The sequence below is a fragment of the Kitasatospora sp. NPDC001119 genome (genome assembly GCF_053598475.1).
On record NZ_JBSFKI010000018.1, the window covers coordinates 1 to 115,343 of the forward strand.

Consider the following 115,343-nt stretch of genomic DNA (forward strand, 5'->3'; position numbering starts at 1 on the left):
GGCGCTGCTGGCGGCCTCGCACGCGCCGGCCGAGCAGGTCGCCCGCTGCGCGGTGGTCGCGCCGTTCCTGTCCGGCGCCCGCACCGAGTGGTACTCGGTGCCACGCCCTCACTGTCAGGCGGACCGGGATCAGGCCTTACGGGCCTTCACCTCGGCGGTGAGCTGCGGCAGCACCTCGAAGAGGTCGCCGACCACGCCGTAGTCGGCGAGCTCGAAGATCGGGGCCTCGGGGTCCTTGTTGACGGCCACGATGGTCTTCGAGGTCTGCATGCCGGCCCGGTGCTGGATGGCACCCGAGATGCCGTTGGCCACGTACAGCTGCGGGGAGACCTGCTTGCCGGTCTGGCCGACCTGGCTGCTGTGCGGGTACCAGCCGGCGTCCACCGCGGCACGCGAGGCGCCGACGGCCGCGCCCAGCGCGTCCGCGAGCTCCTCGACCACGCCGAAGCCCTCGGCGGCACCGACACCACGGCCACCGGAGACCACGATCGCGGCCTCGGTCAGCTCGGGACGGCCGGAGGACACCCGCGGGGTGCGCGAGACGACCTTGGCGGCGTTGCCGGTGAACGCGACGGCGACGTCCTCCACCGCACCGGCGGCCGGAGCGGCCTCCGGGGCGACGGCGTTCGGCTTCACGGTGATGACCGGCGCGCCGTTGCTCACCCGGGAGTCGACGGTGTACGAGGCCGCGAACACCGACTGGGTGGCGATCGGGCCCTCGTCGCCGGCGCGCAGGTCGACGGCGTCGGTGATGATGCCGGAGCCGATCCGCAGCGCGACGCGCGCGGCCACCTCCTTGCCCTCGCCGGAGGACGTCACCAGCACCGCGGCCACGTCGTTCGCCTTGGCGATCTGCGCCAGCGCGTCCACCTTCGGGACGACCAGCTGGTCGGCGAACTCCGCGCCGTCGGCGACGTACACCTTCACCGCACCGTACTCGCCGGCCTTCGCCGCGATGCCGGCCGCGGCCGCACCGGCGCCCAGGACGACGGCGGACGGCTCACCGATACGGCGGGCCAGGGTCAGCAGCTCCAGGGCCGGCTTGCGCACCGCGCCGTCGGCGTGGTCCACCAGGACGAGAATCTCAGCCATTGCTCAATGTCTCCGTGTATTCGCTGGGTCGGGGGGTGGGGGCGGCTCAGATGAACTTCTGGTCGGCGAGGAAGCCCGCGAGCGACTTGCCGCCCTCGCCCTCGTCCTTGACGACCGTGCCCGCGGTCCGCGCCGGACGCGCCGCCACCGACTCCACCGCCGTCCACGAACCCGCCAGACCGACCTCGTCCGCCTCGATGCCCAGGTCGTCCAGGTCCCACGACTGCACCGGCTTCTTCTTCGCCGCCATGATCCCCTTGAACGACGGGTACCGGGCCTCACCCGACTGGTCCGTCACCGAGACCACCGCCGGCAGCGCCGCCTCGACCAGCTCCGTCGCCGCGTCACCGTCCCGACGGCCCTTCACCACGCCGCCCTCGACCGACACCTCCGACAGCAGCGTCACCTGCGGCACACCCAGCCGCTCCGCCAGCAGCGCCGGCAGCACACCCATCGAACCGTCCGTCGACGCCATGCCACCGATCACCAGGTCGAACCCGGCCTTCTCCAGCGCCTTCGCCAGCACCGCCGACGTCCCGACCACGTCCGTGCCGTGGATGTCGTCGTCGTTCACGTGCACGGCCTTGTCCGCACCCATCGACAGCGCCTTGCGCAGCGCGTCCTTCGCGTCGTCCGGCCCCACCGTCAGCACCGTCACCTCGGCGCCCTCGTTCGCCTCCGCGATCCGCAGCGCCTGCTCCACGCCGTACTCGTCCAGCTCCGACAGGAGGCCGTCCACACCCTCCCGGTCGGTGGTGTGGTCGTCCGCGAAACGACGGTCACCCGTCGCGTCCGGCACGTGCTTCACACAGACGACGATCCTCAAGCTCATGAGCGGTTCTCCTGTCACGGGTGCACGGGTGCACTGATCCATGGCCTCAGGCATGCCGAGGGTACTGAGTGCCAAGTCCGGCCCGGGCACGACCCGCGCACCGCAAGCGCCACCTGGACCGGCAGACCGTGTCGACTCCCGTCGACTGGCGTCAGAGGCTCCACGGAGAGAATACGGCACTCAGTACCCCTCGTAAAGGAACTCAGTACCCTTCCCGCTCCCGGGGCCGGACGAACGGGCGCGGAAAGCGGACACAAGGTTTCCGCAAGCACCCGCCAGATCCCCTCATGGATTCCGCCAGGGCGTCCGGGGACCATCGGCCACGGGGCCCGTCGAGGGCCAGACCTGGGATCAAGGAGGGGGAGAAGGATGACCTTGGTACACGGGGAACAGGACACCACGCCACCCCGCGGGAAACGCGGCAGCACGGCCTGGAGCAACAACGGGCCGTGGGAGACGCTGCAGGACCGCAAGGAGGTGCTGGTGGTCGCCCAGACCATGGTGTACGCGAAACGGCTCCACGACTTCTACTCGCTGCTCGCCTCGGACCTGCGGGTCCACGTGCAGTTCACGGTGGCACCGCACGTGTTCAACAGGGGCGCCACGGAGGTCCTCCGGGCACTGGGCGGCACGGTCCTGCCGTGGGAGCAGGCCGTCCGGCAGGAGTTCGACCTGATCCTGGCCGCCGGCTCCCAGGGGATGGAGCAGTTGCACGGCCCGGTCGTCCGGCTGCCTCACGGCGCCGGCAACATCAAACTGTCCCGGCGCAGCACGCCGGACGGCGAGCGGGCGGCCATCGGCCTCGGCCCGGACTACCTGTGCTGGGAGGGGCGACTCGTCCCCGCCTCCTTCGCGCTCGCCCACGAGGAGGAACTGCTCGAACTCCGGCGCACCTGCCCGGAGGCCGTCCCGATCGCCGAAGTGGTGGGCGACCCCTGCTACGACCGGATCGCCGCCGCGGTGCCGCACCGGGAGCGCTACCGGGCGGCGCTGGGGCTACGGCCGGAGGAGAAGCTGGTGCTGGTCTCCTCCACGTGGGGCAACGGCTCGCTCTTCACCCGGCTCGACGCCGTGCTGCCCCGGCTGACCTCCGAGTTGCCCCAGCACGGCTACCGGACCGTCCTGCTGACGCACCCCAACATCGCCGCCGCGCACGGCTCCTACGCCGTGCACTCCTGGGCGAGGGCCACCGCACGCGGGGCCGTCACGGTCATCCCGCCCGAGACGGACTGGCGGCCGCTGCTCGTCGCCGCCGACTTCATCATCGGGGACCACGGCTCGGTCACCCTGTACGGAGCGATGACCGGCGCTCCCGTCCTGCTCGCCGAGTACCCCCACCGCCACGTCAACCCGCGGTCGCCGGCCGCCCAGCTGGCCGCCACCGCTCCGGCACTCGCCCCCGGACACCCCCTCGTCGACCAGCTCGGCTACGCCGCCGAGCAGTACCGCCCGGAGGAGTACGCCGCCATCGCCGCCCGGATCAGTTCCGAGCCCGGCCGCTTCGACCGCAACGCCCGTCGGTTGCTGTACCGCGTCCTCAGGCTGGGCCAGCCCGCCCACGTCCCGGGCCCGGAGCCGCTGCACCTGCCCGACCCGCTGGACGCGATCGCGGCGGCCGGGTCGCGGCGGGACGGATGAGCGCGACGGTGCACAGGGTGCGGCTGGCGTCGGTCGCGGGGGCGGCCGGGCCCACCGGGGCGGAACGGCCCGCTCGGGCGGAGACCGGGGCCGCTCCGGCGGCCGGGCCGATGGACGCCCGACGGACCGCGGTGCTGTTCGAGGCGCAGGTGAGTTCGGCCGTCGGCACCGTGCACGGGCTGCTGGCGGCGGAACTGCCCGCCGGAGCCGGGCCCGCGTCGGCCGGTCCCGGATACGTGGACGAGCACCTCGCGCTCGACCTCACCCGGACTTCGGCGGCACGCTGGCACCACCAGGCGGACGTGCTGCACGCCGGACGGCTGACGACGGACGGCGTCCTCGCCCGGCTCAGGGCGGTCCTGGCCACCTACCCGGGCTGTGCGCTGGCCACCGCCGAGCACCGCGCCGGAGCACTGCTGCTCCTGGCCCGGGACGGGGCGCCGCTGGTCCTGCAGCCGGCCCGGGCGGCCGACGAAGCGGTCCCGCCGCTGGCCGTCGGCTCGATGGCCCACGCCTGGCTCACGCTCGGCCGCCGGCTGGCCGAACTGGCCCGGGTCGACGTGCTCGGGTGGCATTCCCCCGTGTTCCCGCGGTCCTGTTTCAGGGCCGTGGACCGGCCGGGCGGTCGGGTGTAGCCGGGGGGCCGGATTCCGTGTCGTAGGCGGCGAGGCGGTCGGCCAGTCTGGCCGCCTCCGCCGTCGCGGCGAGTTCCCGGTAGCGGGCCAGCGACTCCTCGAACCGGGCGCGCGCGGCGGCGGGGCGGCCGCGCCGCTCCTCCAGCTCTCCGGCGAACTCCAGCGTCCGGGCCTCCCAATGCCCCGACAGCCGGGCCCGGAAGCCGGCCAGCGCCTCCTGGAGGCAGCGGTCGGCACGGTCGTACCCGCCCAGCGTCGTATGGGCCACCCCGAGGAAGGCGATCGCCCGGGCCGCCTCGTAGTCGTCCCCGATCGAGGCCAACTCGCGGTGCGCCCGCTCGATGGAGGTGACGGCCTCCGCCGCCCGGTCCGCGAGCAACAGCACCTCCCCGTGCGCCAGCCGGGCCAGTGCCGAGCCCCGCAGGTAGTCCTGGGCCTCCCGGATCCGGACCACCTCGCGCAGACAGTCGGCGGCCTCGTCCAGACGACCGGTCATCCGGTGAGTCTGGCTGAGCCCGTACAGCGCGTCGGCCTGTGCCAGCGGCAGCGCCAACTCCCCTGCGAGGTCGAGTGCTTCATTGAACCAACGAGCCGCCTCGGCCGCCTCGCCGGCGTTCCGCAGACCGTTCCCGCCGGAGGTGAGCATGCGCAGCTCGCCACGGCGGTCGCCGTCCGCCCGGGCCGCACGCAGGCCGATCCGGTGGGCCTCGACCCAGAGCCGGGCCGGACGCAACCGGAGGAACAACGGCCACATGGCGTCGGCGAGTTGCCAGGTGGCGGCGTTCCGGCCGCAGGCGGGCGCCCAGCGCAGCAGGTCGGCGAGGCGGTCGCGCTCCTCGTCGAGCCAGCCGAGCGCCTGCGTGTCGTCGGCGAACTCCCGGGCCGGGTGCACCGGCAGGGTCCGGTACTCGCGCGGCAGCGTGCGGTGGCTCGGGGAGACGACCGCCTCGGCGGCGGTCGTCGAGGCGAGGTACCAGTCGACGATCCTGTCGGTGGCGGCGCGGCCGACCTGGGCGTCGCGAAGTCCGGCGCCGTGCCCTTGGGCGTGCAGCCGGACCAGGTCGTGGAAGCGGAACCGGCCGGGCAGCACCTCCTCCAGCAGGTGGACGTCCATCAGTTCGTCCACTAGCCGGTCCGCCGCCACCCGGTCCACGTCCGCCACCACGGCGGCCGCCTCCACGGTGAACTCGGCGAACGGCAGCAGTCCGAGCAGCCCGTACAACCGGGCCGCATCCGGCCGCAGCACGTCGTAGGAGGCGTCCAGCAGGTCCCGCACCGCCTCGCCGTCCGCGTGCAACGCCCCGAGGCGGTCGGCGCCGCGCCCCAGGATCTCGGCCGTCGCGGCGAGCGACTGCACCGGGCGGGCCGCGATCCGCGCGGCCGCCAGGCAGATCGCCAACGGCAGCCCGCCACAGGCGTCCACCACCTCGGCGGCGGCATCGCTCTCGTCCACCACCCGGCTCCGGCCGACCCGCTCGGCAAGGATCTCGGCGGAGGCCTCCGTGGCGAGCGGGCCCAAGGACCGGAACACCGCGCCGTCGATGCCGAGCCCGGCGAGCCGGCGGCGGCTGGTCACCACGACCACCGTGTGGTCCGAACCGGGCAGCAGCGGCCGCACCTGGGCGGCCGTCGAGGCGTTGTCCAACAGCACCGCGATCCGGCGCCCCGCCGCCAGCGAGCGCCAGAGCGCGGCACCCTCCGCCATGCTCCCGGGCACCGGGGAGACCCCGAAGGCCCGCAGGAAGCCGCCCAGGGCCTCGGCGGGGTCGGCGGGGCCTCCGGGTGCGTAACCGCGCAGGTCCGCGTAGAGCTGGCCGTCCGGGAACCGGCCGGCCAGGCCGCGAAGCCACTGCGCGGCCAGCGCCGTCTTCCCGACCCCGGCCGGACCGGTGACCACCACGGTGACGTCGGCCGACGCCGCCTCGGCGGCCAAGGAATCGTCCAGCGCCTCCAGATCGGCTTCCCGCCCCACCAACCTGCGAGGGCAGGGCGGGAGTTGCCGCGGTGTCGGCAACGCCGACGACCCGTGCAGGTGCAACCCGCCGTGGATCGCGCCGGCCTGCACCACCGGGCCGGAGACCGTCGCGGCACCGGCCAGCGAGTTCCGTACCACTCCGTACGGCAGGTTGACGTCGTTCACGGGCACCCGCCGAGCACGGTCGATCCTGTCACTGGCCCCCCAGCCTCGGACGAATTATCGGTGCGGCGCTATCACATGACGTATCGTCAAGTCGAGATTATTCCCAAAAGTACGGCCCCGGAACCCCACAGTGGTATAGCCGGTTGCCCCGGACGCATGCGATGCTCACCCGCGACACAGCAAGCTGGTAGCCAACCGGCGGGGGACGTCACGATGAAGGTTCATCTCCTCGGTTCAGTTGAACTGTCGGTGAACGGAGAGCCATTGGCGATTCCGTCCGACAAGCGACGGCAACTGCTGGCCGCCCTGGCCCTGGAGGTCGGAAGGCCGCTCTCCCACGACTCGCTCGCATACCGACTGTGGGGCGAGGAACCTCCGCCCAGCGCGCTGACCAGCCTCTACAGCCACGTCTCCCACCTGCGCGCACTTCTGCGGCGGGCGGCGCAGGCCTCGGGGGCGAATGCCACCGGGGACGTGCCCACGATCGACACCCAATCGCACACGTACATTCTGCGGGCGGACCCACTACTGATTGACTGGCACCGATATCTGGACCTCTCCGACCAAGCCGGACTACTCGCCGAGAACGGACAGGACCACCAGGCCAGAACCGTGCTCAGCCGCGCCACCAACCTGTGGTGCGGCGAACCCCTGGCCGGCCTGCCCGGCACCTGGGCCCAGAACACCCGCGCCGCCATGGCCGACCAGCACTTCACCACCACGCTGCGCCGGATCGAGATCGACCTGCGCATCGGCCACTTCGCCGAACTGATCCCCGAACTCACCGCCCTGCGCGAGCACCGCCCCACCGACGAACGCCTCGCCGGCCACCTGATGACCGCGCTCTACGCCGTCGGCCGACAGACCGACGCGCTGGCCGTCTACCCCGCCGTCGCCCGACTGCTCCGAGCCCACTTCGCCACCGAGCCCGGCGAACCGCTCACCCGCCTCCACCAGCTCATCCTGCACGGCGACCCGCTCCCCGGGCCGCCGGTACGGAACGAGACCGTACTGACCCCCGCCCCCCAGGCCGTACCGCCCGCCGACATCCCCGGGCGGCACCGGCTGATCGGCCGGGAGGACGACCTCCGCCGCGTCCTGCCCGGACCCGACACCCGGCTCGCCCGCGGCGGCGTCGTCACCGTCTCGGCGATCCTCGGCATGCCCGGGGTCGGCAAGACCACCCTCGCCCTGCACGCCGCCGACCTGATGCGCGAGCACTTCCCGGACGGCTACGTCTACCTCAACCTGCGCGCCCACGTCGGCAACCAGCCGCCGCTCACCCCGGAGGCCGCAGGCGCCCTACTGCTCAGACGCCTGGGAGTGCCCGCCAGCACCATCCCGCTCGACGCCGACGAGGTCTTCGCACTGTGCGCCGAGGCGCTGTCCTCGCGCCGCGCCGTCGTCATCCTCGACGACGCCTCGAACGCCGCTCAGGTCCGCCCGCTGCTGCCGCCCGCCCCGTCCGCCCTGGTACTCGTCACCAGCCGCCAGCGGCTGACGGAGCTCCCGGACGCTCGGCCGGTGTTCCTGGACGTGCTGACAGTGGACGACGCCGTGGCCCTGTTCACCAACGTGGTCGGCCCCGAGCGCTCGACGGACCCGCAGAGCATCATCGAGATCGTCGAGCGATGTGGCCACCTGCCCCTCGCCATCGAGATCGCCGCCAGCCGCTTCAAGGGCCGCCCGTCCTGGACCCTCGCCCACTTCGCCCGGCGCCTCTCCCGGAAGAACGGCAGGCTCGCCGAGATCCGCAGCGGCACCTCCAGCATCGCCCGGGTCTTCGAGGTCTCCTACCAGTACCTTTCCGCCAGCCAGCGGTCGGCATTCCGGCTGCTCGGCCTCTACCCCGGACCGGATTTCGGCGTCCATGCGGCAGCGGCCCTGCTCGGGCGGAGTATCGATGAGACTGATGAGGTTCTGGAGGCATTGTTGAACTGCCACCTGATCCAGGAGATCGCGCCAGAGCGCTATCAACTACACGATCTTCTAAGGGAGTTCGCAGTTGCCCTGGGGGTCGATCGGAATCAGTGGGAATCGGCGGCCCGGAGACTGCTCCGCTTCACCCTGTGCGTCGCCGACCGCGCCGACCGCCTGCTCTATCCACACAGATCGAGAGCATCACTTCCAGGGGTCGGACAACTCGACGACCTGGAAGAGCTTTTGGGTGATATGGACATGAACTCGCATGAATGTGCCAGGACTTGGCTGGAGGCGGAGCACACCAGCCTGGTAGCGCTGACCTCGCACGCACACCGCATCGGGCTCGCGGAGAGCGGTGCCTGGCTCGCCCACGTCCTGGCCGGCCATCTGAACGCCGAAGCCTACTGGGGTGAGGCCCAGGACATGCACCGGGCGGCCGCGGCGTACTGGCGGTCGCAGGCGAACCACCGGCAGGAGTCACGGGCGCTGATCGATCTGGGCGCGACGCTCGCCTACGCCTCCCGCTACGAACCGGCGATCGAGACCCTGGAGGACGGGCTCGCGCTCGCCCGATCGCAGGGCGAACTCGACGCGGCGGCGAACGGTCTCAACCTGCTCAGCCGGCTGCACTGGGAGCAGACCCGACTCCATGAGGCGCTGACGGTACAACAAGAAGTGCTGGCCATTCGAGAGGAACAGGACGACCAGTGGAACGTCGCCCGCTGCCTCGTCAACATCGGCATCCTGCACCGGTCGGTGGGCGACTCGGAATCAGCGCACGCCGTCTACACCAGCGCGTTACCACTGGCTCGTAAATTCAATGACCTGGTTCTCGAATTCCGGATCCTGAACAACTTCGGCGAGCTCCACCTCAGTGCCGGACGAAATTCGACAGCACGGAAGGTATTCGAGCGGATTCTGGACGGCGCAGGCGAGGCAATCCCCCCGCTGGACCTGTCCGTGGCCCGCGCCAATCTTGCGGAAACGCTGGAAATCCCGGGTGAACTCGAACCCGCCCTCGCGCTCTACCGGTCGGCTCTGACGACTTTCCGTGAATTCGGAACCGTCCGCCACGAGGCCGACGGCCGCAACGGGCTCGGGCGGGCCCTGCTCGCCGCCGGTCGGCGCGAGGAGGCCCTGGAACAGCACTTGCTCGCCCTGGAGCTGGCACGTTCCATCGGCACCGCCCGCGAGCAAGCGGCCGCCATGCGCGGCTTGGGCACGTGCGAGGCGGCAGCCGGAAACCGGTCTGCCGCGCTCGCCCATCTGACATCGGCCCTCACTTTGGCCGAGAAGGTCGGTATCGCGGACGAGGTTGCACGGATCCAATCGGCGATCGACGACGTTTGATCGTAATCTTCATATGATCACCATTCATCGAAGTGGAGTTCGATACTCGGATAACGATTTGGATCTTCCCGCCTGGCTATGCGACGCTCTACGCCACAAGCGGCCCCTGCCGACCGAACCGGGACAGGAAGCAAGAGCGCCATGAGCACGTTTGTCTACATAGCCCACATCGCCATCGGGATCTTCACGTCGAGCCCGCTCTGGTGCTAGGCACGTAGGACGACGGCCGCCTCTCCCGTGTACACGCGGAACGTCAGCGTCTCCTGAAGGTAGAGCTGAATCGTTTCGGCATCGTGGGAGAGGTAGCCCACAGAGGCGTCCTGGCCGAGGTGGAGTTCGAAGTCGCCGCCTCGGGTGGAGAGCAGGTAGGCGCCTTCGATGGCCGGGGCCCAGATGATCTCGCCGTCGAGGAGGCGGGTGAGGTGGTTGTGGACCGGGTAGCCGTTATCGCTGGTCTCGTTGACGGCGGTGAAGGCGGCGGCGCCGAGCAGGAGTGAGTAGGGGCCGCCGACGCCGGCCAGGCGGAGGGCGGTGAGGGCGCGGCTGACGGCCTCCGGGTATTCGCGGACGTCCTCGGGGAGTTGGACCGGCGGGTTGGTGGAGGCGGCGCGGATGCCGTCGATGGAGGCCGCGCGGTAGCCCTCGAAGACGGCGCGGTCCTCGGCCAGGGCGAGCTTGCGGCCCGCGTCCTTCACGGGTTGCCAGTCGGAGTCCCGGGAGCCGCGTTCGACGTCGTCCACGGCGTCGCGGCGGACGGTGAAGGGGACGCGCAGCTCGACCACCGGCTGGGCGGTGCGGGCGCGGGCCTGGATGCCGTCCGTCGGGGGGTCGATGGCGGTCAGGTGGCCGGTGCCGACGGCGGCGAGGGTCGCGCCCTCGGGGCCGTTGAGGTCGACGACGCGGCGGCCGGCGATGTGGAGCTTGAAGGTCTGGCGGGCCTCCTCCTCGATCTCCTCCCAGGCGGCGGCGGAGATCGGGGCGAGGTCGCGGTGGAGGTTGTCCATGGGCGGGGTCCTGTTCAGGGAGTCTGCTTGAGGCTGCCGATGCCGAGCGAGCCGTCCCCGGGGCGGGAGGCGGGGGCCGCCGAGGGCGCCGGGGGCGGGGAGTCGAGGAAGTCGGCGGTCGGGACGAAGAACAGCCCGCCGGTGACGGCGGTGGAGAAGTCGAGCAGCCGGTCGGTGGTGCCGGGCGGGTTGCCGACGACCATGTTGCGCAGCATCTGCTCGGTCACCCCGGGGTCGGCCGCGTAGCCGATGAAGTAGGTGCCGGACTCGCCGCCGCGGTCCGCGGAGCCGAAGGTGCCGTACGGCATGTTGAAGCGGACGATCTTCCGCTCCTCGCCGTCCGGGCCGGTGATGACGGTGAGTGCCACGTGCGAGTCGGCGGGTTTGGCGTCGTCGGACAGTTCGATGTCGTCGAGTTTGGTGCGGCCGACCGCCCCCTCCTGCTGCTCGACGCTCAGCGCGTTCCACTTGTCCATGGCGTGCACGTACCGCTGGACGAGGACGTAGCTGCCGCCGGTGAACCCCGGGTCCTCGGCGCCGACCAGGGCCGCGCGTTCGGCGGCCCGGCCCTCCGGATTCTCGGTGCCGTCGACGAAGCCGAGCAGGTCGCGGTCCTCGAAGTACTTGAAGCCCTGGACGGAGTCGACGACGGTGGCGGCCCCGGCGAGCCGGCCGGTGAGCTGCGCGGCCAGTTCGAAGCAGAGGTCCATCCGCTCGGCCCGCAGGTGCAGCAGCAGGTCGCCGGGGGTGGCCGGGGCACGGTGGCGGGGGCCGGCGACCTCCTGGAAGGGGTGCAGGGAGGCCGGGCGGGGGCCGGTGAAGAGGCGGTCCCAGAGCTCGGAGCCGATGCCGGTGACGCAGGTGAGGCCGCCGTCGGGGGCCCGGAAGCCGACCGCGCGGCGCAGTCCGGCGAGTTCGGGCAGCAGGTCGCGGACGGCGGCCTCCCGGCCGGGTTCGACGGTGAGGACCAGGAAGACGGCCGCGCTGGTCAGCGGGGAGAGGACGGCTTGCGATTCGGCCTGCATGGTGGTGGTTCTCCTCGTCGTCGTGGCTTTTCTCAGGACGCCCGGGAGGCGTCCCACTCGGCGCGGTAGTCCGCGAAGATCTGCTTGAGGTGGTGCCCGATCTTCAGGTAGTCGAGGTCGTCGAGGTTCGCCAGCGAGACCCGGACGGACCATTCGGGCCCGTCGAAGCCGCCGCCGTTGAGCAGCACCACGCCGGTCTGCTCGGCGAGCCGGAACAGCGGTTCGGTGGGCTCGTAGTTCTTCTCCAGGAAGGTCGCGAAGTCCTTGCCCGCGACCCGTTCGGCCTCGGCCAGCAGGTCGAGCTCGACGTAGTAGCCGGCCCGCCCGGGGTCGTCCGCGATCTTCATTCCGGAGCCCTCCATCAGCAGGCCGAGCCGCCGGCGGACGATGCCCTGCACCCGCGCCTTGTACGCCTTGCCCTCGGGCAGCAGCGCGAACAGCGAGAAGAGCACCATCTGGGCTTGCTGCGGCAGGCTGAGCCCGGCGGTGTGGTTGAGCGCGACCTGCCGGGAGTCGGCGACCAGCCGGTCGATGAAGCGGAGCTTCCCGGGTTCCAGGCTCAGCGTGCCGTACCGGCGCGCGAGGCGCTCCTTCCACTCCGCGGGGAGGGCGGCGATCAGGTCGTCGATCACGTTGTCCCGGTCCAGGCCGATCACCCCGAGGCGGTGGCCGGTGGCGCCGTAGTGCTTGGAGTACGAGTAGACGAGCAGGGTGTTGCGGGGCAGTTCGGCGGCCAGGGTGCGGAAGCCGTCCACGAAGGTGCCGTACACGTCGTCGGTGACGATCATCAGGTCGGGGTTGGTGGTGGCCACGATCTGCTTGATCTGGTCGGTGACCTGCCGGGACAGCGCCAGGGAGGGCGGGTTGCTCGGGTTGACCAGGCAGACCAGCCTGATCCCGGGATCGGCCAGCTTGGCGACCTCGTCCGCCGGGTAGCGCCACTCCCGCACCCCGGTCTCGACCAGCTTGTCGGCCTGGATCCGGACCACCTCGAAGCCGTAGGTGTCCAGTTCGGGGATCTCGATGTACGGGGTGAACACCGGCACCATCAGGGCGATCCGGTCGCCCTTGTGCAGCAGGCCGTTCTTCGTCAGCGAGTCGAAGACGTAGCACATCGCGGCGGTGCCGCCCTCGGTGGCGAACAGCTCGGGCTGCTGCGGCGACGGGGGCCGCCGGTCCATCAGCTCCTCCTGGAGGTAGCCGCGGACGATCCGCTCGGCGTGCACCAGCATCCGGTCGGGGACGGGGTAGTTGTCGCCGATGCTCGCGTCGGCGAGCTCGTGGAGGAAGGCCTCGCGCTCGAACCCGAAGCGGTCGACGGCGAGTTCGACGCTGCGCCGGAGCAGCTCGATGCCGGGAAGCCCGGGGTGGCCGCGGACGAAGGCGTCGAAGCGGCCGGCGATGCCGGACCGCTCCGGCATGCCGCCGAGGTCGTCGGCGGTCCAGACCCGGCGGCTCTCCGCCAGCGCGAAGTGGCCGAGCGCGAGGCAGGCCTCGCGGGGGCCGGTGCAGACCCAGTTCGGGTTGCCGCGACCGGCGTTGAGCATGTGGGCGGTGGACTTGCCCTTCTGCCCGGGCTCGTCGCGCTGGTAGGCCTCGGCGAGCCGGACGAACTCGGCCTTGAGCTCGAAGGGGCTGAGCCGGGCCAGTCGGCGGATCTCCTCGCGGCCGGTCGTGGGCTTCGTCATGGCGTTCTCGACTCTCCTCGGGAGGGCGGGCGTTCGGCCCGGCAGGGCGACGGCGGCGGCGCCCCGGACGGCCCTCCTCGCCGCACGGCGGCGGCGCCGGTGCTCGACGCGATGATGTGACGGTCCGTCATGTCAGCTCCCCAGCATGCCGACCAGGATCGGTCCGGTGAGCGGGAGCAGGAAGTTGGAGATGGTGTAGGTGATCGTGTAGCCCAGCATCGGGATGCTGCTCTGCGCGACGTTGGTGACGGCGGTGATCGCCGGGGTGCTGCACTGCTGGCCGGCGATGGCGCCGACCAGGATCGGCGGCTCGATCCTCAGCAGCTTGCGGCCGACGAACAGCGAGAGCACGGCCGGGACGGTGACCATGAGGATGCCGGACAGCGGCAGCAGCACCGGGTGGTCCTTGAGCAGCGCCGCCGCGTCCGGGCCCGCGGCCAGGCCGGTGACCGCGATGAAGACGGAGAGCCCGAGGTCCTTGGCGGTCTGCGCGGCGACCGGCGGATAGGCCCCGAAGGTGGGCCGCTGGGCCCGGAGCCAGCCGAAGACCAGACCAGAGACCAGGCAGCCGCCGCCGGTGCCGAGCGAGAGCGCGGCGTTCCCGGCGTGCACGGTGACCAGGCCGATCAGCACGCCGACGCAGATGCCGAGGCTGATGTAGATGTAGTCGATGGCGTCCTTGCGGATGCCGACGCCGGCCTTGGCGGCGAACCGGTCGACGGCCGAACGGGCGCCGGTGACGGTCACGGTGTCGCCGCGGTGCAGCTCGGTGTCGGCGATCGCGGGCAGGTGCTGGTCGACCCGCTGGATGTCGGTCAGGTAGATCCCGGAGGTCGTGGACGGCTGCTCCTCGGCCAGCTCCCCCGCCGTCCGGCCGACGAAGTCCCGGTTGGTGAGGACGATGTCGCGGACCACCAGCGGGCTGTCCAGGCCGGGTACGCCGGAGGTCTCCGGGCCCAGTTCGTGGCCGGTGTCGATGACCGCCTCGCGGCGGCCGACCAGCAGCACGAGGTCGCCGCGGCGCAGCCGGAAGTCCTGGTCGGGGTGGAGGGTGCGGCCGTCCCGCCGGACGCCCTCGACGGTGACCAGGCCGGGCTGGACCTCCTCGACCCGGGCGATGGCCGAGCCCTCGCCCTGGGAGACCAGGTAGGTACGGCCGACCAGCGGGGGCAGTGCGGGCTGCTCGTCGGCGGCCGGCGCGCCCTTGCCGCCGCGCAGCCCCTCCCACAGTTCCCGGGAGGCGTCGGGCAGCTTGATCCGCATGACCAGCGGGAAGATCTGGCTGGTCAGCAGCACGATGGAGACCAGGCCGAAGAGGTAGCAGACCGAGTAGGCGGCGGCCACGTGGTTCTGCAGCTGGGCGGACTGGTCGGCGCTGATGCCGGAGAGGTTGGCGATCGCCTCCTGGGCGGTGCCGACCACGGCCGACTCGGTGGCCGCCCCGGCCAGGATGCCGGCCGCGGTGCCGACGTCCAGGTCGAAGGCCTTGCCGATGCCGTAGGCCATCCCGACGACCAGCACCGCCTCCATGACGCAGAGCACCGCGAAGCGCAGGCCCTTGGCGTTGAGGTTGGCGAAGAACTGGGGGCCCGCGATGTAGCCGAGCGAGAAGATGAACAGGGCGAAGGCGACGTTCTTGACGTCGGCGTTGACGCTGACGTGCCGGCTGCCGATCAGCATGGCGACGATCAACGTGCCGCAGATTCCGCCGAGTTGGATCGGCCCGACGCGCAGTTTGCCGAGCAGGTAGCCGAGCGCCAGGCAGACGAACAGCGCGAGGACGGGGTTCTCCCGCAGCAGGCTCACGGCAGCCGCCCCCGCCGCGGTGCGGGGACGCCGAACGGGGGACGGACCAGCACTAATCTGATCATGGGAATGATTACACCGCAAAGCGGACAATCCGGCACGGCCGACGCGCATCCGAACGGCATCGGCGGACGACCCCGCCGGACGGGCTCACCGGACGGGCCCGCCGAGCGGACGCGCCGGACGGCCCCGTCGGAGACAGTCCCGACGGGGCCGTTCGACCGGGGGGCCGAGGCCGGCTCAGACCCGCAGGGCCGCCAGCTGCTCGGCGAACGGCACCACCTGGTCGGGCAGCGCCGGCGCCGCCGGGGCCCGCCCGGCCAGCAGGGCCGCCAGCTCGCCGGCCGCCCGGTCGATCCGGCGCGGCAGGCCGTCGGTGAGCCCGTCCCCCGCCGCGCCCCAGTCGTCGGTGGCCGCGTAGACGGCCGTCGGCAGCACCACCGCGCGCAGGTAGCTGAACAGCGGGCGGACGGCGTGCTCCAGGGCGAGCGAGTGCCGGGGCGTGCCGCCGGTGGCGGCGATCAGCACCGGCTTGCCGGTGAGCGCGTCGTTGTCGACCACGTCGAAGAAGGACTTGAACAGGCCGCTGTACGAGGCCGTGAAGATCGGCGTCACCGCGATCAGGGCGTCCGCCTCCGTGACCGCCTCGATCGCCGCGCGCAGCCCGGCGCCGGGGAAGCCGGTGACGAGGTTGTTGGCGATCTCCACCGCCAGGTCCCGCAGTTCGACCACGGTGACCTCCGCCTCCCGCCCCTCCAGGGCGAGTCGGCGCACCGTCGAGTCGGCGAGCCGGTCGGCCAGCAGCCGGGTCGAGGACGGCTTGCTCAGCCCGGCACTCACCACCACCAGCTTGAACGCGGTCACTTGGCCACCTCCACGGTGTTCTCGTCCTTCTCGTCCTTCTCGTCCTTGGCCGCGACCAGCGCGGCGTGAGTCGGCCCGTCCGGCACCCCGGCCGGGCGGCCCTTGGCGAACTCCTCGCGCAGCACCGGCACGACCTCCTCGCCGAGCAGGTCCAGCTGCTCCAGCACCGTCTTCAGCGGCAGGCCGGCGTGGTCCATCAGGAACAGCTGGCGCTGGTAGTCGCCGAAGGACTCGCGGAAGGTCAGGGTCTTCTCGATGACCTCCTGCGGGCTGCCCACGGTCAGCGGGGTCTGCTCGGTGAACTCCTCCAGCGAGGGCCCGTGCCCGTACACCGGCGCGTTGTCGAAGTACGGACGGAACTCGCGCACCGCGTCCTGGGAGTTCTTCCGCATGAACGCCTGTCCGCCGAGGCCGACGACCGCCTGCTCGGGCGTGCCGTGGCCGTAGTGGGCGAAGCGCTCGCGGTAGAGGTTGATCAGCTTCTTGAAGTGCTCCTTGGGCCAGAAGATGTTGTTCGCGAAGAAGCCGTCACCGTAGTAGGCGGCCTGCTCGGCGATCTCGGGGCTGCGGATCGAGCCGTGCCAGACGAACGGCGGGACGTCGTCCAGCGGGCGCGGGGTGGAGGTGAAGCCCTGGAGCGGGGTGCGGAAGCGGCCCTGCCAGTCGACGACCTCCTCGCGCCACAGCTGGTGCAGGAGCGCGTAGTTCTCGATCGCGAGCGGGATGCCCTGGCGGATGTCCTGGCCGAACCACGGGTAGACCGGGCCGGTGTTGCCGCGGCCCATCATGACGTCCACCCGGCCCTCGGCCAGGTGCTGGAGCATCGCGAAGTCCTCGGCGATCTTCACCGGGTCGTTGGTGGTGATCAGCGTGGTCGACGTGGAGAGGATGATGCGGTCGGTCTGCGCGGCGATGTAGCCGAGCATGGTCGTCGGCGAGGACGGGACGAACGGCGGGTTGTGGTGCTCGCCGGTCGCGAAGACGTCCAGGCCGACCTCCTCGGCCTTGCGGGCGATGGCGACCATCGCCTTGATCCGCTCGTGCTCGGTCGGGGTGCGGCCGGTGGTCGGGTCGGTCGTCACGTCGCCGACGGAGAAGATTCCGAACTGCATGCTGATCACCACATCCCAGGTAGTCCAACTTTCAACCACCTTAGCATCCGGGTGGGTCCCGTTATTCCCCCTCCCCCGCTCCCCCTCGTCGTCCCCCCTCCCCAGCGACGACAATGGAAGGCGCGGGCGGCCAGGGAAGGCTCCGGAAGGGCGGCGGACGATGGGTCCGTACATCGCGGTGAGCGCGCTGAGCCACGAGGGCCTGGTGCGGGAGCACAACGAGGACAGCCTCACGGTCGGGCCGTGGACACTCTGCGCCACCGTGACCACCAACCCGCAGACCCTGCTCTTCCCGCTCGGCCCGCCCTGCGTGATCGCGGTCGCCGACGGCCTGGGCGGCCACCCCGGCGGCGAGGTGGCCAGTGCCCTGGTCGCCCGCCGGCTCGCCGCCGACGGGGGCGCGCTGGACGGCGAGGAGGCCGTCCGCGAGGAGCTCCTGGCCTGCAACCGGGCCGTCTACGCGGCCGCCGCCGAGGAGCCGGAGCTCGCCGCGATGGGCACCACCGTCGCCGGGCTGGTGCTGCTGCCCGAGTGGGCGCTGGCCTTCAACGTCGGCGACAGCCGGGTCTACCGGATCACCGGGGACGGGCTGCGCCGGGTGAGCGTGGACGACAGCCCGCCGCTGCCGCCCGGACGGCGCACCACCTCGGTGGTCACCCAGACCCTGGGCGGCTCGCTCGGGCTCACCTTCGTCGAGCCGCACGTCCGGGCCGTACCGCTGACCACCGGGGACCGGTACCTGGTGTGCAGCGACGGCCTGACCGACCCGGTGCCCGAGGAGGAGCTGGCCGGGCTGCTGGAGCGGTCGTTCGAGGGGGCGGACCGCTCGGACGGCAGGGCGGCGTTCGAGCTGTGGAAGGCGGCGATCGAGGCCGGCGGGCCGGACAACATCACCCTGGCACTGGTGCGGGTCGGCGCGTAGGCCGCGCGCCGTCCGGAAAAGCGGACCCGCCCCGGGCGGGGCGCCGTAGCGCTCCGCCCGGGGCGGTCACCTGTCCGTTCGCCGTACTCGGCTCACATTTCGCTCGTGACGCTCACCCCGCTGAAGCCCTGCTGGGCGTAGAGGCTGAAGAAGATGTAGCCGCCGGCCGGCGGGTCCGTGACGGTCAGCGTCTCGGAGTTGTCCGGGCCGGTCGACCGCGCGGTGTTCGTGTCGGTGTAGGCCCAGCTCGTCGGGTTGTAGTAGAGGTCGCCGTTGCCGGTGCCGCCGCTGGTGGTGATCTTCACCTGCTTGGTGCCGGCCGGCACCAGGAGGTAGAAGTGCGCGTAGTTGCCCGTGGTGGCCGCGACGTTGCTGCGGGTGCAGTTGGCCGCCAGCAGCCGGGTGTCGGTGCCGGTGCACTCGGGCAGCGGGGTGCCCGGCGTGGTGGGCGGGTTGCCGCTGCCGTCGGTGGCGCAGCCGCCGGACGCGCACTTGGTCAGCCAGCTGTCGAAGTCGGCGTCGTAGCGGGTGCCGATGGTGGTCTTCAGGATGGTGCGGGCACCGTCCCAGTCACCGGTGCGGTACTTGGCGAGGACCGCGTCCAGGTCGGAGCGGTGCTGCTCCAGCATGTAGCGGACGGCCAGGTAGCCCCAGCGGTAGACCCGGTCCTGGTCGCCGTAGCCGGTGTCGAAGAGGTCGCTCAGCTTGTAGGTGTGGCGGGCGGCCGCCGCGATGGCGCCGTCGTTGTTCACCTTGCGGTACGAGTAGGAGACGTACTCCGCGAAGCCCTCGACCCACCAGACGGTCGGGGTCTTCATGCCGGCCTCGAAGTCGCCGTACATGTCGAACCGGCCGTCGAGGTAGTGGGTGTACTCGTGGTTGAGGTTCCAGATCTCGAAGGACGGACGGGCCCACTCGGCCTCGTAGCAGAGGAAGCGCGGCTGGTTGTCGGCCTTGGTCGGGTCGCCCTCCAGGTACATGCCGCCGTTGTTGGTGTCGATGCCGTAGATCGCGGCGGCGAGCACCTGGTAGTCGAGCGAGGAGTGGAAGGCCACGACCTCGATCGTCTTGTTGTTGTCGTCCTTGACCGGGCCGCTGTCCTTGGCCACCGAGTGGAAGTACTCGTCCTGGCCGTTGAGGCTGGTGCAGGCGGTGTTCAGCTGGGTGGCGTCCAGCGCCTGGGCGAGCAGCGTGATGCTCGGGCTGCAGGTGTGCTTCACGGTCAGCACGCCGGCCTTGAGCTGGGCGGACTTGTCACAGGTGCCGTAGAAGGAGCAGTTGCCCTGGTCGTAGTAGTCGACCGCCTCCGCGACCGCGGCCCACTGGAAGACGGTGCGGCCCTTCGGCTCCGACTTCTCGACCAGCGTCTTGGCCAGCGGACGGACCTTGGCCTGGAGGGCGGTGTCCTTCAGGAAGCGGGTCAGCTCCTTGGTCGCGTTGTAGACCAGCACGCCGAAGCTGTCGCCGAGCAGGGCGTTGTTGCGGGTCGCGAAGTCGGACAGCGCGTCCAGCACGCTCGGGTCCGCCTCGACGGCCGCGTCGAAGCCGGGCACCTGGTGGCCGCGGAACAGCACGGTGAACACCGGGTTGACCGCCCAGGCCATGCCGGCCGGGTTCCAGGTGTCGGCCTTGTAGTCGCCGAGCAGCCGCTTGACCACCGGCAGGAAGCGGACGTTCTCCTGCGCGCTGTCGATCAGGGTGACGGCCTCGCCCAGGATGGGCGCGTTGCCCGAGGCGACGTCGCGCGAGTGGGCGCTGTTGAAGAAGGCGTCCAGCCCGGACTGGATCGCGGTCTTGAGGCCGGCGCCGTACTCGCCGACGTCCTCCTTGTGGTACCACTGCACGAAGTAGCCGGCGCGCAGGTAGAGCACCAGCTGCTCGACCGAAGTGCTGTTGTCACCGGGGTAGTTGGCCGAAGCGTCGCGCAGCGCGTAGGCCACCGTGCTCATCTGCTCCTCGCGGAACGCGCCGCGCGCGTCGCCGCCGGTGAGCTGGAACAGGCTGTTGATGCAGTTGATGTCCGCGCTCTTGATGTGCTGGACCAGGTCGCTGCCGGTCCGGCCGCTGAAGTCGCCGACGGTACAGGCCTGTTCGGCCGCCGCGCCGAGGCTGAGGGCCTTGGCGGTCGGCCGGACCTCGGCCGGCCGGGTGTCGACCGAGAGCGGGGCGCGCTGGTCGACCGAGGCCAACTGCTGCCCGCTGTCGGCTCGTTCGGCTGCGCCGGTGGCGGGCTGCGGGGCCGGCCCGGTGGGGACGGGCGCGGGCGAGCCGCCGGGGGTGGGGGTGGCGGGGGCGGCCTGGGACTGCGGGGCGAACAGGCCGACCGCCAGGAACAGGGACAGGACGAGCGTCAGCAATCGTGCCAGCTGCGGGAGTCGCAGCAGACGTGAAGGACTCACGTGGGGGCCTCCGGGCCGTCGTCGGCCGCGATTTGGGGCGCGGCCGGTGGGGGGTGTCGAGGACCGTTGGTGACGGCGCCGCGTGGGGAGCGGTTCCGTCGGGCACGGTGGGGGGTGTGACATGTACCATGGCACATCTCACATGGCCTTGGGAACCCGGGGCGTTGTGCGCAGTTTGCGGGGAATTCACGGAGGGATCGTGGTGACGGTCCGTCAACAGACCCGCCCCGGACGGGGCGCCGTAGCGCTCCGCCCGGGGCGGTCACCTGTCTGGGGTCAGCCGGGGTCGGCTCACATCTCGCTCGTGACACTCACCCCGCTGAAGCCCTGCTGGGCGTAGAGGCTGAAGAAGACGTAGCCACCGACCGGCGGGTTGGTGACGGTCAGCGTCTCCGCGTTGTCCGGACCCGCCGAGCGCGTGACGTACGCGTTGGTGTAGGCCCAGCTCGTCGGGTTGTAGTAGAGGTCGCCGTTGCCGGTGCCGCCCTTGCTGGTGACCTTGATCTGCTTGGTGCCGGCCGGCACCAAGAGGTAGAAGTGCGCGTAGTTGCCCGTGGTCGCCGCGACGTTGCCGCGCACGCAGTTGGCCGAAAGCAGCCGGACGTCGTTGCCCGCGCACTCCGGCAGCTGCGGCTGGCCCGGCGTGTCGGTGGCGCAGGCGCCGGCGGCGCACTTGGTCAGCCAGCTGTCGAAGTCGGCGTCGTAGCGGGTGCCGATGGTGGTCTTCAGGATGGCGCGGGCGCCGTTCCAGTCACCGGCGCGGTACTTGGCGAGGACCGCGTCCAGGTCGGAGCGGTGCTGCTCCAGCATGTAGCGCACGGCCAGGTAGCCCCAGCGGTAGACCCGGTCCTGGCTGCTGGTGGCGTAGACGGTGTCGAACAGCTCGCTCAGCCGGTAGGTGTGCTGCGAAGCGACCGCGATGGCACCGTCGTTGACGACCTTGCGGTACGAGTAGGAGACGTACTCCGCGAAGCCCTCGACCCACCAGTCGATCGGCTGGACCTGGCCGGCGTCGTAGTCGCCGTACACGTTGAACCGGCCGTCGAGGTAGTGGGTGTACTCGTGGTTGAGGTTCCAGATCTCGAAGGACGGGCGGGCCCACTCGGCCTCGTAGCAGAGGAAGCGCGGCTGGTTGCCGACCGCCGCCGGGTCGCCCTCCAGGTACATGCCGCCGTTGTTGGTGTTGATGTCGTAGATGACCGCGGCGAGCACCTGGTAGTCGAGCGAGGAGTGGAAGGCCACGACCTCGATCGTCTTGTTGTTGTCGTCCTTGACCGGGCCGTTGTCCTTGGCCACCGCGTGGAAGAACGCGTCCTGGCCGTTCAGGCTGGTGCAGGCGGTGTTCAGCTGGGCGGCGTCCAGCGCCTGGGCCAGGATGACGATGCTCGGGCTGCAGCTGTGCTTCACCGTCAGGTTGGCGGCCTTGAACTTCGCCGGGTCGTCACAGGTGCCGTAGTACGAGCAGTTGCCCTTGTCCCACCAGTTCACCGCGAGTGTCACCGAGCCGCGCTGGTACATCGTGGGGCCGGTCGGGGCGGACTGCTGGGCCAGGGCCCGCGCGTAGGGGCGCAGCCGGGGCAACAGGTCCGGGTACTGCATGAAGCGGGTCAGCTCGTTGGTCGCCTCGTAGACCGTCCGCCCGTAGGTGCCGCCGTGCAGGCCCTGGTTGCGGGAGATGAAGGTGAACAGGGCGTCCAGCACGCTCGGGTCGGCCTTGACGGCGGGGAGGAAGTCGGCCTCCCAGTGGCCGGCGAACAGCGCGGTGAGCGCCGGGGTCACCGCGTAGACCATGCCGTTCGGGTTCCAGGTGGCGCTGTCGTAGTCGGACAGCAGGCGCTTGACGACGGGCAGGTAGCGGGCGCTGTCCTTGATGCTGTCGATCAGCGTGGCCGCCCGGGCCAGCGGGCTCGCGTTGTCCGCGGTGACGTCCCGCGAGCGGGGGTTGGCGAAGAACGCGTCCAGCGCGGCGCGGGAGGCGTCCTTCAGGCCGCTGCCGTAGGGGCCCACCACGTCGGGGTTGTAGAACTGCGTGAAGTAGCCGGCCTGCAGGTAGAGCATCAGCTCCGCGATCGAGCCGCTGTCGTTGCCCTGGTAGCCGTTGGCGGCGTCGCGCACCGCGTTCGCCACGGTGACCATCTGCGACTCGCGGAAGGCGTTGGCGGCGTCGCCGCGGCCGATCTTGAACAGCGAGTTGACGCACTGGAGGTCGACGGACTTGATCTGCTGGACCAGCGCGCTGCCGGTCCGGCTGGTGAAGTCGCCGACGTTGCAGGGCCGGGCGGCGGCCGCGTCCAGGCCGAAGGCCTTGGCCTGCGGCTGCCCGGCCGTCGGCAGGCCGGTGAGCGGGGCCGTCGGCGACTGGGGCACCAGGTCCTCGGGGCTGAGGCGCTTGCGGCCGTCCGGCTTCGCCGGGGTGGTGTCGGCGCGGCTCTCGCCGATCGCGGGCGGCGGCGCCAGGTGGGCGGGCGCCGTGCCCGTGGGCGTACCGGCGGGGGTGCCGCCGGGGGTGGGGCCGGCGGGGGCGGCCTGGCTGAGCGGGGCGAACAGGCCGACCGTCAGGAACAGGGACAGGACGAGCGTCAACAGTCGTGCCAACCGCGGGACTCGCAGTAAGCGTTGGCCATTCACGTGGGGGCCTCCGGGCCGTCATCGGCCGCGATTTGGGGCGCGGCCTACGGGGGAGCGAGGACCGTCCGCGACGGGACCCGTGGGGCGGGTCCGTCGTGGAAACAGTGGGGATGTGCCATGTAATATTGCACACATCACACATCATTGTGAAGGCCTTTACCCAAGCCCTACCCATCCGGAAAAGCGGAAGGGCATGGCGACGTCGTCGTCGCCATGCCCTTCGGACCCGCGGATCGGTGGAACCGACTACCGCCGGATTCCGGCTACTTGCGGAGCAGCAGGATCACACCCGCCGTCACCAGGCCGACCACGACGGCGGCCGCGCCGTACGCCAGGCGGTGCGCCCGCAGCACCGGCAGGAAGCGGTCCACGGCGTAGCGGCCGGGGCCGGTCAGGGCGAGCGCGGCGGCACCGGCGGTCAGCAGCAGCTCGTACTCGCTGCCCTTCGGGGCGAAGAAGCCGCCGCCCCAGGTGACGGCTATCGCGTTGACCATCGTGCCGACGATCGCGGCGCCCGCCAGCGGGGTCAGCAGGCCGACGGCGAGGGCGAGTCCGCCCAGCGTCTCGGTGAGGCCGGCCACCACGGCCATGGCGTTGCCGGCCGGGTAGCCGCTCATGGTGAAGAACTGACCGGTGCCGTCGATCCCGCCGCCGCCGAACCAGCCGAACAGCTTCTGGCTGCCGTGCGCGGCCATGGTCAGGCCGAGGGCCAGGCGCAGGAGCAGGAGTCCGGCGTCATAGGCGTGCGGGGAGGTCGTCGCGGACCCGGCAGTGTCCCGGGTCGGGCTGACGGTGGTGGTGGCGGCGGTCGTGCTCGGGCTGCTGCTCGGCATGCGCGTCTCCATCGATCGGGGTTCGGTCGCCGTCCGGCGCGGCCGGACACGGTCAAGGGTTGTGGTGGTGCGGCAGGCAGGGATCGTCACCCGGCGCCATTGTTCAAATTTGAACCGCCGCTTCACCGACCGTACCCCGAAGTTCGAATTTGAACAACTGACGGGCCGTCGGCGACTCGCGGGCCCCGCCCCGGCCGGAGAGGGTGGAGACATGGCCCACCACAGGCAGCACCGACGGGAGACCCGGACCGGCACCCCGTACCCCGAGGCGCTGGACGCCTTCGGCGAGCGCGTCCGACTGATCACTCCCAAACAGTGGGACTCCCCCACCCCGTGCAGCGACTGGTCCGTCCGCGACCTCGTCAACCACCTCACCGGCGAACAGCTCTGGGTGCCCGAACTGCTGATGGGCGCCACCGTCGGCGAGGTCGGCGAGCGCTTCGACGGCGACGTGCTCGGCGACGACCCGGTCACCGCCTGGACCGACGCCGCCGAGGCCGCCCGGGAGGCCTGGGCCGTCCCGGGCGCCACCGAGCTGACCGTCCACCTCTCCTTCGGGGACACCTCGGGGCAGTACTACCTGGACCAGCTCACCACCGACCTGGTGATCCACTCCTGGGACCTTGCCGAGGGCATCGGACGGCACACCCGGCTCCCCGACGGGCTCGTCGGGTTCGCGCTCGGCGAGTTCGCCGGGTACGGGGACCTCTCCGGCAGCGGGCTCTTCGACCCGCCGCTGCCGGTGCCCGAGGACGCCGACCCGCAGACCCGGCTGCTCGCCCTCACCGGGCGGCGGGACGGGGGGTGAGCGGGACCCACGGAGGGTGAGCGGGCACTACGGGGGGTCGGCGGAGCGTGCCTCCGGGCGGGCGGCCCGGCGCCGGATACTGGAAGACAGCGGGGGAAGTCTTCCGTGCGAGAGGCGGGCGGGCCATGAGCCGCAGGCCTGACATCCTCGGCGAGTTCACCGCCGACCACCGGGCGGTCACCGAACTGCTCGACCGGATCGAGGCCGCACCGGCCGGCGACCCCGGACGCGGCGAGCTGGTGGCCCGGCTGACCGACCTCCTCTTCACCCACTGCGCCGCCGAGGAGGAACACCTCTTCCCGGTGGTCCAGCACGACGTGCCCGACGGCGGGGCCCTGGTCTTCCGCAGCATCCACGACCACCTGGCGATCGGGCAGTACCTCGCCGACCTCCAGGGGCTCGGACCGGCCGAACCGGCCTTCGACACCCTGCTGCGCGGCCTCGCCGAAACCCTGCGGCGGCACCTGCGCGGGGAGGAGGAGCAGCTGTTCCCGGCCGCCCGCAAAGCCCTGCCCGCGGCCGCCCGCACCGCGCTGGGCGACCGGCTGCGGGCGGAGCGGGCCGAACTGGACGCCCCGGACTGATCAGCGCTCCCGCCGGCCCGTCCCTCCGAGCCCGCTCATTCCTTCAGGCCGGATCATTCCTCCGGGCCGGATCAATGCTTCGGGCTGATCACCGCGAACCGGGCGCCCTCGCGGTCCCGCAGCCGGGCCACCCGCCCGTACGGGGAGTCGAAGGCCGGCCCGAGCGCCCCGCCGCCCAGCTCCGCGGCCCGGGCCACCGCCCGGTCCGTGTCCGGGACGGCGAAGGACACCTCCCAGTGCGGCGGCATCCCGGCCGGGCCGCCGGCCTGCTCCTTGGCCAGCGCCGCGACACTGTGCCCCTCGGCGCGCAGCACCACCCGGTCGTGCTCCCAGCGGACGTCGAAGCGCTCCGGGTCGCGGCCGTCCCAGCGGAACACCTCGCCGTAGAACAGCGCCGCCGCGAACGGGTCCGGGGTGCGCAGCTCGATCCAGACCGGCGCCCCGGGCAGGTCCAGCTTCCGGGCCCGGCCCAGCGGGCCCTCCCAGATGCCGAACACCGCGCCCGCCGGGTCCGCCGCGAAGGCCACCCGTCCGGCGTCGAAGGCCAGCGGGCCGACCGCCAGGGTCGCGCCGCGCTCCCGCACCGCGTCGGCGGCGGCGTCGGCGCTCTCCGTCCCGAAGTAGCTGGTCCACGCGAGCGGAACCGCCCCGACACCGGCGACGCCCAGCCCGGCCACCGCCTCCCCGCCGGTCACCGCGTGCACGTACGGGCCGAAGCGGTCCGGCCCGGGCTCGAACTCCCAGCCGAGCAGCGGGCCGTAGAACGTCTTCGCGTCCTCCAGATCCGGGGCCATCAGGCTCACCCAGCACGGCACGGCCGCCACACAGCGCACCCGGGCGACCGTCTCACCGCTGCCCATCGCGAACCTCCTCCGCCCACCCGGCCGCCGGGCCCCTCCCGACTCCCACGGCCCACCGGCCGCCCGGGACGCCCACAGCCTAGGGCGCCACCCTCACCGCCCCGGGGAAGCCATGCCCGGGATCAGCGCACCCAGTTCTTGAGGGGCTCGGTGTCCAGGGAGATGCCCACCGGGTCGGGGAGGCGGACGGCCTTGCCGAACGGCAGGGTGTGAACGGTCTCGTAGCGGACGCCGTCGGGCTGACTGTGGACGATGATCTCCGCGGAGTCCCGGTCGATCAGCAGGTAGACGGGGATGCCGGCCTCGGCGTAGGCGCGGGGCTTCTCGACCCGGGCGCGCCGATCGGCGTCGACGTCCGCATCGGTCACTTCGACCACCATCAGCACGCGATCCGCATCGACCCACTCCCCCTGCCCGACGAAGGCCTCGGCGGGGGCCAGAGTCCCATCGGGATGGACCCGTCCGCCGTCGGTTCCCCGCATCCTCAGGCCATGGCTGTGCAGCCACAGCTCCGGCCGCGCCTGGAAGCAGCTCCGCACCAGCCACTCGATCACACAGCCGTGGTTGCCGCCCGACCTCGGTTTCACTCCCAGTCGCCCGCCGAGGAACTCCAACTGGAGGCCCTCGAGCGCCCGGAAAGCCAGGCGCGCGAGTTCCTCGAACTCTTCGGGCCGCATCTGCGATCGGCGCGGTGCGTCAGGAGCCGTGCACATACCGCGACCGTAGCGCCGGGGTGTGACATCCCTACCCGCGAGCAGGGGGGTTATGTGACGCAGGTCACATGGCGAGGGGAAATTCCGGGGACGGATTCCCCGTTTCCGAGTACGTTGGAAGAAGCGGGGAGATTTTCCCCGGTATCCTGATGAGGAGCAGTCGTCGTGACCACCACCGCCGAGTCGGTCCGTCCCGCGGGGAGCGCACGTACGCCGAAGTTGCGTGCGGACGCGAGCCGGAACCGGGAGCGGATCGTGCTGGCGGCCCGGGAGGCGTTCGTCGAGTACGGTGCGGACGCGCCGCTGGACGAGATCGCGAAGCGGGCGGGGGTCGGCAATGCCACGCTGTACCGGAACTTCCCGGACCGGGTGGCGCTGATCCGCGAGGTGGCGGTGCTCGTCAAGAACCGCATCCTGGCCCTCGCCGAGACGGCGACGGCAGAGGCGGACGCCCCTGACGGCAGTGGGCCGTTCGACGCCCTCCAGCGGTTCGCGCACGCGTCCGTCGGGGAGAAGGTCGGCGGTCTGTGCACCCTGTTCAGCAACCATGTCGACCTGTACGACCCGGAGTTGACCGAGATCCGGGAGCGCCTGCAGGCCGCCGTGGGCGGGCTGATGGAGCGCGCCCGGGCCGCGGGCGAGCTGCGGTCGGACGTCGACCACGGTGACCTGTTCATCGCGATGAGCCAGCTGACCCGGCCACTGCCGAACACCGCCTGCCGACTGCTCGACGACTTCGTCCACCGGCACCTGCAGATCTTCCTGGACGGCCTGCGCGCACCGGCTCCTTCGGTGCTGCCCGGCCGGGCCGCGACCTTCGAGGACTTCCAGCCCCAGAACTGACCGACCCACCAGTACCGACCCCCTGCCTGTAGGGGCCCGACCAGTACCTGCCGTCCGGGCGCGCGCCGCCGTGCCCCGGCGCGCCCTGCCACCGCACCCTCCCGGTGCGGCGACCCGCCGTGCCCGCAGCACGGCACCCGACCGTTCACGCACACCACACGCACCGTGAAGTGAGTACCCCCATGTCTCGAACCGACGCCGCCCGACCGGCGACGCTGCCCGATCCCCGGCGCTGGAAGGCGCTGATATTCATCGGCCTCGCCCAGCTGATGGTCGTCCTCGACGCGACCATCGTGAACATCGCCCTGCCGTCCGCACAGCGGGACCTGGGCATCTCCGACGGCAACCGCCAGTGGGTGATCACCGCCTACGCGCTGGCCTTCGGCGGGCTGCTGCTGTTCGGCGGCCGGATCGCGGACCTCTGGGGCCGCAAGCGGACGTTCATCGTCGGCCTGACCGGCTTCGCCCTGGCCTCCGCGCTCGGCGGCGCCGCGGCCAACACCGCGATGCTGCTGGGCGCCCGCGCACTCCAGGGCGTGTTCGGCGCGCTGCTCGCGCCGGCCGCGCTGTCGCTGCTCGCGGTGACCTTCACCGAGGCCAAGGAGCGCGCCAAGGCCTTCGGCATCTACGGTGCGATCGCCGGTGGCGGTGGCGCCATCGGTCTGATCCTCGGCGGCCTGCTCACCGAGTACATGAACTGGCGCTGGACCTTCTTCGTCAACATCCCGTTCGCCATCGTGGCCGCCGTCGGCGCCGTGATGGTGATCCGCGAGCCCGCCGAGGGCCGCAACCGCAACCGGCTGGACGTCCCCGGCGTTCTGCTGGTGACCACCGGCCTGGTCTCGCTGGTCTACGGCTTCACCCGCGCCGAGTCGGACGGCTGGTCGTCCGGCACCACCATCGGCCTGTTCGTCGCGGCCGCCGTGCTGCTGGCCGCCTTCGTGCTGGTGGAGCTCCGGGTCAAGGCCCCGCTGCTGCCGCTGCGCGTGGTGCTCGACCGCAACCGCGGCGGGGTGTACCTGTCGCTGGGCATGGCCGTGATCGGCATGTTCGGTCTGTTCCTCTTCCTGACCTACTACCTGCAGATCGTGCTCGGCTACAGCCCGGTGCTGACCGGCGTGGCCTTCCTGCCGATGGTGGCGGGCATGATCACCGGCTCGACCCAGATCGGCGCCCGGCTGATGACCCGGGTCCCGGCCCGCTACCTGATGGCGCCCGGCTTCCTGGTCGCCTCGGCCGGCATGTTCCTGCTGACCCACATCAGCCTGGACACCTCCTACCCGGCGCTGATCCTGCCGGGCCTGGTCCTGATGGGCCTCGGCATGGGCACCGCGTTCATGCCGGCCATGAGCCTCGCCACGCACGGCGTCCAGCCGCGCGACGCGGGTGTGGCCTCGGCGATGGTCAACACCTCGCAGCAGGTCGGCGGCGCCATCGGCACCGCGCTGCTGAACACCATCGCGGCCAGCGCGACCACCGGCTGGCTGGCCTCGCACGCCACCGCCGCGGCCGCCGCCTCGCCGGAGGCCGCCAAGGTGCTGCAGTTCCAGGGCATGGTGCACGGCTTCTCGACCGCGATCTGGGTGTCCTTCGGGATCCTGGTGGCGGCCGGCGTGGTCGCCTTCACCTTCATCAACGCCGGCCGGCCGGGTGCCTCGACGGGCTCGGACGCGGGCTCGGCGGCCGAGAACGACGTGCCGGTGCTGGTGCACTGACGCGCAGGGGTTGCTCGGGTGCGTACGCGGCCCGTCCGGTGTCCTCCACGACACCGGGCGGGCCGCTCGCCGTTTCCGCCCGGGACACCCCAGGACGGTCCGACCCCGGTCACCCCGGGACGATCCGACCCCGGACGGTCCCGGACGGTCCGACCCCGGTCACCCCGGGACGATCCGACCCCGGACGGTCCCGGACGGTCCGACCTCGGACGTCCCCGTACGGTCCGGCCCGCGGAATCCGGCCCACCGGATACGCCCGCGAGTTCCTCACATCCCGGCCCCAGGGCGACCTTGTTCCACGGTCAACCTGTCGCCTAAGGTGAGCGAAGCGCTTCGTTCCGTGTGCACCCTTGAACCTTCCTGCACACTCCTGGCCACGACCCTCCGGCCTGCGCTTTTTACTTTCTTGACACGCGCATGACACACAGCGTTTCGCGATACCCGCTCGACAGTGTTCTCCTCGCTCCCGAAGCCAGAGAAGAGCCCCGCCATGTCGCCATCGCACACGTACGACCGGTACCGCCTGCCACGGTTCCACTGTCCCGGCGCCGGAACCGCGCCGCGTACGCCCAGACGATCGCCCCGGAACGCGCACCGGACCTGAAGCGGCCGGAACGCGCGCGAACCGCGCCCACACGATCCGACCGACCGAGAAATCACTCCGGACGTGAAGAATGACCGACCGCCTGGACTTCAGCCTCACGCAGTTGCGCTATTTCGTGGAATCGGCCGAACTCGGAAACATCTCGGAAGCGGCCGAGAAGCTCAGAGCCTCGCAATCGACCGTCTCCTCGGCCATCATGCGGCTGGAACGCCAACTCGGCGTGCAGCTGCTGCTGCGCCACCACGCCCGCGGGGTCACCCTCACCCCGAACGGGCGGGACCTGCTCCTCGGCGCCCGCGCGCTGCTGGGACAGGCCAGGAGCCTCCAGGAGCAGGGGGACGCGCTGGCCGGCGGCATCGAAGGCCGGCTCGGCGTCGGGTTCCTCACCCCGGTCGCCCCGTTCCTGCTCCCCCAGACCCACCGGATCACCGCGGAACGCCACGCGGGCCTGCGGCTGACCACCCGGGAGGAACCGGCCGACCGGCTGCTGGCCCTGCTCCGGGACGGGCAGTGCGAACTGGCCGTCACCTACGACTTCCTGAGCGGCGGCTCCCGGTTCGTCCCGCTGGCCGAGCTGCCCATGCGGGCGCTCGTCGCGGACGACGACCCGTGCGGCCGGGCCGACCCCGTCCGCCTGGCCGAGCTCGCCGAGCGGCCGTTCGTCGCCCTCGACGACCCGCCGCTGCTGCTCCACTTCGAGAAGTTCTTCGCCGACGTCGGCGTCCCGCTGCCACCGGTGGTCACCGCCACCGGGCCGGAGACCGTCCGCGGCCTGGTGGCCGCCGGGTGCGGGTTCGCCCTCGTCCACCAGCGCGCCCACCGGGCCACGACGCTGGACGGCGGCCGGATCCGCTCGGTCGAACTCGCCGGGGACGCGCCGACCGCGTCGCTCGGCGTGGCCGCCGCCCCCGGCCTCGCCCTCGACCGGCGCGGCCGCGCGGTCCTGAACGTGCTCAGGTCGGTCGTCCCGACCTGCCGTCTGTGAGACCGGGCGCGCGCCCCCTTCTCGCCACACCCCCTCATCCCCGCGACACCCGTCGGAGGAATGCCGTGTTCGCCATGCTCTTCGCCGGCCAGGGCAGCCAGCACAAGGGAATGGGCGCCGAGGTCCTCGAACGCTACCCAGGACTGGTCGGATTCGCCTCCGACCTGCTGGGGTACGACCTCGCCGCCCTGTGCACCAAGGACCCGGACGGCCTGCTCGGCCGGACCGAGTACACCCAGCCTGCGATCTTCGTCGTCAACGCCCTGCACGGTTTCGAGCGCACCCACCGGGAGGACCGCCCGGCGGACGTCTACCTGGGGCACAGCCTCGGCGAGTACAACGCCCTGCTGGCCGCCGGGGTGTTCGACTTCGAGACCGGGCTCCGGCTGGTCGCCAAGCGCGGCGAGCTCATGGCCGCGGCCTCCGACGGGGGCATGGCCGCCGTCCTGGACACCCCCGAGGAACGGCTGCTGGAGCTCCTCGCCGACCACGGGATCGACGGCGTCGACATCGCCGGCCTGAACACCCCGTCACAACTCGTCATCGCGGCCACTCCCCCGGTGCTGGCCGCCGCGGTCGAATGCCTGGAGGAGAACGGGATCCGGGTCGCCCGCCTGAGGGTGAGCGCGCCCTTCCACTCCCGCTACATGGAGCCCGCCCGCGTGCGCTTCGCGGAATTCCTCACCGGCTTCGCATTCGCCGCACCCCGCACCCCGGTCGTCTCCAATGTCACCGCCCGGCCGCACCGGCCGGAGGAGACCGCCCGGCTGCTGGCCGAACAGCTCGTCGCCCCGGTGCGCTGGACCGACTGCGTACGAAGTCTCCTCGACCGGGACGACGACGTGGAGTTCACCGAGATCGGGGGCACCTCCCTCACCCGCATGGTCGACAAAATCACGTCTGGAGCCTGAACGATGGAATCGACGACGGACACGATCCGGACGTACCTGGAGGAGCGCTTCCTCTTCGAGTTCGACGATGAGACCACCCCGGACACCGACCTGTTCAAGGCCGGGGTCATCGACTCCTTCGGCTACGTCAGGATGATGCGCTTCCTGGAGTCCGAGTTCTCGCTGGCCCTCGACGGCGACGAGATCCTCATGAACGTCCTCGTATCGCTCAACGCGATCGATGAATTCGTCCAGAAGAAGCTCGCCGGGGAATAGGGGGACTGCCATGTGCGGAATCGCCGGGTTCCTCGCGGACCCACCACTGACCGGAGCACCCGACGAGGTCATCACCTCGATGCTCTCCACCATCCGCCACCGCGGACCGGACCAGGCCGGCTACTACCTGGACGACGGGCTCGCGATGGGCACCGTACGGCTGGCGATCGTCGATCCCGCCGACGGCGCCCAGCCGATGGCGGACCCGACGGAACGCTACTGGATCTGCTTCAACGGCGAGATCTACAACCACGTCGAACTGCGCGCGGAACTGGAGGGCCTGGGCCGCCCGTTCCGCACCGACCACTCCGACACCGAAGTCGCCCTCCAGGCCTGGATCCAGTGGGGCCCGGCCTGCTTCGCCCGCTTCAACGGCCCGTTCGCGCTCGCGATCAGGGACACCGCCACCGGCGGGCTCGTCCTGGCCCGCGACCGCTACGGCAAGCGCCCGCTGTACTACGCCGAGCACGGCGGCGCCCTCCTGTTCGCCTCCGAGGCGAAGGCCTTCGGCGCGTTCCCCGGCTTCCGCTTCGAGCTCTCCCCGCAGGACCTCGCGTCGATCTACGCGGTGTGGACGCCGCTGCCCGACCGCACGCCGTTCGCCGGTGTCCGCCAACTGCCCATGGGCTGCTACCTGGAGGCCGGCGGCGGCCTGCGCTCGCCGCGCGCGTACGAGGAACTCTCCTTCGACGTACCGGGCTTCGACGGCACCGAGCCGGAAGCGGTCGCGTTCGTCCGGGAGAGCCTGCGCACCGCGGTGGAGCTGCGCCTGCGCTCCGACGTGGAGGTCGGCGTCTACCTGAGCGGCGGCCTCGACTCCTCCGTGGTCACCAGCCTCGCCACCCAGCTGTCCCGGCACCAGGTCCGCACCTTCTCGGTGGCCTTCCGGGACAAGAACTTCGACGAGTCCGACAGCCAGCTGCTGGTCGCCGAGCACCTGGGCACCCTGCACTCCGCCCTCCCGGTCACCGGCGCGGACATCGCCGACAACCTCCCGTCGGCGGTGTACCACGCCGAGGTGCCCGCCTTCCGGACCTCCTTCGTCCCGATGTTCCTGCTCTCCCGCCACGTCCGCGACGCGGGCATCAAGACCGTGCTCAGCGGCGAGGGCTCCGACGAGGCCTTCCTCGGCTACTCCCTGTTCCGCGAGACCATGCTGCGCGAACGCTGGCACGGGCTCACCGACGCCGAGCGGCGCGCCGGACTCGCCACCCTGCACCCGGAGCTGGCGCACTTCGGCCCGGCCCACCAGGGCCACCTGCTCGGCCTGTACCAGCAGTTCGCCACCGAGCGGCTGCCCGGCCTGTTCTCCCACGAACTGCGGTACCAGAACGGCAGGTTCGCGGCCCGGCTGCTCGCCTCCCGGGAGGACCCGTTCGCCGACCTGCTCGCTTTGGTCGCCCGGGCACCGGGCTACCAGGCCATGTCCGCGGTGCAGAAGGCCCAGTGGCTGGAGTACAAGACCCTGCTGCCCGGCTTCCTGCTCTCGACCCAGGGCGAGCGCGTCGCTCTGGCGCACAGCGTGGAGAACCGCTGCCCGTTCCTCGACCCGGCGGTGGTCCGGGCCGCCTCCGCGGTCAACCTCCGCTTCGACGACGGGTGGAACGAGAAGGCCGTCCTGAAGAAGGCGTTCCGCGCCGAGCTGCCGCAGTGGACCACGGACCGCCCCAAGCAGCCCTACCGCGCCCCGGGCAGTGAGGTGTTCAAGGAGCACCGCCCGGACTACCTCGAACTCCTCCTGTCCGACGCCGAGTTGGGCAATCTCGACTTCCTGGACCAGCGGTTCGCCCGCCGCCTGACGGACCGCGTCATGGCCTCGCCCGCCGAGGACGTGAGCACCAAGGAGGACCAGGCCTTCGTCTACCTGCTCACCACCGCCGTGCTCCACCGGCAGTTCGTGCTCGACGGCGCCGGCCGGAACGGCGGATCGGCCGCCCCGGCGCTCGACCTGAAAGTGACCGTGGACCGGCGCCACGCCGTCCGGACCGGAAAGGAGGCCCGGTGACCACCGACGGCATCGCCATCATCGGACTCGCCCTGCGCTTCCCCGGGGCCGACACCCTCGCCACGCTCTTCGACCACCTCGCCGCCGGACGCTCCCTGATCACCGAGGTCCCGGCCGAACGGTGGTCCAAGGAACGCTACTTCGGGGACCCGCGCCACGGCGGCGAACGGACCAACAGCATCTGGGCCGGGTTCATCGAGGACGCGGACCGCTTCGACGCCGCCTTCTTCGCCATCTCCCCGCGCGAGGCCGAGACGATGGACCCGCAGCAGCGGTTCGCCCTCGAACTCGCCTGGAAGGCCGTCGAGGACGCGGGCTACCGCGCGAGCGAGCTCGCGGGCAGCCGCACCGGGGTCTTCATGGGCGTCTGCCACGCCGACTACGCCGAACTCATCGAGCGCGACGACGTGGCGACCGACGCCTACTTCCCGACCGGAACGGCGTACTCGATCGTCGCCAACCGGCTCTCCTACCACTTCGACCTCCACGGCCCGAGCATCACCAACGACACCGCCTGCTCCAGCTCCCTGGTGTCCGTCTACGAGGCCGTGACCGCGCTCAACAACGGGGACTGCGACCTGGCGCTGGCCGGCGGCGTCAACCTGTGCTGGTCCCCGAAGCACTTCGTGGCCTTCAGCAAGGCCGGCATGCTCTCGCCCACCGGCCGGGCGCAGGCCTTCGACGAGGGCGCCGACGGGTTCGTCCGGGGCGAGGGCGGGGCGGTCCTGCTGCTCAAGCCGCTCGCCCGGGCGATCGCGGACGGCGACCCGGTCCACGGGGTGATCAAGGGCGTCGGCACCAACCACGGCGGCCGGACCAACTCGCTGACCGTGACCAGCCCGACCGCCCAGGCCGCGCTGATCGAGGACGTCTACACCCGAGCGGGCGTCGCGCCCGGCACCGTCGGCTACATCGAGGCGCACGGGCCGGGCACCCCGGTCGGGGACCCGATCGAGATCGTCGGCCTCAAGCGCGCCTTCCGCAACCTGCACGAGGCCGCCGGGACCGAACCCGACCCGGACACCACCGGCATCGGCTCGGTCAAGACCAACATCGGGCACCTGGAATCCGCCGCCGGGGTGGCGGGCATGGTGAAGGTCGTCGCCGCCATGACGGCCGGGGTGCTGCCCGCGACCGTCAACTTCCGGAGCCTGAACCCGCTGATCAACCTGGCCGGCAGCCCCTTCTACATCGTCGACGGGACCCGGCCCTGGCCGGCCGTGGACGGCGCGCCCCGCCGGGCCGGCGTCAGCTCCTTCGGCTTCGGCGGGACCAACGCCCACGTGCTGATGGAGGAACCGCACCGCCGCACCCCCTCGGCCGGCGCGCCGGGCCCGTACGTCGTCCCGCTGTCGGCGCGCAGCCCCGAGCGGCTGCGGGTGCTCGCCGGGCTGCTGCGGGAGCACCTGCTCGCGCCGGAGTCCGCGCTGCTGCCGCAGCAGTCGCCGGCCGACATCGCCCACACCCTGCGGGTGGGCCGCGAACCGCTGGCCGTCCGGGCCGCGCTCGTCGTCGCCGACCGGGACCAGCTCGTCGCCGCGCTGGGGACGCTGGTGTCCGGTGAGCTCCCGGCGGGCGAGGCCGCCAACCCCGCCGGCGCCGGCCCCGAGCTGATGACGGCGGTCGCCGACTGGCTGGCGGGCGGCGACGCGAGCTGGCCGCACCACCCCGGCGCCCAGCGGGTGCGGCTGCCCACCTACCCGTTCGCGCGGGACCGGCACTGGTACCGCGTACCGGAGCCCGTCGCCCCCGCCGCCACCGGGCAGCTGCACCCCCTCGTCCACCGCAACACCTCCGACCTGGCGCAGCAGCGCTACACCTCGACGTTCACCGGCGCCGAACCCTTCCTCGACGACCACCGGGTCGGCGGCCGGCGGGTGCTGCCCGCCGCCGCCTACGTCGAGATGGCCCGGGCCGCCGTGGCGCTCTCGGCCACCGGGACGGGGACCGTCCGGCTGCACGACCTGGCCTGGGTGCGGCCGATCACCGTCGACGAGGAACCCGTCGACGTCCACGTCGAACTGACGCCCGGGGACCACGGCATCGCCGTCGCGTTCGTACGCGACGGCACGGAGCACGGCACCGGCCGCGCCGAGCTCGTCCCGCCCGCGCCGCCGGCCCCGCTCGACCTGGCCGCGCTGCGCGCCTCCTGCCCGGACCCGGCCGAGCCCGACGCCGTCCACCGGCGGCTGCGCGCCCAGGGCCTGGAGTACGGCCCGGCCATGCGCGCGCTGCGGGAGCTGCGCACCGGCCCGGACGGGGCGCTCGCCCGCATCCGGCCGACCGAGCCCGAGGACGGCGGACACCTGCTGCCGCCGAGCCTGCTGGACGCGGCCTTCCAGGTCTCCGTCACGCTGATGCCGGACACCGCCGGGCCGACCCTGCCGCTGGCCCTGGACGAGGTCCTGGTCCACGGGCCGTGCCCGGCCGAGAGCTGGGCCTGGATCCGGCGCACCGGCGGTTCCGGGGGCTCCGGCGCGGTGGCCACCTTCGACATCGACCTGTGCGACCACGAGGGCACCGTGCACGCCACGGTCCGGGGGCTCGCCCAGCGCGCCACCGGCACCGGCACCGGCCCGCGCGTCGTCACCGCCACCACCCGGTGGACGGACCGGCCGGCCGTCCCCGGCGGCCCGGCCCGCACCCCGCACACCCCGGAACTGCCGGGCATCGCCCCCTCGGCCCCGGCCGACGGCGTCGAGGCCGTGACGGACACGGTGTTCGCCGCCGTCCGGGAGCTGCTGCTCACCCGGCCCACCACCGAGCACCGGTTCGTGGTGCTGGTCGACGGGCGGGTCCCGGCGCACTTCCACCGGCCGCTGGCGGGCCTGTTCCGCACGGTGGCCCTGGAGAACCCGCTGGTCACCGGCCGGGTGGTGCGCGTCGACGGCCTGGAGGGCGCGGACCCGGCGACGATCGAGCGGATCGTCGCCGAGGAGTGCGCGGACGAGGGCGCCGACAGTGAGGTCCGCCGCCGGGCCGACGGGGTCCGGCAGGTGCTGGAGCCCGTCGACGCCCCGCTCGCGGCCGGCCCGGCCGTCCCGGAGCTGCGGACCGGCGGGGTGTACTGGATCACCGGCGGCCTGGGCGGCCTCGGTCCGCACCTGGCCCGCTACTTCGGCCGCGCCGGGGCCACGGTGGTGCTCAGCGGACGGTCCGCCACCGGCTCGCTCGCCGAGCTGCGCGCCGACGGCGTCGACGCCCACCACCTCCTGGTGGACGTGGCCGACGCCGAGGAGGTCCGGGCCGCGGTCGAGACGATCCTGCGCGACCACGGCTCGCTCGACGGCGTCGTCCACGCGGCCGGCGTCCTGCGCGACCAGTACCTGGTGCGCAAGGACCTGGCCGACGTCCGCACCGTGGGCGCGCCGAAGATCCGCGGCGCGCTCAACCTCGACGCCGCCACCCGCCACCTCGACCTGGACCACTTCGTGCTCTTCTCGTCGGTCGCCGGGGTGTACGGCAACCCCGGCCAGTCCGACTACGCCGCGGCCAACGCCTTCCTGGACGCGTTCGCCGCGCACCGGCAGTCCCTGGTCGACGCCGGCGAGCGCACCGGCCGTACCGTCGCGGTCAGTTGGCCGCTGTGGGCCGACGGCGGCATGACGATGGACGCGGCCGGCCGGGAGGCGATGCGCCGCGAGCGGGGCTGGGAGCCGCTGCCCACCGAGGACGGGCTGCGCGCGCTCGGCGGGGCGCTGCGCGCCGACGCCCCGGCCCACGTCGTGGTCGGCTACGGCGCGGGCGCCACGCTCGCGGCCCGGCCCGCCGCACCGGCCCGAACCGCCGTACCGGGCACACCGGTTCGGACCGCCGTACCCGCCGGAGCGGTACCCGGCGGCGACGGCGGGGACCTGACCGAGCGGACCGAGGAACTGCTGCGGCGGATCGTCGCCGAGGTCCTCCGGCACCGGCCGGAGGACCTCGACCCGGCCACCGACCTCGTCGCGTACGGCATCGACTCGCTGAGCATCATGGGCGTGACCGCCGAGCTGGAGAAGCTGTTCGGGCCGCTGTCCAAGACCATCTTCTTCGAGTACCTCAACATCGCCGACGTCGCCGCCCACTTCGTGGAGTCCCGGCGGGAGCAGTTGGAGGCCGTCCTCGGCGGGGCGGCACCGCGGGCCGAACCCGAGCCGGAGCCCGTCGAGGTACCCGTCCGGACCCCTGCCGCCGTCAGCGCCGTCGCTGTCGCCGAGGCCCACGAGGTCCGCGCGGAGCCGTCCGGCCCGCACCGGGACCGCGACGACCGGCACGACATCGCGATCATCGGGGTCTCCGGGCGCTACCCCGGCGCCGACACCCTCGACGAGCTGTGGGAGCTGCTGGAGAACGGCCGGCACAGCTTCACCGAGGTCCCCGCCGACCGCTGGGACCACCGCGTCGTCCACGACAGCGACCGGGCCGTGCCCGGCAAGAGCGTGATCCGGACCGGGACCTTCCTGCGCGACATCGACGCCTTCGACCCCCGGTACTTCCGGATCTCCAAGCGCGAGGCCGAGCAGATGTCCCCGGAGGTGCGGCTGTTCCTCCAGGCCGGCGTGCAGGCGCTGGAGGACTCGGGCTACTCCCGGGAGACCATCCGGCGCCGCTACCAGGGCGACGTCGGCGTGCTCGTCGGGACGATGAGCAACCACTACAACCTGTACGGCTTCCAGAACAGCCTCACCCGCGGCGCCCCGCAGAGCGGCAGCTACACCGGGACGATCCCGAACATGCTGTCCTACTTCTACGGCCTGACCGGGCCGTCGATCTTCGTGGACACCATGTGCTCGGCCTCCTCGACCTGCGTCCACCAGGCCGTGCAGATGCTGCGGGCCGGCGAGTGCCGGATGGTGGTCGCGGGCGGCATCAACCTGCTGCTGCACCCGTACAACCTGATCACCTCCTCGCAGGAGCACTTCACCACCGGCACCTCCGACGTGATCCGCAGCTTCGGCGTCGGCGTGGACGGCACCATCCTCGGCGAGGGCGTCGGCGCGGTGGTGCTCAAGCCGCTGGTCGACGCGGAGCGCGACGGCGACCACGTGTACGCCGTGATCAAGGGCACCGCCCTGTCCAACGCCGGTGTGCGCAACGGCTTCACCGTGCCGAGCCCCGGCATGCAGGCCCGCGCGATCGAGAAGGCCGTCGAGGACGCCGGGATCGACCCGAGGACGATCGGCTACGTCGAGGGCCACGGTTCGGGCACCGCCCTGGGCGACCCGATCGAGGTCCGCGCCCTCACCTCGGCGTTCCGGAAGTACACCGAGGACCGGCAGTTCTGCGCCCTCGGCTCGGTCAAGGCCACCATGGGCCACCTGCTCGCCGCCGCCGGGATGGTGGGCCTGGCGAAGGTGCTGCTCCAGCTGCGGCACGGCAAGCTGGTGCCGTCGCTGCACAGCACGGAGCTCAACCCGGACATCGACTTCGCGGACACCCCGTTCCGGGTCCAGCAGACCCTCGCCGACTGGCAGCCGGTCGTCACCACGGTCGACGGCCGGGAGGTCGTCCACCCGCGCCGGGCCGGCCTCACCTCGATCGGCGCCGGCGGCATGAACTCCCACATCATCCTGGAGGAGTACCCGCCGCGGCCGGAGCGCCAGGAGCCCTTCGGCGAGCAGCTGTTCGTGTTCTCCGCCATGAACGAGGACGCCCTCGGACGCCACCTGGCCGTCTTCCGCGACCACCTTGCCGGGGCCCGCGAGGCCGACCTCCCCGACATCGCCTTCACCCTGCGGGTCGGCAGGAACGAACTGCCGCACCGCTGGGCCTTCGTGGCGGCCGACAAGGCGGCCGCCCTGGCCGCCCTGGACGGCTGGGCGGCGGGCCGCCGGGACCTGCCGGAGCACGAGATCGCCCGGACCTGGCTCGCGGGCCGCAGCGTCGACTGGGACCGGCTGCCCGCGGCCCGGCGGGTCCCGCTGCCCCCGTACCCCTTCGACCGGGTGCGCTGCTGGGTCGAGGTGGACCAGGACGCGCCGACCGTGCTCGCCCCGCTGGCCCACCGCGAGCGGCTGCACCCCTTCCTGGGACGCAACGAGTCCGACGTCCACGGCCTGCGCTACACCGCGGACCTGCGGCTCGACGACCTCCAGGACTACACCTACCGCCAGGACGGGCTCCCCGTCGTGGTGTCCACCTTCACCGTGGACCTCGCGCTCGCCACCGCCAAGGTCAGCGGGTACGCGGCCGAGCCGGCCGTCCAGGACCTGCGGGTGCTGCGGCCGGTCGACTGGTCGGCCACCGACCGCCTCGTCACGGAGTTCGCCGACGGCCACGGCCTGGTGCGGGCCGGGGACGGGCCGCCGGCCGTCGAGTTCACCGTCCGGGCGGCCGACGCGCCCACCGGCCGGATCGACCTCACCGGCCTGCGGCAGGTGCTGGACCGGGCGGGCCTCCTGGCCGAACTGGCCGAGGGCGGCGTCGTCCCCCGGGCCGCCTCCTGCGCCGTCGACGCGGTGTCCGCCGCCCCGGACGGCAGCACCGTCCTGCACCTGTCCCGCCCCGGCGTCCAGCAGGACCACGCCCGGCGGAACGTGACCGTCGAACCGTCCGTCCTCGCGGCGATCGCCCTGGGCGTGCAGTGGACGGCCCGCCGGGCCGGGCACCCGGACTGGCAGCGGGTCGCGCCGCACCGGATCGACCGGGTCACCGTCCGGTCCGGCGGGCCGGTCGCCCACGTCCTCCTCGGCGCCGACCGGATCCTCCTGGCCGACGCTTCGGGCGAGGTGCTCGGCGCGCTGGAGGGCGTGCTGTGCGGCACCGGGGGGACGCCACCGGCGGCCCGCCGGGCCCCCCGGCCCGCCGTACTCCGCCCCGAGCCGGGTACTCCCGCGCCGGCGGAGGGCACGTCCGGACCTTCGGGTGCGGACGGGGTCGTGGAGGTGCTGCGCGAGATCGCGGCGGGGCTGCTGAAGTTCGAGCCGGAGGAGCTCGACCCCCGGACCGGCATGGACGAGTTCGGCTTCGACTCGATCTCGCTGGTGTACTTCGCCAAGCAGATCGAGGAGCGCTTCGGCGCCAAGGTCAGCCCGGCCGTGTTCTTCGACCTCAGTACCCTGGAGGCGCTGGGCGCCCACCTGGTCGCGGAGCACGGGGCCTCGGCCGCGCCGCGCCGCCCGGCGGCCCGCCCCGCGACCGTCCCGGCAGCCGTCCCCGCGACCGCCGCCGTGACGGCCCCCGTAACAGCCCCCGCCACCGGGCGCCGGCCCCTCCCGGACCGGCCCGGACGGGCCCCGGACACGCCGATCGCCGTGATCGGCGCGGCCGGACGCTTCCCCGGCGCCCGCGACCTCGGCGAGTTCTGGGCGAACCTGCTGGCCGGGCGGGACTCCGTCACCGCCTTCCCGCTGGACCGCTACGACGAGGAGCAGCGCCGGGCCATCACCGCCCTGGACTTCCCCCGGCGGATGGGCGCCCTCGACGAGGTCGACGCCTTCGACGCGGCGTTCTTCCGGATCCTGCCGCGCGAGGCCGAACTGATGGACCCGCAGCACCGGCTGGTGCTGGAGACGGTGTGGCAGGCACTGGAGGACAGCGCCCACCGGCCGAGCGAACTCCCCTCCAACACCGGGGTGTTCATCGGCGTCACCAACAACGACTACGCGACCCTGCTCAGCACCCGCGGGGTGCGGCCGGACGCCTTCACCGCGACCGGCACCAACCACTCGATCCTGGCCAACCGCATCTCCTACCTGCTCGACGTGCGCGGCCCGAGCGAGCCCATCGACACCGCCTGCTCCAGCTCGCTGGTGGCGGTGCACCGCGCCATGGAGGCCATCCGGTCCGGCGCCTGCGACCTGGCGATCGCGGGCGGGGTGAACGTCCTGCTCGACGCCGGCACCTTCGTCAGCGCCCACCGCGCGGGGATGCTCAGCCCGGACGGCCTGTGCCGCACGTTCGACGCCGACGCGAACGGCTACGTGCGCGGCGAGGGCGTCGGGGCCGTCGTCCTCAAGCCGCTGGCGGCGGCCGAGCGGGACGGCGACGCGATCCTCGGCGTGCTCCGGGGCAGCGCCTACAACCACGGCGGACGGGCCAACTCGCTCACCGCGCCGAACGCCGACGCCCAGGCCGAGCTGGTCACCGCGGCCGTCGGCGACCTCGACCCGGACACCATCGGCTACATCGAGACCCACGGCACCGGCACGGCCCTCGGCGACCCGGTCGAGGTCCGCGCGCTGCGCACCGCCTTCCGCCGGCTCGGCCGGAGCGACGACGGCGCCTGCGGCCTGGGCTCGGTCAAGACCAACATCGGGCACCTGGAGTCCGCCGCCGGCATCGCCGGGCTGCTGAAGGTGCTGCTCTCGCTCCGGCACGGGGTGCTGCCCGCGAACCGGCACCTGCGGCGGGTCAACCCGTTCGTCGAACTCGACGACGGGCCCTTCCACCTGGTCCGGGAGAACGAGCCCTGGCCGCGTCCGCGCGACCGCGACGGCCGGGACGGGCCGAGGCGCGCCGGGGTCAGCAGCTTCGGCTTCGGCGGCGTCAACGCCCATGTCGTGGTCGAGGAGTACGTCCCGGTCCGGGCCGGCCGGGAGGAGCCCGCCGGGGACGTCCTGGTGCCGCTCTCGGCGCGCACCCCGGGGCAGTTGACCGACCGGGCCCGGGACCTGCTGGCCTTCCTGGAGCGGTCGGAGGGGGTGTCCCTGCGCTCGGTCGCCTGGACCCTCCTGGCCGGCCGGGAGGAGATGGCCGAGCGGATCGCCTGGACGGTGTCCAGCGTGGCTCAACTCGCCGACCGGCTGCGGGTGTTCGTCGCCACCGGCGACCGGGGCGAGGCCGCCGGTCCGGCGGCGCGCTGGATCGCGGGCGAGGCCCTCGACCGGTCGGCCTGGACCGGCGGGCCGACGCCCGGACGGGTGCACCTGCCCGGGTACCCCTTCGCCCGGGACCGCTTCTGGCACCCGGAGGCCGAGCCCGCCCCGGCGCCCGCCCAGGCGCCCGTCGCGGCACCGGACACCGAAGCGGCCGCCGCCCCGGAGGCCGTCACGGTCCTGTCCGTCCCGGCCTGGGCTCCGGCCCCCGCCGCGCCGGGCCGCCGCCACGACCGCCGCGCGGTCGTGCTGTGCGGGGTCGACGGCGACCTCCCCGGGGCGATCCGGCTGGAGACCGCCAAACAGCGGCCGGAGAGCCGGTTCCGCGACCTGTCCTGGAAGCTGCTGGAGACCGTCCGGGGCCTGGCGGCCGAGGAGGGCACGGTGCTGGTCCAGGTGGTCACGGACACCGCGGCCCTGGCCGGCCTGCTGCGCTCGGTGGCCAAGGAGGACCCCGGGGTCCTCGGCCAGGTGATCGTCCTGGACGGCGCCGCGGACGTCGACCCGGCCAGCGCGGTCGCGGAGAACGCCGACGGCGCGGACGACCTCGTCCGCTACCGCCACGGCGTCCGGCAGACCCTCGGCTGGACCCCCGTCACTCCCCCGGCCACCGGCTCCGCCCCGCCGTGGCGGGACGGCGGCGTCTACCTCGTCACCGGCGGCGCCGGCGGCATCGGCGCCGCGACGGCCCGTCGGATCGCCGCCGACGTCCGCCGGCCCACCCTCGTCCTCGCGGGCCGGTCGCCGGCCGACGAGCGGGTGGAGGCGCTGCTGGCCGACCTGCGGCAGGCCGGCGCGGTCGCGCGCTACGTGCGGGCCGACCTCTCGCGCTGGGAGGAGGTCCGCCACCTCGTCGCCGAGGCGGGCGAGGTCACCGGGGTGGTGCACGCCGCCGGAGTGGTCCGCGACGCCCTGCTCGCCGAGAAGACCGCGGCGCAGTGGGAGGAGGTGCTCGGCGCCAAGGCGGACGGCCTCGTCCACCTCGACCGGGCCACCGCGCACTGCCCGCTGGAGTTCGTCCTGGCCTACTCCTCCGGCGCCGCCGTCACCGGCAACCCCGGGCAGAGCGACTACGCGGCCGCCAACGCCTTCCTCGACGAGTTCGCCGCCTCCCGCAACGCGGCCGTCGCCCGGGGGGAACGGCGGGGCCGGACGCTCTCGGTGGCCTGGCCGCTGTGGCAGGACGGCGGCATGACCGTCGACGACCGCACCCTGGCCTACCTGTGGGAGGACCGGGGGCTGGTCCCGATGCCGACGCCGACGGGCCTCGCCGCCCTGGTCGACGCCTGGCACACCGGGGCGGACCGGGTGTGGGTGCACCACGGCTCGCCGGCCCCGGCCGCTGCTCCTGCCGCTGCCGCTCCGCCCGCGCCCGCACCGTCCGGGGGCCGCACCGCGGACCGCGCCGTGCTGGACCACCTGCGGGAGGTCTTCGCGGAGGTCAGCAAGCTGCCCCCGCAGGCGGTGGACCCGGACCGGCCGTTCGTCGACATCGGTCTCGACTCGGTGATGGTGATCCAGCTCAACCGTGCGCTGGCCCCGTTCTACCCCGAGGCCTCCTCGACCCTGTTCTACGAGCAGCCGACCCTGCGGGCGGTGGCCGCCCGACTCGGCGGCGCACGCCGCCCGGAGCCCGTACCGCAGCCCGTACCGGAGCGGCCGACCGGGCCCGCCCCGGCGGCCCCCTCGGGACGGACCGTCCCCGCCGGGGAACCCGCCGTCGGACGTACCGCCGGGCGCGCCGCCGGCCCCGACGCGCCGATCGCCGTCATCGGGCTGAGCGGCCGCTACCCGGGCGCCGCCGACCTGGGCGAGTTCTGGGAGAACCTCAGGGCCGGCCGCGACAGCGTCCGCGAGATCGACCGGTGGCCGCTGGACGGCTTCTTCGAACCCGACCGCACCACCGCCGCGACCACCGGGCGCAGCTACAGCAAGTGGGGCGGGTTCCTGGACGGCTTCGCCGACTTCGACCCGAGGTTCTTCGGCATCGCCCCGCGCGACGCCTACGCGATGGACCCGCAGGAGCGGCTGTTCGTCCAGGCCGCCTGGGAGGTGCTGGAGGACGCCGGGTACACCCGCGCCCGCCTCGCCGAGCAGCACGACCACCGGGTCGGGGTGTTCGCCGGCGTCACCAAGGTCGGGCACGCCCGGCACCCTGCGGGCCGGCTGCCCTCGGGTGAACTCGTCGTCCCCGGGCTGTCGTTCGCCTCGCTGAGCGCCCGGGTCTCCTACCTGCTCGACCTGCGCGGGCCGAGCCTGACCGTGGACACCATGTGCTCGGCCTCGCTGACCGCGATCCACGAGGCCTGCGAGCAACTCCGCAGCGGCGCCTGCGAGGTCGCCCTGGCCGGCGGCGCGAACGTCTACACCCACCCGCTGGACTACGTCGAGCTGTGCCGCTCCGGCATGCTCTCACCCGACCGGTACTGCCGCAGCTTCGGCGCCGGCGGCCACGGGTTCGTCCCCGGCGAGGGCGTCGGCTGCGTGCTGCTCAAGCCGCTGTCCCGGGCCCTGGCCGACGGGGACCGGGTGCTGGGCCTGATCCGCGCCACCGGCGTCAACCACGGCGGGCGCAGCACCGGTTACACCGTGCCGAGCCCGACCGCCCAGGCCGCGCTGATCCGTCAGGTGCTCGACCGGGCCGGCGTCTCGGCGCGGCAGGTCGGGTACGTCGAGGCGCACGGCACCGGCACCGAGCTGGGCGACCCGATCGAGGTCGCCGGCCTGGCCGCGGCGTTCCGGCAGGACACCGAGGACCGCCAGTACTGCGCGCTCGGCTCGGTGAAGTCCGGCATCGGGCACCTGGAGGCCGCCGCCGGCGTGGCGGGCCTCACCAAGGTGCTGCTGCAGCTCGGGCACCGGGAACTGGTCCCCACCCTGAACGCCGAACAGCCCAACCCGAACATCGACTTCGGGTCGTCCCCCTTCCGGCTCCAGCGCGAAGCGGCGCCCTGGCACAGCGAGGGCCCGCGGATCGCGGCGGTGTCCTCCTTCGGTGCCGGCGGCTCCAACGCGCACGTGATCGTCGAGGAGTACCCCGTGCAACCCGCAGACGGCACCGAGGACGGCGCCGAACACGTCGTCGTCCTCTCCGCCCGGACCCCCGACCGACTCGCCGCCTCCGTCGACCGGTTGGCCGCGTTCCTCGACCGGGCCCCGGACACCCCGCTGGCCGACCTCGCGTACACCCTCCAGGTGGGACGGGAGGCGATGGCCGAGCGGTACGCGGTCGTGGTCTCCTCCACCGGGGAGCTGCGGGACGCGCTGCGCGAGGGCCGGGGGCTCCGGGGCAGCGCGGGGACGGCGCCCGACGGGCTGCTCGCGGAACTCACCGCGGACGGCGAGCTCCAGGAGCTGCTCGTCCGGCGGTGGAGCGCCGCCGGGGAGCTGTCCAAGGTCGCGGCCCTGTGGGCGTCCGGCGTCGCGATCGACTGGCGCGGCACGCACCGGGAGGCGCGGCGGACCATCGCCCTGCCCACCTATCCGTTCGCCGCGGAACGGTTCTGGATCGGCGACCTGGCCCGGTCCGGGGACGTTCCCCCCGCAGCACCCGTTCCCCCCGCGGCCGCCGAACCGGTCGACCTGGACGACCTGGCCGGTCTTGACGAACCGGCCGAACCCGCCGACCTGGACGGGCTGGTGCCCGCGCTGGTGCGGGAGAAGGTCGCCGCCGCCCTCGCGATGGACACCGGCGAGGTCCTCGACGGGTCGGCGTTCGCCGATCTGGGCCTGGACTCCATCCTCGCCGTCCGGCTGGTCCACGAGCTCAACACCGCGCTCTCGCTGGACCTTTCGACCACCGTGGTCTTCGACCACAGCACGGTCGACCGGCTGGCCGCGCACCTGCTCGCCGAGCACCGGGACGCCATGGTGCCCGCCCGGACCGGCGGCGGGGCCCGGCCCTCGGCCGCGCTCGACGCCACACCGGGCGCCGCGCCTGACGCCGCGCCGAACGCCACGCCGAACGCCGGAGCCGCCGACGGCGGTGCCCCGGTCACCGACCGCCGTCCCGCCACCGACCGCCGTCCCGCCACCGGACAGCCGGTGGCCGCCCCCGGCCCGGTGGACCGCGGCCCGATCGCGGTCGTCGGCATGAGCGGCCGGTTCGCGGGCACCGGCTCGCTGGACGAGCTGTGGACGCGGCTGGAGAACGGGGACGACCTGGTCACCGACGCCACCCGCTTCCGCCTCGACGGCCTGAGCGCGTGCACCCGGGGCGGGTTCCTCGACCGGATCGACGAGTTCGACGCGCTGTTCTTCAACATCTCCGGCACCGAGGCCGCCGCGATGGACCCCCAGCAGCGGCTGCTGCTGGAGGAGTCGTGGAAGGCCCTGGAGGACGCCGGGTACGCCGGCCGGATGGACCGGCGGCCGTGCGGCGTGTACGTCGGCGCCTGGGCCGGGGACTACCTGGAGCTGCTCGACGGGGACGCGCCGGCCCAGGCCCTGTGGGGCAACATGGCCTCGGTGATCCCCAGCCGGGTCAGTTACGCCCTGGACCTCAAGGGCCCGGCGATCGCCGTCGACACCTCCTGCTCCAGTTCGCTGGTGGCGCTCGACCTGGCGTGCAAGGACCTCTGGTCCGGCGAGACCTCGATGGCCCTGGCCGGCGGGGTGTTCGTCCAGTCCACGCCGCGGCTGTACGGGCTCGCGGGCCGCGCGGGGATGCTCTCCCCGAGCGGGCGCTGCCACAGCTTCGACCACCGGGCGGACGGCTTCGTCCCCGGTGAGGGCGTCGGGGTGGTGGTGCTCAAGCGGCTCGCCGACGCGCTGGCCGACGGGGACCACGTCCACGGCGTGATCACCGCCGTCGGGGTCAACCAGGACGGCGCCACCAACGGCATCACCGCCCCGAGTTCGGTCTCCCAGGAGAGCCTGATCAGCGGGCTGTACGAGCGGGCCGGCGTCGACGTGGAGCGGATCGGCCTGGTCGAGGCGCACGGCACCGGCACGCCGCTGGGCGACCCGATCGAGTTCCGGGCCCTGGACCGGGTCTTCCGCGCCCGGACCGACCGCGCCGAGTACTGCGCGCTGGGCTCGGTGAAGACCACGATCGGGCACGCCCAGTTCGCCGCCGGCATCGCGGGCGTGCTGAAGGTCCTGCTGGCGCTCAGGCACCGGCGGATCCCCGCCGCGCTGAACTTCGAGACCGCCAACGAGGCGGTCCCGCTGGCCGGCAGCCCGTTCTACGTCAACACCCGGACCCGTGACTGGGCGGCCCCCGCCGCCGGCCCGCGCTGCGGCGTGGTGAGCTCCTTCGGGGCCAGCGGCACCAACGCCCACGTCGTCATCGAGGAGGCGCCGTCGGCCGAGCGGCCCCCGGCGCCGAGGGCGGACCACCCCGTGGTCCTGTCCGCCCGGACGGAGCAGCAGCTCGCCGAGCAGCGGCGCCGGCTCGCGGCGCACCTGCGCGCCCACCCCTCGGTGGAGCTGCGCGACCTCGCCCACACGCTGTGGTCCGGCCGGAAGCGGTTCGAGCACCGCTTCGAGTGCCTGGCGGGCGACACCGCCGAACTGGTCGCGGTGCTCGACGGCATCGCGCCCGCCCGTCCGGTCGGGGACGCGCCGGCCCCGGCCGGGGGACGCCTCGTCCCGCTGCCGACCTACCCGTTCGCCCCGGACCGGCACGGGCCGGCGGCGGGCCGCGACCGCGACCGCGACCGCGACCGCGTCACGCTGTCCCGTACGGACGGGCTGCTGCGGGACCACGTCGTGCAGGGCCGGCACATCCTGCCCGCCGTCGCCCACCTGGAACTGGCCCGTCGGGCCCTGGGCGGCACCCGCGTCCGGATGACCAACGTGACGTGGGTCCGGCCGCTGGAGGTCGGGCCGGAACCCGTCGAGGTGCTGGTCGACCTGCGCACCGACGCCCGCGGCGGCCGGCGGTTCACGCTGTCGACCGGCGGGACGGTCCGCAGCGAGGGCACGCTGGCCCCCTCCGACGCCCCGCGCCCGGCCCGGGTGGACCTCGCCGCGCTGCGCGCGCGGTGCCCGGAGACGGTGCCCGGCGAACGGATCCACCAGGCCCTGCGGTCGATGGGCATCGAGCACGGCCCGAGCCTGCGGGCCGTCCGGCAGGCGCACGTGGGCCCCGACACGGTGCTCGCCGACCTGGTCCTGCCCGACGCGGCCGAGCCGGGCGCGCTCACCCCGGCCCTGCTGGACTCGGCGATCCAGGCCACCGTCGCGGCGCACCTGACCGAACTGCGGGACACCGCCGTGCCGTTCGCGCTGGAGCGGCTCGAGCTGTTCGCCCCCTGCACCCCGGCCATGACGGCCGTGGTGCGGGGCCTGGCGGCCGGACCGCTCGGCCGGCTCGACATCGATCTGGTGGACGAGGACGGCGAGGTCCGGGTACGGCTGGTCGGCTACAGCTCCCGCCGGACCGGGAGCCGCACCGAACCCCGCCCGGAGGCCCGTACCGGAACGGCCGGCGCGGACCGGCCCGAGCCCGCCGTCGAAGGCGCCATCGAACCGGCCCTCTACGCCCCGGTCTGGGACCCGATCCCCGCGGACGGCCCCCCGGTGCCCTCCGGCGCGGACCGCGTCCTGGTCGTCGGCGGCCCGGCCCCGCTCGACGGCGCGCTCCACTGGCCGCTGCCGGCCTCGGCGAGCGTCGAGGAGGCCACCGCCGCGCTGCACGGACTCGGACCGGTCGACCACCTGGTGTGGGCCGCCCCCGAGGCCGACCTCGCGCCCACCGACGCCGCCGGGTACACCGCCGCGCAGGAGGACGGGGTGGTCGCCGCGTTCCGTCTGGTGAAGGCGCTGGTCGCGGCGGGCTACGACGCCAGGCCGCTCGGGATCACCCTGGTGACGACCCGTGCGCTCGCCACCCACGCGGACGACGAGGTCCAGCCCGCGCACGCCGGGCTGCACGGCCTGTTCGGCTCGCTGGGCCGGGAGTACGGCAACTGGACCGTCCGCCGCGTCGACCTGGACGGCTCCGGCTGGCCCGCGGACCTCACCGCCCTGCCCGCCCAGTCCCCCGACGACGCCTGGGTCCGGCGCACCGGCCAGTGGCTGGCCCGCCGCTGGGCCCCGTGCGAGGCCCCGGAGCGGCCGGTGTACCGGGAGGGCGGCGTGTACGTCGTCATCGGCGGCGCCGGCGGGCTGGGCTCCGCGTGGACCCGGCACGTCGTGCGGAACCACGGCGCCCACGTCACCTGGATCGGCCGCCGGGCGCACGACGCCACCGTGGCGGACCGGATCCGCTCCGCCGGAGGACCGGAGCACGTCCGCTACCTCCAGGCCGACGCCGGCGACCCGGCCGCGCTGCGCCGGGTCCTGGCCGAGGTCAGGCGCCGCCACCCCCGGGTGCACGGCGTCGTCCAGGCGGCGCTGGTGCTGCGGGACAGCACCGTCGCGCGGATGGACGAGGCCGACCTGCGCGCCGCGCTGGCCGCCAAGGTCGACGTGACGACCGCCATGGCCGAGGCCTTCGACGGCGAACCGCTCGACTTCGCGGTCCTGCTGTCCTCCATGCAGTCCTTCACGACCGCCGCCGGCCAGGGCAACTACGCGGCCGGCTGCACCTTCAGCGACGCCTACGCGCACGCCCTCGGGCAGCACTGGGACACCCCGGTCCGGGTCATGAACTGGGGCTGGTGGGGCGGTCTCGGGAGCGTCACCTCCGAGTTCTACCGGGAGCGGATGACCCGGGTCGGGCTGGTGTCCATCGAACCGCCGGAGGGGCTCGCCGCCCTGGCCGCCCTGCTCGGCGGCCCGCAGCGGCAGCTCGCCTACGTCCGCACCGACCGGCGCAACACCCTGCCCAACTTCGACCGCGCCACCCGGGTCTCCGCGCACGGCCCGGCCGTCCTGCCGCGCCCCGGCACGCTGCCGGCCGGCGTCGACGAGACGGACGCCGCCCTGGACGAGGTCGTCCGGTGGCGGCGGGCCGAGCGGGACCCGTGGCTCGCCAAGGTCCTCGCCGCCCAGCTGGCCGACGTCGACCGCGCGGCGGTCCTGCCGCAGTACGCCCAGTGGTGGGAGCACGCCCAGCGGCTCCTGGCGCCGGCGGAGCCCGCGGACCAGGTGCTGGCCCGGTGGGAGCGGCAGTGCGCCCGGTGGTCCGCGGACCCCGACCGGGCGGCGGAGCTGCGCCTGGCCGCGGCCATGCTCGGAGCCCTGCCCGGGATCCTGACCGGCCGCGTCCGGCCCACCGACGTGATGTTCCCGCGCGGCTCCATGGAGCTGGTGGAGGGCTGCTACCGCGACAACCGCGCCGCCGACCTGTTCAACCGCGCCATGGCCGCCACCGCCGCCGGCCTGGTCGCCGACCGGCTGCGCCGCGACCCGGGCGCCCGGCTGCGGATCCTGGAGGTCGGCGCGGGCACCGGCGGCACCAGCGTGGGGATGTTCGCCGCCCTCCAGCCGTACCGGGACAGCATCGAGCGCTACGTCTACACGGACGTCTCCAAGGCCTTCCTGAACCACGCCCGGGCCTCGTACGGGCCGGAGGTCCCGTACCTGGACTGCCGGCTGCTCGACATCGAACGGCCGCTGGCCGGGCAGGAGGTCGCCGAGGGCGCCTTCGACCTGGTCATCGCCGCGAACGTGCTGCACGCGACCAAGGACACCCGCAACACCCTGCGCAACGCCAAGGCCGCGCTGCGGCCCGGCGGTTGGCTGCTGCTGAACGAACTCTCGGCGTTCGACCTGTTCAGCCACGTGACCTTCGGCCTGCTGGAGGGCTGGTGGCTGTTCGACGACCGGTCGCTGCGGATCCCCGGCTCGCCGGCGCTGTCGCCCGGGAACTGGCGGGACGTGCTGGCCGGTGAGGGCTTCCGCACCGTCGTGTTCCCGGTGTCCCGGGCGCTCCCGTTGGGGCAGCAGGTGATCGCGGCGGAGAGCGACGGGGTGGCCCGGCAGCGGGTGCCGGCGGCACCGGCGGCACCGGCGGGAGGCGGACGGGAGACGTCCGCGGCGCCCGACCGACGCTCGGAGGCCCGGCCGCCGGCCCGGGTGGTCGACACCCCGCCGGCCCGACCGCAGGCGCCCGCCGTCGACCCCCGGCCCGCCCGGCCCGTCGACAGCCGGCCCGTCGACGCCCGGCCCGCCCGGCCGGTGGACACCCTGCCCGCCCGGCCGCCGGCCGATCCGGCCGCGCTGGTCCTGGCCAAGGCGGCGACCGTGCTCGGCATCCCGGCCGAGCGGATCGACTCCTCGGCCCCGCTCACCGACTACGGCCTGGACTCGATCCTGGTCCTCCAGCTCACCAACGCCCTGCGCGAGGACTTCGGCGAGGACGTCTCCCCCACCCTGCTGTTCGAGGCCGAGAGCGTCGACGCCCTCTGCGCCCGCCTCGCCGGCGCCCCCGACACCACTGGCGCCCCCGACACCACCGGCAGCACCGGTGAACCCGGCCGGCGCTGGGCGCTGTCCCGCGGCCAACTGACCATGTACCGGGACCAGGTGCGCTGCCCGGACTCCGTCGCCTACCACCTCCCGCTCCTGTTCGAGGTCCACGGCGACCCGGACGAGGCGGCGCTGGAACGCGCGGTCCGGGAGCAGGCCCGGATCCACCCGCTGCTGGGCGCGGTGGTCGCCGAGCGGGACGGCGTCCCGTACCTGGACGTCGATCCGGCCCGGGGCCCGTCCTTCGAACGGGTCGACCTCACACCCACCACGCGGGACGGCCGGCTGGCCGCGCTGCGCGACCTGGTCGGCGCCCCCTTCGACCTGGCCGCCGGTCCGCTGGTCCGGGCGCACCTGGCCGCCCTGCCCGACGGCCGCCGGCTGCTGCTGGTCACCGCGCACCACATCCTGCTGGACGGGACCTCGACGGCCCTGCTGGTCCGCACCCTCAAGGACGCCTACCGGGGCCGGGGACGGCTGCGGAGCGCCGAGTTCGGCGACTACACCGCCTGGGAGGAGGAGCTGCTGGCCGGCCCGCGCGGGCAGCGGCACCGGGACCACTGGCTGGCCGAACTGGCCGGCGCGGACGGGCGGTTGGACCTGCCGTACGACCGCCCGCCGGTCCCGGGGCGGCTGCCGCGCGCGGACGTGGTCGTGACCCGGCTGCCGCGGGAGCTGGCCGACGCGGTCGCCGCGACGGCCAGGAGCCACCGGGTCAGCGCCTCGACCGTGCTGCTCGCCGGCTACACCCGCTTCCTCCACCGGGTGACCGGCCAGGACGACCTGATCGCGGGGGTCACCACGGCCGCCCGCTACGAGGAGCGGTTCCAGGACGTCGTCGGCCAGTTCGCGAACTGCCTGCCGATCCGGTCCACCGCCACGGAGGACGTCGCCGGGCTGCTCCGCTCCCTCCACCGCCGGGTGCTGGCCGGGATCGAGCACGGCGCCTACCCGCTGGCCGAGATCGTCCGGGCCCGGGGCGACGGGGACGGACCGCTGGTGCGGACCAACTTCCTGTTCCAGAACTTCGACGGCGCGGAGCTGCTGACCAACGGGGCGCCCACCGCTCCCGGCGACCTGGACCTCCGGGCCTTCGACGACCTGCCCTACCCGGGGGAGTATCCCCTCGCCCTGGAGGTCTATCGGGACGAGGACGGCTACAAGGCCTTCCTGAAGTACGACACCCGGCTGTTCGAGGCGGCCACCGCCCGGTGGCTGGCGGACGACTGGGTGGCGGCCCTCCGGGAGGTCGTGGCCGGCCGGTAGCGGGGCCGGTGTCCCCGCCGCCGGGCGGGGACACCGGAGGGCCGGGCCCGCGGCGTGTGCCGCGGGCCCGGCCCTCCTTCTGTCAGCCGGTCAGACGGTCCGGTGGTCAGACCAGGGTCGCGAGCACCGACGGGTCGTACGGGACCGCCCCGGCCAGCCCGCCGCCGAGCGCCCGCTCCGCCCAGTCGGGGTTGGCCAGCAGCGGCCGGCCGACCGCGACCAGGTCGAACTCGTCGCGTTCCAGCCGCTCGACCAGTTCCTCGATGCCGGTGAGCCCGGCCGGCCGGGTGAAGCCGTCGGTGAACACGCCCTCGCCGTACTGGCGGTCCAGGCCGACCGAACCGACCGTCACGGCGGCCTTGCCGGTGAGCTTGCGCGCCCAGCCCGCCAGGTTGAGGTCGCTGCCCTCGAACTCGGGCAGCCAGTAGCGGCGGGTGGACGCGTGGAAGGCGTCGACCCCCGCCTCGGCCAGCGGGGTCAGCAGCTGCTCCAGCTCCTCCGGGCTCTCCGCGATCCGGGCGTCGTAGCGGCCGACCTTCCACTGGGAGAGCCGGAAGAGGACCGGGAACCCGGGGCTCACCGCCGCCCGGACGGCCTGCACCACCTCGGCCGCGAACCGGGCCCGGGAGGCCGGGTCGCCGCCGTAGCGGTCGGTGCGGTGGTTGGTGCCGTGCCACAGGAAGTCGTCGATCAGGTAGCCGTGCGCGCCGTGCAGTTCGACCCCGTCGAACCCGAGCCGCTCGGCGTCCGCGGCACCGTGCGCGAAGGCGGCCACGGCGTCGTCGATGTCCTGCTGGCTCATGGCCCGCCCGGCCGGGCCGCCGTCCAGGCCGATCCCGGAGGGCCCCTCGGCGGGCGGTTCGGTGCCCGGGCGCTGCACCCCGGTGTGCCACAGCTGGGGGACGATCCGGCCGCCGGCCGCGTGGACCAGCGACACCACCCGGGACCAGCCCGCCAGCGCCTCCTCGCCGTGGAAATGGGGGACCCCGTCGTAGGCCGCGGCGGCGGGGCGGCCGATGTAGGTGCCCTCCGTGACGATCAGCCCCACCCGGTGGGCCGCACGGCGGGCGTAGTACTCCGCGACGTCCGGGCCCGGCACCCCTCCGGGGGACTTCATCCTGGTCATCGGCGCCATCACGATCCGGTTCGGGACCGTCAGGTCGCCCACGGTGAACGGCTCTCCCAAGCCCGCCATTGTTCCTCCCGAGTTCGTCTGAATTCCGAGCCGGACGCCCCGGGCGATATCCCGCCGCGCCGCGGCGGTGTTTCCGTCCGTCTCATACCGGAGGTCCGTGCGTCGGCAATTCGACGATTATCGGGGCTATCGTTCCCGGCGTCCAGCGGCATCGGCCCGCCCGGCGGCCGACCGCCTTTCTGCACCGCGCCAGGCGATGCACTGCATCGACACAATCTTCTTGACCTTGCCGAAGCGGGTCGCGGATAGTGGTCCGCGGTGGTTCCGCGCCGCCCTTCCGCACCGGCACCGGGCCGTACCCGCCCGTACGCCGAAAAGCGTCTCTTCTGCCGAAAGGCGTCGCGGACAGGTTTTCCGACCAGGGAGAGGCGGCGGAACCGGAATGGAACGGGAATTGGCCGGAAAGCGGGCGGTGGTGACCGGCGGAAGCCGCGGCATCGGCGCCGGCATCGCACGGAAGCTGCTGGAGAGCGGCGCCACCGTCGTCACCACCGCGCGCAAACCGACCGGGGACACCCCGGCCGAATCCGCCTTCGTACCGTCCGACCTCAGCACCGCGGCCGGTGTCCGGGAATTCGCCGACACCGCGCTGGAAATCCTCGGCGGCGTGGACATCGTGGTCAACAACGCCGGCGGCTGTCGGACCTTCCAGAGCGCGCTGGACATCGAGAAGGACTGGCAGTACACCGTCGACATCAATTTCCTCTCCGCCGTCCGGCTCAATTCCGCACTCGTCCCCGCGATGCGTTCGGGAGGCGGCGGCGTCATCGTCCACATGTCCTCGATCGCCACCGTCTCGTCCTATCCGGTGATCCTGCACTACGCCGCCGCGAAAGCCGCCCTGGAGGTCTACCACAAAGGGCTGGCGACCGAACTGGCGCCGGACGGCATCCGGGTCGTCGCGCTTTCCCCCGGGAACGTCATGACGCCGGGCGCGGACGAGGCCCGGGACGGGATCGCCGACTACCTCGGGCTCGGGACGGACACGGCGGACTGGGCCGAGGGGATCCCGCTCGGCCGGATCGGGCGCACCGAGGACATCGCCGAGGCGGTCGGGTTCCTGGTGTCCCCACGCGCCTCCTGGATCACCGGCAGCAACCTCGTCATCGACGGCGGGCGGATCGCGGCACTGTGACCGCCCCCGGGACCGGAAGGACTGACAACATGACCGCGACGGACGACGGGCCCCGCGCCTATCCGTTCGGCCCGACGCACCGGCTCGACATCGACCCGGAGCTGGCCGCGGTCTGCGGCGAGCAGCCCGTGCTGAGGGTCCGTCTGCCGTTCGGCGGGGACGCCTGGCTGGTCAGCCGCTACGCCGACGTCCGCGCCGTGCTGGCCGACCCCCGGTTCAGCCGCGCCGAGGCGGTCGGCGACCACGTGCCCCGCACGGTCTCGGCCGGCCTCCCCCGCACCTCGATGCTGAGCATGGACCCGCCCGAGCACACCCGGCTCCGGCGCCGGGTGGCCAACCCGTTCACCCTCCGCCGGGTCGAGGCGCTGCGGCCGCGCGCCCAGGAGATCGTGGACGAGCTGCTGGACGCGATGATCGCGTCGGGCTCGCCGGCCGACCTGACCAAGGCCCTGACCTGGCCGCTGCCGGTCACCATGATCTGCGAACTGCTCGGGGTGCCGCTCGCCGACCGCGACCGGTTCAACTCCTGGGTCGACGGCCTGCTGACGCTCTCCGACCCCGAGCTGTCCGCCCGCGACCGCGGGCACCTGAACGACTACCTGGCGGGCCTGGTCGCCGAACGCCGGGTCCACCCCACCGCCGACCTGCTCGGCGAACTGGCCTCCGTCGAGGGCGAGGAGAACGCGCTCACCGAGGAGGAACTGGTCGGCCTCGGGGTCAGCCTGCTCTCCGCCGGCCAGGAGGCCACCGCCAACCAGATCGGCAACTTCGTCTACACCCTGCTGACCCGCCCCGAGCTGTGGCGGGAGCTGGTCGCCGACCCCGGCCTGATCCCCGGCGCGGTGGAGGAGCTCTCCCGGGTCGTCCCGATCAGCGCCACCGCCGGGTTCACCCGGATCGCCGTCGAGGACCTGGAGCTCAGCGGGCAGAAGATCCGCGCCGGTGACGCCGTGGTCGCCGAACTCGGGCTGGCCAACCGGGACCCGGAGGTCTTCGAGCAGCCCGACCGCATCGACTTCCACCGCAGCGCGTCCCCGCACGTCACCTTCGGGCACGGCGTGCACCACTGCCTCGGCGCGCAGCTCGCCCGGATGGAACTGCGCACCGTGCTCGGCTCCCTGGTCCGCCGTCTGCCGGGGCTGCACCTCGCCGTCCCGCCCGAGCGGATCAGCTGGCGCACCGAACGCCTCATCCGCGGGGCCGACGCCCTGCCGGTCGCCTGGTGAGCTCCGCCACGGCCGGGGCCGGCCGCCGCCCGGGCGCGACGGGGCAGTCGGAAGGGCCGGGCGCGACGGGGCAGTCGGAGGCCGTACGGGCGGCGCTCGCCGATCCGGCCACCAGCCCGGCCGAGATCATGGCGACCGTCATGGCGGCCTACCGGGACCGGCCCGCCCTCGGCGAACGCGCCCGCGACCAGGCGACGGGGCGGCTGCTCCCGAGGTACGACACCGTCAGCTACGGGGAGCTGTGGGCCCGCGTCCGGGCGCTCGCCGGGGCCTGGGCGCACGAGCCCGGGTACCGGCTGGCCCCGGGCGACCGGATCTGCGTCCTCGGCTTCAGCAGCACCGACCACGCCACCGTCGACCTGGCCGGCGTCCACCTGGGCCTGGTCTCCGTGCCGCTGCACGCCAGCGCGCCGCTCTCCCAGCTGGCGCCGATCGTCGCGGAGACCGGGCCGCGGCTCCTCGCCACCAGCGTCGAACGGCTGGACACCGCCGTCGCCGCGGTGCTCGGGCAGCCGTCGGTCCGCCGCCTCCTGGTGTTCGACCACCACCCCGGGGTCCCCGCCGAGCGCGCCGCCGTCGAGGCCGCCGCCCGGCGGCTGGCCGAGGCCGGCGGCACCGCCGTGCTCGACACGCTCACCGCCGCGGTCGGGCGCGGCGCCCTGCTGCCCGACCCCCCGCTGCACGTCCCCGCCCCGGGCGAGGACCCGCTGGCCCTGCTCCTCTACACCTCCGGCAGCACCGGCGCCCCGAAGGGGGCGATGTACCCGCAGCGCCTCGCCCGCAACGCGTGGTGGGGATTCGTCTACGGGCCCGCCGACGTGCCGTCCGTCGTCGTCCACTACATGCCGCAGAGCCACCAGGCGGGCCGGATGTCGGTGCTGGGCACGCTCGCCCGGGGCGGCCTGGGCTGCTTCACCGCCAGGAGCGACCTGTCCTCCCTGTTCGAGGACATCGCGCTGGTCCGGCCCACCGAGCTGACCATGGTCCCCCGGATCTGCGACATGCTCTTCCAGCGGTACCGCGGCGAACTCGACCGGCGGGCCGGCGAGCCCGGCGACGTCGACGCGGCCGTCAAGGCCCACCTGCGGGAGACCGTCCTGGGCGGGCGGGTGGCGAAGGCCTTCTGCGGGACGGCGCCGCTGTCCGCCGAGGTCGCGGAGTTCGTCGAGTCCTGCCTGGGACTGCACCTGTACACCGGCTACGGCTCGACCGAGGCCGGCGGGGTGCTGCTGGACACCGTGGTGCAGCGCCCGCCCGTCCTCGACTACAAGCTGGTCGACGTCCCGGAGCTGGGCTGCTTCCGCACCGACCGGCCGCACCCGCGCGGCGAGCTGCTGCTCAGGACGAGCGCCGCCATCCCCGGGTACTACCGCCGGCCCGAGCTCACCGCCGCCGTCTTCGACGAGGACGGCTACTACCGCACCGGCGACATCATGGCCGAGGTCGGACCGGACCGGCTGGTCTACGTCGGCCGCACCAAGGACGTGCTCAAGCTGTCCCAGGGCGAGTTCGTCACCGTCTCCCGGCTGGAGGGCGTCTTCCTCGGCAGCCCGCTGGTCCGGCAGGTCTTCGTGTACGGCAACAGCGAACGCTCCCACCTGCTCGCCGTGGTGGTGCCCACCCCGGAGGCGATCGCCCGCGCCGACGGCGACCCGGCGGCGCTCAAGCTGCTGATCGACCGGGAACTGCGGCGCACCGCCCGGGAGAACGGGCTCAACCCGTACGAGGTGCCCCGGGACTTCCTGGTCGAGACCGAGCCCTTCAGCCCGGCCAACGGCCTGCTCTCCGACAGCCACAAGCTGCTGCGCCCCCGGCTCCGTGAACGCTACGGCGCGGCCCTGGAGCGCCGCTACGCCGAACTCGCCGACGAACAGGGCCGGCAGCTGCGGGAACTGCGCCGGACCGGTGCCGACCGGCCGGTCCAGGAGACCGTGAACCGGGCCGTGCGCGCCGTCCTGGGCCGGGCCGACGCCGGCGCGGACACCGGCGCGCGGTTCACCGAGCTCGGCGGCGACTCGCTCTCCGCGCTGTCCTTCACCACCCTCCTGAAGGAGGTCCTGGACGTCGAGGTGCCGGTCGGCGTCGTCCTCGGCCCGGCCACCGACCTGGCCGGGGTGGCGGCGTACGTCGAGGCCCGGCGCACCGCCCCGGGGAGCAGGCCCACGGCCGCCTCCGTGCACGGCGGCGGCGCGACCGAGGTCCGGGCCCGCGACCTCACCCCGGACCGGTTCATCGACGCCCCGACCCTGGCCGCCGCGCCGGGCCTGCCCGGCCCCGCGGAGTCCCCCCGGACCGTCCTGCTGACCGGCGCCAACGGGTTCCTCGGCCGCTTCCTCTGCCTGGAGTGGCTCCGCCGGCTGGCCCCGTCCGGCGGCCGGCTGGTCTGCCTCGTCCGCGGCCGCACGCCCGCCGACGCGGCCGAGCGGCTCGACCGGGCCTTCGGCACCGGGGGCGAGGCGTCCCGGCGGTACCGGGAGCTGGCCGCCGGCACGCTGACCGTCCTCGCCGGGGACCTCGCCGAACCGCGCCTGGGCCTGGACCGGGCGGTGTGGAACGGGCTGGCCGAGTCGGTGGACCTGGTCGTCCACCCGGCCGCGCTGGTCAACCACGTGCTGCCCTACGCCGAGCTGTTCGGCCCCAACGTCGCGGGCACCGCCGAACTGGTCCGGCTGGCGCTCACCGAGCGGCTCAAGCCCGTCACCTACCTGTCCACCGTGGCCGTGCGCGGCGGAGCCGGGCCGTCCGCGCTCGACGAGGACGCCGACGTCCGGGAGGCGATCCCGCTCCGCCGCCTCGGCCGGGGCTACGCCGACGGGTACGCCGCGGGCAAGTGGGCGGGCGAGGTGCTGCTGCGGGAGGCCCACGAACGGTACGGCCTGCCGGTCACCACGTTCCGGTCGGGCATGATCCTCGCGCACAGCAGCTACCCGGGACAGCTGAACGTGCCCGACGTGTTCACCCGGCTGGTCCTCAGCCTGGTGGCCACCGGGATCGCGCCGCGGTCGTTCCACCGCGGCGGCGCGCCCGCGCGGTACGACGGCCTCCCGGTCGACTTCCTCGCCGAGGCGGTCACCGCGCTGGGCACCCCGGGCCCGGACGGCTACCGCACCTACAACGCCTGGAACCCGCACGACGACGGCGCCTCGCTGGACACCCTCGTGGACTGGCTGGTCGAGGACGGCCACCCGATCCGGCGCGTCGACGACTACGACGACTGGTTCGCCCGCTTCACGACCGCGGTCCGGGCCCTGCCGGAACGGCAGCGCACCCACTCGGTGCTGCCCCTGCTGCACGCCTTCGAGCAGCCGGGCGAGGACCGGCCCGCCCCGGCCCCGCGGTTCCGGGAGGCCGTCCGGGCGGCCGGGATCGGGCCCGACCGGGACGTGCCGCGGCTGTCCCCCGCCCTCGTCGCCAAGTACGTCACCGACCTGCGCGGCCTCGGCCTGCTCGACCGGCACCCCTCCCCTCCCCGCCCGCACTGAACGGAGAAGCCCATGGACCAGGACCTCGACGCGACGGTGGACGCCGGACTGCGGCTGCTGGAGGCACGCGACCTCGCCGGCTTCCGGGCCCTGTGCACCCCCGGCGCCACGGTGTGGCAGAACGACGGCGACGGCACCCGGCCGATCGACGCCCGGCTGGAGCGGATCGCCGCGTTCTTCGCCACCGTCGACTCCCTGCGGTACGAGGTCGTGCGCCGCTTCCACAAGCCCGACGAGGTGCTCCAGCAGCACGTCCTGGTGCTGGAGGCGCCGGACGGCACCCGCAGCCGGGTCCACGCCACCACCTACTTCCGCTTCGAGGACGGGCTGATCGCCGAGATCGAGGAGCACCTGCAGTAGCCCCGGATCCCTGGTTCCCTGGATCCGGGGGTCCGTGGGTCCGTGGGTCCGTGGGTCCGGGGGTCCGGGGGTCCCTGGATCCGTGGGGCCTTGTTCCGCTCAAGTCGCTGGTTCGTCAGGGAGGTTCGGTGACCGGCCGAGTCGTCTACGCGTCATTCGAGTTCCAGTTCCCGCTGGGCGGCATCCGCGTCCTGAACCAACAGGTCGCGCTGCTGCGGGCCGCCGGCGTCGAGGCGTACCGCTGGACGCCCACACCGGGCTTCCGCTACACGTGGTTCGACGACGACGTGCCGACGCTGTCCGGGATGACCCTGGACCTCGGGCCCGAGGACGTCCTCGTGCTGCCCGAGGTCAGCGTGCTCCCGGGCCGCGACCCGGCGCCCGGCGGCCGCAAGGTCGTCTACTCGCAGGGGCACTACGTCCACTTCCTGACCTGCCCCGCCCCCGGCCCGTACCCGGGCTGGTCGGCCCGGCCGGCCCTGTGGACGGTCTCGAAGGCGGGCGCCGACATGCTCCGCCGCGCCCTGCCCGGGTTCGAACCGCACCTGGTGCCGAACACCGTCGACACCGGGCTGTTCCGGCCGGCGTCGACCGGGCGGGTCCGGCGCATCGCGTGGATGTCCCGCAAGCGCCCGGTCGAGAGCACGCTGCTCCACCGTCTGCTCCACGCCGACCCGCGGTCCAGGGGCGTCGAGCTGTACGACATCCACGCGGTTCCGCACGAGGAGGTCGCCCGCGTGCTGTCGGACACCTCGGTGTTCATCGCCCTGGGAGCGCCCGAGGGCGAGGGTTTCGGCCTGCCGCCGGCCGAGGCGATGGCCAGCGGCTGCCTGGTGACCGGTTACGCCGCCGGCGGCGGAGCGGAACTGTTCGACTCGCCGTCCGCGTGGCGGATCCCGGAGCTCGAAACGGACCGGCTGGCGGACCGGGCCCTGGAACTGCTCGACCTGCCCGGCCAGGACGAGGTGCGGCGGGCGGGCCGCCGCTGGGTCTCCGAGCGGTACACCACCGAGGCCGCGGTGGAGGCGCTGCTCGACGGCATCCGCAAGGCGCGCGCCCTGCCCGGCGGCGCGGCTCCGGCCACCCATCCGACCGCCTGGATGGAGGAGTTGCTGAGGCGCTTCCCGATCCCGCCGGAGGCGTACGCCCGGGTGGAACCACCGACCGCCTAGGACCCGCCGCCCTTCGGCGCACCGACCACCCCGAATGGAAATGGGGATTACCCCCCGGTTATCGTGGGCACCAGTGCGAACCGGGGGCTCCTCCCCGCTTCCTTCGGACCGAGGTGCGTGCACATGACCCGGAATCAGAGCCCTGGGCGGGGGCAGCGGGCCGCCGACTGGGCGGACGGCCGGCTGGGGATCTACTCCCTGGCCAGGGCGAACCTGCGGAAGATCTTCCCGGACCACTGGTCCTTCATGCTGGGCGAGATCTGCCTCTACACCTTCGTCATCATCATCCTGACCGGTGTCTGGCTGACGCTGTTCTTCAAGCCCAGCATGGGCGAGGTGGTCTACGCCGGCTCGTACGTGCCGCTCAAGGGCGTCCCGATGTCGGAGGCCTACGCCTCCACCGTGGACATCAGCTTCGAGGTCCGCGGCGGACTGCTGATCCGGCAGATCCACCACTGGGCGGCGATCGTCTTCGTCGCCGCCATGTTCGTCCACATGATGCGGGTGTTCTTCACCGGCGCGTTCCGCAAGCCGCGTGAGATCAACTGGGTCTTCGGCTTCCTGCTGCTCTTCCTCGGCATGCTGGACGGCTTCTTCGGCTACTCCCTGCCCGACGACCTGCTCTCCGGCACCGGCATCCGGTTCATCGAGGGCTCGATCCTCGCCGTGCCGCTGGTCGGCACGTACATCCAGATGTTCCTGTTCGGCGGGGAGTTCCCCGGCCACGACATCGTGCCGCGGTTCTTCACCATCCACGTGCTGCTGATCCCGGGCATCATGCTCGGCCTGCTGGTGGCCCACCTGATCCTGGTCTTCTACCACAAGCACACCCAGTGGGCGGGCCCCGGCAGGACCGAGAAGAACGTCGTCGGCATGCCGCTGATGCCGGTCTACCTGGCCAAGGCCGGCGGGTTCTTCTTCCTCGTCTTCGGCATCGTCGCGCTGGCCGCCGCGATCGCGACCGTCAACCCGATCTGGGCGTACGGCCCGTACCGTCCCGACCAGGTCTCCACCGACGCCCAGCCCGACTGGTACATGGGCTTCGCCGAGGGCCTGATCCGGATCATGCCCGGCTGGGAGATCGGACTGTGGGGGCATACCCTCAACCTCGGGGTGCTCATCCCGTTCGCGCTGTTCCCGCTCGTCCTGGGCGCCATCGCCGTCTACCCGTTCATCGAGAACTGGGTGACCGACGACAAGCGGGAGCACCACCTGCTCGACCGGCCGCGCAACGCGCCCGTCCGCACCGCGCTCGGCGCCGCCTGGATCAGCCTCTACCTGGTGGCCCTGGCGGCCGGCGGCAACGACCTGATCGCCACCCACCTGCACCCGTCGCTCAACTCCATCACGTACGCCGCCCGCGTCGGCTTCTTCGCCGTCCCGGTCGCCGTCTTCGTCCTCACCAAGCGCTGGTGCCTCGGCCTCCAGCGCCGCGACAGGGAGAAGGTGCTGCACGGCCGCGAGACGGGTGTCATCAAGCGCCTGCCGCACGGCGAGTTCACCGAAGTGCACGCCCGGCTCACGCCGCGGGAACTGCACCGGCTCACGGCGCACGAACAGCCCCGCCCCCTCGAACTGCCCGCCCCGGTGGACGAGAATGGAGTGGCCCGCCCGGCGGGGGTGCTCACCCGCACCCGGACCCGGCTCTCCCGCGGGTTCCACGGCGAGGGCGGCCGGATCCCCAAGCCCACCGCCGAGGAGTTCCACGAGATCACCGAGGGCCACGGGCACTGACCCGCACCCCCCGATGGCACAGGGAGGACAGGTGCACGACCGAACCGACCGAAGCGACCGGACCGACCGGGTCGACCGCAGCGACCCGACCGACCGGATCGCCGACAGCAGGTACCTCCTGCTCACCACCTTCGGCGAGGACGGCAGCCGGCTGGAGTCACAGCTCTGGGTGGTGCAGGACGGCACGGCCCTCGGGGTCTGGACCCCGGCCCACTCCGGCGAGGCCGAACGGATCCGCCGCCACCCCCGGGTGCTGATCGGCCCCTGCGACGCCCACGGGCGCCCCACCGGCCGCCGGATCCCGGCCCGGGCCCGGCTCTGCGACGCCGACGACACCGCCCGCTACCGCACCTCGCTGATCAACAAGTACGGCCTGACAGCGCTGATCGCGCTCGCCCGCAGCCGGTTCCGGGTGGGGCTGGCCGGGACGGTCGGCATCCGGATCACGCTGAACGAACTGGAACGGCGGCTGGTCGGGCCGGAGTGGCTCCCGCCGGCCACCTACTGCGTCAACTGACGGGCCGTCGCGTCCGGTCGTCGCGGCCGATCGTCAACCTCCGTCGAGTGCCGGGGCCTTGAGAAGGTCTGCCCCGGCACTCGCCGCTTTCCGGCGCCGTCCCGACGCGCTTCGGCGCGGCCGGTGAGAGCGGGCCGGAGGTCACGACAGCGGGTGGGTCGGGACCGGACTGACCTCCTGGATCTCGGCATGGGCCTTGGTGAGCAGCTGCGAGGCGAGCTCGTTGAGCGCGCGGGCCCCCGCGATCTCCTCGCCCACCCTCAGCTGCTCCGGGTCGGAGGGGTGGCGGCTGCTGTAGCCGTGGGCGCGCAGTTCGCTCCCGTCGCGCAGCCGCAGCAGTGCGGCGGCGCTGGTCCGTGCCCCCTCTTCGCGGAACTCCATCTCGATGTGCCAACCGACCAGAGTCTGCATGGCGGATCACCTCCATCGGTTACCCCTCCAGAGTGCGCCGCACCCACCGTGAACACCAGGCCAGCCGGCCGGAGCGGCATCGGGGACGACATCGGCGCTGAGTTGAACACGTTCAACTCAGCCGCGTAGAGTCGGCGGCGCAAGCTATTTGAACGCGTTCAAGGGGGTGTGTCCACGATGGCTTCGCTCACGACGGCTGTGTCCGCGATGGGCCCGGGCACCACGGAACTGGTCGACCTGCTGGTCCTGCTCGGCATGGGTGCCGTCGTCCCGCTCGGCCTCGCCCTGGTCGACGAGCCCGGCCTCGCCCGGGTCCGCCGGCTCTGGCCGCTCGCCGCCGTCCCCGGCGCGCTCTCGCTCTGGCTGCCCCGCGGCGGCGGCCTCGCCACCGGCTGCGCCCTGCTCTACGCGCTCGGCACCCTGGCCGTCGCCCTGCACGCCCCCCTGCGGCTGGCCCGCACCCGCTCGCTCGCACCCGCCGAGGTCGCGGTGCTCACCGCGCTCGCCGCACCCTCGGTCGCCGGGGTCGCCCTGGTCGCCGAACGCTCCGGCTACCCGCTGTTCGGCTTCGAACCGCACATCCTGGCGCTCACCGTCCCGCACTTCCACTACGCCGGATTCACCGCCGCCCTGGTCGCCGGACTGGTCTGCCGCGCCGCCCGCCCGGGCTCCGCCCCGGCCCGCTGCGCGGCCCTCAGCGTCCCGGCGGGCACCCTGCTGGTGCTGGCCGGCTACTTCCTCGGCAACTGGTGGCAGTTCGCCGGAGCCGCCGTCCTGACCACCGGAATGTGGCTGGTCGGCCTGGTCACCTGGCGCGACCTGCGCCCCCGCACCGGCGACCGGACCACCGCCCGCCTGCTCGCCGCCTCCTCGGCCGTCCTCGCGCTCACCATGCTGCTCGCCCTGTGGTGGGCACTCGGCCGGGCCGCCGGACTCCCCCACCCCACCCTGACCTGGATGGCCGCCACCCACGGCGTCGGCAACGCGCTCGGCTTCGCCCTCTGCGCGCTGCTCGCCTGGCGCCGGATCACCGCGGACCGGACCGACGCCACCCGGACCGACACGACGGAGACCCCCCGATGAACGACTACAGCTACCCCGAACAGGGCGCCAGCCACACCGGCCACCTCCCCGCCGGCTACAACCACCTGCGGCACAGCACCCTCATCGGCCACGGCCGCCCCGCCCTGGAAGCCGCCGGCGCCGCCCTGCTCGACTGGCGGATGCACCGGCTCGCGGGCGTCCGCATCGACGCGACGGCCGACCGCGCCGCCCCCGGCGTCGCCGTGCACTGCGCCATCGGCCTCGGCCCCCTGCGGGCCGGCGCCCCCAACCGGGTCCTGGCCACGGTCGACGGCCCGGACCGGTACGGCTTCACCTACGGCACCAGGACCGGCCACCTGGCCCAGGGCGAGGAAACCTTCCTGGTCGCACTCGCCCCCGACGGCGAAGTCCGCTTCTCCGTCACCGCCTTCAGCCGCCCCGTCGCCTGGTACGCCCGCCTCGCCGGCCCACTCCTCCCCCTCACCCAACGCGCCTTCGCCCACCACTGCGGACGCGTCCTCACCCGCATCGCCACCCAGGCCACCTGACCAGCGCCCCAGCACCATCAACCCCCCGATCCCCCGGCACACCCCCCGCTCGCCACCACCGTCATCAACCAGCCCGCCCAACACTTCGGGCCCACACTCACCCACATCGCGGTGCAGACCGCCCCGGCGATGGCGGAGTGGCCACCCGAGCACCCCGCGAAGGCCAGCCGGACGGCGACCCGGTCGAGCGGCAACCACCCGACGGCAGAGGCCAGTCGGGAGAAGCTCTGCCCGAAACCGAAGGCCCGCAACTGGCCCGCAGCGCGGCGCAGACCGCCTGGAGGGGCACCTCACCGCCACCGCCATCAATCAACCGGTCCACCTGGCCCACTCATTCACCAACCCATGGCCGCCCGCCGCTGCGGCCCGAACTCGTCCCCGTCGCGGCACCGACCACCGGGGCGACGGCGGAGGGATCCGGCTGGGCGGCAGGACCACTCAAGTACCTTGCGGGGGCCGGTCGGATAGCGAGCCGGTCGAGCACAACCGCCCAACACCAAGGACTGGTCGGGCGGTGGAGGCCGGTCGGGAGGAGTTCTGCCTGACACAGCCGGCCCGCACTGGCCCACATCGCGGCACAGGCCGGCCGAGCGACGGCGGCGGGCATCGGCTTGATGGCAGGGCCACCCGAGCCATAGTGAAGGCCGGCTCAACGACGGCCGCCGGGCAGCGGAGGTCGATTGGGGGCGGCGCTCCGCCCGACACAGCCAGCCCACACTCACCCGCATCACGGCGCAGACCGCCCAGGCGATGGCGGAGGCCGGTCGGAGGGTGAGCCGGCTGGACGGCAGCCTCGAGGTGGGCGGCCGAGGCCGAGCAGGTGGTGGCGGAGGCCGGCTGGGTCCAGGGCGGGGGTGGGGCGTAAAACGGCTGGTCGGGGCAGGGGTGTGTTCGGGATGATCGGCGGATGATGTCGATGCGACCGGTCCTGGAGATCTTCGCCTCCGACGGCTTCACGCTCTGGCCGACGGCCGAGCTCGGGCCGTACGGGGATCTCGCGCTGGACGGGCGGTTGACGTCGGACGAGGTGGGCACGGCGGTGTGGCGGCTGGCGGACTGCAACGACGTCGAGCCCGACCCCGGGCACGCCGAGGGGCGAGGTCCCCGGTCGGCGGACCCATTGGGCGCGTTCCTGCACGCGCTGTTGACCGAGCCGCACCCGTACGCCCCCGGCGGGCTGGTGGTGACCGACTCCGCCACCGGCGCCGTTTTCAGGCCGGGCTGCTGCAACGGGCTGGAGGACTGGCGCGAGTGGCTGGACGTCACGGACGGGTCCGGCACCGCCTGGTTCGGCCACGACCCCGACGCCCGGGCCGAGTGCGTCGGCCGGGTGGTCCGGCTGACCCAGGACGCCGAGGGCGACGAGGGCCCGGTGGTCGAGTTGCCGGTGGACGAACTGCGCCGGCTGCTCGCCGGAGTCGAGCGGGACCTGCGCGACTTCCTCGCGCTCGCGGCGGGCTGGGCCGAGCGGCAGCTGCCCGGGCACGCCGCCGCCGTCACCGCCGCGCTCGCCCGAGCCCTGGACCTGGACCCGGCCCCGGACCTGAAGCCGCCGTCATGACCAGCTTCCACACCCACCGGGCCCGGGTGCACGACGCCTCGCTCCCGCCGTACCGGCGGCACAGCGCGCTGCGCACCTGCCTGACCCGCTTCGCCCCGTACGGCCTGCGGGCGACGTACCACCACCTCACCGTCAGCGCCCGGATTCCGCGCTTCCTGGAGGCCGACCCGGACGCCCTGGTCCGCGCGGTGGACGAGTTGCACGAGGCGCGCGAGCTGTGGCGGGCCAGGGCCGAGGAGTACGCGGAGCAGCGCCGGGCGCAGAAGCGGGCCGGGCGGCGACTGCCTCCGGAGACGGCCTGGTGGCACGTGCGCTGGTGGGGGTCGCCGAACGCGGCCTGGGAGCACGACCCGTTCCTGCACCCGCCGTTGCGGCTGCCCGACTACGTCCGGCGGCAGAACGCGCTGCTGGACGGTGCCGTGCTGCCCGGGTGCCCGGCCTGCGGGGAGCAGGGCCCGCCGGTGCCGCTCCCGACCGGCCCCGGCGACGACCGCGGCGACGGTCACGGCCACGGCCGGGCCGAGCTGTGCCGCTGCTGCGCGCGGGTGCTGACGCCCTGCGGTTGCGGGCGGTGGCACAGCTTCGAGCCGGCGCTGCGGACCGGCTGGAGCCGGATCTGGGGCCGGGAGCACATGACCGGCGGTGGCGAGCCGAGCCCGTACTGGCCGGGTGTCCGGGGCGCGGCCCGGGTGGAACGATTGGAGTCGTACACGATCTGCTGGGATTCAGGGGTGGTGTACGGGGATCGCGACCAGTAGCGCGCCGCCGTCCTGGACGCGGACCTCGAAGTGGTCGATGTCCGCCAGTCGGAAGGCCGCGCCGCCGGTGGTGCGCACGGTGCCGTCGCCGCTCCCGCCGCCGTTCCCGTAACCGCCCGCCGGGACGGACCAGGTGGTGACCGTCTGCTGCTCGCCGGTGTGCGAGACGGCGACCAGGCTGCAGGTCAACGGGCCCTGGACGCCGGAGAGTTGCAGGCTGACCTGGGTGCCCCAGGTGGTGCCGTCCAGGCCGACGGTCGCGTGCGCGCCGGTGCCCGGGTCGGTGGCGCTGAACTGTTCGGCCACCGCGACCACCGCGGGGGTGTTGTCGGCGGTGAGCACCGCGGCGGTGACGGCGGGGCCGGCCGCCACCATCGCGGTGGCGGCCAGGGCCAGCACCAGCCGCCGCACCCGGCCCCGCCGCCGGGTGGCGCCGACCTCGGCGACCAGCCGGTCCAGCAGTCGGGGGTCCGGCTGCGGGGCGGGACCGGCCGGGTCCGTTCCGGCCGCCCGCGCGGTGGCCGCGTACTCGGCCAACAACGGCTCCACCGAGCCGAGTTGGGTCACCTGCTCGGCGCACTGCGGGCAGTCGGCGAGGTGTTGCTCGAAGGCGGCGCGCTCGACGGGTTCCAGCAGGCCGAGGACGTACGCGCCCGCGTCGACGTGCACCGGGCCACCGGGCGCCCGGTCGGGGCCGGGATCGCGGTCGGGGTGCCTGGTCACGATGTCACTCCCCGTTCCTCCAGCGCGAGCCTGAGCGAGCGCAGCGCGTAGAACACCCGCGAGCGCACCGTCCCGGCCGGGATGCCGAGTTCGGCGGCCGCCTCGTTGGCCGTACGGCCCTTCAGGTAGGTCTCGACGATGATCTCCCGGTGCACGGGCGAGAGGTCGCCGAGCGCGTCCGCGACGGTCATCATCCGCAGCGCCCGGTCGATCTCGTCCTCGGCGGGCAGCTGCTCCAGTGCCGAGGCGTCCACCTCGCGCGGCCGGGCCATGGCGCCGCGGTGGCCGTCGATCACGATCCGCCGCGCGACGGTGACCAGCCAGGGCCGCAGCGAGCCGGCCTCCGGGTCGAGCCGGTGGATGTTGCGCCAGGCGCGGAGCAGGGTCTCCTGCACGACGTCCTCGGCCCGCTGCCGGTCCCCGGCGACCAGGTGGAGCACGAACCCGAACAGCGGACCGGCATGCTCCCGGTACAGGGCGCGCATCAGGTCCTCGTCCGGCGCCCCCGTGTCGTGGCCGCCGGTGCGGCCGACGGGGTGCTCCTCGGTCACCACTTCATCGTTGCGCACCCGGGCCTCCTGGGCGAGGGCGGTCGGAGCCGGTCATCGGAACCGGTCAGTAGCCCGGGGTGCTGGGCGTCGGGTTGCCCGGTGCCGGGGTGCCGGGCGTCGGGTTCATCGGGCCGGAGTTCGCGGCGCCCGCCCTGCCGCCGGTCGGGGTCAGCGCGAACCAGGTGCCGGCCACGCCCTGGCCCTTGGTGTCGCCGGGCTTGGTGTCCGGCGAGTAGCGGTAGGCCGGCCAGCCGTTCAGGGTGACCTGCTTGGTGCCGTCGTCACGGGTGACGGTGCCGACCAGCTTGCTGTCGATGCCCTTCACCGTGACGTTGCCGTTGCCGTCGGCGTGCTCGGGCGGCCAGATGACGGCGCAGCTGCCGTTGCAGTAGGACTCCGGCGGGCTGTTCCGGTCCTGGTCGAAGCGGTAGAGCGTGAAGCCCGCGCTGTCGGTGACGATCGTGCCCAGCTTCGGGTCCTGGGCGGTCTGCAGGGTGACGGCCGCCGGGGTGCCCGGACCGCTCGGGCTGCTCGACGGACCGGAGGAGCCGCCGGACGATCCGCAGCCGGCGATCAGGGCGGCCGCCGCGATGCCGGACGCGGTCAGCGCGAGCGTCCGCCGGGTGCGGAGTGTGCTGCGCATGGGGTGCCTCCCTCGGGGGGAAGGGGTCGGAACGGACCGGACACCCTTCCGTACGGGCGGCGGCCGCCGGCTGCTCACTCCCTGGCTCCGGCAACCGCCGGAACGCCGCCGGAATACCCCGCCGACCGGGACGGTTGTGGCGGGCACATGGCCTGAACCGCCACGTCCGGAAGGGAAGGAATCACGAGATGAGCAACACGGTCGAGCTGACCAAGGAGAACTTCGACGAGATCGTCCCGGGCCCGGAGGGCAAGGACTTCGTCTTCATCGACTTCTGGGCCGGGTGGTGCGGGCCGTGCCGCCAGTTCGCCCCGGTGTACGAGAAGGCCGCCGAGCGCCACTCGGACCTGGTCTTCGCCAAGGTGGACACCGAGGCGCAGCAGGAGCTGGCGGCCGCGTTCGACATCCAGTCGATCCCGACGCTGGCGATCATCCGTGAGGGCGTGCTGGTCTTCTCGCAGCCCGGTGCGCTGCCGGAGGCGGTGTTCGAGGACCTGATCGGCCAGGCCCGCGAGCTGGACATGACCGAGGTGAAGCGCAAGGTCGCCGAGGAGCGGGCGGCCGGCGGCCAGGCCTGATCCGGACGTCCGAAGACAGGCCCCAAGGCCCGGGGAGTCGAAGCTCCCCGGGCCCTCGGCATGCCCGCTCCCCGCTCCCCGGGGCCGTCCACCGCCGCACCCGCCGTCACGACGGCTCGGCGCCCCAGGCGGCGAGCCGGTCCGCGAGCGCCCGCACCTCGGCGCGCAGCGCGGCGGGTTCCCGGACGGTGAACGGCCACCCGAGGCCGGCCAGCAGCACCGCGACGCCGTCCAGGTTCTGCGCCCGGGCCCGTAGCAGCACCCGGCCCTCGGCGAGTTCGGTGAGCGTGCCGACGGCGGGCGGCAGTCGGCGGCGGGCCTCGGCGAGGGTGGTCCGCAGTTCGACCTCCACCCGGTGCCGCCAGGGCGCGCCGGCCAGTGACTCCACCACCCGCTGGACCGGGTCGTAGTCCTCCGGCGGCTCGAAGCCGGCCTCGCCCTGTTCGACCCGGGTGATCCGGTCCAGCCGGAAGGTGCGCGGCCCGCCGCTGCGGTGGTCGAGCCCGGTGGTGTACCAGCGCCCGGAGTGGAAGACCAGCCCGTACGGGTCGAAGTCGCGTTCGCTGGGCCGGTCCTCCCGGTCCCGGTAGGCGAGCCGCACCCGGCGACGGCGGCGGGCCGCCTCGGCCAGGGTGAACAGCGCGGCGGCGGCCGGGCCGGGGCCGGTGGCGGGGGTGGCGGTCAGTCCGAGGGTCTGTTCGACGGCCGCCACGCGCTCGCGCAGCGGCTGCGGCAGCACCCGCTGGATCTTGGCGAGGGCCGTCCCGGTGGCCTCCTCCCCCACCGACAGGCCGGAGCTGCGGCCGGCCAGCAGGCCGAGCACGACGGAGGCGGCCTCGTCCGGGGTGAGCATCAGCGGCGGCAGCCGGTAGCCGGGCCGCAGGCGGTAGCCCCCGTAGCGGCCGCGGTCGGCCTCGACGGGGATGCCGAGTTCGGTCAGCCGGGCGACGTAGCGGCGGACGGTGCGCTCGTCCACGTCGAGCCGGGCGGCCAGGTCGGCGCCGGTCAGGCCGGGGCGGTCCTGGAGCAGTTCCAGCAGGGCGAGGACGCGGCTGACCGGGTGTTCCATCGCGCGCACTCCTTTCCTCGGCGGAAATCCGGGCGACTTCTGTCCGGATCCGATCCTAGAGTCGGCGGTGGAGGAGGCCCCGCCTCGATGGAGCCCCTCGCGGGCCGCCCGTCGAGACGTCCACGGCTCGTCGCGGCCTCCCCGGATTTCCCACCGACGAAGGAGCGATCCGCCATGAGCACGTTCGTACTGGTCCCCGGATTCTGGATCGGCGCCTGGGCCTGGGACGAGGTGGCCGCGCCGCTGCGCGCGGCCGGGCACCGGGTGTACGCCGTCAGCCTGCCCGGAGTGGGCGAACGCGCGGGCGAGGAGGGCGAGTTCGGGCTGGAGGACCACATCGCCGACCTCGCCGGACTGCTGGTCCGGGAGGACCTGTCGGATGTCGTCGTGGTCGCCCACAGCGGCGCCTGTGCCCCGGTGGGCGGGCTCGCGGACCGGATGCCGGAGCGGATCCGCCGGGTGGTCTACCTGGACAGCGGCCCGCTGATCGACGGCTCGTCGGTGTACGACCTCTGGCAGCCCGACTACCAGAAGACGGCCGAGGCCTCGGTGGTCGACGGCCGCCTCCCGCTGCCGTCCTGGGAGTACCTGGGCGAGCAGGGCACGAGCACGGCGGGGCTGGACGAGGCCGCCCTCGCGTCCATCCGCTCCCGCTCCACCCCGCACCCGGCCGGGGCGTTCCGGGACCGGCTGCGGCTGACCGGCGCCGGGGCGGCGCTGCCCCAGGCGCTGGTCTCCTGCTCCTTCCCGCTCTCCCAGGTGCGCGAGCTGATCGCCGCCGGGCACCCGTACTTCGCCGGGATGTCCGGGCCGAACTGGGAGCTGCGCGAACTGCCCACCGGGCACTGGCCGATGTTCTCCCGCCCGGCCGACACGGCGGCGTTGCTGGCGGAGCTCGCCGCGCTCTGAAACCCGCCCGTCCGGCGGTCCGGCCCCTCTTCCCGCCCTGTCCCGTCCGTGCCCGGTGGTGCGTCCCACGGCGCCCTCGGCGTGTCCGTCCGTCGCGCAACCGCGCCCGGACCGGCAGGATGGGGCCCACGCCGTACCCGAGCGAGGAGCGAGCACCCGTGCGCGAGCAGCCCAGCCGGACCGAACCGCCGGACGCCGTGCCGGAGTTCCGGCCGGACGGCGGTCCGGGGCCGGCCGCCCCGCGGCGTGCCCGGCTCGGCTCCCGCGCCCCGCTCACCCCGCGATCCCTTCTCGCCCCACGCGTCCCGCGCTCGCGCGACCGGCGCGAGAAGTGGCCGCGGTGGGCGGTCCGGGTCACGCTCGGGTACGGAACCGCAGGCGGCAGCGGCGGGCCCGGGGTCGGGCGCGACCGGCCGCTCGACACCCGTGGGCGCACGCCCGCCGCCCCCGCCCGGCGGGCCGGGGCGGCCATCGAGACGACGGAGGACAGGGCATGACCAGCACCGCCGAGGAGTACGACGTCATCGTCCTGGGGGCCGGCCCGACCGGCGAGAACGTGGCCGACCGGACGGTCGCCGCCGGGCTGCGCACCGTGATCGTGGAGGCCGAGCTGGTCGGCGGCGAGTGCTCGTACTGGGCCTGCATGCCGAGCAAGGCGCTGCTGCGGCCGGTGGCCGCGCTGGCCGACGCCCGCGCGGTGGCCGGCTCCCGGGAGGCGGTCGGCGACCGGCGGCTGGACCCGGCCGCGGTGCTGGCCCGGCGGAACTCCTTCACCTCCGACTGGAAGGACGACGGCCAGGTGGAGTGGCTGCGGGACACCGGCATCGAGCTGGTGCGCGGCCACGGCCGGCTGGCCGGGGTGCGGACGGTGACGGTGGAGGCCGAGGACGGCAGCGAGCGGGTGCTCACCGCCCGGCACGCCGTCGCGGTGTGCACCGGCAGCCGCCCGGTGCTGCCCGCGCACGTGCCGGGGCTCGCCGAGGCCCACCCGTGGACCAACCGGGAGGCGACCGGGTCGCAGACCGTCCCCGGGCGGCTGGCGGTGGTCGGCGGCGGGGTGGTCGGGGTGGAGATGGCCGCCGCCTGGCGGGCGCTCGGCTCCGAGGTGGTGCTGCTGGTCCGCGGTGACGGGCTGCTGCCGCGGATGGAGCCGTTCGCGGGCGAGCTGGTCGCGGAGGGCCTGCGGGCGGCCGGGATGGACCTCCGCTTCGGCACCGAGGTCACCGCGCTGGAGCGGGCGGACGGCTCCGGGCCGGTGACCCTCACCCTCGCCGCCCGGGACGGCCGGAACGGGGACGGAAAGGGCGGGGACGGCCAGGGCGGGACCGGGACGCTGACCGTCGACGAGGTGCTGTACGCGACCGGCCGGGCCCCGCGCACCGCCGACATCGGGCTGGAGCAGGTCGGCCTGAAGCCGGGCGGCTGGCTGGAGGTGGACGACAGCTGCACGGTGCTCGGCGTGGACGGCGCGGAGGGTGTGGACGGCGCGTGGCTCTACGCCGTCGGGGACGTCAACCGCCGGGCGCTGCTCACTCACCAGGGCAAGTACCAGGCCCGGATCACCGGCGCGGCGATCGCCGCCCGCGCCGAGGGGCGCCCGCTGGACACCTCGCGCTGGGGCGCGCACTCCGCGTCCGCCGACCTCGCGGGCGCGCCCCAGGTGGTGTTCACCCAGCCCGAGGTCGCCGCCGTCGGCCTGACCCGGGCCGCCGCCGAGGCCGCCGGACTGCGGGTGCGGACCGTCGACCACGAGATCGGCTCCGTCGCCGGGGCCTCGCTGTACGCCGACGACTACCGCGGCCGGGCCCGGGTGGTCTTCGACCTGGACCGGCAGGTGATCGTCGGCGCCTGCCTGGTCGGCCCCGGGGTCGCCGAGCTGCTGCACTCGGCGACCGTCGCGGTGGTCGGCGAGGTGCCGATCGACCGGCTCTGGCACGCGGTGCCCTCGTACCCGACGATCAGCGAGGTCTGGCTGCGGCTACTGGAGGACTGCCGGGGGTAGCGGCACCCCCGGCACGGACGGCCTCCCGGGCGGTCGGCGCGGCGAGATGTGACCACCGGTGGACGGCGGGACACTGGCACTCGGGGGCCGTCCCGGGGGGCCGTTGCTCGTGACCAGGTGGTGTGAGACATGACCGAGGTGCTGTTGGCCGTCGGAACCGAGAAGGGCCTCTTTCTCGGCCGCAGCCGCGACCGGCTGACGTGGGAGTTCAGCGGGCCGCACTTCCCGATGAACGCGATCTACTCCGTCTCCGTCGACCGCCGCGACGGCCGGACCAGAGTGCTGGCCGGCGCCGACAGCAGCCACTGGGGGCCGTCGATCTGGCGCTCCGACGACCTCGGCGCGAGCTGGTACGAGCCCCCGCGGCCGGCCATCCGCTTCCCGGAGTCCACCGGCGCCTCGCTCACCCGGGTCTGGCAGCTCCAGCCAGCCGGGGCGGAGGCCCCCGGCGTCGTCTACGCGGGCACCGAGCCCGCCGCGCTGTTCCGCTCCACCGACGGCGGCGAGACCTTCGCCCTGGTCGAGGCGCTCTGGAACCACCCGCAGCGGCCGCAGTGGGGCGCCGGCTACGGCGGCCAGGGCCTGCACACGATCCTGACCGACCCGCGCGACCCGCAGCGGCTGCTGGTCGCCGTCTCCAGCGGCGGCGTCTACCGCAGCAAGGACGGCGGCGACAGCTGGCAGCCCTCCAACACCGGCCTGCGCGCCGAGTTCCTCCCGGAGGAGAGCCAGTACCCGGAGTTCGGCCAGTGCGTGCACAAGATCGCCCCGGACCCGGTCCACCCGGACCGGCTCTACCTCCAGAACCACGGCGGCGTCTACCGCAGCGACGACTGGGGCGCGAGCTGGCGCTCGATCGTGGACGGCCTGCCCGCCGAGTTCGGCTTCGCCGTGGCCGCCCACCCCCGCCGGGCCGACACCGCCTACGTCTTCCCGCTCGGCGGCTCGGACGACCGCATCCCGCCCGGCCGCCGCTGCCGGGTCTTCCGCACCACCGACGCCGGCACCAGCTGGCAGCAGCTCGCCCACGGCCTGCCCGGCGAGGACCACTACGGCATCGTGCTGCGCGACGCCCTGCGCACCGACGACGCCGACCCGGCCGGGATCTACTTCGGCAACCGGACCGGCGACGTGTACGGCAGCCGGGACGAGGGCGAGAGCTGGTCCCTGCTGGTCTCCCACCTGCCGGACGTGCTCTGCGTCCGGGCGGCGGTGGTGGCCTGACCCGGTGGCTGCCCGATGCGGTGCCGGCCCGACGCGGTGGTGGCCGGAAATAACCGGTTGCCGGACGGCGGGGCCTCGGTGAACATGGCCGCCGACGAACGATCACGCGATTGTGGGGTGGGCCATGGCCGAGGACTGGGTGGTCAGGCGGGGTACCGACGGCGAGCCGGTGCTGCGCTACCTGCTGGACGAGCGGGAGGGCCGGCCCTGGGCCGACCTGCTGGAGGTCCTGGACGAGTCGGTGGACGCCGCCGCGTTCGTCCGGGCCGAGCTGCCCGGCTGGGTGGTCTCCGGCCCACCCGGGCTCGGGCAGGAGCTGGTGGCGCACGGCGCGCGGGTGCTGCGGCACGCCCACACCTTCCGCCGCGACCTGCGCGCCGACCCCCCGCCCGCCGACTGGGCCGGGACGCCGCTGCGCGAGGGCCTGCGCGCGGTGCCCTGCGACCGCGCGCCCGAGGAGCTGTACGAGGCCTGGCGGGCCGCCTTCGCCCCCGACCACGTCGACTTCTACCCGGGCGAGGACGCCCGGGTGGTGGCCGAGCGGATCACCCCGCTGCTGGAGGGCGAGGTCATCGGCCCGGTGCTGCCGTCCAGCCTGCTCGCCGTGGACGCCGAGGACCGCGTGGTCGCCGGGCTGATCCTCACCGACCGCGACGGCCTGCCCTGGATCGGCGACGTCTTCCGCCACCCGGAGCGCGGCTACCGCGGCCTCGGCGCCGACCTGCTGCGCCGCGCCGTCGGGGACGCCGCCGAGCGCGGGCTCGCCGACGTGACGCTGGTGGTGTCCGAGGGCAACCCGGCCCGCCGGGTCTACGAGTCGCTGGGCTTCCAGCTCCAGGAGACGTCGCTGACGGTGGTCGTGCCCGACGCCTAAACCCCTGAGCCGAGTGGCCGGGCCGCCGGACACGTGCGCCCGGGCACCCGCTACTCCCGGTGCCCGCCCTCGATCCGGGCGCCCCGCACCACGACCATGGTCAGGCCGACCGCGACCAGCAGCTCCGCCCAGAAGAACGCCGCGTAGTCCAGCAGCGAACCGATCGGCGGGCTGCCGGGCGCGGCGTTGCGCATGCCGACCAGGGCGAACAGCGTGGCCGCCATCCAGCCGAGGGCGGGCCAGACGATGCCGCGCCGCTGGCGGACGATCAGCCAGGCCGCCACCAGCACGGACAGCGCCAGCGCCCACATCGCGGCCATCATGAACCAGGCCAGGATGAAGGTGCTGCGCGAGCGGCTGATCCGCTCGGTCACCACGACGGCGCCGCCCTCGCTCTGCTGCTCGGCCTGCTTGAAGACGAAGAAGGGGTCGGCCTCCTCCACGCCGATCACCACCGGGACGGGCTGCCCGCCGGCGGTGGCCTGGAAGCCGATCAGCGCGTGGTAGTGGTCGAAGGGGTAGTCGGTGACCCGGCCGTCGAGGAGGCTGAACGCCACCGCGCCGGAGGCGACCTGCTGCCCGGCCGGGTACCTGAGCACGGTCTGCTCCAGCGAGGTGGTCTCCAGCACCACGTCCCGGGCCGGGACCAGCAGGCTGTCCGGCTGCTCCAGGGCGCCGTGCGGGTGGACCAGGACCTTCGCGGTGAGCGTCTGCGCCGCCGCGTCCACCCGCTGGAGCGTCACGTCGACCTCCAGGAAGTCCGGGCCGGGCACCGTCCCGACCACCTGGACGCGGCCGCGGCTGGAGCGTTCGTCGAGGTAGAGCAGCAGCCCGGCGACGACGGACAGCACGATCGCCGCCACCACGGCGTACGCGCGCCAGGGCCTGACCTTCGGCCGGGGCGCGGTGCCCGCGCCGCGCGCCCGGGCGTGGACGCGGACCCGCGGCCGGGCCGCCGGGCGCGTGCGCCGGACGGCCCGCCGGTGCGGCGGCGCGCCCATCGGCCTGCTCATCGGCCTGCTCCACGGTCGGCGGTGGCGGCTGCGGGTGCCGCCTGTCCCGCCACCCTCCGGGCGGCCGCGGCCGGGGCGCAACCGCAGAGGGCCGATCGGGCGGGCCCGAGACTCGGCAAAGACGCTGGTCGGAGGGGCTGTGTAGGCTCAACGGTCATGGCGAGGGTGACACGGGACGATGTGGCGCGGGTGGCGGGGACGTCCACGGCGGTCGTGAGTTATGTGATCAACGACGGGCCGCGGCCGGTGGCGGCGGCGACCCGGGCGCGGGTGCTCGCGGCGGTCGAGGAGCTCGGCTACCGGCCGAACCGGGTCGCCCAGGCGATGGCCCGGCGGCGGACCGACCTGCTCGGGATGGTCGTCCCGGACGCCCGCCAGCCCTTCTTCGCCGGGCTCGCGCACGCCGTCGAGCAGGCCGCCGCCGAGCACGGCCGGCTGCTGCTGATCGGCAACTCCGACTACGCCGACGAGCGCGAGGCGCACTACATCCGCGCCTTCCTCGGGATGCAGGTGGACGGTCTGGTCCTGGTCACCCAGGACCCGGCCACCCCCGGGCTGACCGGCTTCGACGTGGCCGACGGCACCCCGGTGGTGCTGCTGCACCACCGGGCGGAGAGCACCGGCGGCGTCGCCGTGGTCGCGGACGACCAGGGCGGCGCCCGCGAGGTGGTCCGCCACCTGCTCGGGCACGGGCACGCCGAGGTGCACTGCTTCGGCGGCACCCTCGCGCTCAGCCCGCACGACCCGGTCACCGGGCGGACGGCCGGCTGGCTCGCCGCGCTGGAGGAGGCCGGGCTGCCCACCGAGGGACGGCTCACCCCGGCGCCGTTCGACCGGGTCCGGGCGCACGCCGAGGCGCTCGCCCTGCTCGCCCGTCCCGACCGGCCGTCCGCCGTGTTCTGCACGACGGACGACCAGGCGATCGGCCTGCTGCGGGCCGCCGACGACCTCGGCATCCGGGTGCCGGAGGACCTCGCGGTGGCCGGCTTCGACGACATCGCCGAGGCGGTGATCGCCGGGCCCGCGCTGACCACCGTCACCACGGCGCAGGACGAGATGGCCCGGGCGGCGGTGGAGCTGGTCCTCGGCGGGCCGGAGCGCCGCGCCCAGGGTGCCCGCACCTTCCCGGCCCAGCTGGTGGTCCGGCGCTCCTGCGGCTGCCCGCCGGGGACGGCGCGGGGCTGAGGCCGGGGGCGACCCCGGACCGGCCGGGCAGCGGCGCGGGGCTGGCGTCGGGGACGGCGCGGGCGCCTCAGCCTTCGAGCAGTTCGTCCGCGAGCAGGTCCATCAGCAGGTTGTCGTGCCAGGTGCCGTCCGGCCCGCGCTCGTACTGGCGCATGGTGCCGACGGTGCGGAAGCCGACCTTGGTGTAGCAGCGGATCGCGGCGAGGTTGTCCGCGGCCGGGTCGATCACCAGCCGGTGGTAGTGGTGGTCGTGCACCAGGTACCGGGCCATCGTGCGCACGGCGTCGGTGCCCAGGCCCAGGCCGTGCACCGTCGGGTCGAGGTAGAGGTCCATCCCGGCGTGCCGGTACTCGTCGTCGTTGTTGGCGTACCACTGGATGGCGCCGACCACCTTGCCGCCGAGGTCGATCGCGAAGGTCTCGGTGCCGGGCGACTCCAGGTCGTTGGCGACCTCGTCGGCCAGGTCGTCACCGCCACGCCAGCGTTCGAACACCTCGGGCGTGCCGCGGATGGCCGCCAGCGCCGGGATGTCGTCGCCGGTGGCCGGGCGGAGCGTGACCAAGGTGCCGTGCAGAATCGTCCCCATATGGGGCATGTTGGCACGGAAACCCGGCTCCGGCGAGTGTTTTCGACCCGCCGTCCGGCCCCTTCCGGCGTGCGGCCTCGGGGCCGGGGCCGCACGCGCGCGAGGCGGGCGCCCGGGCGTCAGGCGGTGGGGCGCGCCGGGTCGCCGAGGGGGCCGAGCCAGACGGCCGTGACGGCGCTGACGTAGCGGGCGCCGCAGTGGTCGCCGGGGACGACGAGCTGCGGACCGGCGGCGTCCAGCGGGGCGCCGTCCATGCTGGTGGCGAGCAGGATCTGCTGGCCGCCGAAGTCCGGGTCGATCTCGGCCCAGGAGACCACCGCCCGGTGGCCGTCGGCGCCGGCCACCGAGAGCAGGAAGCGCAGCCGCTGCTTGCGGCCGGAGAAGTCGATCCGGGGCCGGGCCGCGCGCAGCACGTCCAGCAGCGCCGGGCCCTCGTAGCCGTGGCGCTGCTCGCCCGCGGTCCGGCAGTCGAAGCTGACCTCGACCCGGCGGGCGGGGAGGGCTCGCAGCTGCGCCACCGTCAGCTCGGCGGGGCGGTCGAGGTGGCCGTGCAGTCGGACGGTGGGTCTCGCCGGGGTCATGGGTGCTCCCTCCTCCCGGGCCACGGCGCCGCGGCCCGGGTGGAGGAGTACCCGAGCGGCGGCCGGAGCATTCGCAGATGCGATGGATCGGGCGGACTTCCACTCGCAGGTGCGGGCCCTGGGCCCGGGTGGCGGCTGTCGGCGGGGCCGGCCCTACGGGGTCTCGTCCTGGCGCAGCCGGGCGCTGACGGCGCCGAGCCCCTCGGCGAGCACCGCGAGCTGCTCGCGGCTGAGCACGTCGATCAGCAGTTCGCGCACCAGGGCGACGTGCCCGGGCGCGGCCTGGCGCAGCGCCTCGCGGCCCTGGTCGGTGAGTTCGGCGATGACGCCGCGCACGTCGCTGGGGCAGGAGCGGCGGGCGACCAGGCCGGCCCGCTCCAGCTGGGTGACCTGGTAGGTCAGGCCGCTCTTGGAGGTGACCAGCCTGTCGGCGAGCTCGGTCATCCGCAGCGAGTCGCCGGGGGCGGCGGACAGGTGCACCAGGATCTCGTACTGCTGGTGGGAGAGTCCGGAGTCGTCCTTGAGCTGGCGCTCCAGCCGCCGGTTCAGCAGGTTGCTCGCGACGACGAAGCCCCGCCAGGCGGCCGCCTCGTCCGGGTCCAGCCAGCGGGGTTCGTTCAGTGTGGACATGGGGTGAAGCCTACTCCTGTTGTTCAAATTCGAACGAAGGTGTACCGTCGGTTCCGTAAAGGTTCAAATTTGAACTACCTGTCGGACTACCTGCCGGTCGAACGGCCCCGAGGAGGACGCCATGAGCACCGCGGCCCCTGAGCGCATGCCCGCCCTGTACCTGTCGCACGGCGCGCCGCCGCTGGCCGACGACCCGGTCTGGCCGGGCGAGCTGGCCGCCTGGTCCGCCGACCTGCCCCGACCCAAGGCCGTCCTGATGGTCTCCGCCCACTGGGAGGAGGCCCCGCTCGCCCTCGGCGCCGTCACCACCGTCCCGCTGGTGTACGACTTCTGGGGCTTCCCCGAGCACTACTACCGGGTCCGGTACGCCGCCCCCGGCGCGCCGGACCTCGCCGAGCGCGTGCGCAAGCTGCTGCGCGCCCCCGGCACGCCCGTCCAGGACATCCCCGACCGCGGGCTCGACCACGGCGCGTACGTCCCGCTGGTGGAGATGTACCCGGACGCCGACATCCCGGTGCTCCAGGTCTCGCTGCCCACCCTCGACCCGCAGCGGCTGATGGAGATCGGCCGCAAGCTCGCCCCGCTGCGCGACGAGGGCGTGCTGATCGTCGGCAGCGGCTTCTTCACCCACAACCTGCGGGCGCTCAGCAACGACGGCCGGATCACCTCGGTGATGGCCGAGTTCGACGACTGGGGCCGGCGCGCCCTGGAGGCCCACGACCTCGACGCGCTGCTCGACTTCGAGCACAAGGCCCCGGCCGGACGCCTGGCCCACCCGCGCACCGAGCACTTCGCCCCGCTGTTCGTCACCCTCGGCGCCGGCGAGGCCGACCTGGACAGCCAGCGCAGCGTCATCGACGGGTTCTGGATGGGCCTGGCCAAGCGCTCGATCCAGCTGGGGTGAACCCCTCACCTTCGAACGCCCCGCCTGCCGGACCCCTCACAGCCCTCACAGGGAGCAGCAGGTGAACCGCTCGCCGATGTGCTCGGGCTGCTCGATCTCGTCCACCAGGGCGACCGCGTAGTCCGCCACCGAGATCCGGCTCTGCCCCTCGGCATCGGTGAGCAGCTGGTCCAGGCCGGTGCGGTAGCGGCCGGTCCGCTCCCCCGGGCCGATCTCGGCGGCCGGGCTGAGCACCGTCCAGCGCAGGTCGGAGACCGTCCGGTAGTAGTCCAGTGCCGCGCCGTGGGCGTGCATGATCTGGAGGAGCGGCTCCGGCAGGCCCGGGGCGTCCCAGACCCGCACGCCCGGCGCGGTCTCCAGGTTGCCCGCCCCGCCGACCGCGATCAGCCTGGGGGCCGCGCCGCCCAGCGTGCGCAGGCCTTCGACCAGGGAGCGGGCGGCGGGCTCGACCAGCGCCTGGTGGCCCGGGCCGTCGCCGCCGCCGACGGCGCTCACCAGGACGTCCCGGCCGGCCGCGACCCGGGCCACGTCCGCCGGGTCCAGCACGTCGGCGCGCTCCACGGCGGCGGCCGCGCCCCGGTAGCGGTCCGGGTCCCGGACCACCGCGGTGACCTCGTGCCCGCGCGCCGCCGCCTCCCTGACGACCGCGCTGCCGATGGTGCCGCCGGCGCCGATCACGGCGATTCTGGCCATGGGTACCTGCCTGGGTGCTCGCGGGTGGGGCGGCGTCGGACCGCGGGACGCTGGATCGCAGGGCGCCGGACGCCGGACGCGCCGGACAGGACCGATTATCGGACGAACTCCCGGCGCGAGCCGGGGCACTGGGCCTATCGTGTGACGCCCCGGACACCCCGGACGCCCCGGACACCCCGTCGAAGGAGTGGTCATGCGCAACGGCGACGCCGTACGAACCGCCAACGGCGACGCCGTACGAACCGCCCTGGACGCCACCCTGGCCGCCCTCGCCCCGCACACCGGGAACCGCGACTGGGACGCCCCCGCCGGGCTCCTGGAGTGGAGCTGCCGCGACACCGCCGCCCACATCGCCCACGACCTGCTCGCCTACGCCGGCCAGCTCGCCGCCCGCCCCCGCGACCGCTACCTGCCGCTGGACCTCACCGTCCGGCCCGAGGCCGACCCGGCCCAGGTGCTCACCGTGGTCACCGCCGCCGGGCACCTCCTCGCCACCGCCCTGGACGCCGCCCCGCCCGAGCTGCGCGCCTACCACCACGGGCCCTGCGAACCGCTCGGCTTCGCCGCGATGGGCGTCGCCGAGACCCTGCTGCACACCCACGACATCACCCGCGGCCTCGGCCTGCCCTGGCAGCCGCCCGCCGAACCGTGCCGCTTCGCGCTCGACCGGCTCTTCCCGCACGCACCGCGGGAGCCTGATGCCCACCCGGCGGAGGTCCTGCTCTGGTGCACCGGGCGCGGGGAACTGAACGGCCGCCCGCGCAAGTCCTCGTGGACCTGGCGGGCGGCCATGGGCGAGTGGCCGGACTGATCCGACCGGTCAGGCGCTCCCGGTGGCGATCCGCTCGGCCTGGCTGCGCTCGATGCAGAACTCGTTGCCCTCCGGGTCCCCGAGGGTGACCCAGCCCTTGCCGTCCGGGAGGCGGTGGTCCGCCAGCACGGTCGCCCCGAGGGCGACCAGGCGCTCCACCTCCTCGTCCCGGCTGCGGTCCTGCGGCTGGAGGTCGAGGTGGACCCGGTTCTTCGCCGCCTTGCCCTCGGGCACCCGGATGAAGAGCAGCGAGGCGCCGGCGGAGTTCACCACCGCCTCCTCGTCGCACGGGTTGTCGTCCTCGCCCAGGGTGCCGTCCAGCGCCTGCGCCCAGAAGGAGGCCAGGGCGTGCGCGTCGCCGCAATCGATCGTCACATGTCGTACCAGAGATGCCATCCGCCTACTCTGACCTGCGCGGTTCGGGTTCGTCCAGCCATTTGCGGGAGTGCCGGTGGCCGTCCAGCGGAAAGGGCGGGAAGGGCGGGAGCAGTTCCACGAACGGGTAGCCGGCCTTCTCCGCGACCCGGCAGGAGGCGGGGTTGTCCACCTGGTGCAGCAGGTCGATCCGGCGCAGGCCGCCCTCGGCGAAGGTGGCGAAGGCCCAGGCGGTGAGGGCCTCCACCGCGCGCGGGGCCACCCCCCGGCCACGGGCCGGGGCTGCCGTCCAGTACCCCACCTCGGCCGTCTCCCCGCCGGGAGTGGGGTACTTGAGAGCGACGTTGGCGACGAGCTCGGCGCCGTCCAGGACGGCGAAGCTGTACCGGGTGCCCGCCGCACGGCCCTCCTCCTGGAGGCGCAGCCAGTGCGCGGCCTCCTCGGCGTCGCCGACCGGGGTCCGGGTGAAGCGGCGCAGGGTCGCGTCCCGGTAGGCCTCGATCAGGGCCGGCGCGTCGGCGTCCTCGAAGGGGCGCAGCAGCAGGCCGTCGGCCGTCAGGGCGGTGGTCACTTGAGGCCCTCCCAGCCCCAGCGCGGGGTCGGGCCGGGATCGCCGAGGTCGGTGCCGGCCGGGGAGCCGGAGACGTCCTCGGCGATCCTGGTGCCCCAGTCGAAGTACTCCAGCACCCGGCGGCGCAGCAGTTCGTCCCCGGGCAGCTCCGCGCGGACGGCCTCGGCCATCAGCTCCATCCAGCGCAGCCGCTGCTCCTCGGTGACGGCCAGGCCCAGGTGGGCGCGGAGCAGCGCCTGGTGGCCGCCCAGTCGGTCGGTGTAGCCGGTCGGGCCGCCGAACACCTCGGCCAGCCAGACCGCGACGTGCTCGATGTGGGTGGGGGTGAAGTCGGCGAAGACCGGCGCGAGCAGGGGGTCGGCGAGGGCGCCCCGGTAGAAGGTCCGGCTGAGCCGGCGCAGGACGTCGATGCCGCCGACGGCCTCGTAGAGCGTGCCGGGCCGTTGGTCGTTCATGGCTGTGCTCCCCGTGGGTGAACCGTATGTTGCGACCTTCCTAGCAGCCGGAGGGCCCGGTCGGCGCGGCCCCGGGCCCGCTGTTCGCGCCGGGCTCGGCGAGCGGAGGCCCGGGCCCGGGTGGCGGGCGGGGTGGGCCCGGGTGCGCGGCGTCCTGGCGGACCGACCCGACGGCTCCGCCGTTCCCGCTTGACCCTGACGCTGGCGGCAGGGTCGGAGGGTGGGCCCATGGACGACGAGAGCGGGACGCGGAGCCGGGTCGTGGTGGTCACGGGGGCCGGGACGGGGATCGGGCGGGAGACGGCGCTGGCCTTCGCCGCCGAGGGGGCGCGGGTGCTGGCGGTGGGGCGGCGGCCGGAGCCGCTGGCCGCGACGGCCGCCGCGTACCCGGCGCTGATCGAGCCGCTGGCCGCGGACGTGACCGGGCCGGGCGCGCCGGAGGAGATCGTCCGGGCGGCACTGGAGCGGTTCGGACGGCTGGACGTGCTGGTCAACAACGCGGCGATCGTGCGGAGCGGGCAGGGGATCGGCGGCTTCGACCGGGCGGGCGTCGAGGCGCTGCTGGCGACCAACCTGGTCGCCCCGGTGCTGCTCGGCCAGGCCGCGGTGCCGGCGCTGAGCGGGAGCCGGGGCGTGGTGGTCAACGTCAGCACCGCCGTCGGGCAGCGCGGCTGGCCGAGCAACTCGGTGTACGCGGCGACCAAGGCGGCGCTGGAGACGGTCACCCGCAGCTGGGCGGTGGAGCTGGCGCCGCGCGGGATCCGGGTGGTGGCGGTGGCGCCCGGGGCGATCGACACCCCGATCGGCGACCACTCCGGGTACGGCCCCGAGCAGCGGGCGGCGATCCGGAAGTGGCAGATCGAGCACACCCCGCTGGGCCGGATCGGCCGCCCCGAGGAGGTGGCCTGGGCGATCACCCGACTCGCCTCGCCGCAGGCCTCGTTCGTGACCGGCGTAGTGTTGCCGGTGGACGGCGGCGCGCTGGTGGGCTGACCGGGAGGGGACGGGTGGCGGTGCGGATCGGCGAGCTGGCGGCCCGGACCGGCAGTACCGCGCGCGCTCTGCGGCACTACGAGCAGGCCGGGTTGATCGACTCCGAGCGCGCGCCGAACGGCTACCGCGAGTACGGCGAGCCGGCGGTCGTCCGGGTGCGCAACATCCGTGCGCTGGTGGCCGCCGGGCTCACCCTGGAGGACGTCCGCCCCCTGCTGGGCTGCCTGGACGGGGACGTGCTGGCGGTCCGGCCGTCCGAGCAGGTGCTGGGGATCGCCCGGCGGCGGCTGGCGGTGCTGGAGCGCCGGATCGCCGCCCAGACGGAGGCCCGGGACCGGCTGGCGGCGGCGCTGGCGGCAGCCGGGGCGGTGGCGGGCGGGGTGGGCGCGGGCGGAGCCGACGCGGACGGGTTGGGCGCGGGCGGGTGACACCCCCGATCGGGGGTGTGCAGGGGGCGGGTGGGGGAGGACAGTGGCCCCATGCAGATTCCACTCTCCGTGATGGACTTCCTCGACCGGGCCGAGCTGGTCTACGGCGACCGGGTCGGCATCGTCGACGAGCCCGTGCAGCCGGCCGAATCCTGGGGCGAGCTGAGCTACCGCCGGGTCGCCGAACTGGCCCGGGCCCAGGCCGCCGGGCTGGACCGGCTCGGTGTCGGGCCGGGCGAGCGGGTCGCGATCGTCTCGCACAACTCGGCCCGGCTGCTGACCTCCTTCTTCGGGGTGAGCGGGTACGGCCGGGTGCTGGTGCCGGTGAACTTCCGGCTGAAGGCCGAGGAGGTGTCGTACATCGTCGAGCAGAGCGGCGCCTCCGTGCTGCTGGTCGACCCCGAGGTCGCCGACGCCCTGGACGGGGTGGTGGCCAAGCACAAGTTCGTGCTGGGCGCGGCCAGCGACGCCGTGCTGTACGACACCGACGCCACCCCGCGGCGGTACGCGGTGGACGAGAACGACACCGCCACCATCAACTACACCAGCGGAACCACCGCCCGCCCCAAGGGCGTTCAGCTCACCCACCGCAACGTCTGGCTGAACGCGACGCTGATGGCCCTGCACTACGGGGCCGGCGACCGGGACGTCTACCTGCACACCCTGCCGATGTTCCACGCCAACGGCTGGGGCCTGCCGTTCTCGCTCACCGGCCTGGGCGCCCGGCACATCGTGCTGCGCAAGGTGGACGGCGCGGAGATCCTGCGCCGGGTCGAGCGGCACGGGGTGACCTTCCTGTCCGGCGCGCCCGCCGTGGTCCAGATGGTGCTGGACGCGGCCGCCGACTGGCACGGCCCGGTGCCCGGCCGGGACCGGGTGCGGCTGGTGGTGGCCGGCGCCCCGCCGCCGACCTCGGTGATCCAGCAGGTCGAGGAGCAGCTGGGCTGGGAGTTCATGCAGCTCTACGGCCTGACCGAGACCTCCCCGGTGGTCACGGTCAACCGCTCGCGGGCCGAGTGGGACGCGCTGCCGGCCGCCGAGCGGGCCGAGAAGCTGGTGCAGGCCGGCTCCCCCGCGCTCGGCACCCGGCTGCGGGTGGACGCGTCCGGCGAGGTGCTGGTGCGCTCCAACACCGTGCTGGACGGCTACTGGCAGCAGCCGGAGGCCTCGGCCGAGGCGCTGCGGGACGGCTGGTTCCACACCGGCGACGGCGGCACCCTCACGGACGGCCTGCTGACCATCTCCGACCGCAAGAAGGACGTCATCATCAGCGGCGGGGAGAACGTCTCCTCGATCGAGGTGGAGGACTGCCTGTACGACCACCCGGCGGTCGCCGAGACGGCGGTGATCGGGGTGCCGCACGAGAAGTGGGGCGAGACGGTGAAGGCGCTGGTGGTGCTCCGGGAGGGCCACGAGGCCGTCACCGAGGCCGAGTTGATCGCGCACTGCAAGCAGCGGCTGGCCGGCTACAAGTCGCCCACCACGGTGGAGTTCCGGGACGCCCTGCCGCGCACCGCCACCGGGAAGCTGCAGAAGTTCCGGCTGCGCGAGCCGTACTGGACCGGGCGGGAGCGCCGGGTCAACTGAGGCCGCGCCGGGGGCCCGTCACCCGACGAGCCCCGACTCCCTCGCCGCGAGGGCGAGTTCGGTCCGGTTGCGGACGCCGAGCTTGTGCATCGCGGACTTGAGGTAGCCCGTCACCGTGTTGCAGGTCAGGCCCAGTCGGGCGGCGATCTCCGGGTTGGTCCGGCCGGTCGCCACCCAGCGCAGCACCTCGTGCTCGCGCGGGGTCAACGGCGGTACGGGGGCGGCCGTCCGGGACTTGTCGAAGGGCTTGGCGAAGGGCTTTCCGCAGGACTGCTCACAGGGCTTTCCGCCGGGCCGTTCGCGGCTCCAGGCGGCGGCCCCGGCCAGTGCCCGGGTCGCCGCCTTCGCCAGCGTGCCGACCGCGGAGATCCGCACGTCCCCGAACGGGACGACGGCGCGCAGCGAGGCGTACACCACGCCGTGCACGGTGTCGCCGTCCATCAGCGGGACGGTGAGCATCGCGTACAGGTCCTCGGCGGCCACGGCCGCGTCGTAGTGGTGCGAAATGGTCGTCGCCGCACGGTAGTCGGGCACCCAGCTGGGCGCGCGTTCGGCGAGCGCCCGGCCGCCGAGGCCGAGTCCGGCCGGGACGGGCACGTCGTGCAGCAGGTCGGCCCGGGTGCCGGCCCAGTGCCGCAGCACCATGCCCTCGCTGCCGGGACGGCTGCCGGGCAGCGGCTCGGGCACGCCGACCAGGCCGACGTCGGCGCCGCACTCGGCCACCACCCGGCGGGCGAGGTCGCCGAGCACGGCGTCCCGCACCAGCTCGGCGGCGCGCGCGGCGAGTTCGGGGTCCTCGGGTCGCGCGGCGTCGGCGACGGGGTGCGCAGGATGGGGGTCCGCAGCCCTGGTCATCGCGGAATTGTCACACGCGGTGCGGCCGGTGGCGAGAGTCCTGACGTGCGTGTTTCGTGGAGTGGCGGACGCCGCCGCCGGGCCGGGAGTAGTGTCCGGCCGTACGCTACCGGCGGGTAGCAACTGCCGTGACCGGAAAGGGAGCCGATGACCGAGCCGAACGTACCGGGCGACGTGCTGGGCGGCCTGCTGGCGGACCTGCGGGCCGAGAGCGCGGTGCTGGACGACCTGGTCGCCGGGCTGCCGGCCGAGGAGTGGGCCCGCCCGACCCCCGCCGAGGGCTGGACGGTGGCGCACCAGATCGCCCACCTGGCCTGGACCGACGACTGGACGGCCCGGGCCGCACGCGACCCGGAGGGCTTCGGCGCGTCGCTCGGCGGGCACTTCACCGAGCTGCTGGCGGCCGGCGCCGACCCGGTCGAGGACGGCGCCCGCGCCGGACTGCCCGCCGGGCCCGCGGCGCTGCTCGCCCGCTGGCGGGCCGGGCGGGCGGAGGTGCTGGCCGCGCTCGGCGCCGCTCCGGCCGACGCCCGGCTGCCCTGGTTCGGCCCGCCGATGAAGCCCGCCTCGATGGCGACCGCCCGGCTGATGGAGACCTGGGCGCACGGCCAGGACGTCGCGGACGCGCTCGGCGCCACCCGCGAGCCCACCGACCGGCTGCGGCACATCGCCCACCTGGGGCTGCGCACCCTGGGCTTCGCCTTCACCCTGCACGGACTGCCCGTGCCCGAGCGCCCGGTCCGGCTCGACCTGACCGCGCCCGACGGCGGGTCCTGGTCCATCGGCCCGGTCGGGGCGCAGGACGTGGTGGCCGGCCCCGCCCTGGACTTCTGCCTGCTGGTGACCCAGCGCCGGCACCGGGACGACCTCGCCCTCACCGCCACCGGGCCCGTCGCCACCGCCTGGCTCCCGATCGCCCAGGTCTTCGCCGGGGCGCCGGGCAAGGGACGGCAGCCCGGGGCGTAGGGCGGCGCACCAGGCAAGGGGGGGCGGCCCGGGGCGCGGGCGGACCGCCGGGGTTGGTTGAATAGCGCCCATGGACGACCTGCTCAACCGACTGCCCGCCATCCCCGACCTGCGCGACCGCTGCCGCGCCCTCGCCACGCTCGACGCGATCCTCAGCCCCGACGACTGGGAGGCGCGGTACCACTCCTTCGACGCCTCCTGGGACGAGGGCGAGGAGTTGGCCTCGATGCGCGACGGCGAGGGCGACGACTGGTGCCTGGTCTTCTCCCCCGTCGGCGCCTACGGGCGCGGCTTCGACCACGAGGCGCCCAACGCCCCGGAGCTGCTCGCGGCCGTGCCCGAGGAGTTCCGCCGTTTCGCCGAGGAGCCCGCCTTCGGGGACGAGGACGGACCGACGGTCACCCGCTGCTTCTGGCGCGCCCACGAGGACGGCGCCTGGCGGGGCGCGGCCGCCGAGCGGGGCGCGGAGGGCCTCTTCGACCTGCTGCTGGACGGCTCGGCCGCCGGCTACCGGGCCTGGGCCACGGAGTACTTCGAGCCGGAGCACGAGCTGGACCTCGCCGCGATCGAGCACGTCCTGGCGCTGCGCCCGCTCACCCCGGCCGTGCTGGCGGCGCTCAACCCGGACATCGACGAGGAGGAGCTCGCCGTCGACCTCGCGGAGATCGGCTACCCCGCCGCCTGACGTATCGTCACATCTGTTGGGCAGTACGGGTACACCACTCCTTCCGGCGATGGGCCGGAGCCTTCCGGGGTGGTGGAATGCCCGCATGATCCGTACACGTGCCATGCGCACCGCACTGTCCTTCACCGCCGCCCTGCTCGCCGTCGGCGGCCTGGCCGCCACCCCCGCCCAGGCCGCCGTCGCGGCACCCGCCCCCGTGGTCGCCGGGGCCCAGGTCCGGGCGGCCACCCCGGCCGCCCAGCAGGTGCTCACCTTCCTGGCGGCGTACCGCGACGCCGTGGAGGGCGGGGGCGGCACCGAGAGCCCGCGGCAGGTCCGCGAGCAGTACCTCTCCCCGTACCTGAACTACCGGCTGGACCAGTGGGCGATGCAGAACGACGCCGATCCGGTGTTCCGCGCGCAGAACGTCCCGGCGAGCTGGTCGGCCCAGCAGGTCAAGGAGGAGGAGGGCTACGCCTCCGTCCGGCTGACCGAGTTCTGGAGTGGCGGGGGCAGCCAGGACGTCTGGTACACCGTCCGCCTCACCGACCTGCGGATCTTCGACCTCGGCGACCAGCCCGCCTTCTAGCCGTACCCCGACGCGTCGACACGCGCCGCCTCACAGGCACACGCCGGCCCGCCCCGCTCAGAGGCCGATCCGGAGCGGGGTGAGCCGGGTGGCGACCAGGTTGGTCGCGCCCCGGTCGCGCTCGACGCGGCCGTGCACCAGCAGCCCGGCCCGGTCCAGGGCGGTGCGGCGCTGGGACTCCCAGACCGGGCGGTTGCAGATCACGTTGATCAGCCCGGTCTCGTCCTCCAGACTGAGGAAGAGCACCCCGCCGGCCGTCGGCGGCCGCTGCCGGTGGGTGACCAGGCCGCCGACCACCACCTCCGTTCCCGGTGGCACATCCGGGAGTTGGGCGGCGCTGAGCGCGCCGCCGCGGTCCAGGTGGGCGCGCAGGTGCTGGAGCGGGTGGCTGGTGGCGGAGGTGCCGGTGGCCCACAGGTCGGCGATGGTCTCCTCGACCGGGCTCATGCCGGGCAGCTCCGGCGCCTCGGTCCCGGGGGTGGTGCCGGGGATCAGTCCGTCCGAGATCCCGGCGAACGCCCCTGCCGCCCACAGCGCCTGACGTCTCGTCAGTTCGAAGCAGTCGAAGGCCCCCGCCGTCGCCAGCGCCTCCAGGGCGGGACCGGGCAGGCCGGTGCGGCGGGCGAAGTCCTCCAGGTCGGCGTACGGCTGCCCTGCCACGATCGCCTCGGCCTGCGGGGTGCCGATGCCGCGCACCGTCTCCAGGCCGAGCCGGATCGCCGGCTGCGGGCGTCCGGCGGTCAGCGGCGGTTTCGGGGTCGGCCCCCGGTACGGCTCCAGGGTGGGCCGCGCCCCGCTGGCGTTGACGTCCACCCCGCGCACCCGCACGCCGTGCCGCCGGACGTCCGCGACCAGGCTGAGCGGCGAGTAGAAGCCCATCGGCTGGTTGGCCAGCAGGGCGCAGGTGAAGGCCGCCGGGAAGTGGTGCTTCAACCAGGCGCTGGCGTACACCAGGTAGGCGAAGCTGATCGCGTGGCTCTCCGGGAAGCCGTAGTTGGAGAAGGCCTCGATCTTGCCGTAGACGTCCTCCGCCACCTCGGCCGGGATGCCGCGCTCGGCCATCCCGGTGAGCAGCCGCTCGCGCAGCCGGGCGACCCGCTCGTGCGAGCGCTTGGCGCCCATCGCCTGGCGCAGCCGGTCGGCCTCCTCCGGGGTGAACCCGGCGCAGTCGATGGCGAGTTGCATCATCTGCTCCTGGAACAGCGGCACCCCGAGGGTCTTGCCGAGGGCGTTCTCCATCAGCGGGTGCGGGCAGCCGGGCGGCTCCGCCCCGGCGCGGCGGCGCAGGTACGGGTGGACGGAGCCGCCCTGGATCGGGCCGGGGCGGATCAGCGCCACCTCGACCACCAGGTCGTAGAAGTGGTCCGGCTTGAGCCGGGGCAGGGTCGCCATCTGGGCCCGGGACTCGACCTGGAACACCCCGACGGTGTCCGCCCGGCGCAGCATCGCGTACACGCCCTTGTCGTCGTCCGGGATGGTGGCCAGGTCGTAGCGCAGGCCGTGGTGCTCCGCGACCAGGTCGCAGGCGTCGTGCAGGGCGGCGAGCATGCCCAGGCCGAGCAGGTCGATCTTCACCAGCCCGGCGCCGGCGATGGACTCCTTGTCCCACTGGAGCACGGAGCGCCCGGGCATCCGGGCCCACTCGGTGGGGCAGATCTCGCCGATCGGCTCCTTGGTGAGCACCATGCCGCCCGAGTGGATGCCCAGGTGGCGGGGCAGACCGTGGAGCTGGGCGGCGAGTCGGAGCACGTCGGCGGGGATGACGGCGTCCGCGCCGGGGGCGGAGCGGAAGTCGGTCTGCCGGCTGAACGCGTCCACCTGCCCCTGCGGGTAGCCGAGCACCCGGGCGGCGTCGCGGATCGCCAGCCGGGGCCGGTAGGTGATCACGTTGGCGACCTGGGCGGCGTGCTCGCGCCCGTAGCGGCCGTAGACGTACTGGATGACCTCCTCGCGGCGGCGGTTCTCGATGTCCAGGTCGATGTCGGGCGGCCCGTCCCGGGCGGTGGAGAGGAAGCGTTCGAACAGCAGCTTGTAGTGGACCGGGTCGACGGCGGTGATCCCGAGGGCGTAGCAGACCGCCGAGTTGGCGGCCGAGCCGCGGCCCTGGCACCAGATGTCCCGGCTCCGGCAGAAGTCCACGATGTCGTGCACGATCAGGAAGTAGCCGGCCAGGTCGAGGTCCTCGATCACGTCCAGCTCCTTGGCGAGCTGACGGCGGGCGGCCGCGTTGCCGGAGCCGAAGCGGGCCGGGCCGCCGGCCGCGACCAGGGCGCGCAGGTGGCCGATCTCGGTCCCGCCCGCGGGGACGGGGAAGCCGGGCAGCTCCGGGTCCAGCCGGGCGAAGTCGAAGGCGCAGGCCCGGCCGAGTTCGGCGGTGGCCCGCTGCACCCCGGGGAAGCGGGCCAGCCGGCCGGCCATCTCGCGGCCCGAACGCAGGTGCGCGGTGCCGGCCGCGCTGGTCCAGCCGACCGCGTCCTGGAGGGTGCGGCGCTCGTGCAGGGCGGCGAGGCTCTGCGCGAGGCGGCCCTGGGCGGGGCCGGCGTGGTGGGCGTTGGTGGAGGCGACGACGGGGAGCCGCGCCTTCGCCGCGAGGGCGGCGAGGGCGTCGTTGCGCCGGTCGTCGCCGGGCAGCCACTGGTCGATCAGCTCGACGTGGACGTTCTCCGGGCCGAACGCCTCGGCGAGGGTGCGGAGCCTGCGCTCGGCCTCGCCCTGGTCCGGGCCGTTCCTCCCGGCGAGCGCGGCGGGGACCCGGCCGAGGCGGCAGCCGGTGAGCACCGCCCAGTGGCCGTCGTGCGCCCCGGCGAGCGCCCCGAGGTCGTACACCGGGTTGCCCTTGGCGCCGCCGGCCAGCTGGGCGGCGGCGATCGCGGCGGAGAGGCGGCGGTAGCCGGCCGGGTCGCGGGCGAGGACCAGCAGGTGTTCCACCGTCCCGCCGTCGCGGCCCGTCCCGCCGTCGCGGATCGTCAGCTCGGCGCCGAACACGGTGCCCAGGCCCGTGCCCCGGGCCGCCTCGGCGAGCCGGACGGCGGCGTACAGGCCGTCGTGGTCGGTGATCGCGAGGGTCTCCACGCCGAGCCGGACCGCCTCGGCGACCAGGTCCTCCGGGTCGCTGGCGCCGTCCAGGAAGCTGAAGGCGGAGTGGACGTGCAGTTCGGCCCAGGGGGTGGCGGGCTGCTCCGGTGCGGCGGGCTTCTCCGGTACGGCGCGTTCGGGAGCCGGGGCGGGGCGGCGCAGCGGGACGACCGTACGGTCCGGCGCCGCGCCGGTCAGCCGGCGGTGCAGCTCGCTCCAGGGGAGCGTGGGGTGGCTGGTGAAGCCCATCGGGGGTTGCCTTCGTCGTTCTCGTGCTCGTCCTGCTCCCCCCTGCTCGCCTACTCGGCCTTCTCGGCCTGCTCCCTTCGGCCCTGCCCTTGCGGGCCTGCTCCGTTCGGGTGCCGGGGCCGCTAGTCGTAGCCGGCCTCCAGGTACCAGGCACCCCCCTCCACGGTGAGCAGCAGCGCCCGGCCGCCCTCCACCACGACCTGGAACCGTGCCCGGCGCCGGGCCAGCGACTGGTCCCACCAGTACTCGACCGCCGGCCAGGGCCCGGTCCAGCCGTCCACCCGCTCCTCCCGACCCCGGACCACGACCAGGGCCGGCCGGGCCGACACCCCCGCCCGGCCGTCCACCGTGACCGGCCGCCCAGCCCCGTCCAGCACCCGCACCGGCGCCGGCTCCCGCAGCACCACGGCGGGCCACACCTCCGGCAGCCGCCCCGGCCACGGCGCGTCGGACGGCACCGCCGCCTCGTACGGCTCGCCCCACGGCACCTTCACCGCCTGCTCGCCCGGGCCGCGCCCGCCGGCCGGCTCGATCCGGCGCAGCCCGGCGTGGCCGAGCACCGCCTGCACCCGGGCGACCGCCCGCTCCACCCGGTCGTCCGCGACGGCCTGGCCCCACAGCGCGAGCTGGCGGCCCTGGTCCGGGGAGAGGCCGTCGGGGGCGAGCCGGAGCAGGGTGAAGCCGGTGTCCTCCCCGCCGTCCCCGTTGCCGTTGCCGTCGCCGTCGCCTGTGCCGGTGAAGGTGCCGGTGCCGATGCCGATGCCGATGCCGGTGAAGGTGCCCGCGCCCTGCCAGGCCTGGAGCTGCCAGCGGACCCGCTCGGCCAGTGCCGTCGCGGACAGCCGGCCCTCGTGCCGCCACAGCCGGGAGGCCGTCCGGCCGTCCGCGCAGGCCACCTCGACGGCCACCCGGCGGCAGGTCAGCCCGGCCCCGGCCAGCCGCTGGTGCAGCTGCTCGGCCAGCGCGCGGGCGACGAACACCAGCGGTTCGGCCGACGGCTCCGGCGGGTCGAAGCGCTGCTCGACGGCGAGGTCCGGCTCCTCGTCGCGGGGCACCAGCGGACGCGGCTGCAAACCCCGGGCCAGCCGGTGCGCGACCGTCCCGGACGGGCCGAAGCGGTCCGCGACCGACTCGGCCGGCAGCGCGGCGAAGGCCCCGACGGTGGGCAGGCCGAGCCGCCCGAGCAGTTCGGCCAGCGCCTCGTCGCCCAGCGCGCTCACCGGGTACGGGGCGAGGAACTCCGCCGTCCGTCCGGCCGGGACCAGCACCCCGGCCCGGGCGGCGAGCACGGCGGCGAACAGGCCGTCGGCGACACCGACCCGGGCCCGGGGGGCGGTGGTGGCCGGTGGAGGGGCGGTGGGCTGCCGCTCTTCGACGGCCGGCGCGCCCGGAACGGCGTCCGGGACGAGCGGCTGCCCGAGGGCGTCCGCCACCGCCCTGCCGACCTTGGCGGCCAGCGCCTCCTCGCCGCCGAAGTAGCGGCCCGGGCCCTTCACCGGGATCGCGCACAGGCCCGGGCGGATCACCTCCACCCGGGGCGTGAACGCCTCCACCGCCGCGACCACCGGCTCGAAGCGCCGGGTCTCCGCCTCCGGGTCGCGGTCGCGCAACTCCAGCTCCGGGCAGAGCCGTTGGGCCAGCTTGAGCCGCTGCCCCTGCCGCACCCCGGCCGCCCGGGCGCCCTCCGAGCAGGCGAGGATCCGCCCGCCCTCGGTCACCGCGACCGGGTCGTCGCCGGTGACGGCCGCCACCGGCCAGTCCGGACACCAGACCACCAGCACCCGGGGGGTCCTGTCGTCCGCCGTCCCGGATGCCATCGCTGTCTCGGCCGTCACTTCAGACCACCGCCGCCACGCGGGGTGCCATCGGCTCCGCCGCCGGTATCACCGTGGGTTCCGCCACCGGCTGCGGCTGCTCCTGGAGCGGACGCACCGCGCCGTACTCGTCCGGCAGCCAGAGCCGGGCCGTCCGGCCGCGCACCGCCGAGCCGCGGCCCTCGGCCACCACCTCCACCTGCCGGCCGACGAGCTGTCCATGGCCGTCGCCCAGCCCGAACCAGCGCCCGGAGCGCACCCCCAGCCGCAGTGCCGCGCCCGGCCACGGTCCGGCGACCAGCAGCACGCAGCCGCTGCGCCGCAGCACCGCCGCCAGCCGGGCGGCCAGCTTCGGCGGCACCGGCCCGTCCGGGCGCAGCATGATCAGCTCGACCGCGCCGGCCAGCACCGAGACCACCTCGGCCCAGTGCGGCCCCGGGTCGTCCGCGACCAGCAGCCGGCGCAGGTCCAGCCCGTACCCCTCGGCGGCGGCCAGCCCCAGGTCCGGCAGTCCGACCGCCGCGGCCCAGCCACCCCCGGTCTCCTTCACCCCGGCGGCGAGCGCCAGCAGCAGCCCGGTGTCCCCGCCCGCCACCGACACCGCCGTCCCCCGGCGCAGCCCGGCCTCGGGCAGCACCTCCCGGAGGGCGGACGGCACCGGCAGCAGCCCCCGCCGCTCCTTCTGCTCCCCGTCCTCCCCCTGTTGCCCCCGTTTTCCCGACACGGCAGCCGGGGACGCCACCGGGCGGAGCACGGGGCGTGCGGTCTGCTCGGCGGTTGATTCGAAAAAAGGTTCGAAAACGGGCACACCCCCAGGATCGAACATTCGTTCGCAAAGATTCAAGTCCGATCCGTCCACCCCGCCCGTCACTCTCCGCTGTCCCGCCTCGGCGGGGCCGCGCGGATCGCGGCGCGGGGCTGCGCGCCTCGGCGCGGCCGCCGGAGGATCCGGCACCGGACGGGCGACACCGTTCGTCCGACCGGACTACCGACAAACCTTTTTTCCTTGACAAATTTTTTTGTCGGATGGATGCTGGAACGGTGCTGGAAGTCGCCGTGATCGAAGAACCCGCCGCGGCCGAGGCCTCGCTGGACCCCCTGCGGTCACGCCTCCTCGCCGCCCTGACCGAGCCCGCCTCGGCCGCCATGCTGGCCGCCCGGCTGGGCCTGCCCCGGCAGAAGGTCAACTACCACCTGAAGGAACTGGAGCGGCACGGCCTCGTCGAACTCGACGAGGAACGCCGCAAGGGCAACGTCACCGAACGCGTGTACCGCGCCACCGCGGCCTCCTACGTGATCTCCCCCAGCGTCCTGGCCGCCGTGAGCCCGGACCCCGCCCGCTCCCCCGACCAGCTCTCCGCCCGCTGGCTGCTGGCGCTCGGCTCCCGGCTGGTGCAGGAGGTCGGGGCCCTGCTGACCGGCGCCTCCCGGGCCCGCCGGCGGGTCGCCAGCTTCGGCATCGACGCGCAGGTGCGGTTCGCCTCCGCCGCCGACCGGGCCGCCTTCGCCGAGGAACTGGCCCAGTCCGTGGCCACCCTCGTCAGCCGCTACCACGACGAGTCCGCCCCCGGGGGCCGCAGCCACCGGGTGATCGTCGGACTCCACCAGATCCCCGCCGCCCAGCCCGGCCCCGGGGCGGAGCAGGACGGGACCAGGGCGGAGCAGGACGTGACCGGCACGGAACAGGCCGGCCCCGGCACGGAACAGGCCGTCACCCGGGCGGACCAGGAGGACCGACGATGACCCACCCGTTCGAGATCGAGCTGGAGACCTCCCTGCCGGCGAACCCGGAACAGGTCTGGGAGGCGATCGCCACCGGACCGGGGATCGACTCCTGGTTCATGGGCCGCAACGAGCTGGACCCGCGCGAGGGCGGCACCGCCGTCATGGAGACCGGGGGCCACCGCGCGGAGGCGGTCGTCACCGCCTACGAGCCCGGCAAGCGCCTGGCCACCCGTACGGCCACCGGCGAGGACGGCCGGTTCATGGCCTTCGAGTACCTGATCGAGGGCCGGGACGGCGGCGCCACCGTGCTCCGCGTCGTCCACAGCGGCCTGCTCGGCGACGACTGGCAGGACGAGTACGACGCGCTGCGCCGCGGCTGGCCCTTCCACCTCCACACGCTCCGCGAGTACCTCACCCACTTCCCCGGCCGCACCGCCGTCCCCGTCTTCGCCGCCGCACCGGCGGGCGGCCGGACGGGACCGGAGGTCCGGGCCCTCCTCGCCCGCGCCCTGTCGCTGCCGCTCCCGGTCGCCGCGGGCACCCGGGTCCACGGCGAACCGGCGGGCCTGCCGCCGCTGGACGGCGAGGTGGTCTGGGCGGACGACGAGCGCTTCGAGGTCCGCACCGCCGACGGGCTCTACACCTTCCACCACGGCTCCGGCCTGGTGCTGATGTTCCACCACCTCTTCGGCCCGACGCCGGGCGGGGCCGGGGGTGAAGCCGGGACCGGGGGCGAGGCCGAGGCCGCCTGGCAGCGGTGGCTGACCGGCGCTCTCACCTGACCTTTCGGACCTTCGGGCCATCAGACCTTCAGACCTTCAGATCTCCTTGAGACCTCCTTCAGACCCGACAGAAGCAGAACCGCACGAGAACCGAGGTACCACCCATGCGCACCCTGATCAGCACCGCCTTCATCTCGCTCGACGGCGTCGTCGAGGGCCCCGGCGGCGAACCCGGCTACCGCAACTCCGGCTGGACCTTCAAGGACATCGAGTTCCTCCCCGAGGCGTTCGAGATCAAGGGGCGGGAGCAGGAGGAGGCCACCGCGATGCTGCTCGGCCGGGCCAGCTACCAGGCGTTCAGCCCGGTGTGGCCGGACATGGCGGAGTTCGCCCACTACAAGACGCTGCCGAAGTACGTCGTCTCCACCACCCTCACCGAGGCCGACCTGGTGTCGAACTGGGGTGAGACCAGCATCCTGTGCTCGCTCGACGAGGTCGCCGCGCTGAAGGAGACCGAGGGCGGCCCGATCATCGTCCACGGCAGCGCCACCCTGAACCACGCCCTCTCGGACGCCGGCCTGATCGACCGCTACCACCTGCTCGTCTTCCCGCTGCTGCTCGGCGCCGGCAAGCGCCTGTTCAGCACGACGGACAAGGACGCCCAGAAGCTGAAGCTGGTCGAGTACGAGGCCTACGGGAACGGCATCCAGAAGCAGGTCCTCGACGTGGTCCGCTGACCGCTCTCCACTCCTCCTCTCCATCCTCCCCCGTGGGAGCGTTGACGGCCCCGGACCGTCAACGCTCTTCCGTGGTGCGCCAGATGAACACCTCACTGCTCGGCTGCCGCTCCGAGAAGAGCCCCGACGGCGAGGTCCGGGCGAGGAGGAGGCGGAGGTCCGCCTCGAAGGCCGGACGGCGCTCGGCGAAGAGGTGCGGGGCCGAGGAGGAGAGCGCGAAGACGCCCGCGACCGCGTCGTCGGCCGTGCGCTCCAGCGGCCGTCCGCCCGGGACGACGATCCGCTGCGGGCCGGCGAAGCCCGCCCGGGCGAGGACGGCGGCCTCGTCGCCCGGCGTGCCGTGCGGCAGCAGCCCCTGCCCGGCGCGGCGGACCGGGCCGAGGTAGCGCCGGACCAGCCCGTCGATCGCGGCGTACGGGACCGGCGGGTGCGGCAGCCCCTCGGTGGGACGCGGTTCGCCCTTCAGGTCCGAGACGTGCGCCAGGGCGCCGCCGGGCCGCAGCACGCGCCGTACGGTCGCCGCCACCAGGTCGCGGTCCATCCAGTGGAAGGACTGGCCGAAGACCGCCAGTGTGAAGGTGCCGAGGCCCGGCGGCAGTTCCTCGGCCCTGGCCCGCACCCAGGTGGCCTTGGGCTCCTCGGCGCCCACGCGGCGCGCCTCGGCGATCATCCCGGCGTCCGGGTCCACCCCGACGACCTCGCCGAACAGGTGGGCCAGCCCCAGCGCCAGCGTGCCCGGCCCGCACCCCACGTCGAGCAGCCGCCCCCGCCCGTCGAGCCCCAGCGCCCCGGCCAGCGCCTCCGCCAGTCCAGGGGCGTACGGGAGCCTGCCCCGGGTGTAGTGGGCGGCCGTTCCGGCGAACAGCGTCTCGTCCCAGGACCAGGCGTCGCCGGTCATGGCTGCTCCTCACAAGTCTGTTTCGGGTGAACAGGATTGATCGTGGCACGGGTTGACGCCTGGTCGGGGCGGGTGGGACCGGAAATCAATGGACAGGCATCATGCGATCAACAGACTGATCCCATGACCACTGCAGATGACAAGAACGACCTCCGGATCTACATCCAGGACGCCCGCGACGCCCTGCTCTGGAAGCTCGAAGGCCTCTCCGAGTACGACCTGCGCCGCCCGCTCACCCCCACCGGAACCAACCTGCTGGGCCTGGTCAAGCACGTCACCGGCGCCGAGGCGCTGTACTTCGGCGACACCTTCGGCCGCCCCTTCCCCGAGCCGGCCCCGGTGTGGATCACCGGCCAGACCGAGCCGAACGGCGACCTGTGGGCGCGGGCGGACGAGAGCACCGAGGAGGTCGTCGGGCGCTACCGACGGGTCTGGGCGCACTCCGACGCCACCATCGAGGCCCTGCCGCTGGACGCCGTCGGCAAGGTGCCGTTCGGCGCCCGCCACGAGCAGACCCTGCACCGGGTACTCGTCCACATGATCGCCGAGACCCACCGCCACGTCGGCCACGCCGACCTGGTCCGCGAACTCGTCGACGGCGCCACCGGCCAGCGCTCCGACGGCGCCAACACCGCCCCCGGCGACACCGACTGGTGGCGGGCCCACCACGACCGCGTGGAGCGGGCGGCCCGGGAGGCCGGCGGCCTCGCCTGAGCCGAAGAGCGCCGGGAGGGCGGAGGAGCGGCCGGGGATCTCAGCCTCCGTACCGGGCGGGCGCGCCGACGTGCCGCACGACGGCCGCCGCCCGGTCGGCGAGCGGCCCCGGGGCGATCGGGACGCACACGTACCCGAACCCGGCATAGGCCTCCCGGTGGATCCGCTCGAACCGCAACGACTCCTCGTACGAGATGCGCCGCGCCTCGGTCGGGGTGACGAAGCCAGGGCTCTCCACGAAGAACACCTCGCGTTCGTACACCTCCTCCGCCCGGATGCGATTCAACTCCCGGGCGAGGAAAGGGGTCACGGGATGACCGAGGTACACCGCCAGGGCGTACGTGCACACCGGCGAGCGGTCGAAGAACCGCACCTCCCCCGGCCCGCCGACGGCCCCCTCCTGCCGCTGCCGCTGCAGGGAGACCACCGCGTCCACGAACGACGGGTCCGTCCACGACTCCGGCACGCCCTGGGCCTGCCGCAGCGCGATGACGTCCGTGGCGGCCTCCTCGACCACCGGGTAGCCCGCGCACTCCAACCACCGCAGGACCGCAGTCTTCCCGGCCCCCGGGGTACCGGTCAGCAGGTAGCGCTTCATCCCCGCACTCTACGGGGCCGGGGGTGGCGGGTGCGGGGCGCCGTAGGGTGTCGGACCATCGGGGGCAGGGGCAGGGCACATGGGGCATGGGGGCATGGGGGCATCCGGCGTGACGGACGAGGGGCAGGGTGTGAGGACGGCCGTCCGGTGCCCGGACTGCGGGGGCACCGCCGTCCGCAGCGTCGGCCAGTCCCTGCTGCACGGGCGGGAGTTGCGGTGGGACGCCGAGCGGTTCTGCCCCCAGTGCGCAGCCGTCTGCTGCGACTGGGGCCAGGAGGCCACGCGGGGCTCCCACTCCGGCAGACCCGGGAACTCCTCGACGAGCTGCGGGACTTCGGCCTGAGCGGGACGACCGTCGAGATGGCGTACTGGCGGGTGCGGCTGGCCGAACGGGGAGTCGCGGCGGAGACGGCGGACGGCTTCGGACGGGCGTACCGGTACGTGGGACCGCCGGAACTGTGGCCGGGGGACGACGGCGGGACGGGCACCGGATGCGGCCAACCGGTACGGACAGCAGGCGAGTTCGCCGCCTGGGCGGAGGATCGGGCGGAGCGGACGGCGGCGGAGCTCGCGGAGCCGTTCACCTTCGTGGTCGGCCTCGGCGGCACACTGCGGCTTGCTCCGCGCCGTAGCGAGCATGTGGCCTGCGCGGGTGGGGAGTTGGTGCTGAGCGCCGGGGAGATCGGGTTCCGGCGTTCGCGGGACGGCTGGGAGGTCGAGACGGTCGGCAACCATTCCACCGGCTACTGCCCCGACACCACCTCCTGGCCCGCCGTCGCCGCCGCCCTCACCCTCGTCGGACTCCCGCACCCCGGCGCCTTCACCCACGCCGCGGTCTTCCGCCGCTGCCCGCGGTGCGGCAACTGCAACCTCGTCCGCGAGGAGCACTACGCCTGCGCCTTCTGCGACGCGGACCTGCCCGAACACTGGAACGTCGACGAGGTCGCGCTGCCGTGACCCGGGCGGGCCACCGCACACCTCCCCCACCCACAGCACACCTCAGCACTGTCAGGCCGGACCGCTAGGGTCTGTGGGTCACGGGGCAGGCCGGGAAAGGGTGGGGGCACGTGAGGTGTGAGCGGGTGGCGGAGCTGCCGGGTGGGGTGGTGCACGCGGGGAGCCGGGAGTTCCTGGTGCGGGAGGGGCTGCCTGCGGCCGGGGCGTTCCTGGACTTCGAGGCGCTCCGGGGCGGGGAGCTGACGGCGTTCCCGGCGGAGGCGGAGCGGCTGTTCGTCCTCGGGGAGACGGAGTACTGCACGCCGTTCGCCGCCGGCGGCAGCCTGGTGCTGCTGGATGGGGTGACCGGTGAGGTGTTCCTGGACAACGGCGGCCCGCGCCGCGACCTGCTGGCCTCCGGCCTGACCGCGCTCGCGGGCCTGGTGCGCGAGGTCGACGCGGTGGCCGAGGCGGCGCTGCGCCCGGAGGCGCTGGACGGGCGGCGCGGGCCGGCCGTCCTGGCCGAGGTGCTGGCGGGGGCCGAACGGCGGATGCGGGAGATCGATCCCGGCCTGTTCGGCGACGGCTCCGCACCGCCCCCGCACTGGGGCACCGCGCTGCTGGTGCGGGCGCTGGGCTGGGGCGCCCTGCCGGGCGGTCCGGGCGGGCCCGCGTACGCGATAGCCCCGGAGCTGGTGGCGGAGCTGGCCGCGCTGACGGACGAGGACGGCGGCCCCGGCCGGGTGCACCGCTTCCGGCCCGCCGAGCTGCCCGCCGCCCTGGTCCACGAGCCGACCCGGCGGCTGCTGACCGAGGTCGGCCTGCCGCTGGGCGGGGCGATGTTCGGGGTGTGCGAGGAACCGCTGGTCACCATGGGCGAGGCCTACCCCGAGTACTTCGACGGCGAGGAGGAACGCCCGTACCAGCGGGACTTCCTCGCCCTCGGGGACTGGCCGACCGACCTCACGATCGCCCTGGACGGCGCCACCGGCCGGTTGGAGCTGCCGGACTGGTACGACGACGGCCACCCCGAGGCCTACCTCAACCGCGACCTGTCCGCCCTGCTCTACGCCCTCTGGACGTACGAGCGGCTGCGCGCCGAATGGGACCGCTGGGACTACGGCCGGGCCCGGGAGACATGGTCGGTGTTCGATCCGCAGGCGCTGCTGAGCGCGGTGGTGGACCGGCTGGTGGAGGCCGTCGACCCGGAGGCGTTCGCCTCGCCCGGCTGCTCCTGGCGGCTGCTCGCCGAGGACGGCCACATGGGCGGCCTGCTGGGCTGAACGCCCAGGAGCCGTTGCCGCCGGTGGGCGACAAGCCCGGTCGGCCGCCGCCGTGGACGGCGGCAACGGCCAGGAACGGACGTGTCACCTCCACGCGTTGGACCGACATGGTGATGATGGCGGGTCTGCTCCTCATGGCAGTACTGGTGATCGTGCCCTTCACACTGGCCTCGATCCGGCATCTCGTGGTGCGATCGGGCAGCCCGCGATGGTTGTGCCGCCGCCTGACCACTCGGACGCGAAGGAGCGGGCTCGGCCTTGGCGCCACCGCGACCGAGGAGTTGCACGCCTTCTTCAATGCCAACAAGCGCGTGCAGATCGAGCAGCGGCGGACTCAACTGGTCCTACGGGACGACGACCACGCCGGCGCCCCGCCTCGCCTGGGTGTCGACTTGGGCGCCGGCACCGCAGTCGTCCGACAGCAGCGGTAGTTCACCCTCCTTCTCCTTGCGCCCGACGCGTGCTGGGGCCTGCCGAACTCGCGGACGAGCCCTGGGAAGCGGCCTGGGGAGCTGCTCCTGGACGATGACGCGCTCGCCCTCGCCGTTGGGTTCCTCGAAGGCGGCGAAGTGGCGTTCCAGGAGATCATCGGAGACGGTGATGCTGTTCGCGTCGTTCCGCTGATTCCGGTCGGCCAGTCGGCGTCGCAGGGTTTCAAGGTCGGCCTTGAGGCGGACAAGTTCCCATCGGCAACCGTGGCTCTCGATCGCGGCCTTGCACCGGTCTCGGGTGGCCCGGCTCCAGAAGCTGTAGTCGATGACGACAGGCAGCCTCGCCTCCATCAAACGGATCAGCTCTTCCCACAGCTCCTGCTCGATGGCGGCCTTGTGCTGCTCGTACTCCACCGGATCGAGGCCGGCCGCGTCGCGACCGGTGCGCGCCCACACCACCTCGTCGATCGACAGCCGGGTGTCATCACGGCGTTCAAGGGCCTGCGCATGGGTGCTCTTGCCCGAGCCGGGCAGACCGCACATCATCACGACGAGGCCGCGCTCCGTCCCATCGAGATGCGGCAGAAGGTCTTCTTCCATGCGGGGTGAGGCTAGTGCGCGGGCGGGCGGTCGTACTCGGACTTTCCCCGGAACCCACCTGCCAGGTGCTCGAACAGCCCGGCGGGGACCGGCTCTTGGCCACGCTGGTGTACCCGAGACCGGGGTGCCGCACGCGGCGCTCACCCGGTCGTACCGCGGGGAGGCACCGCAGGGAGACACCGCAGGCCCGACACCGAACTCGTGCTCGCCCGACGGGCCACCTGCCGGTCACCCGGTGGCCGATCCGCCGGGCCGGTACGCCCCGAACCCAGTCGCTCCCAAGGTCGTGAGCTCCCCACCACCCGACGGTCACGACGGACCGCGTCACTCCCGCTTCACCGTCCCGGAGAGCACTTGGGGTCAGCGGGTGGCACGTCGGGCCGGGCGTAGGCTGGGCCGATTCGATCACTCGCGAAGGCGTCGAAAGGACCGGTGGGGGATGCGCGGCGACACGGAGGAGCTCTACCGGGCGTTCGCGGAGCGGGAGGCGCGCGGGAACTCGCCGATCTACCAGGAACTGGCCGAAGGCGTCGCCGGGGACGGGCAGTTGCGCGCACTGCTGGACGGGCTTCCGGCCGTGAAGCGGCAGCCGAACCTGCTGTTCGGCGCGGTCCGGCACCTGGGTGGGCCGGTGACGGAGGGCTGGCCGGCCTTCCGCGACTGGGCGGCGGAGCGGTGGGCCGAGGTCTCGGCGACGATGCTGGAGCGGCGGACGCAGACCAACGAGGCGGGCCGCTGCGCCACCCTGCTGCCGCTGCTGGCCGCGCTGCCGCAGCCGCTCGCCCTGATCGAGGTGGGCGCCTCGGCCGGGCTCTGCCTGTACCCGGACCGCTATCGGTACCGGTACCTGGCCGGGGACCGGGACAAGGACGGGCAGCGGGACGGGGACGGGCACGGGGACGGACATGAGCGTGGGGCCGGTGCCCCGGTCGCCGAGTTCGGCGCCGCCGCGAGCCCGGTGACGCTGGACTGCGTGGTGAGCGGGCCGGTGCCGCTCCCCGGCTCCCTGCGGGAACGGCTGCCCGAGGTGGTGTGGCGGGCAGGGATCGACCTCAATCCGTTGGACGTGCGGGCCGAGGAGGACATGCGCTGGCTGGAGTCGCTGGTCTGGCCCGAGCAGACCCACCGGCTGGAGCGGCTGCGCGGCGCCGTCCGGGTCGCCCGGGCCGAACCGCCGCTGCTGGTGCGCGGCGATCTCAACGCGACGGTAAGGGAGTTGGTCGCGCAGGCCCCGGCGGGGGCGACGCCGGTGGTGTTCCACAGCGCGGTGCTCGCGTACCTGCCGCCGGAGGAGCGGGAGGAGTTCGCGGCGACGATGCGTGAACTGCCCGGGCACTGGATCTCCAACGAGGCCGTCTCGGTGCTGCCGACCGTCGCCCGACGCCTCCCCCGCCCGGCGGCCGTCGCCGGGTTGTTCGCGCTGGCCCTGGACGAGCGGCCGGTGGCCTTCACCGGACCGCACGGGCAGTCCCTGGACTGGTTCGGCGAGGTCTGAGCGGCCGTACGACAACGTGCGGGCAGCGCGGAAGTCCCGGGCTTGAAGCTGCCGCAGCGGCAGCTTCTACCGTCGTGACCAGGGCCGGAGAACCGGCCCTGGTCCACGCGAACGTGGGACGTGGAAACGAGGGAGGCAACCATGGCCTGGCCCATCGCCGAGGTGGCCCGGATGTCCGGTGTGACGGCCAGGACCCTGCGGCACTACGACGAGATCGGGCTGCTGCCCCCGGCCTGGATCGGCTCCAACGGCCACCGCTACTACGAGGAGCGGCAGCTGCTCCAGCTGCAACAGATCCTGGTACTGCGGGCGCTGGGCGTGGGGCTGACCGAGATCGCCCGGATCCTGAGCGATCAGGTGGACGAGCTGGAGGCCTTGCGGGGCCACCGCCGGCGGCTGGTCGCCGAGCGCGACCGGCTCGACGCCCTGGCCGCCACCGTTTCCCGCACGATCGCCGACCTGGAACGTTCCCAGAAGGACGGCACACCCATGACCATCAACCGCCCCGAGAACCTGTTCGAGGGCATCCAGCCCGAGGACGTCGACGCGAGCCTGCGCGACTTCCCCGAGCACGCCGAGGCGGCCCGGCGCGCGACCGCCGCGATGACCCCGGCCGAGATCGAGGCCGGGCAGCGCGAGCGGACCGCCCGCATGATCCGCCTGGCGGAGCTGAAGGCGGCCGGCCACCCGGCCGACGCCGAGGCCGTGCAGAGCACGGTCGAGGAGGAGTACCGGCTGCTCCACGACTTCCGGTCCGTCTCGACCGAGGAGTACCTGGCGATCGCCCGCTCCTGCACCGAGAACGAGCAGTGGAGTGCCGCGTACGAGGCCATCGCCCCGGGCCTGGCCGCTTACCAGCGTGCTGCCATGGAGGCGTACGCGGCGGCACGGCTGTCCTGATCCGGGCCTGATCCGGGCCTTGATCGGACGGCCTGGGTCAGCCCTGCCCGGCCCGGCCCTGTCTGGGAGCCTTACGGGGGGTTCCCAGACGGGGCCGGGTACCGGGTTTTGTTTCGTTTCCTGGCCCTCCCCCGCGTCGTCACTCCGTCCGCAGCGCCGTGACCGTCCTGGTGCGGGCCGCCCAGGTGGCCGGGAGGACGGCTCCGAGCAGGGCCAGCACCAGGCCGCCGAGTATCAGCGGCCCCACCACCGACGGGGCGAACACGGCGAGGTCGGCGTCCGGCACCCCGATTCCGGCGGCCCGTGCCATCGCGGGCATCACCCGGTGGTGCACCAGGATGCCGATCGGGACCCCGATCACCCCGGCCGCCAGCCCGCTGCCGCAGACCGAGGTGAGCACCATGCCGACGGTCTGCCGGGGTGACATCCCGAGCGCCTTGAGCACCCCGAGGTCGTGCACCCGCTCCCGGGTGTCCAGCAGCACGGTGTTGAGCACCCCGAGTCCCGCCACCACGGAGAGCAGCAGCGTGAGCGTGCCCGCCAGGGTGTTCATCGCCAGCACCACGATGCTGAGGTGTTCCTCTCCGGGGTCGGCGCTCAGGCCCAGCGGCTTCACGGCCTGGTCCAGCCCGTCGGCGTAGGACTGCGCATCGGTGCCCGGGGTGAGGTCGATGTGGAAGGTGAGCGCCTCGGCGTGGATCGCGCCGCCGAGCGGCGCCAGCGTGGACCGGTCCGTGAACACCAGGTCGTTGGTGGTCAGGACCTCGCCGGTGATCTTCGCCGGGGTGCTGCGTCCGTGGTCGGTGAGGGTGACGGTGTCACCGACCTTCGCCTGGGTGGCCCGCAGGGTGGCGGCGGCCACCACGACCTCGCCGGGGCCGTGGAACCAGCGGCCGGAGACCAGTTGGAAGCCGCTCCAGGAGGTGTCGCCGCTGAACGCGACCACTTCGGAGCGCCCGGTGCTGCCGGCCAGGGCGGCCGGGGTCGGGACGGTGCTGTACCAGGCCCGGGTGCCCGGGCGGGAGTCGACGGCCCTGGCCACGGCCGCCTCGTCCACGTGGTCGGCGGACGGCGCGGAGCCGTCGAACGGGGTCTGGACCACCACCTTGCCCGCGCGGTCGGCCGCCAGACCGTCCTGGATCGAGCCCAGCGAGAGCGTCAGGCCGACGCAGAGGGTGACCCCGACCGTGCCGAGCACCACGGCGGCCCCGGTGGTCGCCGAGCGGCCCGGCCGGTTGAGCGGGGAGGCCAGCCCGAGGCTGAGCGCCCGTGGCACCGGCAGCCGGCCGATCAGCTCCTGCGCCCGGGACACCGGGCCCACCGCCCCCGCCCCACCGACCGTGCCGCGGGCGGCTGCCCGCTTGGCGCCCGGCGCCGTCCGGCCGACCGCGAGCGCCTCCACCGTCCGCAGCCGCCCGGCCCGCAGCGCCGGTACCAGCGCGGTGCCCGCCACCGCCCCCAGGGCCGCCACCGCGACCACGACGTCCACCCAGACCGGGATGCCGAGCAGCCCGCCGCGCAGGGCCTTGTGAGCCAGCCCGAGGACCGGTACGGACAGCAGGTTGCCGAGGAGCACACCGAGCGCCGTGCCGACCCCGGCGGGTATCAGCGCCTGGCCGACGTAGGCGCGCGCCACCTGGGCCGGGGTGAAGCCCAGGGACTTGAGGATGCCGATCCGCCGGGTGGCGGCGCTGACGGCGCCGCTGACCACGACTCCGATGATCAGCACCGACATGGCCAGGCCGAGCACCCCGAAGGCCGTGACGAACGGGACGAAGGTCGAGGCCGTCCGGTTCGCCTCCTCCTGGGCGGGCCGGTAGGAGGTGGCCCTGGCGAGCGCCCCGCCCGGGACCGCGGCGGCCAGTGCGGCACGGTCGGCCTCCACCTCGGCGTCGCCGCCGGCGTGGGCGAAGCGGTAGAGGTACTGGACGGAGGGCTCCGTGCCGGGCGCCGTCAGCCCGGCCACCTGCTCCGGGGCGACCCAGCCGTCCGCGCTCCAGGAGACCGAGGCCGCCAGGCCGACGACCTTGAGCGTCGGGTGCCCCGGCAGCTCCGGGAACTCCATGCTGTCGCCGACCGCCAGCGGGGAGTGCCCGTCCAGGAACACCACCTCGCCGGGGCCGGCGACCCAGCGGCCCCTGGTGATCCGCAGGCCGTCCAGCGGGCCGTCCTGGGCGCGGCCGACCAGCGTCATCGGCGGCAGCGGGCTCCCGGCCGGCGGGATCCGGGTATCGGGGCCGGAGCGCGGCTGGACGGCGACCGCCTGGTAGGGGCCGGCCGAGGCCGTCACGCCGGGCGCGTGGGTCGTCGCGGCGAGCTGGGCGGGGCTCGCCCTGGCCCGGTCGTACAGCACGTTGAGGTGGGCGCCGCGCTGGTCGGCGAAGGAGCGCTGGTACGGGCCTTGGGCGGCGACCAGCAGCCCGAGCGCGAGGATGCACGCCGTCACGGACACCATCGTGGTGAGCACCATCACCAGGGTCTGCACCCGCCGGCGGCCGACCCCGGCGCGCACCACCTTGCCGAGCGCGCTCATCGGCCACCGCCCGGTGCCGGCACGGCCGCCGTGTCCCGGACCAGCCGGCCGTCGAGCAGTTCGATCGTCCGGTCGGCGCAGGCCTCGGCGAGCGCGGTGTCATGGGTGACCAGCAGGATCGTCTGGCCCTCCGCGTTGAGCCCGCGCAGCAGGTCGCGGACGTCGGCGGCGGAGGCGGTGTCCAGCGCCCCGGTGGGCTCGTCGGCCAGCAGCAGCGGCGGACGGTTCATCAGCGCCCGGGCGACCGCGACCCGCTGGCGCTCCCCGCCGGAGAGCCGGCCGGGGAAGGCCTTGGCGTGCCGGGCCACCCCCAGCCGCTCCAGCAGCTCCCCGGCCCGGGCCCGCGCCTGCTCCCGCCGCATCCCGGCCAGCTGGGCCGGGAGCAGCACGTTGTCCTCCGCGGTGAGGTCGTCCAGCAGGTTGAAGAACTGGAACACCATGCCGATCCGGGCCCGCCGGTACTCGGCCAGCGCGGCCTCGCCGAGCCGGTGCACGGCGACGCCGTCCACCTCCACCTCGCCCTCGCTCGGGCGGTCGAGGCCGGCGATCAGGTTCAGCAGGGTGGACTTGCCGCTGCCCGAACGGCCGAGCACGGCAAGTGCCTCTCCGGCCCGGACCTCCAGGTCGAGCCCGGCCAGGGCGGGACGGGCGGCGTCGGATCGGTCGTACGTCTTGCTGACGCCGCGGATCCGGATGATCGGCGCGTTCACGGGCCCTCCACTGTTCGGCGTCCGGCCCCGGGAAGCCCAGGCCGGCTGACGGAACATCACGCTACGAATCGGCGGCGGGGTGCCGACAGCCGTCTGGACGGCCTCTGCGGGGTGTATCCAGATACACCCCGAACTGGGTGTTCAGGCCTAGAGCACCAGGGGCCCCGGCCGGGCAGACTGACCCAGCGAAAGATCGGAACCGGGGTCCGCGGGGCCCCGGAACGACAGCTTCGGAACCGCGGCTTCGGGCCGCGGCACCGCGGTCTCCGGGCGGGGCCGCGTAAGGGAGAGGGGGCGCGTCATGGACGCGGGAGTGCTGAACGGACTGGCCCTGCGGGTCGGCCGGGCGTGTGCGGACGGGGTGCGCGCCTGGTACGCGGTGACGCTGGCCGTGACGGGGTTCCTCGCACTGCTGGCGGGGCCGGTCCTGCTGGCCTCCGCGCTGTTCGGTCCGGACGAGCCCGGGGGCTTCACCCCGGGCGGGCCGCTGATCCTGGCGGTGCCGATGGCACCGGTCGCCCTGTGGGCGCTCTGCTGGGCCACCGGGGGCGGCGGCCGGGCGGTCGGCGCCGCGCTGTTCGCTCCGGGGACGATAGCGCTGATGGCGGCCCACCTCTACGGCGGTGCGGCGCCGGGCGGCCGGTCCGGTTCGGTCTGGCTGGCGCCCGCACTGCTGGTGCTCGGGCTGTTCGGCGCCCGCTGGATCGCGACGGAGAGCAGGCGCACCGTCGGGAAGTGGAGCGGGCGGCCGATACCGGTGCCGTACCGCCGGCCGGTCCGCGCCGGGGCCTGGCCGCGGCTGCGGGACGGCGGCTGGCTCACCGACCCGGCGACCTGGCGGGACTTCGCCTGGACGCTGCTCACCGGCGCCACCGTGCTGCTCACCGCCGCGATCGTCGTGCTGACCCCGGTCGCCCTGGAGGTCTTCGGCCGGAACGGACCGTTCTTCGCCCTGGGCGTCGTCTACTCGATGGGCCTGACCATCGCCCCGTTGGCCGTCCTGTGGGCCGCCCCGCCGGCCCTGCGGATCCACGAGAAGGCCGCCCGGGCCCTGCTCGGGCCCTCCCGCCGGGCCGAGCTGGCCCGCCAGGTCAGCCATCTCGCGCGGACCAGGGCGGACACCATCGACGCCGGCGCGGCCGAGCTGCGCCGGATCGAGCGGGACCTGCACGACGGGGCGCAGGCCCGGCTGGTCGCACTGGGCATGCTGCTGACCGTGGCCGAGCAGCTGAAGGACGACCCGGACGCCCTCGGGCCGCTGCTGGCCGAGGCCCGGCTGTCCTCTGTGAAGGCGCTGGGCGAGCTGCGGGACCTGGTCCGCGGGATCCACCCCCCGGTGCTCGCCGACCGCGGCCTGGCCGACGCGGTGCGGGCGACGGCGCTGGACCTGCCGCTGCCGGTCGGCTTCACCGGCGGCCTGCCCGGCCGGGCTCCCGCCCCGGTGGAGTCGGCCGCCTACTTCGCGGTGACGGAGCTGCTGGCCAACGTGGTGAAGCACGCCGGGGCCTCGCGGGTGTGGATCGAGATAGGGCACAGTGACGGGCTGCTGCGGATATCGGTCACCGACGACGGGCGCGGCGGCGCCGAGCCGTCCCGGGGGACCGGCCTCAGCGGAACCGAACGCCGACTGGCCGCCTTCGACGGGGTGCTCGCGATCAGCAGCCCGCCCGGTGGGCCGACCATCGTGAACCTGGAGATCCCGTGCGCGTTGTCATCGCCGAAGACCTCTTCCTCCTCCGGGACGGACTGACCCGGCTGCTGGAGGCCAACGGCATGAAGGTCACCGCGGCGGTGGAGGACGGCGAGCAGCTGCTCGCCGCGGTGGCCGCGGACCGGCCCGACATCGCCGTGGTGGACGTCCGGCTGCCGCCGAGCTTCACCGACGAAGGGCTGCGGGCGGCGCTGGCGGCCCGTCAGGCCCACCCGGGCCTGCCCGTCCTGGTGCTGTCGCAGTTCGTGGAGCAGCTGTACGCCCGCGAGCTGCTGGCCGGCAGCACCGGCGGGATCGGCTACCTGCTCAAGGACCGGGTGATGGACGGCACCCAGTTCATCGACGCCGTTCGGCGGGTCGCCCAGGGCGGCACCGCGATGGACCCGGAGGTGATCACCCGGCTGCTCACCCACAACTCCTCGGCCGGCCCGGTCTCCACGCTCTCCCCGCGCGAGCGGCAGGTGCTCGGACTGATGGCGGAGGGCCGGTCCAATGCGGCGATCGCCCAGCAGCTGGTGATCACCGAGCGGGCCGTCGCCAAGCACACCGCATCGATCTTCGTCCGGCTCGACCTCCAGCCCTCCGATGACGACAACCGCCGGGTCCTGGCCGTCCTGGCCTACCTCAACAACTCCTGAACGACTCCCGAACGACTCCCGAAAGGAGCCGCCACCGCCCACACTCCGGCGCCACCGTCCCACAACTTGATAGATCACCGACAAATGGCGAGTGGCCCTCCGCTGCAGGGGGCTCGCCTGCCGCAGAACGGGTCAATTAGGCTGGTGGGGTGCTCATCCTTGTTCGCCGCCGCCACGTGGACCTGCTCCGCGTGACGACCATGTCCTGTCGACGCTCCGGCTGAACCTCGCGCCACCCACCCTCAACGGCGACCCCTGCCCGGCCGCCACCACCTCCCGGCCCCGGAGCACCCGCCGCACCAGGCACAGCTCCGGCCGCCCCCGGTCGACCACCGGGACCAGCCGGGACGAGACCCAGCGGATGTCACACATGACGCAGCAGTACACGCCCATATCCGAGACCGGCACCGGCACCGGCTCCCCCTCGGCGGAAGCCCCCTCGGCGGACGCCCTCCCGGTGATCGACCTCTCGCTCGCCGACGGCAGCCCGGACGATCGCCGCCGCCTGCACGACGAGCTCCGCGCCGCGGCCACCGGCATGGGGTTCTTCCAGCTGGTCGGCCACGGCGTCACCCCGGAGGAGACGGCCGCACTCGCCCGGGCCATGCGCGCCTTCTTCGCCCTCCCCGAGGCCGACCGGCTCGCCGTGAGCAACCTCAACTCCCCCCACTACCGGGGCTACACCCGCACCGGCGACGAGCGCACCGGCGGCAGCCAGGACTGGCGCGACCAGCTGGACATCGGCGCCGAGCTGCCCCCGCACGTTCCCGGCAGCGGCGAGCCCCCGTACTGGTGGCTGGAGGGGCCCAACCAGTGGCCCGAGGCCCTCCCCGAGCTGCGCACCGCCGCGCTCGGCTGGATCGACCACCTCGGCGCGGTCGCCCGCCGCCTGCTGCGCGAACTCCTCGCCGCGATCGGCGCCCGCCCCGACTTCTACGACGAGGCCTTCGCGGGCCACCCCCACCTGCGCCTCAAGCTGGTCCGCTACCCCGGCACCGCCCCGGACGGCGCCGGCCAGGGCGTGGGCGCCCACAAGGACTACGGCTTCATCACCCTGCTGCTGCAGGACACCGTCGGCGGCCTCCAGGTCGAGCGCGCGGACGGCACCTTCCTCGAGGTCCCGCCGCTCGACGGCGCCTTCGTCGTCAACCTCGGCGAGCTGCTGGAGGTGGCCACGGACGGTTACCTCAAGGCCACCAACCACCGCGTGGTGAGCCCGGTCGGCGCCCGCGAGCGCTTCTCGGTGCCGTTCTTCTACAACCCCCGCCTCGACGCCCACATCGAGCCGCTGGACTTCCCCCTCGCCCACCACGCCCCCGGCGCCACCGCCGACCCGGCCAACCCACTCTTCGCCGACTTCGGCCTCAACGAGTGGAAGGGCTACACCAGGGCCCACCCCGAGGTCACCCGCCGCCACCACGCCGCCCTCGCCTGACCCCCGGTACCGCCGCAACCCCGACGCCGCACTCCCGACGCCCCGCCCACACCCGCCACACCTGTCACTCCCGAAGAGACCGCAACTGGCGCGCCCCCGAACCAGGGGGCGCGCCAATTCAAAGAGCCGATCCGACCCAACAAATTTGCATGCAAATAACACATCCTTAAAGGCATTTGGCAATATTCAGCCCAAGGCCAAAGCAACCAAAAAAGACTGGCCCGCCAATTGCCCCCACCCCTAAGATCCCCCCAAGGAATCGAGGATTTTATACAGGGTCGATTTCAGAAGGAGGCAGAAATGTCAGGCCAGAGCCCGGGGTACGACTACTGGTTCCGCATGGAAATCGAGGTGAGCGGAACGCCCGGCGGTCGAGAACAGCTCCGAGAGTTGCTGACACAGCGCAGGTGGGTGGTGTCGCCAACAGGCCGAGCCGAAAGGGGCAGTGTGGCGGAAGCCTGGATCGTCGAGGTCGGTGTCACCGGTTCCTTCTGGGGGTCGGCGCTGGCGGCGAGAAGCACGTTTCTCCACGCGTGCCGACAGGCGCCCGTCTCGGTCGACCTGCTGATCCAGGAGCCCGCCACACCCTCCGACCCACCGCGAACCAGGTGGCTCACCCACCGGCCTGTACCGCAAGCCGTCCGACCAGCCTGGCTTCGCTGGTCGTTGCTGCGCACCAGGCTCTTCGACACCGGACGTGAGATCTTCCTTCCGTCCGGGCCCAACGTCGAAGCGGCCGCGCGACTCGCGGCGGTCCGCCCGCTGACGACCGCCCACACCCCGCCGCACAACGCGCTTCCCCGCCTGGTCGGCTCGCCGTCCGCCGCGGAACGAGCGCCTCACCCTCAGCAGTACCTGGTGCCCGAACGGATCGCCTTTCCTCTGGTCATCCACACATCCATGGTTTTGCTGCTCCTGTCCGTGTGCCTCGGCGCAGCC

General features: G+C 73.9%; 89 protein-coding genes (1 of these 89 running past the window's edge). 52 read left to right on the forward strand and 37 right to left on the reverse strand.

Features of this window, described 5'->3' with window-relative positions:
- Positions 1-129 precede the first annotated feature (129 nt).
- Both ACWDD9_RS22495 and ACWDD9_RS22500 read right to left on the reverse strand, forming a co-directional pair.
- On the reverse strand, positions 130-1,092 hold the full coding sequence (locus tag ACWDD9_RS22495; protein WP_117487223.1) for an electron transfer flavoprotein subunit alpha/FixB family protein: 963 nt from the start codon (positions 1,090-1,092) through the stop codon (positions 130-132).
- A gap of 46 nt (positions 1,093-1,138) precedes the next feature.
- On the reverse strand, positions 1,139-1,924 hold the full coding sequence (locus ACWDD9_RS22500) for an electron transfer flavoprotein subunit beta/FixA family protein (RefSeq protein WP_449812490.1): 786 nt from the start codon (positions 1,922-1,924) through the stop codon (positions 1,139-1,141).
- 369 nt (positions 1,925-2,293) lie between these two features.
- Between ACWDD9_RS22500 and ACWDD9_RS22505 the strand changes: the two genes are divergently transcribed.
- On the forward strand, positions 2,294-3,562 hold the full coding sequence (locus ACWDD9_RS22505; protein ID WP_241852862.1) for a hypothetical protein: 1,269 nt from the start codon (positions 2,294-2,296) through the stop codon (positions 3,560-3,562).
- Positions 3,559-4,197: a hypothetical protein gene (locus ACWDD9_RS22510; protein ID WP_449812491.1), complete on the forward strand. Its 639-nt coding sequence runs from the start codon at positions 3,559-3,561 to the stop codon at positions 4,195-4,197. The genes ACWDD9_RS22505 and ACWDD9_RS22510 overlap by 4 nt, the downstream gene beginning before the upstream one ends.
- Here the strand turns inward: ACWDD9_RS22510 and ACWDD9_RS22515 are convergent.
- Positions 4,163-6,337, reverse strand: a complete 2,175-nt coding sequence (locus tag ACWDD9_RS22515) for an ATP-binding protein (RefSeq protein ID WP_449812492.1) — start codon at positions 6,335-6,337, stop codon at positions 4,163-4,165. The two genes, ACWDD9_RS22510 and ACWDD9_RS22515, sit on opposite strands and share 35 nt — an antisense overlap.
- Positions 6,338-6,550: 213 nt before the next feature.
- Here ACWDD9_RS22515 and ACWDD9_RS22520 point away from each other — a divergent pair, with 213 nt between their 5' ends.
- Complete coding sequence (locus tag ACWDD9_RS22520) at positions 6,551-9,610, forward strand: AfsR/SARP family transcriptional regulator (protein WP_449812493.1); 3,060 nt, start codon at positions 6,551-6,553, stop codon at positions 9,608-9,610.
- Positions 9,611-9,816: 206 nt separating this feature from the next.
- On the opposite strand, the gene ACWDD9_RS22525 is transcribed toward ACWDD9_RS22520, so the two are convergent.
- From ACWDD9_RS22525 to ACWDD9_RS22550, 6 genes are all read right to left on the reverse strand, one after another.
- On the reverse strand, positions 9,817-10,614 hold the full coding sequence (locus ACWDD9_RS22525) for a family 1 encapsulin nanocompartment shell protein (protein ID WP_449812494.1): 798 nt from the start codon (positions 10,612-10,614) through the stop codon (positions 9,817-9,819).
- A gap of 14 nt (positions 10,615-10,628) precedes the next feature.
- Positions 10,629-11,639, reverse strand: coding sequence for a Dyp-type peroxidase (locus ACWDD9_RS22530; protein WP_387966350.1), 1,011 nt, complete (start codon positions 11,637-11,639; stop codon positions 10,629-10,631).
- 32 nt (positions 11,640-11,671) lie between these two features.
- Complete coding sequence (locus tag ACWDD9_RS22535; RefSeq protein ID WP_387966351.1) at positions 11,672-13,327, reverse strand: bifunctional aspartate transaminase/aspartate 4-decarboxylase; 1,656 nt, start codon at positions 13,325-13,327, stop codon at positions 11,672-11,674.
- Between the two features lie 132 nt (positions 13,328-13,459).
- Positions 13,460-15,133, reverse strand: coding sequence for an aspartate-alanine antiporter (gene aspT / locus ACWDD9_RS22540; protein WP_449812495.1), 1,674 nt, complete (start codon positions 15,131-15,133; stop codon positions 13,460-13,462).
- Positions 15,134-15,373: 240 nt separating this feature from the next.
- Positions 15,374-15,997 (reverse strand): FMN reductase, encoded by a 624-nt coding sequence (locus tag ACWDD9_RS22545; protein WP_074002300.1) that lies wholly within the window; start codon positions 15,995-15,997, stop codon positions 15,374-15,376.
- Positions 15,994-17,109 (reverse strand): LLM class flavin-dependent oxidoreductase, encoded by a 1,116-nt coding sequence (locus tag ACWDD9_RS22550; protein WP_117491565.1) that lies wholly within the window; start codon positions 17,107-17,109, stop codon positions 15,994-15,996. The genes ACWDD9_RS22545 and ACWDD9_RS22550 overlap by 4 nt, the downstream gene beginning before the upstream one ends.
- Positions 17,110-17,269: 160 nt before the next feature.
- Here ACWDD9_RS22550 and ACWDD9_RS22555 point away from each other — a divergent pair, with 160 nt between their 5' ends.
- Positions 17,270-18,031 carry a PP2C family protein-serine/threonine phosphatase gene (locus tag ACWDD9_RS22555; protein WP_416874944.1) on the forward strand — a complete coding sequence of 254 codons (762 nt, stop codon included), beginning with the start codon at positions 17,270-17,272 and terminating at the stop codon, positions 18,029-18,031.
- Positions 18,032-18,123: 92 nt separating this feature from the next.
- On the opposite strand, the gene ACWDD9_RS22560 is transcribed toward ACWDD9_RS22555, so the two are convergent.
- The 3 genes from ACWDD9_RS22560 to ACWDD9_RS22570 form a co-directional block, all read right to left on the reverse strand.
- A complete protein-coding gene (locus ACWDD9_RS22560; protein WP_449812496.1) occupies positions 18,124-20,430 on the reverse strand; it encodes a collagenase in 2,307 nt (768 codons plus the stop codon).
- A gap of 291 nt (positions 20,431-20,721) precedes the next feature.
- Positions 20,722-23,025, reverse strand: coding sequence for a M9 family metallopeptidase (locus ACWDD9_RS22565; RefSeq protein WP_449812497.1), 2,304 nt, complete (start codon positions 23,023-23,025; stop codon positions 20,722-20,724).
- A 296-nt stretch (positions 23,026-23,321) separates the two neighbouring features.
- Positions 23,322-23,891: a DoxX family protein gene (locus ACWDD9_RS22570; protein WP_049651490.1), complete on the reverse strand. Its 570-nt coding sequence runs from the start codon at positions 23,889-23,891 to the stop codon at positions 23,322-23,324.
- A gap of 211 nt (positions 23,892-24,102) precedes the next feature.
- On the opposite strand from ACWDD9_RS22570, the gene ACWDD9_RS22575 reads away from it, so the two are divergent.
- Both ACWDD9_RS22575 and ACWDD9_RS22580 read left to right on the forward strand, forming a co-directional pair.
- A complete protein-coding gene (locus ACWDD9_RS22575; protein WP_449812498.1) occupies positions 24,103-24,699 on the forward strand; it encodes a TIGR03086 family metal-binding protein in 597 nt (198 codons plus the stop codon).
- A 125-nt stretch (positions 24,700-24,824) separates the two neighbouring features.
- Positions 24,825-25,283 carry a hemerythrin domain-containing protein gene (locus ACWDD9_RS22580; protein ID WP_074002297.1) on the forward strand — a complete coding sequence of 153 codons (459 nt, stop codon included), beginning with the start codon at positions 24,825-24,827 and terminating at the stop codon, positions 25,281-25,283.
- Positions 25,284-25,354: 71 nt separating this feature from the next.
- On the opposite strand, the gene ACWDD9_RS22585 is transcribed toward ACWDD9_RS22580, so the two are convergent.
- Both ACWDD9_RS22585 and ACWDD9_RS22590 read right to left on the reverse strand, forming a co-directional pair.
- Positions 25,355-26,143, reverse strand: a complete 789-nt coding sequence (locus ACWDD9_RS22585) for a VOC family protein (protein ID WP_049651487.1) — start codon at positions 26,141-26,143, stop codon at positions 25,355-25,357.
- Between the two features lie 122 nt (positions 26,144-26,265).
- Positions 26,266-26,856 (reverse strand): Uma2 family endonuclease, encoded by a 591-nt coding sequence (locus ACWDD9_RS22590; protein ID WP_049651486.1) that lies wholly within the window; start codon positions 26,854-26,856, stop codon positions 26,266-26,268.
- A 165-nt stretch (positions 26,857-27,021) separates the two neighbouring features.
- Between ACWDD9_RS22590 and ACWDD9_RS22595 the strand changes: the two genes are divergently transcribed.
- The 7 genes from ACWDD9_RS22595 to ACWDD9_RS22625 all read left to right on the forward strand — a co-directional run bounded on the left by ACWDD9_RS22595 (position 27,022) and on the right by ACWDD9_RS22625 (position 53,598).
- Complete coding sequence (locus tag ACWDD9_RS22595; protein WP_049651485.1) at positions 27,022-27,699, forward strand: TetR/AcrR family transcriptional regulator; 678 nt, start codon at positions 27,022-27,024, stop codon at positions 27,697-27,699.
- A gap of 182 nt (positions 27,700-27,881) precedes the next feature.
- Positions 27,882-29,414: an MFS transporter gene (locus tag ACWDD9_RS22600; protein WP_049651484.1), complete on the forward strand. Its 1,533-nt coding sequence runs from the start codon at positions 27,882-27,884 to the stop codon at positions 29,412-29,414.
- Positions 29,415-30,088: 674 nt separating this feature from the next.
- The gene (locus ACWDD9_RS22605) at positions 30,089-31,003 is read left to right on the forward strand and encodes a LysR family transcriptional regulator (protein ID WP_049651483.1); all 915 of its coding nucleotides are present in this window, start codon (positions 30,089-30,091) and stop codon (positions 31,001-31,003) included.
- 74 nt (positions 31,004-31,077) lie between these two features.
- Entirely contained in the window at positions 31,078-31,914 is an 837-nt protein-coding gene (locus tag ACWDD9_RS22610; RefSeq protein WP_234348362.1) for an ACP S-malonyltransferase, read from the forward strand.
- Between the two features lie 3 nt (positions 31,915-31,917).
- Positions 31,918-32,169, forward strand: a complete 252-nt coding sequence (locus ACWDD9_RS22615) for an acyl carrier protein (protein ID WP_049651481.1) — start codon at positions 31,918-31,920, stop codon at positions 32,167-32,169.
- Positions 32,170-32,179: 10 nt separating this feature from the next.
- A complete protein-coding gene (asnB, locus tag ACWDD9_RS22620) occupies positions 32,180-34,174 on the forward strand; it encodes an asparagine synthase (glutamine-hydrolyzing) (protein WP_449812499.1) in 1,995 nt (664 codons plus the stop codon).
- Positions 34,171-53,598 carry an SDR family NAD(P)-dependent oxidoreductase gene (locus tag ACWDD9_RS22625; RefSeq protein WP_449812500.1) on the forward strand — a complete coding sequence of 6,476 codons (19,428 nt, stop codon included), beginning with the start codon at positions 34,171-34,173 and terminating at the stop codon, positions 53,596-53,598. The genes asnB and ACWDD9_RS22625 overlap by 4 nt, the downstream gene beginning before the upstream one ends.
- A 106-nt stretch (positions 53,599-53,704) precedes the next feature.
- On the opposite strand, the gene ACWDD9_RS22630 is transcribed toward ACWDD9_RS22625, so the two are convergent.
- Positions 53,705-54,793: an NADH:flavin oxidoreductase gene (locus tag ACWDD9_RS22630; RefSeq protein WP_449812501.1), complete on the reverse strand. Its 1,089-nt coding sequence runs from the start codon at positions 54,791-54,793 to the stop codon at positions 53,705-53,707.
- 382 nt (positions 54,794-55,175) lie between these two features.
- On the opposite strand from ACWDD9_RS22630, the gene ACWDD9_RS22635 reads away from it, so the two are divergent.
- The 7 genes from ACWDD9_RS22635 to ACWDD9_RS22665 all read left to right on the forward strand — a co-directional run bounded on the left by ACWDD9_RS22635 (position 55,176) and on the right by ACWDD9_RS22665 (position 64,419).
- Positions 55,176-55,928: an oxidoreductase gene (locus ACWDD9_RS22635; RefSeq protein ID WP_074002290.1), complete on the forward strand. Its 753-nt coding sequence runs from the start codon at positions 55,176-55,178 to the stop codon at positions 55,926-55,928.
- A 29-nt stretch (positions 55,929-55,957) separates the two neighbouring features.
- Positions 55,958-57,154, forward strand: a complete 1,197-nt coding sequence (locus ACWDD9_RS22640; protein WP_049658615.1) for a cytochrome P450 — start codon at positions 55,958-55,960, stop codon at positions 57,152-57,154.
- Positions 57,151-60,636 carry a carboxylic acid reductase gene (car, locus tag ACWDD9_RS22645; protein WP_449812502.1) on the forward strand — a complete coding sequence of 1,162 codons (3,486 nt, stop codon included), beginning with the start codon at positions 57,151-57,153 and terminating at the stop codon, positions 60,634-60,636. The genes ACWDD9_RS22640 and car overlap by 4 nt, the downstream gene beginning before the upstream one ends.
- A gap of 12 nt (positions 60,637-60,648) precedes the next feature.
- Positions 60,649-60,996 carry a nuclear transport factor 2 family protein gene (locus tag ACWDD9_RS22650; RefSeq protein WP_049658964.1) on the forward strand — a complete coding sequence of 116 codons (348 nt, stop codon included), beginning with the start codon at positions 60,649-60,651 and terminating at the stop codon, positions 60,994-60,996.
- Positions 60,997-61,124: 128 nt separating this feature from the next.
- The gene (locus ACWDD9_RS22655; protein WP_449812503.1) at positions 61,125-62,168 is read left to right on the forward strand and encodes a glycosyltransferase; all 1,044 of its coding nucleotides are present in this window, start codon (positions 61,125-61,127) and stop codon (positions 62,166-62,168) included.
- Between the two features lie 123 nt (positions 62,169-62,291).
- Positions 62,292-63,902, forward strand: a complete 1,611-nt coding sequence (gene qcrB, locus ACWDD9_RS22660) for a cytochrome bc1 complex cytochrome b subunit (RefSeq protein WP_449812504.1) — start codon at positions 62,292-62,294, stop codon at positions 63,900-63,902.
- A 31-nt stretch (positions 63,903-63,933) separates the two neighbouring features.
- Positions 63,934-64,419, forward strand: coding sequence for a PPOX class F420-dependent oxidoreductase (locus tag ACWDD9_RS22665; protein ID WP_449812505.1), 486 nt, complete (start codon positions 63,934-63,936; stop codon positions 64,417-64,419).
- Between the two features lie 141 nt (positions 64,420-64,560).
- Here the strand turns inward: ACWDD9_RS22665 and ACWDD9_RS22670 are convergent, their stop codons facing one another.
- Positions 64,561-64,830, reverse strand: a complete 270-nt coding sequence (locus ACWDD9_RS22670; RefSeq protein WP_049655118.1) for a DUF1876 domain-containing protein — start codon at positions 64,828-64,830, stop codon at positions 64,561-64,563.
- Positions 64,831-65,007: 177 nt separating this feature from the next.
- Here ACWDD9_RS22670 and ACWDD9_RS22675 point away from each other — a divergent pair, with 177 nt between their 5' ends.
- From ACWDD9_RS22675 to ACWDD9_RS22690, 4 genes are all read left to right on the forward strand, one after another.
- Entirely contained in the window at positions 65,008-65,913 is a 906-nt protein-coding gene (locus ACWDD9_RS22675) for a YndJ family protein (RefSeq protein WP_449812506.1), read from the forward strand.
- Positions 65,910-66,422: a DUF1990 family protein gene (locus ACWDD9_RS22680; protein WP_449812507.1), complete on the forward strand. Its 513-nt coding sequence runs from the start codon at positions 65,910-65,912 to the stop codon at positions 66,420-66,422. The genes ACWDD9_RS22675 and ACWDD9_RS22680 overlap by 4 nt, the downstream gene beginning before the upstream one ends.
- A gap of 907 nt (positions 66,423-67,329) precedes the next feature.
- Complete coding sequence (locus ACWDD9_RS22685; protein WP_449812508.1) at positions 67,330-67,983, forward strand: hypothetical protein; 654 nt, start codon at positions 67,330-67,332, stop codon at positions 67,981-67,983.
- Positions 67,980-68,741, forward strand: coding sequence for a hypothetical protein (locus ACWDD9_RS22690; RefSeq protein WP_449812509.1), 762 nt, complete (start codon positions 67,980-67,982; stop codon positions 68,739-68,741). The genes ACWDD9_RS22685 and ACWDD9_RS22690 overlap by 4 nt, the downstream gene beginning before the upstream one ends.
- Here the strand turns inward: ACWDD9_RS22690 and ACWDD9_RS22695 are convergent.
- The 3 genes from ACWDD9_RS22695 to ACWDD9_RS22705 are packed head-to-tail and all read right to left on the reverse strand — an operon-like array spanning position 68,709 to position 70,658.
- Complete coding sequence (locus ACWDD9_RS22695; protein WP_449812510.1) at positions 68,709-69,464, reverse strand: zf-HC2 domain-containing protein; 756 nt, start codon at positions 69,462-69,464, stop codon at positions 68,709-68,711. The genes ACWDD9_RS22690 and ACWDD9_RS22695 overlap by 33 nt on opposite strands.
- Entirely contained in the window at positions 69,461-70,033 is a 573-nt protein-coding gene (locus ACWDD9_RS22700; RefSeq protein WP_082345936.1) for a sigma-70 family RNA polymerase sigma factor, read from the reverse strand. Before ACWDD9_RS22700 ends, ACWDD9_RS22695 begins: the two co-directional genes overlap by 4 nt.
- Positions 70,034-70,079: 46 nt before the next feature.
- Positions 70,080-70,658, reverse strand: coding sequence for a hypothetical protein (locus ACWDD9_RS22705; RefSeq protein WP_449812511.1), 579 nt, complete (start codon positions 70,656-70,658; stop codon positions 70,080-70,082).
- Positions 70,659-70,846: 188 nt separating this feature from the next.
- Between ACWDD9_RS22705 and ACWDD9_RS22710 the strand changes: the two genes are divergently transcribed.
- Entirely contained in the window at positions 70,847-71,236 is a 390-nt protein-coding gene (locus tag ACWDD9_RS22710; protein ID WP_049655132.1) for a thioredoxin family protein, read from the forward strand.
- Positions 71,237-71,342: 106 nt separating this feature from the next.
- Here ACWDD9_RS22710 and ACWDD9_RS22715 read toward each other — a convergent pair whose 3' ends face one another.
- Positions 71,343-72,305 (reverse strand): helix-turn-helix transcriptional regulator, encoded by a 963-nt coding sequence (locus tag ACWDD9_RS22715; RefSeq protein ID WP_449812512.1) that lies wholly within the window; start codon positions 72,303-72,305, stop codon positions 71,343-71,345.
- A 174-nt stretch (positions 72,306-72,479) separates the two neighbouring features.
- Here ACWDD9_RS22715 and ACWDD9_RS22720 point away from each other — a divergent pair, with 174 nt between their 5' ends.
- From ACWDD9_RS22720 to ACWDD9_RS22740, 5 genes are all read left to right on the forward strand, one after another.
- Positions 72,480-73,214 carry an alpha/beta hydrolase gene (locus tag ACWDD9_RS22720; protein ID WP_375875211.1) on the forward strand — a complete coding sequence of 245 codons (735 nt, stop codon included), beginning with the start codon at positions 72,480-72,482 and terminating at the stop codon, positions 73,212-73,214.
- A gap of 158 nt (positions 73,215-73,372) precedes the next feature.
- Positions 73,373-73,711: a hypothetical protein gene (locus ACWDD9_RS22725; protein ID WP_449812513.1), complete on the forward strand. Its 339-nt coding sequence runs from the start codon at positions 73,373-73,375 to the stop codon at positions 73,709-73,711.
- Positions 73,708-75,216, forward strand: coding sequence for a dihydrolipoyl dehydrogenase family protein (locus ACWDD9_RS22730; protein ID WP_449812514.1), 1,509 nt, complete (start codon positions 73,708-73,710; stop codon positions 75,214-75,216). Before ACWDD9_RS22725 ends, ACWDD9_RS22730 begins: the two co-directional genes overlap by 4 nt.
- Positions 75,217-75,345: 129 nt before the next feature.
- Positions 75,346-76,440 carry a WD40/YVTN/BNR-like repeat-containing protein gene (locus ACWDD9_RS22735; RefSeq protein ID WP_074002277.1) on the forward strand — a complete coding sequence of 365 codons (1,095 nt, stop codon included), beginning with the start codon at positions 75,346-75,348 and terminating at the stop codon, positions 76,438-76,440.
- A gap of 124 nt (positions 76,441-76,564) precedes the next feature.
- Positions 76,565-77,314, forward strand: a complete 750-nt coding sequence (locus ACWDD9_RS22740; RefSeq protein WP_049659128.1) for a GNAT family N-acetyltransferase — start codon at positions 76,565-76,567, stop codon at positions 77,312-77,314.
- Positions 77,315-77,364: 50 nt separating this feature from the next.
- Here the strand turns inward: ACWDD9_RS22740 and ACWDD9_RS22745 are convergent, their stop codons facing one another.
- Positions 77,365-78,327: a DUF4436 family protein gene (locus ACWDD9_RS22745; protein WP_449812515.1), complete on the reverse strand. Its 963-nt coding sequence runs from the start codon at positions 78,325-78,327 to the stop codon at positions 77,365-77,367.
- Positions 78,328-78,483: 156 nt separating this feature from the next.
- Here ACWDD9_RS22745 and ACWDD9_RS22750 point away from each other — a divergent pair, with 156 nt between their 5' ends.
- The gene (locus ACWDD9_RS22750) at positions 78,484-79,512 is read left to right on the forward strand and encodes a LacI family DNA-binding transcriptional regulator (protein ID WP_375875215.1); all 1,029 of its coding nucleotides are present in this window, start codon (positions 78,484-78,486) and stop codon (positions 79,510-79,512) included.
- A gap of 67 nt (positions 79,513-79,579) precedes the next feature.
- Here the strand turns inward: ACWDD9_RS22750 and ACWDD9_RS22755 are convergent, their stop codons facing one another.
- The 3 genes from ACWDD9_RS22755 to ACWDD9_RS22765 form a co-directional block, all read right to left on the reverse strand.
- Complete coding sequence (locus ACWDD9_RS22755; protein WP_049654760.1) at positions 79,580-80,098, reverse strand: GNAT family N-acetyltransferase; 519 nt, start codon at positions 80,096-80,098, stop codon at positions 79,580-79,582.
- Positions 80,099-80,217: 119 nt separating this feature from the next.
- On the reverse strand, positions 80,218-80,679 hold the full coding sequence (locus ACWDD9_RS22760; protein WP_074002275.1) for a molybdopterin-dependent oxidoreductase: 462 nt from the start codon (positions 80,677-80,679) through the stop codon (positions 80,218-80,220).
- A 153-nt stretch (positions 80,680-80,832) separates the two neighbouring features.
- The gene (locus tag ACWDD9_RS22765; RefSeq protein ID WP_074002590.1) at positions 80,833-81,300 is read right to left on the reverse strand and encodes a MarR family winged helix-turn-helix transcriptional regulator; all 468 of its coding nucleotides are present in this window, start codon (positions 81,298-81,300) and stop codon (positions 80,833-80,835) included.
- 130 nt (positions 81,301-81,430) lie between these two features.
- On the opposite strand from ACWDD9_RS22765, the gene ACWDD9_RS22770 reads away from it, so the two are divergent.
- The gene (locus ACWDD9_RS22770; RefSeq protein WP_074002274.1) at positions 81,431-82,213 is read left to right on the forward strand and encodes a dioxygenase family protein; all 783 of its coding nucleotides are present in this window, start codon (positions 81,431-81,433) and stop codon (positions 82,211-82,213) included.
- Between the two features lie 45 nt (positions 82,214-82,258).
- Here ACWDD9_RS22770 and ACWDD9_RS22775 read toward each other — a convergent pair whose 3' ends face one another.
- Positions 82,259-82,906, reverse strand: a complete 648-nt coding sequence (locus ACWDD9_RS22775) for an NAD(P)-dependent oxidoreductase (RefSeq protein ID WP_049654755.1) — start codon at positions 82,904-82,906, stop codon at positions 82,259-82,261.
- Positions 82,907-83,099: 193 nt separating this feature from the next.
- Between ACWDD9_RS22775 and ACWDD9_RS22780 the strand changes: the two genes are divergently transcribed.
- The gene (locus ACWDD9_RS22780) at positions 83,100-83,717 is read left to right on the forward strand and encodes a maleylpyruvate isomerase N-terminal domain-containing protein (protein WP_449812516.1); all 618 of its coding nucleotides are present in this window, start codon (positions 83,100-83,102) and stop codon (positions 83,715-83,717) included.
- Between the two features lie 9 nt (positions 83,718-83,726).
- Here ACWDD9_RS22780 and ACWDD9_RS22785 read toward each other — a convergent pair whose 3' ends face one another.
- From ACWDD9_RS22785 to ACWDD9_RS22795, 3 genes are read right to left on the reverse strand one after another with little or no spacing between them, the layout of a single operon-like run.
- Entirely contained in the window at positions 83,727-84,113 is a 387-nt protein-coding gene (locus ACWDD9_RS22785) for a VOC family protein (RefSeq protein WP_049654752.1), read from the reverse strand.
- A 4-nt stretch (positions 84,114-84,117) separates the two neighbouring features.
- Complete coding sequence (locus ACWDD9_RS22790; protein WP_449812517.1) at positions 84,118-84,663, reverse strand: GNAT family N-acetyltransferase; 546 nt, start codon at positions 84,661-84,663, stop codon at positions 84,118-84,120.
- A complete protein-coding gene (locus tag ACWDD9_RS22795) occupies positions 84,660-85,118 on the reverse strand; it encodes a group II truncated hemoglobin (RefSeq protein WP_049654748.1) in 459 nt (152 codons plus the stop codon). Before ACWDD9_RS22795 ends, ACWDD9_RS22790 begins: the two co-directional genes overlap by 4 nt.
- A gap of 228 nt (positions 85,119-85,346) precedes the next feature.
- Between ACWDD9_RS22795 and ACWDD9_RS22800 the strand changes: the two genes are divergently transcribed.
- From ACWDD9_RS22800 to ACWDD9_RS22810, 3 genes are read left to right on the forward strand one after another with little or no spacing between them, the layout of a single operon-like run.
- Positions 85,347-86,111: an SDR family NAD(P)-dependent oxidoreductase gene (locus ACWDD9_RS22800; protein ID WP_074002269.1), complete on the forward strand. Its 765-nt coding sequence runs from the start codon at positions 85,347-85,349 to the stop codon at positions 86,109-86,111.
- A gap of 20 nt (positions 86,112-86,131) precedes the next feature.
- Positions 86,132-86,539, forward strand: a complete 408-nt coding sequence (locus ACWDD9_RS22805) for a MerR family transcriptional regulator (RefSeq protein ID WP_449812588.1) — start codon at positions 86,132-86,134, stop codon at positions 86,537-86,539.
- Between the two features lie 51 nt (positions 86,540-86,590).
- Entirely contained in the window at positions 86,591-88,126 is a 1,536-nt protein-coding gene (locus ACWDD9_RS22810) for an AMP-binding protein (protein WP_449812518.1), read from the forward strand.
- Positions 88,127-88,144: 18 nt separating this feature from the next.
- On the opposite strand, the gene ACWDD9_RS22815 is transcribed toward ACWDD9_RS22810, so the two are convergent.
- Positions 88,145-88,981 carry a LuxR C-terminal-related transcriptional regulator gene (locus ACWDD9_RS22815; protein ID WP_449812519.1) on the reverse strand — a complete coding sequence of 279 codons (837 nt, stop codon included), beginning with the start codon at positions 88,979-88,981 and terminating at the stop codon, positions 88,145-88,147.
- A 147-nt stretch (positions 88,982-89,128) separates the two neighbouring features.
- On the opposite strand from ACWDD9_RS22815, the gene ACWDD9_RS22820 reads away from it, so the two are divergent.
- From ACWDD9_RS22820 to ACWDD9_RS22830, 3 genes are all read left to right on the forward strand, one after another.
- Positions 89,129-89,947, forward strand: coding sequence for a TIGR03084 family metal-binding protein (locus ACWDD9_RS22820; RefSeq protein ID WP_449812520.1), 819 nt, complete (start codon positions 89,129-89,131; stop codon positions 89,945-89,947).
- Positions 89,948-90,017: 70 nt separating this feature from the next.
- Entirely contained in the window at positions 90,018-90,632 is a 615-nt protein-coding gene (locus ACWDD9_RS22825) for a hypothetical protein (RefSeq protein ID WP_079272077.1), read from the forward strand.
- 85 nt (positions 90,633-90,717) lie between these two features.
- Positions 90,718-91,200 (forward strand): hypothetical protein, encoded by a 483-nt coding sequence (locus tag ACWDD9_RS22830; RefSeq protein ID WP_449812521.1) that lies wholly within the window; start codon positions 90,718-90,720, stop codon positions 91,198-91,200.
- A 57-nt stretch (positions 91,201-91,257) separates the two neighbouring features.
- Here the strand turns inward: ACWDD9_RS22830 and ACWDD9_RS22835 are convergent, their stop codons facing one another.
- The 3 genes from ACWDD9_RS22835 to ACWDD9_RS22845 all read right to left on the reverse strand — a co-directional run bounded on the left by ACWDD9_RS22835 (position 91,258) and on the right by ACWDD9_RS22845 (position 97,062).
- A complete protein-coding gene (locus tag ACWDD9_RS22835) occupies positions 91,258-94,524 on the reverse strand; it encodes an error-prone DNA polymerase (RefSeq protein ID WP_449812522.1) in 3,267 nt (1,088 codons plus the stop codon).
- 122 nt (positions 94,525-94,646) lie between these two features.
- Positions 94,647-96,359, reverse strand: a complete 1,713-nt coding sequence (locus tag ACWDD9_RS22840; RefSeq protein ID WP_449812523.1) for a DNA polymerase Y family protein — start codon at positions 96,357-96,359, stop codon at positions 94,647-94,649.
- A gap of 1 nt (position 96,360) precedes the next feature.
- Complete coding sequence (locus tag ACWDD9_RS22845; RefSeq protein ID WP_449812524.1) at positions 96,361-97,062, reverse strand: hypothetical protein; 702 nt, start codon at positions 97,060-97,062, stop codon at positions 96,361-96,363.
- A gap of 317 nt (positions 97,063-97,379) precedes the next feature.
- Here ACWDD9_RS22845 and ACWDD9_RS22850 point away from each other — a divergent pair, with 317 nt between their 5' ends.
- The 3 genes from ACWDD9_RS22850 (at position 97,380) to ACWDD9_RS22860 (ending at position 99,522) form a co-directional block, all read left to right on the forward strand.
- Positions 97,380-98,081 (forward strand): ArsR/SmtB family transcription factor, encoded by a 702-nt coding sequence (locus tag ACWDD9_RS22850; protein ID WP_079272075.1) that lies wholly within the window; start codon positions 97,380-97,382, stop codon positions 98,079-98,081.
- A complete protein-coding gene (locus ACWDD9_RS22855) occupies positions 98,078-98,845 on the forward strand; it encodes an SRPBCC family protein (protein WP_449812525.1) in 768 nt (255 codons plus the stop codon). Before ACWDD9_RS22850 ends, ACWDD9_RS22855 begins: the two co-directional genes overlap by 4 nt.
- Before the next feature lie 104 nt (positions 98,846-98,949).
- Positions 98,950-99,522, forward strand: coding sequence for a dihydrofolate reductase family protein (locus ACWDD9_RS22860; protein WP_449812526.1), 573 nt, complete (start codon positions 98,950-98,952; stop codon positions 99,520-99,522).
- 58 nt (positions 99,523-99,580) lie between these two features.
- Here ACWDD9_RS22860 and ACWDD9_RS22865 read toward each other — a convergent pair whose 3' ends face one another.
- Positions 99,581-100,420, reverse strand: coding sequence for a class I SAM-dependent methyltransferase (locus tag ACWDD9_RS22865; protein WP_449812527.1), 840 nt, complete (start codon positions 100,418-100,420; stop codon positions 99,581-99,583).
- Positions 100,421-100,543: 123 nt separating this feature from the next.
- Between ACWDD9_RS22865 and ACWDD9_RS22870 the strand changes: the two genes are divergently transcribed.
- Positions 100,544-101,134: a DinB family protein gene (locus ACWDD9_RS22870; RefSeq protein ID WP_049653774.1), complete on the forward strand. Its 591-nt coding sequence runs from the start codon at positions 100,544-100,546 to the stop codon at positions 101,132-101,134.
- Positions 101,135-101,174: 40 nt separating this feature from the next.
- Here ACWDD9_RS22870 and ACWDD9_RS22875 read toward each other — a convergent pair whose 3' ends face one another.
- Positions 101,175-101,732: an ATP/GTP-binding protein gene (locus ACWDD9_RS22875; protein WP_449812528.1), complete on the reverse strand. Its 558-nt coding sequence runs from the start codon at positions 101,730-101,732 to the stop codon at positions 101,175-101,177.
- 243 nt (positions 101,733-101,975) lie between these two features.
- On the opposite strand from ACWDD9_RS22875, the gene ACWDD9_RS22880 reads away from it, so the two are divergent.
- The 3 genes from ACWDD9_RS22880 to ACWDD9_RS22890 all read left to right on the forward strand — a co-directional run bounded on the left by ACWDD9_RS22880 (position 101,976) and on the right by ACWDD9_RS22890 (position 104,382).
- Positions 101,976-102,689: a hypothetical protein gene (locus ACWDD9_RS22880; protein ID WP_449812529.1), complete on the forward strand. Its 714-nt coding sequence runs from the start codon at positions 101,976-101,978 to the stop codon at positions 102,687-102,689.
- A gap of 125 nt (positions 102,690-102,814) precedes the next feature.
- Positions 102,815-103,951 carry an SUKH-4 family immunity protein gene (locus ACWDD9_RS22885; protein WP_074002256.1) on the forward strand — a complete coding sequence of 379 codons (1,137 nt, stop codon included), beginning with the start codon at positions 102,815-102,817 and terminating at the stop codon, positions 103,949-103,951.
- Positions 103,952-104,085: 134 nt separating this feature from the next.
- A complete protein-coding gene (locus ACWDD9_RS22890) occupies positions 104,086-104,382 on the forward strand; it encodes a DUF6191 domain-containing protein (RefSeq protein ID WP_387819865.1) in 297 nt (98 codons plus the stop codon).
- Here the strand turns inward: ACWDD9_RS22890 and ACWDD9_RS22895 are convergent.
- Entirely contained in the window at positions 104,296-104,982 is a 687-nt protein-coding gene (locus ACWDD9_RS22895) for an AAA family ATPase (protein ID WP_449812530.1), read from the reverse strand. The genes ACWDD9_RS22890 and ACWDD9_RS22895 overlap by 87 nt on opposite strands.
- 439 nt (positions 104,983-105,421) lie before the next feature.
- Here ACWDD9_RS22895 and ACWDD9_RS22900 point away from each other — a divergent pair, with 439 nt between their 5' ends.
- Positions 105,422-106,477, forward strand: a complete 1,056-nt coding sequence (locus ACWDD9_RS22900; protein ID WP_449812531.1) for a DUF2332 domain-containing protein — start codon at positions 105,422-105,424, stop codon at positions 106,475-106,477.
- Between the two features lie 141 nt (positions 106,478-106,618).
- Positions 106,619-107,377 carry a MerR family transcriptional regulator gene (locus ACWDD9_RS22905; protein WP_449812532.1) on the forward strand — a complete coding sequence of 253 codons (759 nt, stop codon included), beginning with the start codon at positions 106,619-106,621 and terminating at the stop codon, positions 107,375-107,377.
- A gap of 139 nt (positions 107,378-107,516) precedes the next feature.
- Here the strand turns inward: ACWDD9_RS22905 and ACWDD9_RS22910 are convergent, their stop codons facing one another.
- On the reverse strand, positions 107,517-109,910 hold the full coding sequence (locus ACWDD9_RS22910; RefSeq protein WP_449812533.1) for an FtsX-like permease family protein: 2,394 nt from the start codon (positions 109,908-109,910) through the stop codon (positions 107,517-107,519).
- Positions 109,907-110,620: an ABC transporter ATP-binding protein gene (locus ACWDD9_RS22915; protein WP_234348522.1), complete on the reverse strand. Its 714-nt coding sequence runs from the start codon at positions 110,618-110,620 to the stop codon at positions 109,907-109,909. The genes ACWDD9_RS22910 and ACWDD9_RS22915 overlap by 4 nt, the downstream gene beginning before the upstream one ends.
- A 301-nt stretch (positions 110,621-110,921) precedes the next feature.
- Between ACWDD9_RS22915 and ACWDD9_RS22920 the strand changes: the two genes are divergently transcribed.
- From ACWDD9_RS22920 to ACWDD9_RS22935, 4 genes are all read left to right on the forward strand, one after another.
- Positions 110,922-112,370 carry a histidine kinase gene (locus ACWDD9_RS22920; RefSeq protein WP_449812534.1) on the forward strand — a complete coding sequence of 483 codons (1,449 nt, stop codon included), beginning with the start codon at positions 110,922-110,924 and terminating at the stop codon, positions 112,368-112,370.
- On the forward strand, positions 112,322-112,969 hold the full coding sequence (locus tag ACWDD9_RS22925) for a response regulator (protein WP_049655241.1): 648 nt from the start codon (positions 112,322-112,324) through the stop codon (positions 112,967-112,969). The genes ACWDD9_RS22920 and ACWDD9_RS22925 overlap by 49 nt, the downstream gene beginning before the upstream one ends.
- A 370-nt stretch (positions 112,970-113,339) precedes the next feature.
- Complete coding sequence (locus tag ACWDD9_RS22930) at positions 113,340-114,404, forward strand: isopenicillin N synthase family dioxygenase (protein WP_449812535.1); 1,065 nt, start codon at positions 113,340-113,342, stop codon at positions 114,402-114,404.
- A gap of 300 nt (positions 114,405-114,704) precedes the next feature.
- A protein-coding gene (locus ACWDD9_RS22935) for a hypothetical protein (protein WP_449812536.1) crosses the window boundary here: on the forward strand, positions 114,705-115,343 show its start. 882 nt of this gene lie beyond the right edge of the window; the window shows 639 of its 1,521 coding nt (coding positions 1-639); it begins with the start codon at positions 114,705-114,707; its stop codon lies off the right edge, out of view.

Excerpts from the sequence above, each read along its gene's own strand:
- ACWDD9_RS22495 (WP_117487223.1), bottom strand. The coding sequence starts at position 1,092 with ATGGCTGAGATTCTCGTCCTGGTGGACCACGCCGACGGCGCGGTGCGC.
- ACWDD9_RS22500 (WP_449812490.1), bottom strand. The coding sequence starts at position 1,924 with ATGAGCTTGAGGATCGTCGTCTGTGTGAAGCACGTGCCGGACGCGACG.
- ACWDD9_RS22505 (WP_241852862.1), top strand. The coding sequence starts at position 2,294 with ATGACCTTGGTACACGGGGAACAGGACACCACGCCACCCCGCGGGAAA.
- ACWDD9_RS22510 (WP_449812491.1), top strand. The coding sequence starts at position 3,559 with ATGAGCGCGACGGTGCACAGGGTGCGGCTGGCGTCGGTCGCGGGGGCG.
- ACWDD9_RS22520 (WP_449812493.1), top strand. The coding sequence starts at position 6,551 with ATGAAGGTTCATCTCCTCGGTTCAGTTGAACTGTCGGTGAACGGAGAG.
- ACWDD9_RS22525 (WP_449812494.1), bottom strand. The coding sequence starts at position 10,614 with ATGGACAACCTCCACCGCGACCTCGCCCCGATCTCCGCCGCCGCCTGG.
- ACWDD9_RS22530 (WP_387966350.1), bottom strand. The coding sequence starts at position 11,639 with ATGCAGGCCGAATCGCAAGCCGTCCTCTCCCCGCTGACCAGCGCGGCC.
- ACWDD9_RS22535 (WP_387966351.1), bottom strand. The coding sequence starts at position 13,327 with ATGACGAAGCCCACGACCGGCCGCGAGGAGATCCGCCGACTGGCCCGG.
- ACWDD9_RS22550 (WP_117491565.1), bottom strand. The coding sequence starts at position 17,109 with ATGCAGTTCGGAATCTTCTCCGTCGGCGACGTGACGACCGACCCGACC.
- ACWDD9_RS22555 (WP_416874944.1), top strand. The coding sequence starts at position 17,270 with ATGGGTCCGTACATCGCGGTGAGCGCGCTGAGCCACGAGGGCCTGGTG.
- ACWDD9_RS22570 (WP_049651490.1), bottom strand. The coding sequence starts at position 23,891 with ATGCCGAGCAGCAGCCCGAGCACGACCGCCGCCACCACCACCGTCAGC.
- ACWDD9_RS22575 (WP_449812498.1), top strand. The coding sequence starts at position 24,103 with ATGGCCCACCACAGGCAGCACCGACGGGAGACCCGGACCGGCACCCCG.
- ACWDD9_RS22580 (WP_074002297.1), top strand. The coding sequence starts at position 24,825 with ATGAGCCGCAGGCCTGACATCCTCGGCGAGTTCACCGCCGACCACCGG.
- ACWDD9_RS22585 (WP_049651487.1), bottom strand. The coding sequence starts at position 26,143 with ATGGGCAGCGGTGAGACGGTCGCCCGGGTGCGCTGTGTGGCGGCCGTG.
- ACWDD9_RS22590 (WP_049651486.1), bottom strand. The coding sequence starts at position 26,856 with ATGTGCACGGCTCCTGACGCACCGCGCCGATCGCAGATGCGGCCCGAA.
- ACWDD9_RS22600 (WP_049651484.1), top strand. The coding sequence starts at position 27,882 with ATGTCTCGAACCGACGCCGCCCGACCGGCGACGCTGCCCGATCCCCGG.
- ACWDD9_RS22605 (WP_049651483.1), top strand. The coding sequence starts at position 30,089 with ATGACCGACCGCCTGGACTTCAGCCTCACGCAGTTGCGCTATTTCGTG.
- ACWDD9_RS22610 (WP_234348362.1), top strand. The coding sequence starts at position 31,078 with ATGCTCTTCGCCGGCCAGGGCAGCCAGCACAAGGGAATGGGCGCCGAG.
- ACWDD9_RS22615 (WP_049651481.1), top strand. The coding sequence starts at position 31,918 with ATGGAATCGACGACGGACACGATCCGGACGTACCTGGAGGAGCGCTTC.
- asnB (WP_449812499.1), top strand. The coding sequence starts at position 32,180 with ATGTGCGGAATCGCCGGGTTCCTCGCGGACCCACCACTGACCGGAGCA.
- ACWDD9_RS22630 (WP_449812501.1), bottom strand. The coding sequence starts at position 54,793 with ATGGCGGGCTTGGGAGAGCCGTTCACCGTGGGCGACCTGACGGTCCCG.
- ACWDD9_RS22635 (WP_074002290.1), top strand. The coding sequence starts at position 55,176 with ATGGAACGGGAATTGGCCGGAAAGCGGGCGGTGGTGACCGGCGGAAGC.
- ACWDD9_RS22640 (WP_049658615.1), top strand. The coding sequence starts at position 55,958 with ATGACCGCGACGGACGACGGGCCCCGCGCCTATCCGTTCGGCCCGACG.
- ACWDD9_RS22650 (WP_049658964.1), top strand. The coding sequence starts at position 60,649 with ATGGACCAGGACCTCGACGCGACGGTGGACGCCGGACTGCGGCTGCTG.
- qcrB (WP_449812504.1), top strand. The coding sequence starts at position 62,292 with ATGACCCGGAATCAGAGCCCTGGGCGGGGGCAGCGGGCCGCCGACTGG.
- ACWDD9_RS22670 (WP_049655118.1), bottom strand. The coding sequence starts at position 64,830 with ATGCAGACTCTGGTCGGTTGGCACATCGAGATGGAGTTCCGCGAAGAG.
- ACWDD9_RS22675 (WP_449812506.1), top strand. The coding sequence starts at position 65,008 with ATGGCTTCGCTCACGACGGCTGTGTCCGCGATGGGCCCGGGCACCACG.
- ACWDD9_RS22680 (WP_449812507.1), top strand. The coding sequence starts at position 65,910 with ATGAACGACTACAGCTACCCCGAACAGGGCGCCAGCCACACCGGCCAC.
- ACWDD9_RS22685 (WP_449812508.1), top strand. The coding sequence starts at position 67,330 with ATGATGTCGATGCGACCGGTCCTGGAGATCTTCGCCTCCGACGGCTTC.
- ACWDD9_RS22690 (WP_449812509.1), top strand. The coding sequence starts at position 67,980 with ATGACCAGCTTCCACACCCACCGGGCCCGGGTGCACGACGCCTCGCTC.
- ACWDD9_RS22705 (WP_449812511.1), bottom strand. The coding sequence starts at position 70,658 with ATGCGCAGCACACTCCGCACCCGGCGGACGCTCGCGCTGACCGCGTCC.
- ACWDD9_RS22710 (WP_049655132.1), top strand. The coding sequence starts at position 70,847 with ATGAGCAACACGGTCGAGCTGACCAAGGAGAACTTCGACGAGATCGTC.
- ACWDD9_RS22715 (WP_449812512.1), bottom strand. The coding sequence starts at position 72,305 with ATGGAACACCCGGTCAGCCGCGTCCTCGCCCTGCTGGAACTGCTCCAG.
- ACWDD9_RS22720 (WP_375875211.1), top strand. The coding sequence starts at position 72,480 with ATGAGCACGTTCGTACTGGTCCCCGGATTCTGGATCGGCGCCTGGGCC.
- ACWDD9_RS22730 (WP_449812514.1), top strand. The coding sequence starts at position 73,708 with ATGACCAGCACCGCCGAGGAGTACGACGTCATCGTCCTGGGGGCCGGC.
- ACWDD9_RS22735 (WP_074002277.1), top strand. The coding sequence starts at position 75,346 with ATGACCGAGGTGCTGTTGGCCGTCGGAACCGAGAAGGGCCTCTTTCTC.
- ACWDD9_RS22740 (WP_049659128.1), top strand. The coding sequence starts at position 76,565 with ATGGCCGAGGACTGGGTGGTCAGGCGGGGTACCGACGGCGAGCCGGTG.
- ACWDD9_RS22745 (WP_449812515.1), bottom strand. The coding sequence starts at position 78,327 with ATGAGCAGGCCGATGGGCGCGCCGCCGCACCGGCGGGCCGTCCGGCGC.
- ACWDD9_RS22750 (WP_375875215.1), top strand. The coding sequence starts at position 78,484 with ATGGCGAGGGTGACACGGGACGATGTGGCGCGGGTGGCGGGGACGTCC.
- ACWDD9_RS22755 (WP_049654760.1), bottom strand. The coding sequence starts at position 80,098 with ATGGGGACGATTCTGCACGGCACCTTGGTCACGCTCCGCCCGGCCACC.
- ACWDD9_RS22760 (WP_074002275.1), bottom strand. The coding sequence starts at position 80,679 with ATGACCCCGGCGAGACCCACCGTCCGACTGCACGGCCACCTCGACCGC.
- ACWDD9_RS22770 (WP_074002274.1), top strand. The coding sequence starts at position 81,431 with ATGAGCACCGCGGCCCCTGAGCGCATGCCCGCCCTGTACCTGTCGCAC.
- ACWDD9_RS22775 (WP_049654755.1), bottom strand. The coding sequence starts at position 82,906 with ATGGCCAGAATCGCCGTGATCGGCGCCGGCGGCACCATCGGCAGCGCG.
- ACWDD9_RS22780 (WP_449812516.1), top strand. The coding sequence starts at position 83,100 with ATGCGCAACGGCGACGCCGTACGAACCGCCAACGGCGACGCCGTACGA.
- ACWDD9_RS22785 (WP_049654752.1), bottom strand. The coding sequence starts at position 84,113 with ATGGCATCTCTGGTACGACATGTGACGATCGATTGCGGCGACGCGCAC.
- ACWDD9_RS22795 (WP_049654748.1), bottom strand. The coding sequence starts at position 85,118 with ATGAACGACCAACGGCCCGGCACGCTCTACGAGGCCGTCGGCGGCATC.
- ACWDD9_RS22800 (WP_074002269.1), top strand. The coding sequence starts at position 85,347 with ATGGACGACGAGAGCGGGACGCGGAGCCGGGTCGTGGTGGTCACGGGG.
- ACWDD9_RS22810 (WP_449812518.1), top strand. The coding sequence starts at position 86,591 with ATGCAGATTCCACTCTCCGTGATGGACTTCCTCGACCGGGCCGAGCTG.
- ACWDD9_RS22815 (WP_449812519.1), bottom strand. The coding sequence starts at position 88,981 with ATGACCAGGGCTGCGGACCCCCATCCTGCGCACCCCGTCGCCGACGCC.
- ACWDD9_RS22820 (WP_449812520.1), top strand. The coding sequence starts at position 89,129 with ATGACCGAGCCGAACGTACCGGGCGACGTGCTGGGCGGCCTGCTGGCG.
- ACWDD9_RS22825 (WP_079272077.1), top strand. The coding sequence starts at position 90,018 with ATGGACGACCTGCTCAACCGACTGCCCGCCATCCCCGACCTGCGCGAC.
- ACWDD9_RS22830 (WP_449812521.1), top strand. The coding sequence starts at position 90,718 with ATGATCCGTACACGTGCCATGCGCACCGCACTGTCCTTCACCGCCGCC.
- ACWDD9_RS22835 (WP_449812522.1), bottom strand. The coding sequence starts at position 94,524 with ATGGGCTTCACCAGCCACCCCACGCTCCCCTGGAGCGAGCTGCACCGC.
- ACWDD9_RS22855 (WP_449812525.1), top strand. The coding sequence starts at position 98,078 with ATGACCCACCCGTTCGAGATCGAGCTGGAGACCTCCCTGCCGGCGAAC.
- ACWDD9_RS22860 (WP_449812526.1), top strand. The coding sequence starts at position 98,950 with ATGCGCACCCTGATCAGCACCGCCTTCATCTCGCTCGACGGCGTCGTC.
- ACWDD9_RS22865 (WP_449812527.1), bottom strand. The coding sequence starts at position 100,420 with ATGACCGGCGACGCCTGGTCCTGGGACGAGACGCTGTTCGCCGGAACG.
- ACWDD9_RS22870 (WP_049653774.1), top strand. The coding sequence starts at position 100,544 with ATGACCACTGCAGATGACAAGAACGACCTCCGGATCTACATCCAGGAC.
- ACWDD9_RS22875 (WP_449812528.1), bottom strand. The coding sequence starts at position 101,732 with ATGAAGCGCTACCTGCTGACCGGTACCCCGGGGGCCGGGAAGACTGCG.
- ACWDD9_RS22890 (WP_387819865.1), top strand. The coding sequence starts at position 104,086 with ATGGCAGTACTGGTGATCGTGCCCTTCACACTGGCCTCGATCCGGCAT.
- ACWDD9_RS22895 (WP_449812530.1), bottom strand. The coding sequence starts at position 104,982 with ATGGAAGAAGACCTTCTGCCGCATCTCGATGGGACGGAGCGCGGCCTC.
- ACWDD9_RS22900 (WP_449812531.1), top strand. The coding sequence starts at position 105,422 with ATGCGCGGCGACACGGAGGAGCTCTACCGGGCGTTCGCGGAGCGGGAG.
- ACWDD9_RS22905 (WP_449812532.1), top strand. The coding sequence starts at position 106,619 with ATGGCCTGGCCCATCGCCGAGGTGGCCCGGATGTCCGGTGTGACGGCC.
- ACWDD9_RS22910 (WP_449812533.1), bottom strand. The coding sequence starts at position 109,910 with ATGAGCGCGCTCGGCAAGGTGGTGCGCGCCGGGGTCGGCCGCCGGCGG.
- ACWDD9_RS22920 (WP_449812534.1), top strand. The coding sequence starts at position 110,922 with ATGGACGCGGGAGTGCTGAACGGACTGGCCCTGCGGGTCGGCCGGGCG.
- ACWDD9_RS22930 (WP_449812535.1), top strand. The coding sequence starts at position 113,340 with ATGACGCAGCAGTACACGCCCATATCCGAGACCGGCACCGGCACCGGC.